Annotated in this window: 106 protein-coding genes (1 of these 106 only partly in view); 66 read left to right on the top strand and 40 right to left on the bottom strand. The window is 61.8% G+C overall.

Annotation, left to right across the window (positions count from 1 at the left end):
• The first annotated feature begins 99 nt into the window (after positions 1-99).
• Both pncB and RAS12_RS15435 read left to right on the top strand, forming a co-directional pair.
• The gene (pncB, locus tag RAS12_RS15440) at positions 100-1,308 is read left to right on the top strand and encodes a nicotinate phosphoribosyltransferase (RefSeq protein ID WP_306951470.1); all 1,209 of its coding nucleotides are present in this window, start codon (positions 100-102) and stop codon (positions 1,306-1,308) included.
• 73 nt (positions 1,309-1,381) lie between these two features.
• Positions 1,382-1,732, top strand: a complete 351-nt coding sequence (locus tag RAS12_RS15435; RefSeq protein ID WP_306935574.1) for a RidA family protein — start codon at positions 1,382-1,384, stop codon at positions 1,730-1,732.
• 80 nt (positions 1,733-1,812) lie between these two features.
• Here the strand turns inward: RAS12_RS15435 and RAS12_RS15430 are convergent, their stop codons facing one another.
• Both RAS12_RS15430 and RAS12_RS15425 read right to left on the bottom strand, forming a co-directional pair.
• Positions 1,813-2,322: an NAD(P)H-dependent oxidoreductase gene (locus RAS12_RS15430; protein WP_306935572.1), complete on the bottom strand. Its 510-nt coding sequence runs from the start codon at positions 2,320-2,322 to the stop codon at positions 1,813-1,815.
• Complete coding sequence (locus tag RAS12_RS15425; protein WP_306935571.1) at positions 2,319-3,152, bottom strand: M90 family metallopeptidase; 834 nt, start codon at positions 3,150-3,152, stop codon at positions 2,319-2,321. The genes RAS12_RS15430 and RAS12_RS15425 overlap by 4 nt, the downstream gene beginning before the upstream one ends.
• Positions 3,153-3,258: 106 nt before the next feature.
• On the opposite strand from RAS12_RS15425, the gene RAS12_RS15420 reads away from it, so the two are divergent.
• Positions 3,259-5,550 carry a RelA/SpoT family protein gene (locus tag RAS12_RS15420; protein WP_306935568.1) on the top strand — a complete coding sequence of 764 codons (2,292 nt, stop codon included), beginning with the start codon at positions 3,259-3,261 and terminating at the stop codon, positions 5,548-5,550.
• Positions 5,551-5,589: 39 nt separating this feature from the next.
• On the opposite strand, the gene RAS12_RS15415 is transcribed toward RAS12_RS15420, so the two are convergent.
• The gene (locus RAS12_RS15415; protein WP_306935566.1) at positions 5,590-6,900 is read right to left on the bottom strand and encodes an MFS transporter; all 1,311 of its coding nucleotides are present in this window, start codon (positions 6,898-6,900) and stop codon (positions 5,590-5,592) included.
• 133 nt (positions 6,901-7,033) lie between these two features.
• Between RAS12_RS15415 and argE the strand changes: the two genes are divergently transcribed.
• From argE to RAS12_RS15390, 5 genes are all read left to right on the top strand, one after another.
• Positions 7,034-8,185 carry an acetylornithine deacetylase gene (argE, locus tag RAS12_RS15410; RefSeq protein ID WP_306935565.1) on the top strand — a complete coding sequence of 384 codons (1,152 nt, stop codon included), beginning with the start codon at positions 7,034-7,036 and terminating at the stop codon, positions 8,183-8,185.
• Positions 8,186-8,302: 117 nt separating this feature from the next.
• On the top strand, positions 8,303-9,502 hold the full coding sequence (gene trpB / locus RAS12_RS15405; RefSeq protein WP_306935564.1) for a tryptophan synthase subunit beta: 1,200 nt from the start codon (positions 8,303-8,305) through the stop codon (positions 9,500-9,502).
• 5 nt (positions 9,503-9,507) lie between these two features.
• On the top strand, positions 9,508-10,371 hold the full coding sequence (gene trpA, locus RAS12_RS15400; RefSeq protein ID WP_306935562.1) for a tryptophan synthase subunit alpha: 864 nt from the start codon (positions 9,508-9,510) through the stop codon (positions 10,369-10,371).
• A 36-nt stretch (positions 10,372-10,407) separates the two neighbouring features.
• Positions 10,408-11,283, top strand: coding sequence for an acetyl-CoA carboxylase, carboxyltransferase subunit beta (gene accD / locus RAS12_RS15395; protein ID WP_306935561.1), 876 nt, complete (start codon positions 10,408-10,410; stop codon positions 11,281-11,283).
• A 265-nt stretch (positions 11,284-11,548) separates the two neighbouring features.
• A complete protein-coding gene (locus tag RAS12_RS15390) occupies positions 11,549-12,097 on the top strand; it encodes an acyloxyacyl hydrolase (protein WP_306935560.1) in 549 nt (182 codons plus the stop codon).
• A 289-nt stretch (positions 12,098-12,386) separates the two neighbouring features.
• Here RAS12_RS15390 and RAS12_RS15385 read toward each other — a convergent pair whose 3' ends face one another.
• Positions 12,387-15,488: a ribonuclease E/G gene (locus RAS12_RS15385; protein ID WP_306935558.1), complete on the bottom strand. Its 3,102-nt coding sequence runs from the start codon at positions 15,486-15,488 to the stop codon at positions 12,387-12,389.
• 524 nt (positions 15,489-16,012) lie between these two features.
• On the opposite strand from RAS12_RS15385, the gene RAS12_RS15380 reads away from it, so the two are divergent.
• From RAS12_RS15380 to msrQ, 4 genes are all read left to right on the top strand, one after another.
• Positions 16,013-16,975 (top strand): RluA family pseudouridine synthase, encoded by a 963-nt coding sequence (locus RAS12_RS15380; RefSeq protein WP_306935556.1) that lies wholly within the window; start codon positions 16,013-16,015, stop codon positions 16,973-16,975.
• A 2-nt stretch (positions 16,976-16,977) separates the two neighbouring features.
• A complete protein-coding gene (locus RAS12_RS15375) occupies positions 16,978-17,643 on the top strand; it encodes an HAD family hydrolase (RefSeq protein ID WP_306951468.1) in 666 nt (221 codons plus the stop codon).
• A gap of 173 nt (positions 17,644-17,816) precedes the next feature.
• Complete coding sequence (gene msrP, locus RAS12_RS15370; protein ID WP_306935554.1) at positions 17,817-18,794, top strand: protein-methionine-sulfoxide reductase catalytic subunit MsrP; 978 nt, start codon at positions 17,817-17,819, stop codon at positions 18,792-18,794.
• Positions 18,795-18,801: 7 nt separating this feature from the next.
• The gene (msrQ, locus tag RAS12_RS15365; RefSeq protein ID WP_306935552.1) at positions 18,802-19,452 is read left to right on the top strand and encodes a protein-methionine-sulfoxide reductase heme-binding subunit MsrQ; all 651 of its coding nucleotides are present in this window, start codon (positions 18,802-18,804) and stop codon (positions 19,450-19,452) included.
• 31 nt (positions 19,453-19,483) lie between these two features.
• Here the strand turns inward: msrQ and RAS12_RS15360 are convergent, their stop codons facing one another.
• Genes RAS12_RS15360 through RAS12_RS15350 form a run of 3 tightly spaced genes read right to left on the bottom strand, consistent with a single transcriptional unit; the run spans position 19,484 to position 21,584 of the window.
• The gene (locus RAS12_RS15360) at positions 19,484-20,269 is read right to left on the bottom strand and encodes an N-acetylmuramoyl-L-alanine amidase (protein WP_306935550.1); all 786 of its coding nucleotides are present in this window, start codon (positions 20,267-20,269) and stop codon (positions 19,484-19,486) included.
• A 5-nt stretch (positions 20,270-20,274) separates the two neighbouring features.
• A complete protein-coding gene (locus tag RAS12_RS15355) occupies positions 20,275-20,985 on the bottom strand; it encodes an SAM-dependent methyltransferase (protein WP_306935548.1) in 711 nt (236 codons plus the stop codon).
• Complete coding sequence (locus RAS12_RS15350; protein WP_306935546.1) at positions 20,982-21,584, bottom strand: Maf-like protein; 603 nt, start codon at positions 21,582-21,584, stop codon at positions 20,982-20,984. Before RAS12_RS15350 ends, RAS12_RS15355 begins: the two co-directional genes overlap by 4 nt.
• Before the next feature lie 207 nt (positions 21,585-21,791).
• Here RAS12_RS15350 and RAS12_RS15345 point away from each other — a divergent pair, with 207 nt between their 5' ends.
• From RAS12_RS15345 to recO, 17 genes are all read left to right on the top strand, one after another.
• A complete protein-coding gene (locus tag RAS12_RS15345) occupies positions 21,792-22,382 on the top strand; it encodes a YceD family protein (protein ID WP_306951466.1) in 591 nt (196 codons plus the stop codon).
• A gap of 52 nt (positions 22,383-22,434) precedes the next feature.
• On the top strand, positions 22,435-22,617 hold the full coding sequence (rpmF, locus tag RAS12_RS15340; RefSeq protein WP_006223822.1) for a 50S ribosomal protein L32: 183 nt from the start codon (positions 22,435-22,437) through the stop codon (positions 22,615-22,617).
• A 59-nt stretch (positions 22,618-22,676) separates the two neighbouring features.
• Entirely contained in the window at positions 22,677-23,744 is a 1,068-nt protein-coding gene (gene plsX, locus RAS12_RS15335) for a phosphate acyltransferase PlsX (protein ID WP_306935540.1), read from the top strand.
• Entirely contained in the window at positions 23,744-24,730 is a 987-nt protein-coding gene (locus RAS12_RS15330; RefSeq protein ID WP_306935538.1) for a beta-ketoacyl-ACP synthase III, read from the top strand. The genes plsX and RAS12_RS15330 overlap by 1 nt, the downstream gene beginning before the upstream one ends.
• Positions 24,731-24,824: 94 nt before the next feature.
• A complete protein-coding gene (fabD, locus tag RAS12_RS15325; RefSeq protein WP_306935536.1) occupies positions 24,825-25,760 on the top strand; it encodes an ACP S-malonyltransferase in 936 nt (311 codons plus the stop codon).
• Between the two features lie 4 nt (positions 25,761-25,764).
• On the top strand, positions 25,765-26,517 hold the full coding sequence (gene fabG, locus RAS12_RS15320; protein ID WP_306935535.1) for a 3-oxoacyl-ACP reductase FabG: 753 nt from the start codon (positions 25,765-25,767) through the stop codon (positions 26,515-26,517).
• Between the two features lie 213 nt (positions 26,518-26,730).
• Entirely contained in the window at positions 26,731-26,970 is a 240-nt protein-coding gene (acpP, locus tag RAS12_RS15315; RefSeq protein ID WP_005012191.1) for an acyl carrier protein, read from the top strand.
• 189 nt (positions 26,971-27,159) lie between these two features.
• Positions 27,160-28,389 (top strand): beta-ketoacyl-ACP synthase II, encoded by a 1,230-nt coding sequence (fabF, locus tag RAS12_RS15310; RefSeq protein ID WP_306935414.1) that lies wholly within the window; start codon positions 27,160-27,162, stop codon positions 28,387-28,389.
• A 492-nt stretch (positions 28,390-28,881) separates the two neighbouring features.
• On the top strand, positions 28,882-29,481 hold the full coding sequence (gene rpoE / locus RAS12_RS15305) for an RNA polymerase sigma factor RpoE (protein ID WP_006218045.1): 600 nt from the start codon (positions 28,882-28,884) through the stop codon (positions 29,479-29,481).
• Positions 29,482-29,493: 12 nt separating this feature from the next.
• A complete protein-coding gene (locus RAS12_RS15300) occupies positions 29,494-30,003 on the top strand; it encodes a sigma-E factor negative regulatory protein (protein ID WP_306935399.1) in 510 nt (169 codons plus the stop codon).
• Complete coding sequence (locus RAS12_RS15295; protein ID WP_306935397.1) at positions 30,003-31,094, top strand: MucB/RseB C-terminal domain-containing protein; 1,092 nt, start codon at positions 30,003-30,005, stop codon at positions 31,092-31,094. Before RAS12_RS15300 ends, RAS12_RS15295 begins: the two co-directional genes overlap by 1 nt.
• 109 nt (positions 31,095-31,203) lie before the next feature.
• Positions 31,204-32,622 (top strand): DegQ family serine endoprotease, encoded by a 1,419-nt coding sequence (locus tag RAS12_RS15290; protein ID WP_371321303.1) that lies wholly within the window; start codon positions 31,204-31,206, stop codon positions 32,620-32,622.
• Between the two features lie 225 nt (positions 32,623-32,847).
• Positions 32,848-34,641, top strand: coding sequence for a translation elongation factor 4 (gene lepA / locus RAS12_RS15285; RefSeq protein WP_306935393.1), 1,794 nt, complete (start codon positions 32,848-32,850; stop codon positions 34,639-34,641).
• A 23-nt stretch (positions 34,642-34,664) separates the two neighbouring features.
• Positions 34,665-35,549, top strand: a complete 885-nt coding sequence (gene lepB / locus RAS12_RS15280) for a signal peptidase I (protein WP_306935391.1) — start codon at positions 34,665-34,667, stop codon at positions 35,547-35,549.
• 2 nt (positions 35,550-35,551) lie between these two features.
• Positions 35,552-36,313 (top strand): ribonuclease III, encoded by a 762-nt coding sequence (gene rnc / locus RAS12_RS15275; RefSeq protein ID WP_306935389.1) that lies wholly within the window; start codon positions 35,552-35,554, stop codon positions 36,311-36,313.
• A complete protein-coding gene (gene era / locus RAS12_RS15270; protein WP_306935387.1) occupies positions 36,310-37,200 on the top strand; it encodes a GTPase Era in 891 nt (296 codons plus the stop codon). The genes rnc and era overlap by 4 nt, the downstream gene beginning before the upstream one ends.
• Entirely contained in the window at positions 37,193-37,780 is a 588-nt protein-coding gene (gene recO, locus RAS12_RS15265) for a DNA repair protein RecO (protein WP_306935385.1), read from the top strand. The genes era and recO overlap by 8 nt, the downstream gene beginning before the upstream one ends.
• 16 nt (positions 37,781-37,796) lie before the next feature.
• Here the strand turns inward: recO and RAS12_RS15260 are convergent, their stop codons facing one another.
• The 6 genes from RAS12_RS15260 to RAS12_RS15235 form a co-directional block, all read right to left on the bottom strand.
• Positions 37,797-39,068: an NTP/NDP exchange transporter gene (locus RAS12_RS15260; protein ID WP_306951465.1), complete on the bottom strand. Its 1,272-nt coding sequence runs from the start codon at positions 39,066-39,068 to the stop codon at positions 37,797-37,799.
• Between the two features lie 33 nt (positions 39,069-39,101).
• Positions 39,102-40,019 (bottom strand): aldo/keto reductase, encoded by a 918-nt coding sequence (locus tag RAS12_RS15255; RefSeq protein WP_306935383.1) that lies wholly within the window; start codon positions 40,017-40,019, stop codon positions 39,102-39,104.
• A gap of 73 nt (positions 40,020-40,092) precedes the next feature.
• Positions 40,093-40,803, bottom strand: a complete 711-nt coding sequence (locus RAS12_RS15250; RefSeq protein WP_306935381.1) for a Bax inhibitor-1/YccA family protein — start codon at positions 40,801-40,803, stop codon at positions 40,093-40,095.
• Between the two features lie 124 nt (positions 40,804-40,927).
• Positions 40,928-41,320, bottom strand: a complete 393-nt coding sequence (locus RAS12_RS15245) for a hypothetical protein (protein ID WP_306935380.1) — start codon at positions 41,318-41,320, stop codon at positions 40,928-40,930.
• Positions 41,321-41,382: 62 nt separating this feature from the next.
• Positions 41,383-41,847 (bottom strand): DNA polymerase III subunit chi, encoded by a 465-nt coding sequence (locus tag RAS12_RS15240; protein ID WP_306935378.1) that lies wholly within the window; start codon positions 41,845-41,847, stop codon positions 41,383-41,385.
• Positions 41,848-41,869: 22 nt separating this feature from the next.
• On the bottom strand, positions 41,870-43,378 hold the full coding sequence (locus RAS12_RS15235) for a leucyl aminopeptidase (protein WP_306935377.1): 1,509 nt from the start codon (positions 43,376-43,378) through the stop codon (positions 41,870-41,872).
• 57 nt (positions 43,379-43,435) lie between these two features.
• Between RAS12_RS15235 and lptF the strand changes: the two genes are divergently transcribed.
• On the top strand, positions 43,436-44,539 hold the full coding sequence (lptF, locus tag RAS12_RS15230; RefSeq protein ID WP_306935375.1) for an LPS export ABC transporter permease LptF: 1,104 nt from the start codon (positions 43,436-43,438) through the stop codon (positions 44,537-44,539).
• Between the two features lie 63 nt (positions 44,540-44,602).
• On the opposite strand, the gene RAS12_RS15225 is transcribed toward lptF, so the two are convergent.
• Positions 44,603-45,523, bottom strand: coding sequence for a LysR family transcriptional regulator (locus RAS12_RS15225; protein ID WP_306935373.1), 921 nt, complete (start codon positions 45,521-45,523; stop codon positions 44,603-44,605).
• 216 nt (positions 45,524-45,739) lie between these two features.
• Here RAS12_RS15225 and RAS12_RS15220 point away from each other — a divergent pair, with 216 nt between their 5' ends.
• From RAS12_RS15220 to RAS12_RS15205, 4 genes are all read left to right on the top strand, one after another.
• A complete protein-coding gene (locus RAS12_RS15220; protein ID WP_306935370.1) occupies positions 45,740-46,957 on the top strand; it encodes an ABC transporter substrate-binding protein in 1,218 nt (405 codons plus the stop codon).
• A gap of 123 nt (positions 46,958-47,080) precedes the next feature.
• Positions 47,081-48,574, top strand: a complete 1,494-nt coding sequence (locus tag RAS12_RS15215) for a CoA-acylating methylmalonate-semialdehyde dehydrogenase (RefSeq protein WP_306935368.1) — start codon at positions 47,081-47,083, stop codon at positions 48,572-48,574.
• 94 nt (positions 48,575-48,668) lie between these two features.
• Positions 48,669-49,613, top strand: coding sequence for a CysB family HTH-type transcriptional regulator (locus RAS12_RS15210; RefSeq protein WP_306935366.1), 945 nt, complete (start codon positions 48,669-48,671; stop codon positions 49,611-49,613).
• 250 nt (positions 49,614-49,863) lie between these two features.
• On the top strand, positions 49,864-50,187 hold the full coding sequence (locus RAS12_RS15205) for a DUF2325 domain-containing protein (RefSeq protein ID WP_035212827.1): 324 nt from the start codon (positions 49,864-49,866) through the stop codon (positions 50,185-50,187).
• 172 nt (positions 50,188-50,359) lie between these two features.
• Here the strand turns inward: RAS12_RS15205 and RAS12_RS15200 are convergent, their stop codons facing one another.
• Positions 50,360-51,019, bottom strand: a complete 660-nt coding sequence (locus RAS12_RS15200) for a C40 family peptidase (protein ID WP_306935330.1) — start codon at positions 51,017-51,019, stop codon at positions 50,360-50,362.
• A gap of 287 nt (positions 51,020-51,306) precedes the next feature.
• Between RAS12_RS15200 and RAS12_RS15195 the strand changes: the two genes are divergently transcribed.
• The 6 genes from RAS12_RS15195 (at position 51,307) to ltaE (ending at position 59,359) form a co-directional block, all read left to right on the top strand.
• Positions 51,307-53,196 carry a propionate--CoA ligase gene (locus RAS12_RS15195; protein ID WP_306935328.1) on the top strand — a complete coding sequence of 630 codons (1,890 nt, stop codon included), beginning with the start codon at positions 51,307-51,309 and terminating at the stop codon, positions 53,194-53,196.
• Positions 53,193-53,600 carry a heme-binding protein gene (locus tag RAS12_RS15190; RefSeq protein ID WP_306935326.1) on the top strand — a complete coding sequence of 136 codons (408 nt, stop codon included), beginning with the start codon at positions 53,193-53,195 and terminating at the stop codon, positions 53,598-53,600. Before RAS12_RS15195 ends, RAS12_RS15190 begins: the two co-directional genes overlap by 4 nt.
• Entirely contained in the window at positions 53,597-54,940 is a 1,344-nt protein-coding gene (locus tag RAS12_RS15185; protein WP_371321201.1) for an MFS transporter, read from the top strand. The genes RAS12_RS15190 and RAS12_RS15185 overlap by 4 nt, the downstream gene beginning before the upstream one ends.
• A 384-nt stretch (positions 54,941-55,324) precedes the next feature.
• Positions 55,325-57,304, top strand: coding sequence for an acetate--CoA ligase (gene acs, locus RAS12_RS15180; RefSeq protein WP_306935324.1), 1,980 nt, complete (start codon positions 55,325-55,327; stop codon positions 57,302-57,304).
• A 123-nt stretch (positions 57,305-57,427) separates the two neighbouring features.
• On the top strand, positions 57,428-58,318 hold the full coding sequence (locus RAS12_RS15175) for a DMT family transporter (RefSeq protein ID WP_306935322.1): 891 nt from the start codon (positions 57,428-57,430) through the stop codon (positions 58,316-58,318).
• Between the two features lie 30 nt (positions 58,319-58,348).
• Positions 58,349-59,359 carry a low-specificity L-threonine aldolase gene (ltaE, locus tag RAS12_RS15170; RefSeq protein WP_306935320.1) on the top strand — a complete coding sequence of 337 codons (1,011 nt, stop codon included), beginning with the start codon at positions 58,349-58,351 and terminating at the stop codon, positions 59,357-59,359.
• 15 nt (positions 59,360-59,374) lie between these two features.
• Here ltaE and RAS12_RS15165 read toward each other — a convergent pair whose 3' ends face one another.
• From RAS12_RS15165 to RAS12_RS15150, 4 genes are all read right to left on the bottom strand, one after another.
• Positions 59,375-59,719 carry an antibiotic biosynthesis monooxygenase family protein gene (locus RAS12_RS15165; protein ID WP_306935318.1) on the bottom strand — a complete coding sequence of 115 codons (345 nt, stop codon included), beginning with the start codon at positions 59,717-59,719 and terminating at the stop codon, positions 59,375-59,377.
• Positions 59,716-60,819, bottom strand: a complete 1,104-nt coding sequence (locus RAS12_RS15160; RefSeq protein ID WP_306935316.1) for a cytochrome P450 family protein — start codon at positions 60,817-60,819, stop codon at positions 59,716-59,718. Before RAS12_RS15160 ends, RAS12_RS15165 begins: the two co-directional genes overlap by 4 nt.
• Before the next feature lie 70 nt (positions 60,820-60,889).
• Positions 60,890-61,744, bottom strand: a complete 855-nt coding sequence (locus RAS12_RS15155) for an NAD-dependent epimerase/dehydratase family protein (RefSeq protein ID WP_306935314.1) — start codon at positions 61,742-61,744, stop codon at positions 60,890-60,892.
• 75 nt (positions 61,745-61,819) lie between these two features.
• Positions 61,820-63,466, bottom strand: a complete 1,647-nt coding sequence (locus RAS12_RS15150) for an electron transfer flavoprotein-ubiquinone oxidoreductase (RefSeq protein ID WP_306935312.1) — start codon at positions 63,464-63,466, stop codon at positions 61,820-61,822.
• 113 nt (positions 63,467-63,579) lie between these two features.
• On the opposite strand from RAS12_RS15150, the gene RAS12_RS15145 reads away from it, so the two are divergent.
• The 3 genes from RAS12_RS15145 (at position 63,580) to RAS12_RS15135 (ending at position 65,713) form a co-directional block, all read left to right on the top strand.
• Complete coding sequence (locus RAS12_RS15145; RefSeq protein WP_306935310.1) at positions 63,580-64,029, top strand: acyl-CoA thioesterase; 450 nt, start codon at positions 63,580-63,582, stop codon at positions 64,027-64,029.
• A gap of 319 nt (positions 64,030-64,348) precedes the next feature.
• Positions 64,349-65,047 carry a CoA transferase subunit A gene (locus RAS12_RS15140; protein WP_306935308.1) on the top strand — a complete coding sequence of 233 codons (699 nt, stop codon included), beginning with the start codon at positions 64,349-64,351 and terminating at the stop codon, positions 65,045-65,047.
• Positions 65,048-65,059: 12 nt separating this feature from the next.
• Positions 65,060-65,713: a CoA transferase subunit B gene (locus RAS12_RS15135; RefSeq protein ID WP_306935307.1), complete on the top strand. Its 654-nt coding sequence runs from the start codon at positions 65,060-65,062 to the stop codon at positions 65,711-65,713.
• Positions 65,714-65,766: 53 nt separating this feature from the next.
• On the opposite strand, the gene RAS12_RS15130 is transcribed toward RAS12_RS15135, so the two are convergent.
• The gene (locus RAS12_RS15130; protein ID WP_306935304.1) at positions 65,767-66,225 is read right to left on the bottom strand and encodes a GNAT family N-acetyltransferase; all 459 of its coding nucleotides are present in this window, start codon (positions 66,223-66,225) and stop codon (positions 65,767-65,769) included.
• Between the two features lie 185 nt (positions 66,226-66,410).
• Here RAS12_RS15130 and RAS12_RS15125 point away from each other — a divergent pair, with 185 nt between their 5' ends.
• The 9 genes from RAS12_RS15125 (at position 66,411) to RAS12_RS15085 (ending at position 77,589) form a co-directional block, all read left to right on the top strand.
• Positions 66,411-67,286: a MurR/RpiR family transcriptional regulator gene (locus RAS12_RS15125; RefSeq protein WP_306935302.1), complete on the top strand. Its 876-nt coding sequence runs from the start codon at positions 66,411-66,413 to the stop codon at positions 67,284-67,286.
• Positions 67,283-68,263 (top strand): isoaspartyl peptidase/L-asparaginase family protein, encoded by a 981-nt coding sequence (locus tag RAS12_RS15120; protein WP_306935300.1) that lies wholly within the window; start codon positions 67,283-67,285, stop codon positions 68,261-68,263. The genes RAS12_RS15125 and RAS12_RS15120 overlap by 4 nt, the downstream gene beginning before the upstream one ends.
• A gap of 43 nt (positions 68,264-68,306) precedes the next feature.
• Positions 68,307-70,193: a dipeptide ABC transporter ATP-binding protein gene (locus RAS12_RS15115; protein ID WP_306935297.1), complete on the top strand. Its 1,887-nt coding sequence runs from the start codon at positions 68,307-68,309 to the stop codon at positions 70,191-70,193.
• Positions 70,194-70,260: 67 nt separating this feature from the next.
• Complete coding sequence (gsiB, locus tag RAS12_RS15110; RefSeq protein WP_306935295.1) at positions 70,261-71,814, top strand: glutathione ABC transporter substrate-binding protein GsiB; 1,554 nt, start codon at positions 70,261-70,263, stop codon at positions 71,812-71,814.
• Between the two features lie 89 nt (positions 71,815-71,903).
• Complete coding sequence (gsiC, locus tag RAS12_RS15105; RefSeq protein ID WP_306935293.1) at positions 71,904-72,824, top strand: glutathione ABC transporter permease GsiC; 921 nt, start codon at positions 71,904-71,906, stop codon at positions 72,822-72,824.
• 7 nt (positions 72,825-72,831) lie between these two features.
• Positions 72,832-73,731 (top strand): glutathione ABC transporter permease GsiD, encoded by a 900-nt coding sequence (gene gsiD, locus RAS12_RS15100; RefSeq protein ID WP_306935291.1) that lies wholly within the window; start codon positions 72,832-72,834, stop codon positions 73,729-73,731.
• Between the two features lie 119 nt (positions 73,732-73,850).
• On the top strand, positions 73,851-74,945 hold the full coding sequence (locus tag RAS12_RS15095) for a DmpA family aminopeptidase (protein WP_306935289.1): 1,095 nt from the start codon (positions 73,851-73,853) through the stop codon (positions 74,943-74,945).
• 20 nt (positions 74,946-74,965) lie between these two features.
• Complete coding sequence (locus RAS12_RS15090; protein ID WP_306935287.1) at positions 74,966-75,784, top strand: M55 family metallopeptidase; 819 nt, start codon at positions 74,966-74,968, stop codon at positions 75,782-75,784.
• A 14-nt stretch (positions 75,785-75,798) separates the two neighbouring features.
• Positions 75,799-77,589 carry an aminopeptidase P family protein gene (locus RAS12_RS15085; RefSeq protein WP_306935285.1) on the top strand — a complete coding sequence of 597 codons (1,791 nt, stop codon included), beginning with the start codon at positions 75,799-75,801 and terminating at the stop codon, positions 77,587-77,589.
• A 113-nt stretch (positions 77,590-77,702) separates the two neighbouring features.
• On the opposite strand, the gene RAS12_RS15080 is transcribed toward RAS12_RS15085, so the two are convergent.
• Positions 77,703-78,644: a hypothetical protein gene (locus tag RAS12_RS15080; RefSeq protein ID WP_306935282.1), complete on the bottom strand. Its 942-nt coding sequence runs from the start codon at positions 78,642-78,644 to the stop codon at positions 77,703-77,705.
• Positions 78,645-78,919: 275 nt separating this feature from the next.
• Between RAS12_RS15080 and pyrG the strand changes: the two genes are divergently transcribed.
• From pyrG to ftsB, 4 genes are all read left to right on the top strand, one after another.
• Entirely contained in the window at positions 78,920-80,572 is a 1,653-nt protein-coding gene (gene pyrG / locus RAS12_RS15075) for a CTP synthase (protein ID WP_306935280.1), read from the top strand.
• Positions 80,573-80,789: 217 nt separating this feature from the next.
• Positions 80,790-81,074 carry a DUF1330 domain-containing protein gene (locus tag RAS12_RS15070; protein ID WP_306935278.1) on the top strand — a complete coding sequence of 95 codons (285 nt, stop codon included), beginning with the start codon at positions 80,790-80,792 and terminating at the stop codon, positions 81,072-81,074.
• 4 nt (positions 81,075-81,078) lie between these two features.
• Positions 81,079-82,365, top strand: a complete 1,287-nt coding sequence (gene eno / locus RAS12_RS15065; protein WP_306935276.1) for a phosphopyruvate hydratase — start codon at positions 81,079-81,081, stop codon at positions 82,363-82,365.
• A 71-nt stretch (positions 82,366-82,436) separates the two neighbouring features.
• Positions 82,437-82,880 (top strand): cell division protein FtsB, encoded by a 444-nt coding sequence (gene ftsB, locus RAS12_RS15060; RefSeq protein WP_306935274.1) that lies wholly within the window; start codon positions 82,437-82,439, stop codon positions 82,878-82,880.
• Between the two features lie 51 nt (positions 82,881-82,931).
• On the opposite strand, the gene RAS12_RS15055 is transcribed toward ftsB, so the two are convergent.
• The 14 genes from RAS12_RS15055 to RAS12_RS14990 form a co-directional block, all read right to left on the bottom strand.
• Positions 82,932-83,663, bottom strand: coding sequence for a pilus assembly protein (locus RAS12_RS15055; RefSeq protein ID WP_306935273.1), 732 nt, complete (start codon positions 83,661-83,663; stop codon positions 82,932-82,934).
• Positions 83,664-83,755: 92 nt separating this feature from the next.
• On the bottom strand, positions 83,756-84,685 hold the full coding sequence (gene hslO, locus RAS12_RS15050) for an Hsp33 family molecular chaperone HslO (RefSeq protein WP_306935271.1): 930 nt from the start codon (positions 84,683-84,685) through the stop codon (positions 83,756-83,758).
• 72 nt (positions 84,686-84,757) lie between these two features.
• Positions 84,758-85,279, bottom strand: a complete 522-nt coding sequence (locus RAS12_RS15045; RefSeq protein ID WP_306935269.1) for a gamma carbonic anhydrase family protein — start codon at positions 85,277-85,279, stop codon at positions 84,758-84,760.
• A 3-nt stretch (positions 85,280-85,282) separates the two neighbouring features.
• Positions 85,283-87,184, bottom strand: coding sequence for an acetate--CoA ligase (locus RAS12_RS15040; RefSeq protein WP_371321200.1), 1,902 nt, complete (start codon positions 87,182-87,184; stop codon positions 85,283-85,285).
• A gap of 129 nt (positions 87,185-87,313) precedes the next feature.
• On the bottom strand, positions 87,314-88,186 hold the full coding sequence (locus tag RAS12_RS15035) for a UDP-2,3-diacylglucosamine diphosphatase (RefSeq protein ID WP_306935267.1): 873 nt from the start codon (positions 88,184-88,186) through the stop codon (positions 87,314-87,316).
• A gap of 107 nt (positions 88,187-88,293) precedes the next feature.
• Positions 88,294-89,199: a DUF2167 domain-containing protein gene (locus tag RAS12_RS15030; RefSeq protein ID WP_306935265.1), complete on the bottom strand. Its 906-nt coding sequence runs from the start codon at positions 89,197-89,199 to the stop codon at positions 88,294-88,296.
• Between the two features lie 152 nt (positions 89,200-89,351).
• Positions 89,352-89,888 carry an RDD family protein gene (locus RAS12_RS15025; RefSeq protein WP_306935264.1) on the bottom strand — a complete coding sequence of 179 codons (537 nt, stop codon included), beginning with the start codon at positions 89,886-89,888 and terminating at the stop codon, positions 89,352-89,354.
• 198 nt (positions 89,889-90,086) lie between these two features.
• Positions 90,087-90,275, bottom strand: a complete 189-nt coding sequence (locus tag RAS12_RS15020) for a hypothetical protein (protein WP_306935262.1) — start codon at positions 90,273-90,275, stop codon at positions 90,087-90,089.
• Between the two features lie 258 nt (positions 90,276-90,533).
• Positions 90,534-91,898 (bottom strand): THUMP domain-containing class I SAM-dependent RNA methyltransferase, encoded by a 1,365-nt coding sequence (locus RAS12_RS15015; RefSeq protein ID WP_306951461.1) that lies wholly within the window; start codon positions 91,896-91,898, stop codon positions 90,534-90,536.
• A 561-nt stretch (positions 91,899-92,459) separates the two neighbouring features.
• Positions 92,460-92,888 carry a CopD family protein gene (locus RAS12_RS15010; RefSeq protein ID WP_306951258.1) on the bottom strand — a complete coding sequence of 143 codons (429 nt, stop codon included), beginning with the start codon at positions 92,886-92,888 and terminating at the stop codon, positions 92,460-92,462.
• A gap of 99 nt (positions 92,889-92,987) precedes the next feature.
• Positions 92,988-94,439 (bottom strand): bifunctional 2-methylcitrate dehydratase/aconitate hydratase, encoded by a 1,452-nt coding sequence (locus RAS12_RS15005; protein WP_306951256.1) that lies wholly within the window; start codon positions 94,437-94,439, stop codon positions 92,988-92,990.
• Positions 94,440-94,511: 72 nt separating this feature from the next.
• Positions 94,512-95,705 carry a bifunctional 2-methylcitrate synthase/citrate synthase gene (gene prpC / locus RAS12_RS15000; RefSeq protein WP_306951253.1) on the bottom strand — a complete coding sequence of 398 codons (1,194 nt, stop codon included), beginning with the start codon at positions 95,703-95,705 and terminating at the stop codon, positions 94,512-94,514.
• A gap of 93 nt (positions 95,706-95,798) precedes the next feature.
• Entirely contained in the window at positions 95,799-96,689 is an 891-nt protein-coding gene (prpB, locus tag RAS12_RS14995; protein WP_054423906.1) for a methylisocitrate lyase, read from the bottom strand.
• Positions 96,690-96,859: 170 nt separating this feature from the next.
• Positions 96,860-97,849, bottom strand: a complete 990-nt coding sequence (locus RAS12_RS14990) for a malate dehydrogenase (RefSeq protein ID WP_173143358.1) — start codon at positions 97,847-97,849, stop codon at positions 96,860-96,862.
• Between the two features lie 500 nt (positions 97,850-98,349).
• On the opposite strand from RAS12_RS14990, the gene RAS12_RS14985 reads away from it, so the two are divergent.
• From RAS12_RS14985 to RAS12_RS14950, 8 genes are all read left to right on the top strand, one after another.
• The gene (locus tag RAS12_RS14985; RefSeq protein ID WP_306951249.1) at positions 98,350-99,129 is read left to right on the top strand and encodes a GntR family transcriptional regulator; all 780 of its coding nucleotides are present in this window, start codon (positions 98,350-98,352) and stop codon (positions 99,127-99,129) included.
• A gap of 121 nt (positions 99,130-99,250) precedes the next feature.
• Positions 99,251-99,664 (top strand): succinate dehydrogenase, cytochrome b556 subunit, encoded by a 414-nt coding sequence (gene sdhC, locus RAS12_RS14980; protein ID WP_306951248.1) that lies wholly within the window; start codon positions 99,251-99,253, stop codon positions 99,662-99,664.
• Positions 99,665-100,048, top strand: a complete 384-nt coding sequence (sdhD, locus tag RAS12_RS14975) for a succinate dehydrogenase, hydrophobic membrane anchor protein (RefSeq protein ID WP_306951246.1) — start codon at positions 99,665-99,667, stop codon at positions 100,046-100,048. It begins immediately after the preceding gene.
• Between the two features lie 3 nt (positions 100,049-100,051).
• Entirely contained in the window at positions 100,052-101,830 is a 1,779-nt protein-coding gene (gene sdhA, locus RAS12_RS14970; protein ID WP_306951244.1) for a succinate dehydrogenase flavoprotein subunit, read from the top strand.
• Between the two features lie 18 nt (positions 101,831-101,848).
• A complete protein-coding gene (locus RAS12_RS14965; protein WP_306951242.1) occupies positions 101,849-102,565 on the top strand; it encodes a succinate dehydrogenase iron-sulfur subunit in 717 nt (238 codons plus the stop codon).
• 107 nt (positions 102,566-102,672) lie between these two features.
• Complete coding sequence (locus RAS12_RS14960) at positions 102,673-102,933, top strand: succinate dehydrogenase assembly factor 2 (RefSeq protein WP_183016350.1); 261 nt, start codon at positions 102,673-102,675, stop codon at positions 102,931-102,933.
• Positions 102,934-102,952: 19 nt separating this feature from the next.
• Entirely contained in the window at positions 102,953-104,263 is a 1,311-nt protein-coding gene (locus RAS12_RS14955) for a citrate synthase (RefSeq protein ID WP_306951238.1), read from the top strand.
• A gap of 131 nt (positions 104,264-104,394) precedes the next feature.
• On the top strand, positions 104,395-105,498 hold the full coding sequence (locus tag RAS12_RS14950) for a hypothetical protein (RefSeq protein WP_306951236.1): 1,104 nt from the start codon (positions 104,395-104,397) through the stop codon (positions 105,496-105,498).
• Between the two features lie 16 nt (positions 105,499-105,514).
• Here RAS12_RS14950 and RAS12_RS14945 read toward each other — a convergent pair whose 3' ends face one another.
• Together RAS12_RS14945 and RAS12_RS14940 are read right to left on the bottom strand one after the other, a co-directional pair.
• Entirely contained in the window at positions 105,515-106,861 is a 1,347-nt protein-coding gene (locus RAS12_RS14945; protein WP_306951234.1) for a sensor histidine kinase, read from the bottom strand.
• Positions 106,858-107,526, bottom strand: coding sequence for a response regulator transcription factor (locus RAS12_RS14940; protein ID WP_306951232.1), 669 nt, complete (start codon positions 107,524-107,526; stop codon positions 106,858-106,860). Before RAS12_RS14940 ends, RAS12_RS14945 begins: the two co-directional genes overlap by 4 nt.
• A 134-nt stretch (positions 107,527-107,660) precedes the next feature.
• On the opposite strand from RAS12_RS14940, the gene RAS12_RS14935 reads away from it, so the two are divergent.
• Both RAS12_RS14935 and RAS12_RS14930 read left to right on the top strand, forming a co-directional pair.
• The gene (locus tag RAS12_RS14935; RefSeq protein ID WP_371321283.1) at positions 107,661-108,434 is read left to right on the top strand and encodes a MipA/OmpV family protein; all 774 of its coding nucleotides are present in this window, start codon (positions 107,661-107,663) and stop codon (positions 108,432-108,434) included.
• A gap of 28 nt (positions 108,435-108,462) precedes the next feature.
• Complete coding sequence (locus RAS12_RS14930) at positions 108,463-109,335, top strand: LysR family transcriptional regulator (protein ID WP_306951459.1); 873 nt, start codon at positions 108,463-108,465, stop codon at positions 109,333-109,335.
• Positions 109,336-109,349: 14 nt separating this feature from the next.
• On the opposite strand, the gene RAS12_RS14925 is transcribed toward RAS12_RS14930, so the two are convergent.
• The 3 genes from RAS12_RS14925 to mdeB all read right to left on the bottom strand — a co-directional run.
• Positions 109,350-109,802, bottom strand: coding sequence for a DUF2214 family protein (locus RAS12_RS14925; protein WP_306951228.1), 453 nt, complete (start codon positions 109,800-109,802; stop codon positions 109,350-109,352).
• 131 nt (positions 109,803-109,933) lie between these two features.
• Complete coding sequence (locus RAS12_RS14920) at positions 109,934-112,231, bottom strand: NADP-dependent malic enzyme (protein ID WP_306951224.1); 2,298 nt, start codon at positions 112,229-112,231, stop codon at positions 109,934-109,936.
• 340 nt (positions 112,232-112,571) lie between these two features.
• A protein-coding gene (mdeB, locus tag RAS12_RS14915; protein WP_306951222.1) for an alpha-ketoglutarate dehydrogenase crosses the window boundary here: on the bottom strand, positions 112,572-114,864 show its 3' portion. Its footprint extends 389 nt past the window's final position; only the last 2,293 of its 2,682 coding nucleotides appear in the window; its start codon lies beyond the right edge, outside the window; the stop codon is at positions 112,572-112,574.

Genomic DNA, 114,864 nt, shown 5'->3' with positions numbered 1-114,864 from the left:
TTTGTGTCTTGTTGGGCGGATTTTACCCAATGCGGCGCAGATGTGCCGGTAATACCCGTATTGACATCGTGGCCCATGGCCCTGAACCCGGTGTTCTTCATGCTATGGTGTCGCGAAACCCAACGCGCAACCATGATAATCACCTCGCTGCTCGACACCGATCTGTATAAATTCAGCATGATGCAGGTGGTGCTGCATCAATTCCCGGCTGCTCAGGTCGAGTACCGTTACAAATGCCGTACCGCCGGGGCCGATCTGCGTCCCTATCTGGACGAAATCCGCGAAGAAGTGCATCAGCTTTGCCAGCTGCGCTTCACGCAGGAAGAGCTGGATTATCTGGGTAGCTTGCGATTCATCAAGAGCGACTTCGTGGATTTTCTGGGCCTGTTCCACATGCCCGAGCGTTGCATCCACATCACCGAAGGCGACGCCCCAGGTGAAATCTCGATCGAGGTCAAAGGCCCCTGGCTGCACACGATTCTGTTCGAGATCCCGGTGTTGGCCATCGTCAACGAGGTCTATTTCCGCAATACGCGCAAGAATCCCGACTGGGAAGAAGGCCGCCAACGCCTGCAATCCAAGATGCACCTGGTGCTGGATGATCCCGCGCTGGCCGATTTCCGCGTGGCCGAATACGGCACACGCCGCCGCTTTTCCAAGATTTGGCACCAAGAAGTCGTGTCGACCATGAAGGCGCAGATGGGCAAGCATTTCGCTGGCACCAGCAATGTGCTGTTGGCCAAGCAGCATGAAGTGCTGCCCCTGGGCACGATGGGCCACGAATATTTGCAGGCCTGCCAGGCTCTGGGTCCGCGCTTGCGTGACTCGCAGGTATTCGCACTGGAAGTCTGGGCCAAGGAATACCGGGGCGATCTGGGCATCGCTTTGTCGGACGTCTATGGCATGGACGCTTTCCTGCGTGACTTCGACATGTATTTCTGCAAACTCTTTGACGGCGCGCGCCACGATTCTGGCGACCCCTTTATCTGGGGCGAGCGCGTGCTGGAGCACTATCGGAAGAATCGCGTGGACCCGCGCGCCAAGACGCTGGTGTTCTCGGATTCGCTGACTTTTCCGCGCGCTATCGAACTCGCGCGCCAGTTCTCTGGCCGCTGCAAGGTGTCCTTCGGCATCGGCACCAACCTGACCAACGACCTGGGTCATGAGCCGCTGCAAATCGTCATGAAGATGGTTCGCTGCAACGGACAGCCGGTGGCCAAGGTATCGGATGCGCCAGAAAAGACCATGTGCGACGATCCTGCCTACCTGGCGTATCTGCGCCAGGTATTCCAGCTGCCTCCCGCCTGACGCTGGCTCGGGGTAAATTGCTGGTTCTTTCGTATTGATCCACCCAACCAACTCGACTCTAGGGGAAATATTCATGAGCAGCATCAAGCGCTTCCACGTCGCCAAGCGCCTGTCGGACATGGCCGTGTACAACGGCGTTGCGTACCTGGCAGGCCAAGTGCCGGACGATGCCAAGCTGGACATCACCGGCCAGACCGAGCAAGTGCTCGCGACGATCGATCGTCTGTTGGCTGAAGCCGGCACCGACAAGACCAAGATCCTGATGGCCCAGATCTATGTGGCCAACATCAAGGAATTCGATGGCATGAACAAGGCATGGGACGCCTGGGTCGCTGACGGCAATTCGCCTCCGCGCGCCACGGTTGAAGCCCGCCTGGCCAACCCGGACTTCAAGGTCGAGATCATCGTGACGGCTGCCGTCTGAGCGATCTCTGCTTGCAAGTTAGAAAGCCCTTCGGCTGTGCCGAAGGGCTTTTTCGTTGAATCGCAGAAGACGCGTGCTGCTCATCCGGCCATCAGCGTCACACCAGCTAGCAAACCGCCTAATTCCTCGCATCGGATCAGATCCGCTGCCGGAACCGTCTTGGGCGCCAGGATCTGGTCCGCCGTTTGCGCACCCAAATTCACGATCAGCGCAGGCGCCACCGCCTTCAGCCGCCAGCCGGTGCAGATGCGCTCGGTCTGCCGGACGGCGCCCGCGCCATCGCTGCCGGCACTGATCGCCAAGGCATATGGCCGTCCCGAGAGCTGGTCCAGCACCGCGTAATAGTTGCGATCAAAAAACTCTTTCATCTCGCCGCTCAGGCTGGCCAGGTTTTCCGGCGCGCAAAACAGAAACGCCTGACTGGCGAGCAACGCGTCTGCTTCGACGGCTGCCGCGCGCCGAAGCACAATGCGCAGCTCTTCAGTCTGTTCCAGCTGCGTTGCGGCCGCAGCAGCGCCACGGGCGGCGGCTTCGGCCATCTGCCGTGCGGCACCAGTGCGGGAATGCCAGACGATCAGCAATTGCTTCATAGGTACCTGTTTAAGGTGTCCTGCCGGTAGTAGGTGCGCAGCAACCCATACCATTCAGGCAGCGCCTGCTGCATGGGGGCGGGATCTACGAAGAAATGTTCCGAGCTGACGGCAAAGAATTCGGCTTCGTCCGTGGCGGCATAGGGGTCCATCGGCAACTGGCCATACCACTCGTCAGCCTCATCGCTTTCTGGGTCAACGTCCGGGGGGATGGCGGCTTCGACGGCGTCCAGCGCCGCAATAAAGCGGTTCAGGCTGTCGTCCAGAATGCGGCGCCAGGCCTGTGGCTTCAGATCGGGGTGCGCGGCAAGCGCGGGCATGCCGTCGGCAAACCCGGAGCGCAGATCGAGTTTGTGGGCAAATTCGTGGATGACCACATTGAAGCCGCCCTCGGACAACTGCGTGTCTTCCCATGACAGCACCAGCGGCCCGCCTTCCCAGGCTTCTCCCGCCGCGTCCTCGATGTATTCGTGGACCACGCCGTCGTCATCCTGGCTGGACCGCGGGATACGGAAGCTGGCGGGATACACGATGATCTCGTCCCAGCCCTCATAGAGTTCGGGTGCAAGATTCAGGATGGGCAGGCTGGCCTGGGCCGCGATGGACAAGCGCATGAAGTCCGAGACCTCCAGCCCCTGTGCGCCGTTGATGTTCTTGCTGGCCAGCAGCCATGCGGAACGCGCCAGCAACTGAGCGGTTTCGTCGGCGTTCAATACCGCCAGGAAAGGGTGGGCATCCAGCACCTGCCGCCACAGATCAGGCGAGATGCGCGCTTGCATCTCGGCGACTGCTGACGGACGGGCGCCCCGGCCCTTGAGCCAGCGCAACATAAGCTTGAGTTCCTTCTATATACCGAAGAACGGCAGGGGATTCTGGGTGAGCAGACCCTAGTGTAGAGTGTCGGGAATCTCAACCCGATCCCGCTCGACACCCGTTATGTCCGCCCAGCCTGTTCCCGACGCGCCTTCGCCTTTTGACGCTGCCTGGCGGCAGGAGGTAGGTGCGAGCCTGGATGCCGATGGCCTGGCGCTGATCGACCAGGCCGTCGCCTGGGCCGTGCCGCGTTTTGAAGGGCAGCAAGCCCTGACAGGCGAGCCGCTGGCGGGACATGGCGCGGGTGTTGTCCGCATCCTGGCAGCTCTGCATACCGACGCTGCCACGCGCGCTGCGGCGCTGTTGGCCGCCTTGCCCACCGACTTGATGGCGCCCGCCCCGGCCTTGCGCAATGATCCGGTCGCCACCGAATTCGGCGCGGAAATCGCCCGTCTGGTGCAAGGCACGCGTGCGCTGCTGCGTCTGGGCGTGGTCGCCCGCCAAGCCAGCGACGCCGAAGCCGAAAGCGGCTCCCAAAAGGAAATGCAGCGCAAGATGCTGCTGGCCATGGCGGCCGACCTGCGCATCGTCCTGATGCGGCTGGCGTCCCGCCTGCGCACCTTGCGCTGGCATGCGGAAAGCAAGGCGCCGTGTTCAGTCGAGTTTGCCCGGGAAACGCTGGATCTGTACGCGCCGTTGGCCAACCGCCTGGGCATCTGGCAGATCAAATGGGAAATGGAAGACCTGTCTTTTCGTTTCCTGGAACCCGAAAAATATAAGCAAATTGCTCGCCTGCTCGAAGAAAAGCGGGTCGAACGCGAAGCCTTTATCGCAGGCGCCATTGATCGCTTGCAGACGGCGCTGGCCAAGGCCGGCATCGAGGCTGAAGTCAGCGGCCGCCCCAAGCACATCTACAGCATCTGGAACAAGATGCGCGTGAAGCGCCTGGACTTCGCCCACATGTACGATTTGCGCGCCTTGCGCATCATCGTCGACGACGTGCGCGCCTGCTACACGGCGCTGGGCATGGTCCACGAAATGTGGACCCCGCTGTCTGACGAGTTCGATGACTACATCTCGCGTCCCAAGCCGAACGGCTACCGCTCGCTGCACACTGTGGTGGCCGATGACGATGGTCGGCCATTCGAGGTGCAGATCCGTACGCGTGAAATGCACCAGTTCGCCGAATACGGCATGGCCGCGCACTGGCGCTACAAGGAAGCGGGCGCCAAGGGCGGGCAGGTGGCGGCATCTAGCGAATACGATCGTCAATTGGCCTGGATGCGCCAACTGCTGGCCTGGAACACCGATGTCGAAGGCAGCGGCGAATCCGCTCCTGAACCGGCCAAGCCCGAGACCGGAAAATCCGCCGCAGGCAAACCATCGGGCAAGAATCGCAATGTGGTCACAGCGCCTGCGCATACGGACGAACGCATCTATGTGCTGACGCCGCAAGCGCGTGTGATCGAACTGCCCGCCGGCGCCACGCCGGTGGATTTTGCGTATCACCTGCACACGGATCTGGGCCACCGCTGCCGCGGCGCTCGTGTCGATGGCCAGATGGTGCCATTGCAGACGCGCCTGTCCACCGGGCAGACCATTGAAATCATCTCCGCCAAATCTGGCGGCCCGTCGCGCGACTGGTTGAATCCCCAATTGGGATTCCTGGCCAGCCCTCGCGCGCGAGCCAAGGTGCGCATGTGGTTCAACGCGATTGAACTCCAGCAGCGCATTACCCAGGGCCAGGCGCTGGTGGAAAAGGAATTGCAGCGTCTGGGCAAGACGGCGGTCAATCTGGAACAACTGGCCCAGACCCTGGGTTTTGCGCGCGCCGACGATCTTTACGTGGCGGCCGCCAAAGAAGAGTTCAGCCTGCGTCAGATTGACAACGTATTCCAGCAGCCGGCGCCTGCGACCGAACCGCAGCCCGCCGCATTGCGCAATGCCAGCGCGGGCAGTGCCGAGAAAAGCGGCAAGAGCGGCGTGCTGGTGGTGGGGGTCGGGTCGCTGCTGACGCAGTTGGCGCGCTGCTGCCGGCCGGCGCCGCCGGACGCGATTGCCGGTTTCGTTACGCGCGGCCGCGGCGTGTCCATACATCGCCGCGATTGCCACAGCTATCTGGCGTTGGCCGAGCGCGAACCCGAACGCATCATCGAAGTGGCCTGGGGCGAGACCGCAGACACCTTCTATCCGGTAGATGTCAGTGTGCGAGCCCATGACAGGCCCGGCCTGTTGCGGGACCTGTCTGAAGTGTTTGCGCGCCTGCGCCTGAATGTGGTGGGCGTGAATACCCAGAGCAAGCAGTCGCTGGCCCACATGGTGTTTACGGTGGAAGTGCGCGGGGGCGAGTCGCTTGCCCGGGCGCTGGATGCCCTGGCCGAAGTGGCGGGCGTGTCCTCGGCAACTCGCCGCTAGGACAGTACCCCGGGCCAGGCGGCCCGGGGGGATCATGCTTTAGTCCAGCTGTTCATGCGCGCGGTCGCGCATGAAGAAGGCTGCGATCAGGCCGAGCGCCACGCCGAACATCACGTAGTACGCAGGCGCCATGGGCGAACCCGTGGTCTTGATCAGCCACGTCACGATGAACTGCGCAAAACCGCCGAAGATCATCACCGCCACGTTATAGGCCAGCGACAACCCTACCGAGCGCACGCGCGCCGGGAACAGCTCTGCCATCACGGTGCTGAATACGCCGAAGAAGGCCGACACGAAGAAGCACACGACGATCTGCACCGTCAGCAGGCGGCTGATCGATGGGGCGTCCGACAGCCAGAAATACAGCGGGTACAGCACCAGCAGGTAGCCGATCAGCGAACCGATGATAAGGGGGCGGCGGCCGACGCGATCCGACCAGGCGCCCATCAACGGCGTCAGCACGACCATCAGCGCAGCGCCAGCCATCTGCACCATGAAGGAATCCTTCATCGGCAGCTTCAGGATCTGCGTGGAATAGGTGATCAGATAAGTGAAGGTGATGTAGATGGATACCGTGGCCGTCACGACCAGGCCCACGCCGATCAGCGTTTCACGCGTGTGGGTCTTGATCATCTGGCCCAGGCTCAGGCTCTTCAGTTCACCGCGCGCGGCCGCCTGACGGTCCTCTTCCTTCATCTGCTTGAACACTTCGGTTTCGTCGATGTTCTTGCGGATATAGATGGCGATGGGAACAATCACCAGACCGAAGGCAAACGGCAGGCGCCATGCCCAGTCGGCAATTTGCTGCTGCGTAAAGAACTCGGTGATCAGTGTGCCGCAGGCTGCGCCGATCAACAGGGCCAGCATCTGGCCTGCCATCTGCCACGAGCCGTAAAAGCCGCGTTTGCCGTTGGGCGCCATTTCGATCAGCAGCGCGGTCGATGTGCCGAATTCACCACCGGCGGAGAAGCCTTGCAGCAAGCGCGCGATCAAGATGAAGATAGGCGCCAGAATGCCGGCTGCGTGATAGGTCGGGGCGACCGTGATCAGCGCAATGGACACAGCCATCAGCGATGTGACCATCACCATGGCGGCCTTGCGGCCCTTCTTGTCGCCGTACATGCCCAGAATGATGCCGCCAACTGGACGCATGAAGAAGCCGACGCCGAAGATCGCGGTCGTCATCAGAATTGCGTTCAGTTCACTGCCGGGAATGCTGGGGTCGGTGGGAAAGAACAGCTTCGCGATGATCGGCGTCATGAACGCGAACACCAGGAAGTCATACCATTCGAGGGCGTTGCCTATCACTGCGGCCACGATGTTGCGTGTGGGGACTGCTTTGTGCTGCACGGTTTCTCCTTGGGGGTGTTTTCCAATCCGGGCGCCATTCTAGGCGCTTAACTGGTGAACAGTGCGCACCGCTGTCCAAGACGCGGGCGCTTCCTGGCCTTACACTTCTGCTTTTCCCCAAGAGAGTAGTGACATGAACGCGCGCACCTGGCTGGAAACGCTGGTCGGTTTTGATACCACCAGCCGCAATTCCAATCTTGCACTGATCGAAACCGTCCGCGATTGGCTCAAAGGCCAGGGCGTCGATGCGTGGCTGGCGCACAATCCCGAGCGCACCAAGGCCAATCTGTTTGCCACGTTGCCCGCAGCGGATGGCAACCAGCAGGGCGGTATCGTCCTGTCGGGCCACACCGATGTGGTGCCCGTGGATGGTCAGGACTGGGCTACGGACCCGTTCAAACTCGTCGAAAAAGACGGGCTGCTCTTTGGGCGCGGCAGTTGCGACATGAAGGGTTTCATCGCCGGATCACTGGCGCTGGTGCCAGAATTTCTGGCTATGCCGCGCAAGAAGCCGATTCATCTGGCGTTCTCTTATGACGAGGAAGTCGGTTGCGCAGGTGCGCCCTACATGCTGGCCGATCTGCTGGAACGCGGCATCCGCCCCGAGGGCTGCGTCGTGGGCGAACCCACCGGCATGCAGGTGGTGGTGGCTCACAAGGGCATCAATCTCTTCCGTTGCAAGGTGCATGGCAAGGCGGCGCATTCGTCCTTGACCCCGCGCGGTTGCAACGCCATTGAATACGCCGCCCGTCTGATCTGCCGCATTCGCGATCTGGCCGACAGTTTCAAGGCCAAGGGGCCGTACGATCAGTTCTACGACGTGCCGTTCTCCACCATGACCACCAATCAGATTCGCGGCGGCATTGCGGTCAATACCATTCCTGAGTTGTGCGAGTTCACGTACGAATTCCGCAACTTGCCGGGCATGCAGCCGGACGAAATCCAGGCAGAAGTCGAAAAATACGTGCGCGAAGAACTCTTGCCGCGCATGCAGGCCGAATTCGAAGGCGCCCGCATCGATATCGAGACCGGCGCCGCCGCCCCGGCGCTGGAAGCCTCGGAAGAGGCTGCCATCACTCAGCTGGTGCGCGCCCTGACCGAAGACCGCACCACTCGCAAGGTTGCCTATGGCACCGAAGCCGGCCTGTTCCAGGGCATCGGCATTCCCACGGTGGTCTGCGGTCCCGGCCACATCGAACAAGCCCACAAGCCCAACGAATTTGTCGCCTTGGACCAGATGGCCTCGTGCGAGACCTTCCTGCGGCGCCTGGGCCAGTCGCTCTAAGTGCCATGGCGGCCGGGGCCCTCTTGCCCCGGCTCCGCCCGGGTCAGGTAAAATGACGGGTTGCAAACCGGATTTGCGGCCGGCAGTGGTCTGCCGCGATACCGGGGGAGAAGCTTGGTGAAACCTTACGACTTTCCGGATGCCAAGGGCCATTTTGGTCCCTATGGCGGTGTTTTCGTGGCGGAAACGCTGATGCACGCGCTCGACGAGCTGCGTGCCGCCTATGACCATTACCGTGTCGATCCCGCTTTCCTTGAAGAGTTCAACTACGAACTCAAGCATTTTGTAGGCCGGCCCAGCCCGGTCTACCACGCCCGCCGCTGGTCGGACCTCGTAGGCGGCGCCCAGATCTGGTTCAAGCGTGAAGACTTGAATCACACCGGCGCGCACAAGGTCAATAACTGCATTGGCCAGGCACTGTTGGCCAAGCGCATGGGCAAGCCGCGCGTCATCGCCGAAACAGGCGCTGGCCAGCACGGCGTGGCAACAGCCACTGTGGCGGCCCGCTACGGCATGGAATGCGTGGTGTACATGGGCAGCGAAGACATCCGCCGTCAGGCGTCGAACGTCTACCGCATGAAGTTGCTGGGCGCCACGGTGGTGCCGGTGACTTCCGGCTCGCGCACTCTGAAAGACGCGCTGAATGAAGCCATGCGCGACTGGGTCACCAACATTGAAAACACGTTCTACATCATCGGCACGGTAGCGGGTCCCGACCCCTATCCCCGCATGGTGCGCGATTTCCAGACCGTCATTGGCAATGAATGCCTGACTCAGATGCCGGAATGCATCGGCCGTCAGCCCGACTATGTCGTGGCGGCGGTGGGCGGCGGTTCCAATGCCATGGGCATTTTCCACCCCTATATCCCCTACGAAAACGTGCGCCTTATTGGCGTCGAAGCGGCGGGCGAGGGCATGGATAGCGGCAAGCACGCTGCATCGCTGGCCGCAGGCCGAGTGGGCGTATTGCACGGCAATCGCACCTACGTCATGCAGGATGCCGATGGCCAAGTGCAGGAAACCCACTCCGTTTCCGCCGGACTGGATTACCCCGGCGTCGGCCCCGAACACGCCTGGCTGAAAGACACCGGCCGCGCGGAATACGTGGGGATCACCGACGAAGAGGCCCTGAAGGCGTTCCATGACTGCTGCCGTATCGAGGGCATCATGCCTGCGCTGGAGTCCTCGCACGCCATCGCCCAAGCCGTGAAGATGGCGGCGACGCTGCCGCGCGACGCCGTCATTCTGGTCAACTTGTCGGGCCGTGGCGACAAAGACATGCATACCGTCGCGGAACGCGCCGGTATCGAGCTCTAACAACCATGACAACTCGCACTGATCGCATCGCGGCCGCTTTTGCGCGCACCGCTGAGTCCGGCCGCGCTGCGGCGCTGATTCCCTACATTGCGGCTGGCGATCCTTCGCCCGCTGCCACCGTTCCCCTGATGCACGCGCTGGTTGAAGCCGGCGCGGATGTGCTCGAGCTGGGCGTGCCGTTTTCCGATCCCATGGCCGACGGCCCTGTGATCCAACGCGCCGCAGACCGCGCCATTGCGCAGGGCGTGGGCCTGACCCGCGTACTGGAACTGGTTGCTGAATTCCGCAAGCAGGATACCTCCACCCCGGTGGTGCTGATGGGGTATGCCAACCCTATCGAACGCATGGGGCAGGCCGAATTTGCGCGTAACGCCGAAAAATCTGGCGTGGACGGCGTATTGGTCGTGGACTATCCGCCCGAAGAAGTCATTGAATTCGCCGCTACGCTGGGCGAACACGGCATTGCTCCGATCTTCCTGCTGGCCCCCACGTCCACGGAAGACCGTATCAAGGCAGTGGCCGAGGTGGCCCGCGGCTACGTGTATTACGTGTCGCTCAAGGGCGTCACGGGTTCAGGCTCACTGAATACCGATGACGTCGCCGAACGCGTGGCCATCATTCGCCGCCATGTGCGCAATATTCCGGTTGGCGTGGGCTTCGGCATTCGCGATGCGGAAAGCGCCCAGCGTGTGGCGCGTGTGGCGGATGCTGTCGTCATTGGCAGCAAACTGATTGAAACCATGGAGCAGGCGGTGGCTAACGCCCCCGCGGCCCAGAAAACCGACGCTGCAGTCACCGCCGCCAGCGGCTGGCTGCGCACCATCCGGCAAGCGCTGGATCAAGTAAAACGAGACGGCGCGCCGGCCTGAGCGGCCGGGCGCGACCTCACACGGGATGAATAATCAATGAGCTGGATCGAAAAACTCCTGCCTCCTCGCATCAATAAAACCAGCGACAGCGGCGCTCGCCGCGTCCCCGAAGGCCTTTGGGTGAAATGCCCGTCGTGCGAATCGGTGCTGTATAGCGAAGACTTGGCGGCCAACCTTCACGTTTGCCCCAAGTGCGACCACCACATGCGTATCGGGGCTCGCGCCCGTATCGATTCGCTGCTCGACATGGAAGGCCGCGTTGAAATCGGCCAGAACACCCGTTCGGTGGATACGCTGAAGTTCAAAGACACGCGTAAATACCCCGAGCGCCTGCAAGAAGCGGTCAAGCAGACAGGCGAGTCCGACGCGCTGGTCGTCATGAGCGGTTCCATCCGCGGCGTGCCGGCTACCTTGGCCTGCTTTGAATTCGAATTCATGGGCGGTTCCATGGGTTCGGTGGTGGGCGAGCGCTTTGCGCGCGGCGCCCAAGCTGCGCTGGACAACAAGACTCCCTTTATCTGCGTGGCCGCTTCGGGCGGTGCACGGATGCAGGAAAGCCTGCTGTCCCTGATGCAAATGGCCAAGACGAACGCCATGCTGACCCGCTTGTCGGCAGCCGGCCTGCCGTTCATCAGCGTGCTGACCGATCCGACCATGGGCGGTGTGTCGGCCAGCTTTGCCTTCATGGGCGACGTGGTCATTGCTGAACCCAAGGCACTGATCGGCTTTGCCGGTCCGCGCGTGATTGAGCAGACCGTGCGCGAGAAGCTGCCTGAAGGTTTCCAGCGTGCCGAATTCCTGCTGCAAAAGGGCGCCATCGACATGGTGATCGACCGCCGCCAGCTGCGCGAGGAAATCGCTCGCTTGTTGGCCTTGCTGAACAACCAGCCTGCTGACGTAGTCACGGCCTGATCGTCTCCGGACAGTCGGCACGCCTCAAGGGCGTGCCTCGGTCCGGGAAAAATGCCGCCGTCAGCCCTTGGGTGCGGCGGCATTTTCGTTCGTGCGCAGAGTTTGAATGTGTGGAGAAGGTCTCGATCGTGTATCGAATGTGACCACGCTTTTCGGAATTCAGTTTTCCAGCCTAATTTGTTGCCTTATTGCGACACATATCAAGCCATCCGGCCCGTATTTTGCTATGTTGCCAACTAGCTTAGAAAATCACGGAGTTTTCCCAATGCAGTCGACCAAGAAAAAAATGCTTACCCGCCTGATCGGTTTGGCCCTGTTTGGCGCCGCCACCGTGGCAACCGCTCAGTCGTCTACGGGTACTCAAGGCGGCGTGAGCCTGCATTACGGCATTGGTGATCACTATCAGCGTCTGACGCTGAACTATGAAACCCCTTCGGTGTGGACGTATCAATTCGGCGGCAACTGGGGCCGCTTGGATCTGACGCCCGAATTGGGCGCTTCCTATTGGCAGGCTGATGGTTCGCGTTCGCCGGGCCATGTCTGGCAACTGAACGCAATCCCGATGTTCCGCTGGTGGGCTGGCGAACGTTTCTACGTAGAAGCAGGTATTGGCGCCACCGTGTTCTCCAGCACGCGTTTCGCCAACGAAAACATCAGCACGGCCTTCCAGTTCGGAGACCACGTCGGTCTGGGTTTCCTGGTGACGCCCAACAACCGTATCGGAGTGCGCTACTCGCACTTCTCCAATGCCAGCATCAAGCGCCCGAACCCGGGCCTGGACGTTCTCCAGCTGACCTATACCTACCAATTCTGACCGCTCAAGCGGCCTGATCTGGAAAAGCCCTCGCACAACGCCGAGGGCTTTTTTTTGCATGGAGGTTTCTCGCGCAGCCGAGTACTCGTCGGTTGGGTGCGGCACGAACCGCGAATCGGCAACCGCCACCGCAAGAACCCCATTGCCACAGCGCTTAGACCTTCAACATCTGCTTTGCACGGAAGTGGCAAAAGAACCCTAGCGCCGCCGAATAAGCACAGCGCTCAGTGCGCCGAGCAAAAAAAAAGCCCCCGTTCTTTCGAACGAGGGCTTTTTCGCATCGGGCAGCTTAGTGATGCGTTTCGACTTGAACCAGCGGTTCATTCGATACGGCAGCAACTGCCTTGCGCTCACGGCCCAAACGGGTCGGGGTGTGTGCGGAGGCGATGCGCACCTGCGTTTGAGCGTGGCGCTCGGGGTCGGTTTCAACCCATTGCAGGCCAGCGTCGTTCACCACTTGATGCAGGGCTTGTGCCTTGGCTGACGGAGTCGTTGCCGGCACCACGATCGGTTGTTGCGCAGCGGCCGGAGCCGGAGCGGCCGGAGCGGCCACGGCGGCGGTCGTCACGACGGGTTCGGCTGCGGCGGTTTCCACCGGGGCGGCGGCTTGAGCCGGCACCTGGGTTGCGGGTTCCACGGCAACAGGCGGCGTCACGGCGGGAGCAGCCGTTTGCACGGGCTGGGCCACGACAGGTTCGGCGGCAGCTTGAACCGGCTCGGCCTTGGCGGCTTCGACGGCAACGGGCTGGACCTGAACCGGCTGGGCTTCCACCACTTGGGCTTCAGTCACCTTGGTTTCGACAGCTTGAAGCTGAACCGGAGCGGCTTGAACCGGAGCGGCTTCAACCTTAGGCGCTTCAACCTGCACGGCTTGGACCGGAGCAGCTTCAACCTTCGGAGCGTCCTGCGGGGCAGCTTGAACCGGGGCAGCTTGAACCGGAGCGGCCGGGGCAGCTACACCTTCAGCCTGGTCTGCGGAGTCGTCGTCCGAGCCATCGTCCAGCTGATCGTCGCTGCCTGCCAGACCTGCTTCTTCCTGGCTGCGGCGGCCACGGCGGCTACGGCGGCGGCGGCGCTTGCGTTCCGGATCGGCGGCGCCTTCAGCGCCTTCAGCGTTGGGGAAGCCATCTGCGGATTGGTCGGCGGCATCGGCGGCGTCTTGATCGGCCTCAGCAACGGGCTTGGTGTCGGGCAGGGCGCTTGCAACGGATTGCGCCAGTGCAGCCACCATGCTTTCTTGCTCGCTCATCGGTGCGTCGGACTGACCTTCTTCGCGGCGGTTGCGACCACGGCCACGGCGGCGGTTGCGGCCGGCGCCCGTGTCGTCGCCATTGGCTTCGCCAGCGTTGTCAGGACGGTTGGACGCCAGGGCCGCTTGTGTGGCCTGGTTGTCGCGATCGCCACGCGCTTCGTTGCGATTATTGCGATCGCCGCGTTCCTGGCGTTCGCCGCGCTCGCCTTCAGGACGGCGGTTGCCACGGACGTGGTGACGGCCGCCTTCAGTGCCCTCGGCGCCTTCCGTGCGCGCTTCGCCGCGACGGTTGCGGTTGCGGTCCGAACCGTGGCGTTCGCCACGGCGTTCCTGGCCGTCATGGCCATTGCGGCCCTTGCCACGTCCGGAGGCAGCGCGCTTGGCGCTGTCTTCTTGAGCAGTGGCAGGCTTGGCGGGGGTGCTGGCATTGCCGGTCAGCCAGCCAACCAGACGCTTGAACAAACCACCCAGGCCACCCGCCGACGCGGTAGCGGCGGGCGCGGCAGCCGGAGCTGCAGGCGTCGAAACGGGAGCGGGCTGCGAAGGCGTGATGCCCTTGACCAGCGCTTCCGGACGAGCCTTGATTTCGTTTTCGCGCGGCTGCCAGGGCGAGTCCGTGGCCGGAGCTTCAACCAGCTCGAAGCTGGTCTTCAGTTCTTCCAGGCGCGGATCATCGTGGCGCAGGCGCTCGATGTGGTGATGCGGCGTTTCCAGATGCTTGTTGGGGATCAGCATCAGGTTGACCTTCAGGCGGGCTTCCATCTTGGTGATGTCGGCACGCTTTTCGTTCAGAAGGTAAGTGGCCACATCGACCGGCACCTGGGCGTGGACCGCCGCGGTGTTTTCCTTCATCGCTTCTTCTTGCAGCAGACGCAACACGTGCAGGGCGCTGGATTCGGCATCGCGGATCACGCCGGTGCCGTTGCAACGCGGGCAGGTGATGTGCGAGCCTTCGTTCAGGGCCGGACGCAGGCGCTGACGCGACAGTTCCATCAGGCCAAAACGCGAGATCTTGCCCATCTGAACGCGAGCACGGTCGAAATGGAGCGCATCACGCAGGCGCTGTTCAACGGCGCGCTGGTTCTTGCTGTCTTCCATGTCGATGAAGTCGATGACGATCAGGCCGCCCAAATCGCGCAAGCGCAATTGGCGGGCCACTTCGTCGGCGGCTTCAGAGTTGGTGCGCAGCGCGGTTTCTTCGATGTCTGCGCCGCGCGTGGAGCGGGCGGAGTTCACGTCGACGGAAACCAGTGCTTCGGTGTGGTCGATCACGATGGCGCCGCCGGAGGGCAGCTGCACGGTGCGCGAATACGCCGTTTCGATCTGGTGTTCGATCTGGAAACGCGAGAACAGCGGGATATCGTCACGGTAACGTTTGACGCGCTGGACGTTGTCCGGCATCACGACGCTCATGAAGGCCGTGGCCTGATCAGCGATCTCATCGGTGTCGATGAGGATTTCACCGATTTCGGGCGAGAAGTAATCGCGAATCGCCCGGATGACCAGGCTGGATTCCAGGTAGATCAGGATGGGCGCGGAGTTGTCGCGGGCTGCGCCATCAACGGCGGTCCACAGCTGCAACAGGTAGGACAAGTCCCACTGGAGCTCTTCGACGTTACGGCCAATGCCTGCGGTGCGCGCGATGATGCTCATACCTTGGGGCAGATCGAGCTGCTCCATGGTGTCGCGCAATTCCTGGCGGTCTTCACCCTCGACACGGCGCGAAACGCCACCGCCACGGGGGTTGTTGGGCATCAGGACCAGATAGCGGCCGGCCAGTGAGATGAACGTGGTCAGGGCTGCGCCCTTGTTGCCGCGTTCTTCTTTTTCGACCTGAACAATCAGTTCCTGACCTTCGCGCAGCGCATCTTGGATGCGGGCGCTACGGACATCCACGCCTTCTTTGAAGAAGCTGCGGGCAACTTCCTTAAAGGGCAGAAAGCCGTGGCGGTCTTCGCCGTAATTGACGAAGCACGCTTCTAGGCCGGGTTCGATCCGGGTAATGACACCTTTGTAGATGTTGCCTTTGCGTTGTTCGCGGCCGGCAGTCTCGATGTCGAGATCGATGAGTTTTTGCCCATCGACGATAGCGACGCGTAATTCTTCCTGATGCGTCGCATTGAACAGCATGCGCTTCATGAGAGGGTTTCTCCGTTGTCATGACGCGCCGATATCGGCGCGTGACCTCGGGTCACTCGGGCAGCGGCTGAAGCGGGCAAGAAATGCGGACCGTACCTGGGCGGCGCCCAGGCGTATCCGCCGCGGGTCAGGCGGGCACGTCGTGCCGTGGGGCACGGGGTTCTGTCAGCAGGAGGGTCAGCTTCACTGAGTGTGGTTTGACGGAAAAAATTGCTGTGAACGGCAGTTGCGGTCGGATTGGTTGCCTACACGCAGCTGGTGCTTTAAATATGCGACGATTCTTGCAGTGCTTCAGAGCCGCTTGCGGCATGCAACGGACCTGCTGGGACAGCGGGCAAAGTGAATGCCACACCACTATCCGGCAGGGCGCGGTTGCGCCGGCGACCAAGAGACCCAGGGGTTGAATAGCAGGCAGTACAATAGCGGCCCACGCGCTCGACGGAGTTGCGTACTTGTTTGCATCTCTACGCCAGGCGGCTAGTTCAGCCCCTTAAGGCTGTCCCGATTATATGTCGCTTTCCGCAATGCGCAAAGAAACTTCCTCCCCCATATCCCCCTCTAAAGCCCCCCCCGCCGTCCGCATGGTGGAGGTCGATGCCGAGCAAGCCGGCCAGCGTTTGGATAACTTCCTGATGCGGTTGTGTAAGGGCGTCCCCAAAACGCATATCTACAAAGCCATTCGTGGCGGCGAAGTGCGCGTAAACAAGGGACGCATCTCGGTCGACTACCGCATCGCCGAGGGCGACATCGTGCGGATTCCGCCCCTGCGTCTGCCTGACCCCGGTAAACCTCGCCCCGTGCCTGGCGCGGAATTTCCGGTGGTGTTCGAAGACGATGCGCTGCTGGTCGTGGACAAACCCGCCGGTGTGGCCGTGCACGGAGGCAGTGGCGTCTCGTTTGGCGTGATCGAGCAATTGCGCGCCGCGCGGCCCGACGCCAAATTCCTGGAACTGGTGCATCGCCTGGACCGTGAAACCTCGGGCCTGCTCATGGTGGCCAAGAAGCGCAGCGCGCTGCTGGTGCTGCACACCATGCTGCGCGAAGGCAAGGGCGATAAACACTACCTGGCCCTGGTCGAAGGTGATTGGGTCAATGACCGCCAGCACATCAAGCTGGGGTTGTCCAAGTGGACGACCCAGTCCGGCGAGCGCCGTGTCAAGGTTGACCCGGACGGCCAGACCGCACACACCATCATCACGCTCAAACAGCGTTTTGGCGGGTACAGTCTGGTCGATGCTGAATTGAGGACGGGGCGCACCCATCAGATCCGGGTGCACCTGGCCGCCAGCGGCTTTCCCATTGTCGGCGATGACAAATACGGTCACGATGACGTGCGTGCGCAGTTCGCTCGCATGGGGTTTGGCCGGATGTTTCTGCATGCCCACCAATTGACGCTTGCTCACCCGGTGACGGGCGAGTCCATGACCCTTACCGCCGAGCTGCCCCCCGCGTGCCGGAAAATACTGAAACAACTGGAGTCTGATTGATGATGTCGTCGTATTCGCTGGTCGTCTTTGACTGGGATGGCACGTTGATGGATTCCACGCACAGTATCGTGGCCGCCATTCAGGGCGCCTGCCGCGACCTGGAACTGGCGGTGCCGTCGGCATCCGAGGCAAGTTGGGTGATTGGTCTGTCCCTGGAAAGTGCTCTGCGTCGCGCCGTGCCCGAGCTGACGCCGGCCATGATGCCGCGCTTTCTGGAGCGCTATCGCACGCACTATCTGTTGCGCGACCCGGAATTGCGTTTGTTCGAAGGCGTGCCGGAGCTGTTGGACGAGCTCGCAGGGCAGAACGTCCGCCTGGCTGTCGCAACGGGCAAGAGCCGTGTCGGTCTTACGCGCGCCCTGGCCGCGACCGGCCTGGGTCCCTTGTTCGCAGCCACCCGCACGGCGGACGAAACATTCAGCAAGCCGCATCCGGCGATGCTGCATGAACTGATGCAAGAGCTGGATGTAGATCCGGCCCGAGTGGTGATGGTGGGTGATACCTCTCACGATCTGCAAATGGCCGCCAATGCAGGCGTTCATGGCCTGGGTGTGACCTATGGCGCTCATACCCTGAAGGAACTTGAGGGTTGTGCGCCCCAGGCAGTGCTCGATAGCGTGCCCCGCGTGCGCGATTGGCTCCTGTCGCGGGTTTCGGCTGCCGCCTAAGCCCCTAAACCGGCGCCCGTGGGCGCTGGCGAGGAACGTTGGGCGGCTGGGCATGTCTATCGGAAAGTTCGCATCCACAGGGCGCCCTCGCGGAATATCATGAGGCGGCGCGGCGTCTATGGATTGCGCAGGGGGTGGCCGCCATCCAGGCTGCCGCCACACCGGAGACCACGATGTTGATACGCAAGCCCGACGATATTCTTCCGTCCGAAATTACTGACGAGGCGGTCTGGCGCTCGCGGCGCGAGCTGATGCTGCGCGCCGGGCTGACCGCGGCAGCGGTGGGATTGCCCGGCTGGACCGCGCGCAGCGCCTTTGCGCAGGGCGCCTCCGCGCAAGATGCAGGCGTATTGACGGGCAAGCCCGATGCTGCATTCAGTGTCATGGATAAACAGACCCCGCTGGCCGACGTCACGTCCTACAACAACTACTACGAATTCGGGGTTGATAAAGCTGACCCAGCCGCCAACGCCGGCAAGTTGCAGACCCGCCCGTGGGCGGTCAGTGTCGAAGGCGAGGTTGCCCGGCCGCGTACGTTCACCATCGAAGAGCTGCTGAAGCTGGCGCCAATGCAGGAGCGCGTCTACCGCCTGCGCTGTGTCGAGGGCTGGTCCATGGTGATTCCCTGGGTGGGCTATTCGGTATCCGAATTGCTCAAGCAGGTCGAGCCCACTGGTAACGCCAAATACGTCGAATTTGTCACTGCCGTGCAGCGCGAGAACATGCCGGGCGTGCGTACCGGCATTCTGGATTGGCCATATGTTGAGGGCCTGCGGATCGACGAGGCCATGAATCCGCTGGCCATGCTGGTCTTTGGCGTGTACGGGAAAGTGCTGCCGAATCAGAATGGGGCGCCTCTGCGTCTGGCGGTGCCCTGGAAATACGGTTTCAAATCGGCCAAGTCCCTGGTGAAGATCAGGCTGGTTGAAAAGTTGCCTGTTTCATCCTGGATCAAGGCGGCGCCGCAGGAATACGGCTTCTATGCCAACGTGAACCCGAACGTGGCGCATCCGCGCTGGAGCCAGGCAACCGAGCGCCGTATCGGCGAGGACGGCCTGTTCAGCCCCAAGCGCAAGACGTTGATGTTCAACGGTTATGGCGAACAGGTTGCCTCGCTCTACCAGGGCATGGACCTGAAAGCGAATTACTGAGGCGTCTATGGCTGAGGGCACATCGCAAGCGGTCCCGGCCGCGCCGCCGCGCAAGCCGCAGCTGTCGGCCCGGACGATCGGGCGCTTCAAGCCCTTGTTGTTCCTGCTTGGGCTGACACCTTTCGCGAGATGGGTATGGCTGGGCGTGAATAATGGCCTGACGGCCAATCCCGTCGAATTTCTGACCCGGTCATCGGGCACGTGGACGCTCGTCTGTCTGCTCGTTACCTTGGCGATTACCCCCTTGCGCCGTTTGACCGGCCAGCCGGCGCTGGTGAGGGTGCGGCGCATGTGCGGTCTCTTCGCTTTTTTCTACGGGGCCATGCACTTCATGGCCTGGGTGTGGTGGGATCGCGGATTCGATCCGTCGGCAATGTTGCAGGACATCGGGGAGCGCCCCTTCATCATGGTGGGTTTTTCCGCCTTCGTGCTGATGACGGCATTGGCGGCAACGTCCACGCAATGGGCGATGCGCAAGCTGGGTAAGCGCTGGCAGCAGTTGCATCGCGCCATTTATGTCATCGGCCTGCTGGCTGTTCTGCATTTTTGGTGGCACAAGGCAGGCAAGAACGACCTGACCCAGCCCGCGCTGTATGCCGCCGTGCTGGCGTTGCTGCTGGGCTGGCGCCTGGTCGTGTGGTGGCGGCGGCGGTCGTGATAGCCGCTGCGGCCGCCGCTTCCATCAGGAACTACAGAATGGCCAACATGATCGCAGCGGTTTCGGCGTCGGGCTGGCCATCGTGTAGCGCGGGCCGGTAGTGCATTTGGAAGGCTGCCAGCGTGTTGATCGTGGCGCGGTCCAGCGTGCCGTCCTGGGGGCACGCATAACCTAGCCGCGCCAACTGCTTCTGGAACCAGGTCACATCTGGTGTGCCCTGTACTTGTAAGCGCGCCAGGTGGGAAGCAGCGCCGCTTTCGTCATACCAGCGGCCGATGCCAGCCTGCGCCAGCGCCTTCCATGGAAACAGCGGGCCCGGGTCCACCTTCCGCTGCGGCGCAATGTCACTATGGCCCACGACGTTCTCAGGGGCGATGCCATGGCGCTGGATGATGTCCCGAAGCAATATGGTCAGTGCGCGCACCTGACGGTCGTCATAGGCGTGCCAGACAGGCTTGCCATCGGTGCCTTCGGTCCAGCCCGCATTCACGATCTCGATCCCGATGGACGTGCTGTTCATCGCGATGTTGCCATACCAGGAACTGGCGCCGGCATGCCAGGCGGCGCGGCTTTCATCGACCAGCCGGTAGGCGCGGCCAGACTCGTTGATCAGGTAGTGCGAACTGACTTTACCCTGCGACAGGAGCTGCATCGACTTGGCGTCGTCAACGCTGGTGTAGTGCAGAACAATGCTGCGCACGCGGCTGGCCTGGCTGACTGCGGTGACAGATGTGTCGAGATTCAAACCGGCGGGGCCGCGCGCGGCGCACCCTGCCAGGACTGCTGTGGCCAGCAGTGTGGTGATAAGACGAAACATGGGGTTCAGCGGGCCAGGAAAAGGAACAGCGTGGGCAATTTGTCGAGCTGGGGCGCGGGCAGCTTTTTCCAGTCTGCCACGGTGTGGGTGACGACCCATTCGTCGTCAGTGGTGACCGAGCGGGCGACACACAGTTTGGTATCGCCTTTCAGGCTGGCCAGCAGCGTGGTGAACATCGCTGCGTTGCGGTAGGGCGTTTCGATCAGCAACTGGGTCTGGTTCTGCTTCGCGGAGAGTTGTTCCCAGGCTTTCAATTGCTTGGCGCGCTCGGCGGGGTCGACGGGCGCGTAGCCGTGGAAGGCGAAGCGCTGGCCGTCCAGGCCGCTTGCCATCAGGCCCAACAGGATGGAGGATGGCCCCACCCATGGTTTGACCGCAATGCCCAAACGGTGCGCAGCGTCCACCACCTTTGCGCCAGGATCGGCCACGGCCGGGCAGCCCGCTTCGGAAACCAGGCCGATTTCCGCGCCTTTCTTAACCGGTTCCAGCCAGGCCTTGATCTGGTTGGCATCGGCCTTGTCGGTCAGGGTGTGGATGGTGATTTCCTGCAACGGGCGGGTGGTGCCGATCAATTTGAGAAAGGCGCGCGCCGTCTTTGCGTTTTCAGCGATGTAGGTGTCGAGCCGGCCAGCCAGAGCGCGAACGTCGGCAGGTAGCCAGCGTTCGGGCGGAGAGTCTCCCAGGCTGACTGGGATCAAATGCAGGGCGCCGCTCATTGGGGGGCTCCCGGTGCATCTAGCGGGTCTAGCCCAAACAGAACCAGCATCCGCGTCAGTTCGATCAGCGGCAGGCCGATAATAGCGGTCGGGTCGTCGCTCTGAATGCTTTCCATCAGCGCGATGCCCAGGCTTTCCGCCTTGGCGCTGCCTGCGGTATCGTACGGTTCTTCGGCGCGCAGATACGTTTCGATGGCGTGTTCCGACAGCGAGCGGAAGCGGCAGCGCGTGATGATGTCGGCTTTTTCCACTCGCAGGCCGTCCGTGACCGCCAGAGCGCTGTGGAATTCCACCATTTGCCCGGAAAGCGTCCGCAACTGGGCCTGGGCTCGCACAAAGTCCCCGGGTTTGCCGATAGGTTGGCCGTCGATAGTGGCCACCTGATCCGAGCCAATAATGATGCTGCCAGGGTGGTGGGCGGCTACCGCCATGGCCTTGGCGACCGACAGGCGCAGGGCCAGCGCTTCAGGCGTTTCGCCCGGGTGTGGCGTTTCGTCCACATCCGGTGAAATGGCCGTGAAGGGCAGGCGCAGGCGAGACAGCAGTTCTTTGCGGTAACGCGAGCTGGACGCGAGGATCAGGCTAGGCTTTAAAGGCATACGTTATTTGACGTTGGTGCATGGATCGCAGTATTATCTAACGTTTTGCGGGATTTTTGCAGCGAACTCTATGGGCCGCAGGTTGGACCCAAGATTTTGGACCACAGGTTTTGGACCAATAAGATTTGGACCAATAAGATTTGCAGGCTCCAAGCTTTGAGCTTTTCTTGAGTAAGCGCAAACACCCGTAAATGCAAAGGACTCAACATTAAGCGCATCGATGCATTCGCATTTGCCCATTCGGGCAAGGAAGCGCATGGCACCATACCTCTTGTGCGGTTTTCGCGCGCGGTTGAAGGGTTACCCGAACAACCGCTGGGCGATGCCGGGCTTGTGACATGGTCTGTGCGTGGTGAAATAGGTAAGTCTGGCCTGTTGCTTGGCCGACCCCTCTTGCACGTTCACGTGCAGGCGAATCCGGTGCTGGTCTGCCAGCGGTGCAATACGCCGTTTGTGCATCCGATTGATAGCGAAGTCCTCTTGCAGCTGGTCAAGTCCGAAGCCGATCTCGATGATGGTTTTACCAACGGTGAACACACCAATGGTTTTGCCGGCGAGGACGAAGAAGACGAAGAAGGAAATGGTTTTGTGTCCAACCAGCCTGAAAAGGTGGTGGGTTCACATCATTTTGACCTGCTGGCCCAGGTTGAAGATGAGCTCATTCTGAGCGTTCCGTATGTGCCCAAGCATGAAGTATGCCCGGGCGCGCAGGCCAACGTCAGCGAAGTTCCTGAGGAACCCGCTGTCAAGCGTCCGTCGCCGTTTGCGGTGCTGGAACAACTGAAGCACAAAGATTGAGATCAACATCGGGCCGCATGGCGTACAATGCGCCCCGTTTCTAGGAGTCATCATGGCCGTTCAACAAAACAAGAAGTCCCCCTCCAAGCGCGGTATGCACCGTTCGCATGATTTTCTGGTCAGCCCGTCGACGGCGATCGAGCCGAACACCGGCGAAACGCATCTGCGTCACCACATCAGCCCCAACGGCTTTTATCGTGGCCGCAAGGTCCTGAAGACCAAGGCCGACGAATAAGGCCCCCGGGCCGAACTCGTACTCGGACCAATTCGGCTGCACGCTGATACCTGGCACCCGTGATACGCATCGCCATAGACTGTATGGGCGGAGACTTCGGTCTGCCCGTCACGATTCCGGCTGCGATCGAGTTCGCCCGGCAATTTCCGGATACCCGGCTATTGCTGGTCGGGCTTCCCGACGCGATCGAAGCGGCGCTCTCTGAGCACCGCGGGGTTGCGCGCGACCGTATGGAAATCGTGGCGGCTTCTGAAGTCGTCACCATGGACGACCCTGTCGAGGTCGCCCTGCGCCGCAAAAAAGACTCCTCCATGCGCCTGGCCGCCCAGTCCGTCAAGGACGGGCGCGCCGACGCCTGCGTTTCTGCGGGCAACACCGGCGCCTGGATGGCCATTTCCCGCTACGTGCTCAAAACGCTGGATGGCATAGACCGCCCGGCGATCGCCACGTCCATTCCGAACCAAACGGGCCGCGCTACGACGGTGCTGGACCTTGGTGCGAATGTGGACTGCACGGCCGAGCACCTTTTGCAATTCGCCATCATGGGCGCCGCGCTGTCGCAGGCGGTAGACCATCGCGAGAATCCCACCGTGGGCTTGCTCAACATCGGCGAAGAAGTCATCAAGGGCAATGAGGTTGTCAAAGAAGCCGCCGAGCTTCTGCGCAACAGCCCCTTGAATTTCTACGGCAACGTGGAAGGCAATGACATCTTCAAGGGCACGGTCGACGTCGTCGTTTGCGACGGATTCGTTGGCAACGTCGTGCTCAAGTCGGTTGAAGGGTTGGCGAAGATGCTGTCCAGCGTCATCCGCGAAGAGTTCAAACGCAATCTGATCACGCTGTTGGCCGGCGCGTTGGCCAAGCCGGTTCTGAACCGACTGCGCAACCGTGTCGACAACCGGCGCTATAACGGGGCCGCGTTGCTGGGCCTGCGTGGCGTGGTCATCAAGAGCCATGGCTCCGCGGATGTCTACGCCTACGGTTTTGCGTTGCAACGTGCCCGCGAAGCCGTCGTGAGTAAACTGCTGGAGCGCACCGCTCAAACGGTCGCTCAGATTACCAAGCGCGTTCAATCTGGCGAGGGCAATAACACGCCCGCGCCGAACGTGGCTGGGGACACCGCTTGATGGATACCGCAATGAAATATTCCGTGATCGCGGGCACCGGCAGCTTCTTGCCGGAACGCGTGGTTTCGAATGACGAACTGGCAGCGGAACTGGCGACGCGCGATATCGCTACTTCCGATGAATGGATCGTTGAGCGCACGGGCATCCGTCAGCGCCACCTGGCCGACCGTGGCGTTACGACTAGCCATCTCGCGACCGAGGCTTCGCGCCGCGCGTTGGCGGATGCTGGCGTTGATGCTTCTGAAATCGATCTCATCGTGGTGGCGACGTCCACCCCGGATTTCGTATTTCCCAGCACGGCTTGCCTGGTGCAGGCCAATTTGGGCGCCAAGGGTTCGGCGGCATTCGATGTGCAGGCTGTGTGCAGCGGTTTTGTCTACGCGCTGACCACTGCCGACAGCTTCATTCGCGCCGGCCGCGCTCGTTGCGCATTGGTCATTGGCGCTGAAGTGTTCTCGCGCATCCTCGACTGGAATGACCGAGGCACTTGCGTGCTGTTTGGTGATGGCGCGGGCGCCGTGGTGCTCAAGGCATCCGACAAGCCCGGCATCATCGCCGCGCAATTGCATGCCGACGGCAGCCAGATGAAGATCCTGAGCGCAGCAGGTAATGTCGCCTATGGCGACGTGACCGGCGATCCGTTCTTGCGCATGGATGGACAGGCCGTCTTCAAGCAAGCCGTTACCGTGCTGGATCGCTCCGCACGCGACACGTGCGCAGAAGCCGGCATCGAACTCAGTGACATCGATTGGCTGATCCCTCATCAGGCCAACGTACGCATCCTGAATTTCCTGGCGCGCAAGCTTGCGGTGCCGGTCGAAAAAGTCGTCATTACCGTTGATAGCCACGCCAATACGTCGGCAGCCAGTGTGCCGCTGGCCCTGGATGCCGCACGCCGCGATGGCCGCGTCAAACCGGGCCAACTCATCCTGATGCAAGGCGTAGGCGGCGGATTCACCTGGGGTTCGGTACTCGCCCGCATGTAAGGGTGCGCGCCGGAGGGCGGCGCATGCGCCGGCCCATTCCGTGAAGAGCGCGCCTGACATCCCACACAGACACTGAATCACTCACACGTCACTCATGAAAATCGCTTTTGTCTTTCCCGGCCAAGGTTCGCAAGCTGTTGGCATGCTGGATGCCTGGTCTGGCGTTTCCGCCGTCACCGATACCGTGGCGCAAGCGACGCAGGCCTTGGGCCAGGATCTGGGCGCGCTGATTGCTCAGGGTCCGGTGGAACAGCTCAATCTGACCACCAATACCCAGCCCGCCATGCTGACGGCCGGTGTTGCGGTGTATGCCGCCTGGTGTGCTGCGGGTGGCCGCAAGCCCGACGTGGTGGCCGGACATAGCCTGGGCGAATACGCTGCACTGACTGCCGCAGGGTCGCTCAAGCTTGACGACGCCGTGCGCCTGGTGCGTGTGCGCGCCGATGCCATGCAGGCCGCTGTGCCGGTGGGCACTGGCGGCATGGCTGCCATTCTGGGTCTGGACGACGATGCCGTGCGCGCAGCTTGCGCCGCCGCCGCCCAAGGCGAAATCGTTGAAGCCGTCAATTTCAATGCGCCGGCGCAGGTTGTCATCGCTGGCCACAAGGCCGCTGTTGAGCGTGCTTGCGAACTGGCCAAGGCTGCAGGCGCCAAGCGCGCCTTGCTGCTGCCGGTGTCCGCGCCGTTCCATTCCAGTTTGCTCAAGCCCGCGGCCGACGTGCTGGCTGGCGCGCTGGCTGCTGTGCCGGTGGCCGCGCCTCAAATTCAAGTCATCAATAACGTCGATGTGGCCTCGCCCACGGAGCCCGGGGCAATCCGGGATGCGCTGGTGCGGCAGGCATGGCATCCTGTGCGCTGGGTCGAAACCCTGCGCGCCATGAAGGCGCAAGGTGTCACGCACGTCATCGAATGCGGCCCTGGCAAAGTGCTGGCCGGGCTGACCAAGCGCATCGACCCCGAACTTACTGGTCTGGCTATTACAGATCCGGCTTCGCTGGAAGCCGCGTTGGCCGCCGTGAACGGAAATTAAAGATATGGACAACACCTCGATCGAATTGCAGGGCAAGATCGCGCTGGTGACCGGCGCCACGCGTGGCATTGGCCGCGCCATTGCCCAAGAGCTGGCTGCGCGCGGCGCAACCGTTGTCGGTACTGCGACGTCCGAATCGGGCGCTGCGGCCATCACTGAAGCGCTGGCGCCGTTTGGCGGCCGCGGAGTGGTGCTCAATGTGACCGACGCCGAAGCCTGCGACGCACTGATCGACGCACTGGGCAAGGAAGGCGGCGGTCCGCATATCCTCGTCAATAACGCCGGTATCACGCGTGATACGCTGGCGATGCGCATGAAGGACGACGATTGGTCGGCCGTCTTGGATACCAACCTGACTTCCGTGTTTCGTTTGTCGCGCGCCGTGTTGCGCAGCATGATGAAGGCTCGTTGGGGACGCATCATCAACGTCACTTCGGTCGTGGGTTCCAGCGGTAACGCCGGTCAAGCCAACTACGCTGCGGCCAAGGCCGGTGTGTCTGGCATGTCCCGTGCGCTGGCCCGTGAATTGGGTAGCCGCAACATCACGGTGAACTGTGTTGCTCCCGGCTTCATCGATACCGATATGACGCGTGCGTTGGCTGAAAGCCAGACGACCGCCTTGCTGCAACAGATTCCGCTGGGCCGTTTGGGCTCGCCCGAAGACATCGCCCATGCGGTGGCCTTCTTGTCCGGGCCGCAAGCGGGTTACATTACCGGCACCACCCTGCACGTCAACGGCGGGATGTACATGCAATAAATCACGAATTGCGCGAAGGCGGCCCAGGCCGCCGCGCCATCGCCGGGAGACCAGCGGGGCAGCGCGCAGTTCACCGGAAACGCTGCATACCGGTATTCCTGCCCCCTTATGGGCGACAGAACCAGTGCGCGGTGTTATTTTTGTCACGGTCAGGCGTTGCTTTCCTCTGCGCTTGGCTATAATTCGCGGGATTTTTCCCAATTGGAGATCTGCATGGAAAGCATCGAACAGCGCGTCAAGAAGATCGTCGCTGAACAACTTGGCGTCAACGAAGCCGAGATCAAGAACGAATCCTCCTTCCTTGACGACCTCGGTGCCGATTCGCTCGACATGGTCGAACTGGTCATGGCGCTCGAAGACGAATTCGAGACCGAGATCCCCGACGAAGAGGCCGAAAAGATCACGACCGTTCAACAAGCGATTGACTACATCAATTCGAACGGTAAGCAGTAAGCTCAGCCTATACCTTCTGGTTGCCCGAGATGAATTTCGGGGTTAACCGGGAAACGGGGCGGTTTCAGGAATTTGCCGTGTGGTCCGCGTGCGGGAAGGGCGTCGTAAAGCCCGACCCGCTTTATCGTGGGCTGCACGTGCAGCGCATCCCGAAAGCCGCCTTTCTTTTGTCTGTTTGAGGAGTCATCCGTGAAGCGACGTGTCGTCATCACCGGCCTAGGTATTGTTTCTCCCGTTGGGAACGACCTGACCACCGCTTGGGACAATATCGTCAACGGACGTTCTGGCATCAGCCGTATCACCCGTTTCGATCCCTCGGCTATCACTACGCACATTGCTGGCGAAGTCAAAGACTTCGACATCAGCACCTATATTTCGGCTAAGGAAGCCCGCCAGATGGATACGTTTATCCATTACGGCCTGGCTGCCGGAATGCAGGCTTGGCGCGATTGCGGCCTGGAAGTCACTGAAGCCAATGCGGAGCGCATTGGTGTCATCGTGGGTTCCGGTATCGGCGGTTTGCCCCGCATCGAAGAAACCCAGGTCGAGTACATGGCCAAGGGTCCGCGACGGATTTCTCCGTTCTTCGTGCCGGGTTCGCTGATCAACCTGATCTCCGGTCATTTGTCCATTGCCTACGGCCTGAAGGGCCCCAGCTACGCTGTCGTTTCCGCGTGCACCACCGGCCTGCATTGCATCGGCGACGCTGCGCGTCTGATCGAATACGGCGATGCGGATGTCATGGTGGCGGGCGGCGCTGAGTCGACCGTATCGCCGCTGGGCATTGGTGGTTTTGCTGCCATGCGAGCCCTGTCGACCCGCAACGATGATCCTCAGACGGCCTCGCGTCCCTGGGATCGCGACCGCGATGGTTTCGTGCTGGGTGAAGGCGCCGGCGTTCTGGTGCTGGAAGAGTACGAGCATGCCAAGAAGCGCGGCGCGCGCATTTATGGCGAGCTTGCAGGCTACGGCATGAGCTCGGACGCCCACCACATTACGGCCCCCGATAAGGATGGTCCGCGCCGCGGCGTTATCAACGCCCTGCGTAACGGTGGCCTGAATGCGGACGAAATCCAGTATGTCAACGCGCACGGTACGTCTACGCCTTTGGGCGACAAGAACGAAACCGAAGCGCTGAAGCTGGCTTTCGGCGATCACGCGAAGAAACTGGTGGTCAACTCGACCAAGTCCATGACCGGGCACTTGCTCGGCGCGGCTGGCGGTATCGAGGCCGTGTTCACCACCTTGGCGGTGTACAACCAGGTGTCGCCACCCACGATCAACATCTTCAATCAAGATCCGGAATGTGATCTGGATTACTGCGCCAACGAGGCGCGGCCCATGAAGATCGAGGTCGGCCTGTCCAACTCGTTCGGTTTCGGCGGCACTAACGGCTCCATGGCCGTTCGCCGGGTCTGATTTGGAAGGCACGGTCGCAGGGCGCTGGTCGTTTCGCGTGCCTGTCCGGCGGCCGTGGCGTGTACGCGCGCTTGCCGGTCTGGCGTGGGCCTTTTCGGGGGCCTGCGCGCTGACGGCAGCGCTCTGGATCGGCATGGCATGGGCAGCGGGTGCGGCGATCGCACTGCTGCTTGTGCCTGCCGGGCTGTTACACTCGGCACGGAGCAGCCTGTCCCCTGTATCGGCATTACGTACGGCAACCGGGGCTGGCCGTTGGCAGGTTCGCCAGCCGCAAGGCTGGCAAGACGCAGCGCTGCTAAACCAGCAGCGTGGCGCCCACTGGCTGACGCTGACTCTGCAGCCCTTGCCCACCGGGAGTACGGCCTTTACCAATAGCAAAATCACTCTCACCGTCTGGCAACGGACGTTGCGCCCCGAGTCCTGGCGGCGCCTTTGCCTGCTGACGGGCCCGGCGCAGCACGCGCGCCCGGCGGCCCCCCTGCGGGAGGCGTCATGAGCGAACGCGAAGTCGACGCTGAATTGGTCGCCCGCGTTCAGCGCGGCGACAAAAAGGCATTTGATCTGCTGGTATTGAAGTACCAGCGCAAGATTCTCCGTCTGCTGGCCCGGATGATCCGCGACCCCTCGGAAATCGAAGACGTGGCCCAGGAAGCATTCATCAAGGCTTACCGGGCTTTGCCTCAGTTCCGGGGTGATAGCGCGTTCTACACCTGGTTGTATCGTATCGCCATCAATACGGCACGCAATTGGCTGGCCTCGCAAGGCCGGCGTCCCAGCGCGCCAAATGCGATAGAAACGGAAGACGGTGAAACTTTTAACGAAACCGACAACCTAACCGATATAAGCACGCCGGAATCCATGGTTGCCAGCCGCGAAATCGCCGAGACGGTGAACGCGGCTATCGAGGAATTGCCCGAAGAGTTGCGCACCGCAATTGTCCTGCGTGAAATCGAAGGTATGAGTTACGAAGACATCGCCCAGAGCATGGATTGCCCGATTGGTACGGTGCGCTCCCGCATTTTTCGTGCGCGTGAGGCCATTGCAACCAAATTGCGTCCATTGCTCGGCACCGATGCCGAGCGTCGCTGGTAAGGAGTGGCAGTCATGCAAACAGCAGCCAAGTCCGTTGTAATCCCCGAATCCTCCTGGGAGGAATCGGTTTCCGCCTGGATGGACGGAGAGGATTCCGACGATATTCTTTCTAGTCTGTTGTCCCGAGAAGGACGTCAGACCTGGGACACCTATCACCTGATCGGTGATTCTCTTCGCAATGCCGATCTGGCATTGACGCCCAGCGCGGCCTTCCAGTCGCGCCTGGCGCGGGCGCTGGACGCGGAGTTACCCATTGTGGCGGCGCCCCGGCGCCGCTCGCCGTTGCGCTTTGGCCTGTCCGGCCTGGCGGTAGCGGCAGCCGTGGCGACTGTCGCTTGGGTCGCACAACCGTATCTGACGGGCGCGCCATCCACAGAAGTCCGCGTGCTGGCTGACGCCAGCGGTACTTCCTCCTCTGCCGCCGATGACTCGGGATTGCGCGACTACCTTGAAGCCCATCGCCAGATGGCGGGCCCAAGCGCAGTGCGTCAGGTGTCGTTCGACGTTGGGGCGGGGCGTTGATGGCTTTGGTGCTTCCGACACGTTGGCCGGTGCTGGGACGTGCAGCTTCTTGGCATGCACACCGCGCCGGCTGGTTCGCCGCAACACTCCTGACTGCATTTCTGGCCGCGCACGAACCCGCGCGCGCCGCAGAGGCCGCGCCCGCTGCGCAGGCGGACGATGTGGTCCAGTTGCTATCGCGAATTCAGCAGGCAGCGCGCAAGAACGACTACGCGGGCGTCTTCATGTATCAGCAAGGCGAGACGATTCAGTCTTCGCGCCTTGTGCACGTCATGGATGGCACTGGCGAACGCGAGCGCCTGGAAATTCTGGACGGTCAGCCGCGCGAATATCTGCGCCACAACGAAGACGTGCAGTGCCTGATCCCCGAGCGCAAGACCGTGCTGATCGAACGCCGCCGCGGCGACCGGTTCCCGGGTCTGCTGTTGGGTGATCCGGCTAATCTGACCGAACACTATCAAATTCGCACTGAATCCGCGTTGCATCGCGTGGCTGGCCGCGAGTGCCGGCTGATTACGATTGAACCCCGGGACAAGCTGCGCTACGGCTATCGTTTGTGCGCCGACGTTGAAACCAATTTGCTGCTGAAGGCCCAGACGCTGAACGCCGCGCGTGGTGTGGTCGAGCAAGTGTCGTTTACGTCGTTGCGGCTCGGTTCGGAAGTTGATCCCCAATTGCTGACTTCCCGCTGGAACACGCGCGATTGGAAGGTGCTTGAACCCGCGATGAAGCCGGTGGACCTTGCGGTTCAGGGATGGCGCATTCCAGCGCCCAAGGGCTTCAAGGTGGTCATGCAGGTTGCGCGCTCCATGGGGCACGGCGCTACGGTCAACCAGATGGTGCTGTCTGATGGCTTGGCGGCGATCTCCGTTTTCATCGAACCTTATGATAGTCAGCGCGATCATCGTCCGCCTCATGGCGCGGCGCAGCGCGGCTCGATTACAGTCTATGGCACACGTATTGCGGATTTCTGGCTGACAGCTGTGGGCGAAGTGCCCGTGGCAACGCTGGAACAACTGGCAGAAGCGACAGAGTATGTGCCCGCCGCACCTGCGGCAGCACCGGCTGCCGGAGCGGCTGGGTCCAAGTGACCCGCGCCCGGACAGGCAAGCAGCAATTTCGGAGTAATTTATGAAAGCAATGACGGTGTCGAACGCTTCTTTCCGGCGCTTTCTGGCGGCCATCGCGGCCGGGGCTCTGATGTCCACAGCCTTTGCTCCCGTTGCGCTTGCGCAAACGGAAACGACTGTGACGCTGCCTGATTTCACGAGCATTGTTGAAAAGGCCGATCCTGCGGTCGTCAATATCCGCACCACGGCGACTGTGCCGGTGCGTGGCCCCAGCCCGGGTGGCGGCGGCGACCCTTACGAGCTGTTCCGCTGGTTCTTCGGCCCTGATGCCCAGCCGCCGGGTGGCGGTGGCCCGCAGGCTCCGACTCCGCGCCAGCGTCCGCAGCCTTCGCAGCCGGAAGAACGTACGGTTCCGCGTGGTGTGGGCTCCGGTTTCTTTGTGTCGGCAGACGGTTTCATCCTGACCAACAACCACGTGGTGGTCGACGCGACGGACATTTATGTCACGTTGACCGACGGCCGCGAATTCAAGGCCAAGGTCATAGGCACGGATGAGCGCACCGATGTGGCGCTGATCAAGATTGAAGCCAAGGACATGATCCCGCTGGTCATTGGCGACCCCAAGAAATTGAAGAAAGGGCAGTGGGTGCTGGCTATCGGTTCGCCGTTTGGCCTGGATTCCACGGTTACCTCGGGCATCGTCAGCGCCATTGGCCGTGACACCGGCGAATACTTGCCGTTCATCCAGACGGACGTAGCGGTCAATCCGGGTAACTCCGGCGGCCCGCTGATCAACCTGGCAGGTGAAGTGGTTGGCATCAACTCGCAGATTATTTCGCGTAGCGGCGGCTTCATGGGTATTTCGTTGGCGATTCCCATCGACGAGGCCATGCGCGTGGTCGATCAGTTGCGTGCCACGGGCAAGGTGACGCGCGGGCGTGTCGGCGTGCAGATCGGAGAAGTGGGCAAGGACGTGGCCGAAGCCATCGGCTTGCCCAAGGCCGAAGGCGCGCTGGTCAGCAGCGTGGAAGCCGATGGCCCCGCTGAACAAGCTGGCGTACAGCCTGGCGACGTGATCCTGAAGTTCAATAACGAGCCGATCAAGCGCTGGTCGGATCTGCCGCGCATCGTGGGCGAAACCAAGCCGGGCACCAAGGCCGACATGGAAGTCTGGCGCAAGGGCAAGAGCATGACGCTGTCGGTCAAGGTTGGCGAAATCCCGACCGAGAAGACCGCCGCCGCAGGCAAGAAAGCGGCGCCGGTTCCTGAAGTGACCAACGCATTGGGCCTGGGCGTCGTAGACGTGCCGGCGGACACGCAAAAGAAGCTGCGCATCAAGGGTGGCGTGCAGGTCAAGGTTGCCGAGGGCGCAGCCGCCAAGGCAGGACTGCAGGAAGGGGATATTGTGTTGGCTCTGAACGACACTGATGTCACCGGCTCCAAGCAGTTCGCCGAGCTGGTGGGCAAGCTGGACAAGGGCCGTTCCGCCGGTCTGCTGGTCCGTCGTGGCGAGCAGACACAATGGGTCGCGGTGCCGGCCTCTAAGTAGTCTCGCGCCCCTGTAAAGGGGCGCTTTTTGCTCAGGGCGGCCATGCGGCAAAAAAAAATGCCCAAGACCAGCTAAAATGGTTGGTTGCCGCAAGAGGGGGCGCTGGGCGCCCCTTCGTTTTTGCCCGGGCTTTGCCCGCCAGTGCTCCTCTCGTCAGCCGTGCGTACTCCGGCGGCGGTGTCTTCCGGCAGTGTGCCGAGTGTTCCGTCCCTTATAATTTCAAGCATGCAGCATATTCGCAACTTCTCCATCATTGCCCACATCGATCATGGCAAATCGACCCTGGCCGATCGCCTGATCCAGCGCTGCGGCGGATTGGCGGATCGCGAAATGTCGGCTCAAGTGCTCGACTCCATGGAGATCGAGCGTGAGCGCGGTATTACCATCAAGGCCCAGACTGCGGCGCTGCATTACAAGGCGCAGGATGGCAAGATCTACAACCTGAACCTGATCGATACCCCGGGGCACGTGGACTTCTCTTACGAAGTCAGCCGGTCCCTGTCGGCGTGCGAAGGCGCGCTGCTGGTCGTGGATGCTTCGCAGGGCGTGGAAGCGCAGACGGTCGCCAACTGCTACACCGCTATTGAGCTGGGTGTGGAAGTGCTGCCTGTGCTGAACAAGATGGATCTGCCGCAAGCTGATCCGGAAGGCGCGCGCCAGGAAGTCGAAGACGTGATCGGCATTGATGCTTCACAAGCCGTGCTGGCCAGCGCCAAGACGGGCATGGGCATTGACGAGATCCTGGAATCCATCGTGGCCCGTGTGCCGCAGCCCAAGGGTGACCCCGACGCGCCGTTGCAAGCGCTGGTCATTGACTCGTGGTTCGACAACTACGTGGGCGTCGTGATGCTGGTGCGCATCATCAATGGCGTGTTAAAGCCCAAGGACAAGATTCTGCTGATGGCATCTGGCGCCACTCACCTGTGCGAGCAGACGGGTGTGTTTACGCCGAAGTCGCAGCAACGTCCGCATCTGTCAGCGGGCGAGGTGGGCTTTATCATTGCCGGCATCAAGCAGCTGGATGACGCCAAGGTGGGCGACACCATCACGCTGGCCAACAAACCGGCTGCGTCCGCGCTGCCTGGCTTCAAGGAAGTCAAGCCGCAGGTGTTTGCCGGTCTGTATCCGGTGGAAAGTTCTGAATATGACCAACTGCGCGATTCGCTCGACAAGCTCAAGCTGAACGACTCTGCGCTGATGTTCGAACCGGAAGTCTCGCAAGCCCTGGGCTTCGGTTTCCGTTGCGGCTTTTTGGGCCTCTTGCACATGGAAATTGTGCAAGAACGCCTGGAACGCGAGTTCGACATGGACATCATCACCACCGCGCCGTCGGTGGTGTACGAGGTTCTGCAGCGCGATGGTTCCGTGGTTACCGTGGAAAGTCCGTCGCGCATGCCGGAAGTGGGCAAGATCGAAGACATACGCGAGCCCATCGTGAAGGTCACGCTGTTCATGCCGCAGGACTATGTGGGTCCGGTCATGACGCTGTGCAATAACAAGCGCGGCTCGCAGATCAACATGAGCTATCACGGCCGTCAGGTTCACCTGGTGTACGAGATTCCGCTGGCGGAAATCGTGTTGGACTTCTTCGATAAGCTGAAGTCCGTGTCGCGCGGCTACGCGTCGATGGATTATGAATTCCTGGAATACCGCTCTGCTGATGTGGTGCGCGTAGACCTGCTGATCAACAACGATCGCGTGGACGCGCTGGCAGTGATTGTCCACCGCAGCAATGCGCGTCACCGCGCTCGCGACGTCGTTACGCGCATGCGTGCATTGATTCCGCGTCAGATGTTCGACGTGGTTATTCAGGCTGCCATCGGTGCTGAAATCATCGCGCGTGAAAATGTGAAGGCGTTGCGCAAGAACGTGTTGGCCAAGTGTTATGGCGGCGACATCTCGCGTAAGAAGAAGCTGCTTGAAAAGCAGAAGGCCGGCAAGAAGCGCATGAAGCAGGTGGGTAGCGTTGAAATTCCGCAGGAGGCATTCTTGGCCATTCTGCAAGTGGAAGACAAGTAGAACCAAAAGAAGGCGGTTAGCAGATGAGTTGGAACTTTGCCCTGATTCTGTTTGTTTTGCTGGTTCTGACCGGCATTATCTGGGTGCTTGATCTTGCGGTGCTGCGGCGTGGCCGCGAGCGCCGGGCGCAAGCGGCAATGCAGCAGTACGATGCGGCCCTGATCGGAGACGCTCAGGAAGCCGAGCGTCTGCGTCGTGAAGCAGGTGATGCTGCGCGCCGCGTACCCTGGTGGATCGAATACGCGGTGAGCTTTTTCCCCGTGATCCTGTTCGTGTTCATGCTGCGCTCATTCGTAGTTGAACCGTTCCGTATCCCGTCGGGTTCGATGCTGCCGACGTTGCAGTCCGGCGATCTGATCCTGGTGAACAAGTTCAGCTATGGCTTGCGCTTGCCCGTCATTGACAAGAAGGTCGTTGATATCGGCAAGCCCGCACGCGGCGACGTGTTTGTGTTCCGCTATCCGGTAGACCCGGATGTGGATTACATCAAGCGCGTGGTTGGTCTGCCGGGTGATGAAGTCGCCTATCTGGACAAAAAACTGTACATAAACGGCGAATTGGTGCCGCATGTGCGCGACGGCGACTACTTTGAGCCGGATCGTGTCTCCTATATCGCACAATATAAAGAGAAGTTGGGCGACGTTGAGCACAAAATCCTGCTCGATGAGAACAAGCCGCAAGATTATTCGCCGATGTGGCAATTTCCTAACAGGGAAAACTGCCAATACAGCCGCAATGGGGTACGCTGCAAAGTACCCGAAGGCAGTTATTTCGCCATGGGCGATAATCGGGATAACAGCGCTGACAGCCGGTACTGGGGTTTCGTTCCTGAATCCAATATCGTCGGCCGCGCGTTCTTCATCTGGATGAATTTCAGCGATCTCAGCCGCATTGGCCGGTTCAACTGATTATGTCGCTAGCCACGCTAGAAAACCGACTGGATCACCACTACGGTGATCCAGCCTTGCTTGAACAGGCACTGACGCATCGCAGTCATGGTGCGCGCCACAACGAGCGTTTGGAATTCCTTGGGGATTCCGTGCTGAACTTCGTCGTTGCGGCCATGCTGTTCGAGCGTTATCCCAAAATTGACGAAGGCGATCTGTCGCGGCTGCGGGCCAATCTGGTCAAGCAGGCCTCGCTGGCAGATATCGCCCAGCGCCTGGAACTGTCGCAATACCTGCGGCTGGGCGAAGGCGAATTGAAAAGTGGCGGATTCCGCCGGCCATCGATCCTGGCGGACACGGTTGAAGCGCTGTTTGGCGCTGTATTCCTGGACGCGGGCTTTGAGGCTGCGCGCCGCGTGATCGTGCGTCAGTACCTGCCGGTGCTGGCGTCGGTAGACCCCAAGACGCTGGGCAAGGACGCCAAGACCTTGTTGCAGGAGTTTCTGCAAGGCCGCAAGCTGGCGCTGCCGTTGTATACGGTGGTGGCCACACATGGCGCGGCTCACAGCCAGCAGTTCGAAGTTGAATGCGCCATCCCGGCGCTTGAGATCAAGGTTACGGCGCCCGGCGCCAGCCGCCGCGCCGCCGAGCAATCGGCGGCCAAGCTGGCGTTGGAGGCCGCGTTGGCCGTCAGCCCGGCAACCAAAGCAGCCCGCAAGTCGGGCAAGGCGCGCAAAACCGCGCAATTGTCGCTGCCTGTGGCAGTGGCTCAAGAGACTAAATGAGCGATACCCCTTTTCGTACTGGCTTTGTTGCCATCGTTGGCCGCCCCAATGTGGGCAAGTCCACGCTGACCAACGCCCTGATTGGTTCCAAGATCTCCATCGTGTCGCGCAAGGCGCAGACCACGCGCCACCGTATTCACGGCGTGTTGACGCGCGAGCACGAGCAGTTCGTGTTTGTTGATACCCCCGGATTCCAGACGCGCCACGGCGGCGCGATGAACCGCATGATGAACCGCGTTGTCACGCAGGCCTTGGCCGATGTGGACGTGGTTGTGCACGTGGTGGAAGCCGGCAAATGGTCGGAAGGCGACGCCAAGCTGCTGCCGCTATTGCCCAACCCGGAACGCACGATTCTGGTTGTCTCCAAGATTGACGCGCTGAAGAATCGCGACGAGCTGTTCGCCTTCGTGGCCAAGCTAATGGCCCTGCATCCGTACGGCGCCGTTGTGCCTGTCAGCGCGACAAAGAACCATCAGCTGGATCAATTGCTGGAAGAGATCGCGGTGCGTCTGCCGGAAGGCGAAGCGATGTTCGAAGAGGACACGCTGACCGACCGCCCGATGCGCTTCATCGCTGCCGAACTGGTGCGAGAGAAGATCTTCCGTCTGGTCGGCGACGAGCTGCCGTACAGCTGCACCGTCGTTATCGAGCAATGGGAAGAGACGAACAAGGGCGCGCATATCAACGCCTGCGTTGTGATCGAGCGTGACAGCCACAAGCCCATTCTGTTGGGCACGGGCGGCATGCATATGAAGCGCATCGCCTCGGAGGCGCGGCAGGACATCGCCAAGCTGCTGGACAAACCCGTGCACCTGGAGGTTTACATCAAGGTGCGCAAGGGCTGGTCCGACCGCGAAGGTGCGCTCCGCGATTTGGGTTATGAGTAGACGGGCGCCTCGCGTCCAGGATCGCCCGGGATTTATGTTGCACGCCACCGCGTGGCGTGAAACTTCCCTTATTGTTCAGACTTTCTCGCGCGATCATGGCTGTGTCGCCATGGTTGCGAAGGGCGCGAAGCGCCCGTATTCCGTCCTGCGTCCCGTGTTGTCGGCGTTTCAGCCTTTGCTGTTGTCCTGGACGGGCAATGGTGAGGTCAAAACGCTGACCCGCGCCGAGATCGCGGGCATACGCCCGCTGACGGGCACCGCCCTGATGTCCGCCTGGTACATGAACGAGCTGCTGTTGCGTTTGCTGCCCCGGGAAGACGCCCATCCTTTGCTGTTCGACGCTTACGATATGGCGTTGCAACAGCTGTCGGGCGGCACTCGCGCTGCCGGCGCGCTGCGCCGCTTTGAGTGGACGCTGCTGCGCGAAACTGGTTATGGCATTGATGAAGACGAACCGGATTTCAATGATCCGGTGATCGAACCCGCTTTGCGTCGTGACCTGCGTGAACGCCTGGCGGAAAACCTGGCTGGCCGGCCCTTGTCGACCCGGCGCGTGTTGCTGGACCTGCAACGCATTTAGACCGGCAGGTGTGCCATCACGGTATCTGGTCTATTTTCGTCTTGCGCTGATCCGCGCGGCGACCCAGGCCATAGCCCAACGCGGCTGCACCTAGCGCACACAGCGCGCCCAGCAACGCGATCAGCGCTGCGCCATAGCCCAGCATATCCACCCCTGTCTTGACCCAGCCGCTGGCCGCATCTCCGCCACGGTAGACCACGGTGTCGATCACATTCTTGGTTTTGTATTTGTCTTCCGGCGGGACGGCGGTGAAGAGCATTTCACGGCCCGGGCGGATCAGCGCGTATTCACCGGCCCGGCGCAGGATCATGGCGGCCGCCAGCACGCTGAATACCGGGAAGGCGGCCAGGGCAAGGAACGCTACTGCGACCGCCAGCGGAACCGCCGTCAACAGAAAGCGCAGGCCCAGCTTGGCGGCAACCCGGCCAGTAATGAAAATCTGCGACAGCAAGGCCAGCGCCTGCACCGTGAAATCCAGCGTGCTGAAGACCCGCAGGCGCTGCGCCGTGTCGGGGAAGGTGCTGGCCACCAGCCGTGCCTGTTCCATGTACAGAAAGGTGTTGAGCGTGGCCAGCAAAACCACCAGAAGCGAGATGCCCAGCAGATACGGCGATTGGAATACTCGGGAGATGCCCGCCAGGACTGAACCCTGGATGGGTTGCCGCATGTCGTCCGCCTGGGTATCGTCGCGATGGCTGGCCCGCCAGCGCAGCAGCCACTGCTTGAGCGGCAGCGTGGCCGCCAGCATCAGCGCTGACAGCAATAGCAGTCCGGCAGGTCCCAAAGTGCTGGCCAGAAGGCCGCCCAGCAAAGGTCCGCACAGTCCGCCCGTGCTGGCGCCCGCTGCGATCAAGGCAAACAGGCGTTTGGCGGACTCCATTCGGAACACGTCGGCCATCAGGCTCCAGGCGATGGACACGACGAACAGATTGAATACCGAGAGCCATACATAGAAGCTGCGGGCGGCCCAGACGCTGCCGGGGCGCAGATAGAGCAGGGCGGCAAAACCCGCCATGGTCAGCGCAAAGATCGCGTAGACCCAGGTGACCAGCGTGTCGCGCGGCACTCTGGCGGACAACCAGCCAAATAGCGGCACGACAGCCAGCGTCGCGACGAATGTGGCCGTGAACAGCCATTGCAGCTGGTTTACGCCTGCCTGTATGCCCATCGTCTCGCGGATGGGCCGCAGCATGAAATAACCGCAGAACAAAAAGAAGAAGAATGCGAAGCCACAGGCGGCTGGCGCGAGTTCTTCGGCGCGGATGCCCAGCGCCTGTGCCGCGCGCATGCGCAGAGGGGGCTGGGCGGTGTCGGCCACGGTTCAGGCCAGCAACGAGGCGATGCGTTCGCGTAGCGCAGCGTCAGGCTGTCGCCCAAATCCCGCCAGTACGTTGTCGGTCATATTGGCGGGTTTGGATGTGGCGGGAATCACCGCGGTGACGGCCGGGTGTCCGATGATGAATTTCAGAAAGAGCTGCGCCCATGAGGTGCAGCCGATTTCAGCCGCCAAGGCGGGCAGGGGCTTGCCCTTTACCTGGCGGAACAGGGCGCCGTCTTGAAACGGGCGGTTGATCAGCACCGCGACGCCGTTAGCCTGGCACGCAGGCAGCAAGCGCTTTTCGGCGCTGCGAGCGCCCACCGAAAGATTGACCTGGAGAAAGTCGGGTTTCTCGCGCTCGACCAGTTCGGTAAGCTCGTCATGCGCATAATCGGTGTAGTGCGTGATGCCGATGTAACGGGTGATACCTTGCTGCTTCAGTTCCCGCAACAGTGCCAGTTGGTTGCGGGTGTCGATCAGGTTGTGGATCTGGATCAGATCAAGCTTGTCGCTACCCAACCGCTTCTGTGATTGCCGCACTTGATCCATGGCGGATTCGCGGCCTTGCGTGCCGATCTTGGTCGCCAGAAAGTATTGATCGCGCATGCCGCCATTGCGGGCCAGCAGCGATCCAACGACCGCCTCGGCCTGACCATAGCTGGGCGCGGTGTCGATCAGATACCCGCCTTCTTTTGTGAAGATGTCCAGCACTTGGGCCAGCGGCTCCATCGCTGGGGCGTCGCCCGGTGAAACATTGAACGTATCTGCTGTACCCAGGCCGATGACGGGAATCTGTTCGCCCGACGCAGGAATGGCGCGGCTCAACATGGACTGTTTGATGCTTAACGCGCGTGCCGTGCCCACGGAACCCAGCAGCGCGGCGCAGGTGGCGGTCTGGAGAAAGCGGCGGCGATCAGACATGGCGCAGGGCGCTCCAAAGAAAAAAGGCCTACAGGTGAATGTAGGCCTTTTGAACAGGTCTAGCGACCAGCGATTACTCGCGGTTGCCGCCGAAGATGCCCAGCAGCATCAGCAGGTTCGAGAAGACGTTGTAGACGTCCAGGTAGATGGCCAGGGTGGCGGACACGTAGTTGGTCTCGCCGCCGTTGACGACGCGTTGCAGGTCAACCAGCATAAAAGCCGAGAACACCACGATAGCCATGACCGAGATGGTCAGCATCAGGGCGGGCAGTTGCAGGAAGATGTTGGCCAGGGCCGCCACCAAAATCACGACGGCGCCGATGAACAGGAATTTCTGCATCCCGGACAGATCGCGCTTGATGGTCGTGGCCAGCGTGGCCATCGTGCCGAACACGACTGCCGTGCCGCCGAAGGCCATCATGACCAACTGCGAACCGTTGCTCATGCCCATCACGAAGCCGAGCAGGCGCGACAGCATGATGCCCATGAAGAACGTGAAGGCCAGCAGCAGAACCACGCCCATCGAGTTGTTCTTGTTCTTTTCGATCGCGAACATCATGCCGAACGCGCCCACCAGGAACACGATGGCAGACAGGCCGGGGCTTGCGCCCATGACGCGGTTGATGCCGGTGTAGAGGCCGACTGCGGCGCCCAGGACCGTGGGGATCAGCGACAGCGCCAAGAGCCAATAGGTGTTGCGCAGGACCTGGTTGCGAGCGACCTCGCCCGGCGCGCCGGCAGCAGCGCCGGAACGGTTAAAAGGGGACGGACGATATTCGTTCATAGAGAACTCCTGTGTACGGCAAAAATATTGATTGCCTAGAAGGCTTAGATGTGAAGGATACCTTACAGTTCCCTGAAGAATCCACTTTTTAGAAGCTTTAGGCTCGATGCGGAAGGCGGGCGCGTCAACCTTGGCGCACATCCCGCAGCACTCGGGCAACGATACCCGGTAATTCGGCATCCATGCGAGTTTGTATCTGGTCGATGGCGTCGGCCAGGGCGTCCCGCATGAGCTGTTCAACCTCGGCCTGTAGGCGGGCGGTCAGCACCGCCGCATCCGGCAAGGCAGAGGGCGCCGCCTGTATAGGAGCGGCATCCGATTCCGTGTCGGACTCATCATCACTGTCGGCCACGTCCGTCAACAGCGGGAATGCGTCATCAGCGTACGCCGGTTCGGGGTCGCTGGCCAATTCCGTCAGCAAAGGCGCGGGCGCCTCGTCAGCAGGCAGCGGATACAGAGACGGCTCGGCTCGCTGCGTCAGCGTGGGGATGCCAGGATCGTTGGGGCGAGAGGGCATGGGGGCTCCCGTATATCGAAGGGCGTGGCGGGCAATGCGCCCGCCAAGGTCGGGTATGGCGGTCAGTCCCCAGAGGGCTGGCGGCTGAGGTCGTGGCTCAGGGGCGTATGGCCGGCGGTCTGGTAGACCCGCCAACGCTGGCGCGCGGCCTGCTTGTCATCCGGGTCGTCTGACACGATTTCCAGCACGCGCTCGAAGGTGTCAAAGCTCGGCGGGCAGTCGCTGTCCAGATTCAGCAGCCACAGCGCGGGCTGACCGGCTTGCGCCTGCGCTGCCTGCGCCGCTTGTTGCGGGTTGCCTGCGGTCAACACCACTGGCGTTTCAGGCGCCAGCGGGTCATTTGCCAGCACGTGCGGCACAAACGACGTGTCGTCGAATGCCCAGAGCATGCGGTCAAACGCGGCCAGGCGGGAGCCGTCTTTACAGTACACCACCAGCCGCTGCCCCGCCAGAACGCGCTTGCGCACGACCTGGCAGGCCATGCGCAAGCGGTCGGGCGCGCCGAAGGCGAAGTCGATCCGCGTCATGCCCGGTTCCGTTGCAAGCGCTTCAAACCTGATCCAGCAGGTATTGCATCAGCATAGGCACGGGACGGCCGGTGGCGCCCTTGTCCTTGCCGCCGCGCCAGGCGGTGCCTGCGATGTCCAGGTGAGCCCAGGGGTAGGCCTTGGTGAAGCGCGACAGGAAGCACGCTGCGGTGACCGCGCCGGCCGGGGGGCCGCCGATGTTGGCCAGGTCAGCGAAGTTGGACTTGAGCTGTTCCTGGTAAGCGTCGTCCATCGGCATGCGCCATGCGGTGTCCAGCGACTGGCGTCCGGCGGCCGACAGCGCGTCGGCCAGGGCGTCGTCCTTGGAGAACAGGCCGCTGTTGACGTTGCCCAAAGCCACGACGCAAGCGCCGGTCAGAGTGGCGATGTCGATGACGGCCGAAGGCTTGAAGCGTTCAGCGTAGGTCAGCGCGTCGCACAGGACCAGGCGGCCTTCGGCGTCGGTGTTCAGAATTTCGATGGTCAGGCCGGCCATGCTGGTGACGACGTCGCCCGGCTTGTTGGCCGTGCCGCTCGGCAGGTTTTCGCAAGCCGGGATCAAGCCTACGACGTCCAGCGGCAGTTCCAGTTCCGCCAAAGCGCGGAAGGAACCCAGCACGCTGGCGGCGCCGCACATGTCGTACTTCATTTCGTCCATGGTGGCGGCGGGCTTGAGCGAGATGCCGCCTGCGTCAAAGGTAATGCCCTTGCCGACCAGCACGATGGGGCCCTGGGCCGCCTTGGCGCCTTTCTTGACGGCCTTGGCGCCCGCATGGCGCAGCACGATGAAGCGCAGCGCTTCTTCGGAGCCGCGGGCAACTGAGAGGAACGAACCCATGCCCAGCGCTTCGACCTGCTTTCTGTCCAGCACTTCGACTTTCAGCGACTTGAATTCGCGGGCCAGACGTTTGGCGGTGTCGCCCAGGTAGGTGGGCGTGCAGATATTGCCTGGCAGGTTGCCCAGCGTGCGAGTCAATTCCATGCCGTTGGCGATTGCGGCGCCCTCGCGCAAGCCCTTTTGGGCCTGGCTGGCGTCTGCGCGTTCGACGACCTGGGTAATTTTCTTCAGCTTGGGGCGAGCGTCGCGGTCGGGTTTGCCGAAGCTGGCGTCGTAATGATAGGTGGCATTGCCGGCCGAGATCGCGGCGCAGCGGGCGCGGGCGATGACCGGCACGTCTGCGATCGGGTTGGCGGCAAGCGTGGACACGCCTTCGGTGAGCTGCGCGGCAACGCAGACCGAGGCGAAAGCCTGTTCGGCGGACGCGTGGGTGCGGGCGGAATATTCGTCTTGTTTGCCCAGCCCAACCAGCACTACGCGCTGGGCGGCGACCCCGGGCAACGTGCGCAGGGTCAGGGTGGAACCGGCGCGGCCGCGGAACTCGGCCTTGACCACGGAGCGGACGACGCCATTGGAGGCGCGGTCGATAAGATCGGCGGCGGGGCTCAACACGCCATCCGCGTACACGCCGACAGCCAGGGCGGCGGTTTTAACTTGGTGCAGGGAAGCAGTGGTCTGTGTGCTAAATTCCATGAGGGTTTCCCGTGTGCGTCTGTGTATGATGCGGTCGATTATCCCGCATATTCTCCCATGTCTCTATTTAAACGCTCTGTCGTCAGCGAGATCACCAGTCACGCTGGCGTTGTCTTTTCCACGTTGCTCGTCGTGTGGCTCAGCGTGCTTCTTGTGCGCCTCCTCGGTGAAGCCGCGGGCGGCAACATCGGAGCCGACGTCGTGTTGGTGCTGGCCGCCTTGTCGACCATCACCGCATTGCCCACCATTCTGGCCGTCTCCATCTTCATCGCGGTGCTGACGACCGTTACGCGCAATTACCGTGAATCCGAAATGGTCGTGTGGTTCGCCAGCGGCCTGTCGCTGGCCGACTGGCTGAAACCCGTGCTGCGCGTGGCGGTTCCCGTTGCTGCTGCGGTGGCGGGTTTGACGCTGGTTGCCGCGCCTTGGGCGTACCGCCAGATCGGCGAATACCACGAACGCTTCGAACAGCGGTCCGACCTGTCCAAGGTGACGGCAGGGCAGTTTGCCGAATCTGCGGGCGGTAACCGCGTGTTCTTCTCAGAAGACCCCGTCACGCCCACCGACGAGCTCGGCAACGTGTTCGCGCGCGAGGTGGGTCCTGAATGGTTGAGCGTCTTAAGCGCCAGCAGCGCCCATAGCGAAACCTTGCCCAACGGCGATCGTTTCCTGGTGCTTGGCGCGGGCCATCGCTATGACCTGAAACCGGGCACGCCCGAGATCCGGCTGGTGCACTTTGACAAGTACGGACTGCGTCTGGAAAGCAAGGCAGGCGAAGATCCGGTCGCAGAAGCCCGCGCCGCGGCGGAGCGTTCGGCCAAGGCGCGTACGACGACGCAGCTGATGGATGACAACACCGACAGCAGCTGGTCGCAAGTGATGTGGCGGGTGTCGTTGCCGCTGGCGGCCTTGAATCTGGCGCTGCTGGCAATACCTCTTGGCGCCGTGAATCCGCGTTTGGGCCGTTCGGGCGATCTGTTGATCGCGGGCCTGGTCGGCTTGCTCTATATGAATATGATCAATCTGTCGCGTGCCTGGATTTCCAGCGGCAAGCTCAGTTTTGGCGTGGGCGTATGGGCAATCCACGGGGCGGTGGCAATATTGACTGTCTTCCTGCTGATGCGGCGCTTGCGCGTGAAGGCCCCCAAGAACAACGCTTAAAGCGCGATGCGCAGCCCGGCCATGTCTACCGGCCGGGCCTGCCTTCCTGTGTAGCGCTTCAAGCTATGGCAGGTATTTCATCGTGCCGCGTTTGCCGGCCAGCAAGTCGGCGTTCTTCAACACTGACTTGCGGATGAACTCCCACAGAACCGTCACGCGCTTAAGTTTGCGCAGGTCTTCGTGGCAGTACATCCAGAATGAACGGGTGATTTCGATTTCGTTCTCCAGCACCGGTTTCAGCCTTGGGTCTTGCGCTGCAATGAAGCAGGGCAGGATGGCCAGCGATTGCCCCTGCAAGGCGGCGTGGTACTGCGCGACCACGCTGGTGCTGCGCAACACCACGTTGCTCGCGGGCAGCAGGTCTTCCAGATAGCGCAGGCGCTCGCTGAACAATAATTCGTCGACATAGCCAATGAAGGTGTGGCTGCTCAGGTCCGCACGGGACACGATCGGCGCATGACGCGCCAGATAACCCGGTGTGCCATATAGCCGCAAGGTGTAGTCGCACAGTTTGCTGCACACATAGGGGCCGCGCTGAGGGCGTTCTATGGTGATGGCCAGATCGGCCTCGCGCTTGGACAGACTGACAAATCGAGGCACCGGCAGGATATCCAGCGTGATGTGCGGATAGCGCCGCTGGAAGTCGGCGGCAAGCGGCGTCAGAACATAGCTGCCGAAGCCTTCGGTCGCGCCAATGCGCAGATGGCCCGATAGGGCCTGACCAATACCCGACAGGTTTTCGCGGGCGGTGTGCACCGTGCTTTCCATTTGCTCTGCGTGTACGAACAGGCGCTGGCCGTCGTCGGTCAGAACAAAACCCGCGCTGCGCGACTTCTCGAACAGCAAGGTGTCCAGCTCGGTTTCCAGTGCGCGAATCCGGCGCGATACGGTGGTGTGTTCGACCCCGAGTTTGCGCGCTGCCGCGCTGACCCGCTGAGTGCGGGCCACTTCCAGAAAATATCGCAGGCTGTCCCAATCAAGCACGATTCGGCTCTCCTGGCCCTCTGCGGCGGGCCGCGAGAAGGCCAAATTTCAATGTGCATTAATGCACAAGGAATGTGCATTTCTAGTGTTGCTTGTTAATTTTCACACATCTACACTGGGTCGGCAGGCCTCAGGGCAATGCCCTGGGTGTCGCAGGCCGCAAAGACGGCGCAGTAACGCTAGTTCGACAGCGAATAAAACTCAGGAGACAAATCCATGAAATTGCATGCACGCGGGCTCGCCGCAGGCTTGTGTCTGGGCGCAGCATTGGTCAGCCAGGCCTTTGCGGCCGACAAACCACCAGTGAAGATCGGCATTTTGACGGACATGTCCGGCACCTATGCGGCCATGGGGGGCGCGGGGTCGGTGGCTGCGGCGCAATTGGCGATCGATGATTGCCTGGCGGCGGAATGCAAGGGCATGAAGATCGAACTGGTGTCGGCCGACAACCAGAACAAGGCAGACGTTGGCGCCGCAAAGGCACGCGAATGGTTTGACCGCGACGGCGTGACGGCCATTGCTGACTTGACCAATTCGGCCGTGGCGCTTGCCGTGCAGGGCATTGCACGGGAAAAGAACAAAGTCGTGATGTTCTCTGGGCCTGCCACGACGGCGCTGACGAACAAAGAATGCTCGCCCGTCGGCTTCCACTGGATGTTCGATACCTATTCGCAGTCTGCGGGTGGCGCCAAGGCCACGGTGCGTTCTGGCGGCAAATCGTGGTTCTTCATTACCGTGGACTACGCGTTTGGCCATTCGCTGGAAGCGGATACGGTCAAAGCCGTTAAGGCGCTGGGCGGCACGGTCACAGGCAGCGTGCGCCATCCTTTGAACGCGCCGGATTTTGCGTCTTATCTGTTGCAGGCGCAGAGCTCCAAGGCACAGGTGGTGGCGTTGGCCAACGGCGGCCAAGACACCGTCAATGCGGTCAAGCAAGCGCGCGAGTTTGGCATTGTAGCTGGCGGCCAGCGTCTGGTGTCGCTGCTGATCTTCCTGTCGGACCTGCGTGCGTTGGGGCTGGAAAATGCCCAAGGCCTGTCGTACGTGGACGGTTTCTACTGGGACTATGACGATGCGTCGCGGCAATGGTCCGGGCGCTTCGAAAAGGCCTTCCGTGGCTTAAAACCCACGATGACGCAGGCAGGCGTGTACTCCAGCGTGCTGCATTACCTGCGTTCTGTTGCCGCATCCAGCAGCACCGACGGCAAGGTGGTGGCGGACAAGATGCGTGAACTGCCGATTAAGGATTCGATCATGCGCAATGCGTCGATCCGTCCGGACGGCCGTGTGATCCACGACATGTACCTGTACGAAGTAAAGAAGCCCGCGGAATCCAAGGGCGGCTGGGACTATTCCACGCTGGTGGCGACCATCCCGGCCGCCGAAGCCTTCCAGCCCTTGGCCGATTCAAGCTGCCCGCTGGTGAAGAAGTAAGGCTAGCCAAGACAGGTTGACCAAGACTGGCGCTCCGGCCGGACCCTTGTCCGGTGGGGCGCTGAAAAAAATCATGAACGCGGATTTTCATCCGCATCGACTACGCAGTGTGAGGAGCATCAAATGAGTGAAGTCCCCCGCGTTCCGCTATTGATCGGCGGCAAGCTCGTGCAGTCCAAAACCACCGAATGGCGAGACGTGATCAACCCCGCCACCCAGGAGGTCGTTGCCCAGGTGCCCTTCGCGACACGCGAAGAATTGGACCTGGCCGTCTCCAACGCCAAGGAAGCCTTCAAGACCTGGCGCAATAGCGGGCAGGGCACGCGCATGCGCGTCATGCTGAAGTTCCAGGAACTGCTGCGCGCCAACACCGGCAAGCTCGCCGAGATGATTACCCGTGAGCACGGCAAGACCTTGCCGGACGCCGAGGGTGAGATTGGCCGTGGCCTGGAAGTGGTCGAACACGCGTGCTCGATCGCCAATCTGCAATTGGGCGAGTACGCCGAGAATGCCGCTTCCGGCATTGACGTCTACACGCTGATTCAGCCGCTGGGTGTGTGCGCGGGCATTACCGCGTTCAACTTCCCGGTGATGCTGCCGTGCTTCATGTTTCCGATTGCCGTGGCCTGCGGCAACAGCTTCATTCTGAAGCCTTCTGAACAGGACCCGACCGCGTCGCTGTTCCTGGCCGAATTGGCTTTGGAAGCCGGCCTGCCTCCGGGCGTGCTGAACGTGGTGCATGGCGGTCCCGACACCGCCAATGGCTTGTGCGAGCACCCCGACATCAAGGCGGTGTCGTTCATTGGTTCGACCCGTGTAGGCACCGAGATCTACAACCGCGCATCCAAGGCGGGCAAACGCTGCCAGTCCATGATGGGTGCAAAGAACCACTGCGTCATCCTGCCGGACGCCGATCCGGAAGTCGCGCTGAATCAGCTGGTTGGCGCTGCGTTCGGCGCGGCCGGTCAGCGTTGCATGGCCTCGTCCGTGGCTGTTCTGGTGGGCGATGCGCGTAACTGGCTGGCCGACTTTGTCGAGCGCTCCAAGAAGCTCAAGGTCAATTCCGGCACCGACCGCGAAGCCGACCTGGGCCCGCTGGTGTCGCCCAACGCCAAGAAGCGTGTTGAAAGCCTGATTCAGAAGGGTGTGGATGAAGGCGCCAAGCTGCTGCTGGACGGCCGCAACCTCAAGGTGTCGGGCTTTGAGCAGGGCAACTTCGTAGGACCGACGATTTTTGACGGCGTGGACGAAAACATGACCATCTACACCGAAGAAATCTTCGGACCGGTCCTGTGCTGCGTTGGCGTGGAAACGCTGGAAGATGCCGTGGCATTCATCAACCGCAATCCCAATGGCAATGGCGTGGCCCTGTTCACACAGGACGGCGGCGCGGCGCGCTACTTCCAGAACAACATTGACGTAGGCCAAGTGGGTATCAACGTGCCGATTCCCGTGCCGGTTGCGTGGTTCAGCTTCACTGGCTCGCGCGGCTCCAAGCTGGGCGATCTGGGCCCCAATGGCAAGCAGGCAGTCCAGTTCTGGACGCAAACCAAGACGGTGACTGCACGTTGGTCTGCCCACGCCAAGACCGTCAACACCACGATCTCGATGCGCTGAAAGGGGGACGCCTTGCCCCTAAGCTTATACAAATTCGTTATATAACAAGGCGTCCTTATTACTTATAATTGGTCCGTCTATCAGGGGCCAATTCATGAACCTCCAGCAATTTCGTTTTGTGCGTGAAACCATCCGGCGCGACTTCAACCTTACTGAAGCCGCCCGGATGCTCTATACCTCGCAGCCGGGGGTATCCAAGGCCATCATCGAATTCGAAGATGAGCTGGGCATCAAAATTTTTGAACGTCACGGCAAGCGCATCAAGGGACTGACCAAGCCCGGTCTGGCCGTGTCGCAAGTGATCGACCGCATCATGCGTGAAGTCGACAATCTGAAAAAGGTCAGCGACGAGTTTGCTCGCCGCGATGAAGGCGGCCTGGTGATTGCCTGCACGCACACCCAGGCGCGCTATCTGCTGCCCCGTGTGATTCCCGCATTCCGCAAGCAATTCCCCAAGGTCCATCTTTCGCTGGCTGAAGGCAGCCCCGCGCAGTTGGCGGAAATGGTGCTGCACGAACAGGCTGATTTGGCCTTGGCAACGGAATCGCTGGCCCTGACCCCTGGTCTTGCGACCTTGCCCGTTTATGCCTGGGAGCACACGGTGGTGGTGCGGCCTGATCACCCGTTGGCTGAACTGACCTCCAGCGCCGCCAAGCGCTTGTCGCTGGCGCAATTGGCTGAATTCCCCATCGTTACGTACGACCGCGCCTTCACCGGCCGCAGCACGATCGATGAAGTCTTTGCCAATCAGGGCATCCATCCCGACATCGTGCTGGAAGCCATCGATGCCGACGTGATCAAGACCTATGTGGATGTGGGGCTGGGGATCGGGATCATCGCAGGCGTTGCTTACGACCCGCGGCGCGATTCCAATCTGGTCGGGTTGCCCGTTGGGCACCTGTTCGGCACGCATACGACCCGGGTCGGCGTGAAGTCTGGCGTGTTCCTGCGCGACTATGTGTACACGTTCCTGGAAATGCTGGCGCCTTCGCTGACGCGTGCCGTGGTGACGGAAGCGGTGCAGGGTCCTCCGAAGTAAAACCAGCCTGGTTGCTATCTGTATCAGATGAAAAAAAGCGCGACGCCAAAACGGCATCGCGCTTTTTTTTGCTGTTTTTTCAGCGGGAGGCGGCCGGAAAGCCGCGTATTCCCTGGGTGATAGCAAATCTCGCTATCCCTTTTGATAAGTTCATAAAAATAATTAAATAAGAACGGATCTCATTTAAGTTGACTAAAAAATAGGAATCATTATCATTACATCCAGGCTCAACGACCCAGTGAGGTTCATCATGACGGCAGGATTAAGTGCAGTGGTGGTTGGTGCAGATCGTCTCGGTAATATTCCGGATCTGCTGAAAGGTCACAATATTTCGATTACGCACCACATCAGTGGCCGTGATCCCTCGCATCAAAAGAAAACGCTACAACTGCCCTCGGGCACTCAGCTGGTCATTCTGCTGACCGATTTCCTTGGCCATAACGTCATGAAGACCTTCCGTAACGCGGCGCAGCGCGGCGGCATCCGGGTCGTGGCTTGTCGCCGTTCGGTGTGCAGCATGCAGCAGGCCTTGCAGCAATGCGGTCTGTGCCCACGCGCTGGGACGGTGCACTGATTCCTGCGAGTTGCCGCAGGAACACCAACAACTGGGGAGGCCGAAACGGCCTGCGGCCATAGGCTGCGAAGAGCAATGAAAAACGCCGCCGGACTGAACAGTCCGGCGGCGTTTTGCTTAATGGGGTATGGCGTCCGGCATCGCAGTGGTGCGAAGATGCCGGAAGTGAAGATCAGTTTGCGGCGCGGGCGGATGCCATCAGGCTGTTATCCAGGCGGCGGGCGCCGTTGTAGCGCTTGGACCAGTAGGCCATGGTCATGCTTTCGACGCGCACGACGCCACCGGAACTTGGCGAGTGCACGAAGCGGTCGTCGCCAAGGTAGATGCCAACGTGGGAGTAGCGGCGGCCCATCGTATTGAAGAAGACCAGATCGCCGGCCTTCAATTCGTTTTTAGCGACGGACATGCCTTGCTGGGCGATTTCGGCGGCGTTGCGGGGCAGCTTCAGGCCCAGCGAGCGTTCGGCCGAATACGCGACCAAGCCGCTGCAATCGAAACCGGTATCGGGGGAGTTGCCGCCGAAGCGGTAGCGGATGCCCAGGTAGTTCAGGGCTTCGCTGACCATGGCGTTGTCGCCGTTGACGCCCGTATGGGGCTTTTGGCGGTCGCGTTTGAATTTATGCGTGACCAGCATGCCGATGGGGTCATCGGCAGTGGCAACCCATTCCATCTCGTAGGGATCGATCTCGGACGTATGGGCGGTTGACTTCTGGTTCGTACCAGCACAACCTGCCAAGCCCGCCACACATGCGATCAGAACGAGCGCGCGTAGACCGCGGTGCGTCTGGCCAGTGGATGAATTCAATCGCGCGAGTATGGAGTGTCGATGCATTGGCCTGTGGATGACTCGCTGATGACAGCAAAAACCACGGGATTAGTCGCGGATCAGGCCGAGATGTCAGCAAAATCAACAATTATCTACAACTTCGCGGGGATTCTACCAAACTTTCACGACGGGTTAGTGACAAAACAGCCGTGAATGTCCATGCAGCGTGGACATCTGGAAGAACTTTTTGATTTGCGGCAAGCCTCGTGCAAGGTTCGCCAACCAAAATAACCAAAAGATTCAACAAGAAATCAATCAGCCTTAAGGCGCATAAACGATAACAGGAGACAAAAATGCAAAAAACCCGGGATTTCCATTACCGCTCGGTCCATGACCGCGACGCGTTCTGGCGCGAGGAGTCGGGGCGGGTGCATTGGGACACGCCTTTTGAGTCTGTGCTGGATTTCTCCCGCCCGCCATTCGCCAAGTGGTTTGTGGGCGGCACGACCAATCTTTGCTACAACGCGGTAGACCGATGGCTGCCCACGCAGGCCGACAAAGCCGCGCTGATCTGGGTATCGACCGAGGTTGACCGCGAGCACGTCTACACCCGTCAAGACGTCTATGAAGAGGTCAATGCGGCGGCCGCGATGCTCAAAGAACTGGGTGTGGGCCGCGGCGACCGGGTGCTGCTGTACATGCCCATGGTGCCGGAAGCGGTATTCACCATGCTGGCCTGCGCCCGGATCGGCGCGGTGCATTCCGTGGTGTTTGGAGGCTTTGCATCAGTCAATCTGGCCCAGCGCATTGACGACGCGGCGCCCAAAGTGGTGGTCTGCACCGATGGCGGGTCGCGCGCCGGCAAGGTCGTACCTTACAAACCGCTGCTGGATCGCGCGCTGGCCCTTGCCAAAACGCCGCCAGCGTCTGTCGTTGTGTTTGACCGTGGTTTGGCTCCCTTCGAGCCGGTTGCCGGGCGAGACCTGGATTACGCGACATTGCGCGCGCGCCATCACGGCGCCCGGGTGCCCGTAGAGTGGCTGGAATCGTCGGAGCCAAGTTACATCCTCTACACGTCAGGTACGACCGGCAAGCCCAAGGGCGTGCAGCGCGACACGGGCGGCTACGCGGTTGCCTTGGCCTCGTCCATGGAATATCTGTTCAACGGCCGGGCGGGTGACACCTTTTTCTGCACGAGCGACATCGGCTGGGTGGTGGGGCACTCCTATATTGTCTACGGCCCCCTCATCGGCGGGCAGGCCACGGTGCTGTACGAAGGCACGCCCGTGCGCCCCGACGGCGCCATTCTGTGGAAGCTGGTCGAGCAGTACGGCGTGAACACACTGTTCTCGGCGCCCACCGCCGTGCGGGTATTGAAGCGCCAGGACCCGGCGTTGCTTAAACAACATGACCTGGGATCTCTGCGCGCGGTCTATCTGGCGGGTGAACCGCTGGACGAACCGACTGCGCAATGGATTTCCGATGGCCTGGGCAAGCCCATCATCGATAACTATTGGCAGACCGAATCGGGCTGGCCCATTTTGTCGGCTCAACCGGGTGTGGAAAACGTGCCAACCCGCTTCGGCAGTCCGTCCTTTCCAGTCTATGGCTTTGATGCCCGCATCGTCAGCGAATCCACTGGCGAAGATCTGGGTCCCGACGAGAAGGGCGTGGTCGCCATTGTGCCGCCGCTGCCGCCGGGCGCCATGTCCACCATCTGGGGCGACGATGCGCGTTTTGTACAGACCTACTTCACGTCCATCCCAGGGCGGCAGGTGTATTCGACCTTTGATTGGGGGCGCGTGGACGCTGACGGTTATTGGTTCATCCTGGGCCGCACCGACGACGTGATCAACGTGGCCGGCCACCGTCTGGGCACCCGCGAGATCGAAGAATCGGTCAATAGCCACAGTGGAATCGCGGAATGCGCGGTGGTGGGTGTGGCCGATGCTCTGAAGGGGCAGGTGGCCATGGCTTTCGCGGTATTGAAGAATCCAGCGGCGGCCGAGACGCCAGAAGGGGCAAAGCAGCTGGAAGGCGATATCATGCGGCTGGTGGAAGATCAGCTGGGAGCCGTGGCAAGGCCCGCCAGAATCCGGTTTGTGGGCGCATTGCCCAAGACCAGATCCGGCAAGGTGCTGCGCCGTGCGATCGTCGCGGTATGCGAAGGACGCGATCCCGGAGACCTGACGACCATTGAAGACCCAACCGCCCTGGAACAGATCAAGGAGTCGCTGCAATGAATACCAAACCCGTGCTGAGCGCCGAAGACGTCAAGAAGATCCTCGCCGCGGCCGAAGCACACGCCGTGCAGAACAAGTGGGCCGTCACCATTTCGGTGGTTGACGACGGCGGCCACCTGCTTGGCTTGCTGCGTCTGGACGATGCCGCCCCCATCTCGGCGCACATCGCGCCCGCCAAGGCGAAGACCGCCGCGCTGGGCCGCCGTGAATCGCGTATCTACGAAGAAATGATCAACAACGGCCGCGTGTCCTTCCTGTCGGCTCCGCTGATCGAAGGCATGCTGGAAGGCGGCGTGCCGGTCACGGTCAACGGCCATGTGGTGGGCGCGGTTGGCGTGTCGGGCGTGAAGTCGACCGAAGACGTGCTGATCGCGCAAGCAGGCATCGCCGCGCTGGGCCTGTGAGTCACGCGCAACTGCCGGAATCGTCGCCTGACGGTTCCGCGCCGAACGCCGGGGCAGGGCGCGCAAGCCCCTTGAACCCCGGCGTGGCCAAACGCGAGGTCTGGGCCTGGGCTATGTATGACTTCGCGAATTCCGGCTACACCACCGTGATTCTCACGGCGGTGTTCAGCACTTATTTCGTTGGTGTGGTCGCCGGGCGCGCCCCGTGGGCCACGCTGGCCTGGACGGCGGCGTTGTCGCTGTCCTACCTGATCATCATGTTGACGATGCCCACGCTGGGCGCCCGCGCGGATGCCCGGGGCAGCAAGCGGCGTCTGCTCTACACCAGCACAATCGGCTGCGTTGCCGCCACCCTGGTGCTGACGCAGGCGGGTCCCGGCGACGTCTGGCTGGCATTGGCGGCCATCGTGGTGTCGAACTACTGCTACTGCGTGGGGGAGTCCGTGGTGGCCGCGTTTCTGCCTGAACTGGCCCGGCCCGAAGCGCTGGGCCGCGTGTCGGGTTGGGGCTGGAGCTTCGGCTATTTCGGCGGCATGCTCACGCTGGGTTTGTCGCTGGTTGTGGTGACGCTGGCGGAGGCTCGCGGCATGACCGCGGAACACTTCGTGCCGTGGGTCGTGGTGGTGACCTGCGCGGTTTTTGCGCTGGCGGCTTTGCCATCCTTCTTCATGCTGCGTGAGCGCACGCGGCCCCGCGCAGATAAACCGGAAGCGCTGCACATGCTCAAGCGCCTGGCCTACGCCTGGCGCGATACTGGTCAGCACTTTCCGGAATTTCGCCGGCTGCTGATGTGTATTGCCTGCTATCAGGCGGGCATCTCGGTTGTGATCGTATTGGCTGCTGTCTATGCGTCTGAGGTCATGGGCTTCACGACCCCGCAGGTCATGCTGCTGGTGTTCACCGTAAACATCGCAGCCGCAGCAGGCGCGTTCTCTTTCGGTTATGTGCAAGACCGCCTGGGCCACAAACCCGCGCTGGCCATCACGTTGTGTGGCTGGATCGCCATGGTGCTGGTCGCGTACGCGGCGACGACCGCGCCTGTGTTCTGGGTGGCCGCCACGTTGGCAGGTCTGTGCATGGGCACCTCGCAAAGCGCTGGCCGCGCGATGACGGGCGCGCTGGCGCCCGCTGGGCGTCTGGCGGAGTTCTTCTCGCTGTGGACCTTCGCCGTGCAACTGGCTGCGGTGATTGGTCCGCTGACCTACGGCATGGTGACTTGGGTCACCCACGGCGACCACCGCCTGGCCATCCTGGTGACCGGCCTGTTCTTCGTGGGCGGCCTCATCCTTTTGTCGCGCGTTGATATGAAACGCGGGCTGGCTCGCCGTCCGGCGGTCTGATCAGACGCAAGCCGCAGGCTGCCGCGCGTGCAATTGGGCTGCTATCCTTATGAACTGTCCTTCAGTCATCGAGCGTCATGCTTGATGACTGATGTTCATTGCTTTGCACTGCTATGCAGGCGCGTTGTTTGCCAGTTTGTGCCGCAAGAGTTTGCGCCCGTCCGGCGGTTTTGCTTTTGCCCGGCGCTGCCAGCTTGTTGCGTTCATATGGGTGTGCGGGCTCCGGCCCGCATTTTGCGTAAGGTGCCCGTAAGAGCGTGGCGATACGGTGGCGGGTAGATAAGAAAAGTGTTCCCGCGCGGCGCCCACAAAGTGGGGCGGTAGCGTGGCGGCCAAAGCAAAACAGCGGCATAAACAACAAAATCACCGATTGGAGACAAGATCATGTCGAATGCTATTGAGTCTGTACTGGTAGAAACCCGTGTCTTCCCGCCGCCCGAGCGCGTGGCCCAGGGCGCGGCGATTCCCAGTATGGAGGCCTACAACGCGCTGTGCGCCCAAGTCGAAAATGATTTCGACGGTTTCTGGGCTGGCCAGGCCCGCGACAATCTGCAATGGACCAAGCCGTTCACGCAAGTGCTGGACGAATCCGACGCGCCGTTCTACCGCTGGTTCGGCGATGGCGAACTGAACGTGTCCGCCAACTGTCTGGATGTGCACCTGACCAACGGCAATGCCGACAAGACCGCCATCATTTTTGAAGGCGACGACGGTACGGTGAACAAGGTCAGCTACCGCGAACTGCTGGCGCGTGTGTGCCGCTTCGCCAATGGTCTGACGGCATTGGGCTACAAGAAGGGCGATCGGGCCATCATCTACATGCCCATGTCGATCGAAGCCGTGGTGGCCATGCAGGCCTGCGCGCGCTTGGGCGTGACGCACTCGGTGGTGTTCGGCGGCTTTTCGGCCAAGAGCCTGCAAGAGCGCATCGTGGACGTGGGCGCATCGCTGGTCATCACCGCTGATGAGCAAGTGCGCGGCGGCAAGACCATTCCGCTCAAGCCCGCCGTTGAAGATGCCATCGCGATGGGCGGCTGCGAAGCCATCGCCAAGGTCATCGTGTACCGCCGCACCGGCGGCAATGTGAAGTGGAACGAAGGCCGCGACCTGTGGATGCACGATGTCGAGGCCGGTCAGCCCGACACCTGCGAACCCGTGCCGGTCAATGCCGAACACCCGCTTTTCATTCTTTACACCTCGGGTTCCACTGGCAAGCCCAAGGGCGTGCAGCACTCGTCCGCCGGCTATCTGCTGTGGGCGCTGCTGACGGTGAAGTGGACGTTTGACGCCCGCCGCGATGACGTCTACTGGTGCACGGCCGACGTGGGCTGGGTGACCGGCCACACCTACATTACCTATGGCCCGCTAGCGGCGGGTCTGACCCAGGTCGTGTTCGAAGGCGTGCCAACTTACCCGAACGCTGGCCGTTTCTGGGACATGATTGCGCGTCACAAGGTCACGACGTTCTACACCGCGCCGACCGCCATCCGTTCGCTGATCAAGGCGGCCGAAGCGGCGCCCGAGGCGCATCCGAAGAACTACGATCTGGACAGCCTGCGCATCATCGGCACGGTGGGTGAACCGATCAATCCGGAAGCATGGATCTGGTATCACAAGAACATCGGCCGCGAACGCTGCCCGATTGTGGACACGTGGTGGCAAACGGAAACCGGCGGCCACATGATCACGCCGTTGCCGGGCGCGACCCCGACCAAGCCGGGTTCTTGCACCTTGCCGCTGCCGGGCATTGCCGCAGCCATCGTGGATGAAACCGGGGGCGACGTCGAAAAGGGCAATGGCGGTTTCCTGGTCATCAAGCGTCCGTGGCCCGCCATGATCCGCAACATCTGGGGCGACCCGGAACGCTTCAAGAAGAGCTATTTCCCGCCAGAGCTGCGCGGCTACTACCTGGCCGGTGATGGCGCGCAGCGTGATGCGGACGGCTACTTCTGGATCATGGGCCGTATCGACGACGTGTTGAACGTGTCGGGGCACCGCCTGGGCACCATGGAGGTCGAATCGGCGTTGGTGGCGCATGAGTTGGTGGCGGAAGCCGCCGTGGTGGGCCGTCCGGACGATACGACGGGCGAGGCCGTGGTGGCGTTTGTCGTGCTCAAGGGCGCGCGCCCTGAAGGTGACGAGGCGCAAGCCATCGCCAAGCAATTGCGCGACTGGGTGGCCAAGGAAATCGGCCCCATCGCCAAACCCAAGGACATCCGCTTTGGCGACAACTTGCCCAAGACGCGTTCGGGCAAGATCATGCGCCGCCTGCTGCGCGTGGTCGCCAAGGGCGAGGAAGTGACGCAGGACGTTTCCACGCTGGAGAATCCCGCGATTCTGGATCAGCTGTCCAAGCCCCTGTAATCGCAACCGGCCGTATGCGGCCGGCGGATTGCAGCGCGACGGGAGCATAATGTCAGACGCCCGCACCGGTTATTACCGGTCCGGGCGTCTTTTCTTTATTGCAGCCCAAAACTATACGGAGCCATGGACGTGAGCAGCAGTTTCGATCGCACAGGACTTGCCCTGATGATCAGCACCATCTTGGTCTGGGCAGGCAGTTGGATAGCGATGAAGCTGATCGTGCCGTACATCGGTCCGTTCGACTTCGTGGCCTTGCGGTATGTGGTGGGCAGCCTGGTGTTGTTCGCCCTGGTCATTGCCACGCGGCGTCCGCTGGCCATGCCGCCCTGGAAGCTGACCCTGTTGATAGGCTTGACGCAAACCGCCGGCTTTCAAGGCTTTGTGCAGACCGCGCTGGTGTCGGGCGGCGTGGGCAAGGTGTCGCTGATGGCCTACACCATGCCGTTCTGGGTGGTGCTGTTTGCGTGGGGCCTGTTGGGTGAACGGCCGACTGCGCGCCATGGGGTGGGCATTGGCCTGGCCGCGATCGGGCTCATTTGTTTTGTGGAACCGTGGAATGGCCTGGGCGATATCCGTCCCGTGCTGCTGGGCCTGGGCAGCGGCCTGTGCTGGGGCGTGGGCACGGTGTTGTCCAAGCGCATGTTCGACCGTCACGCGCCTGATGTCATGACATTCACGGCTTGGCAGATGCTGTTCGGCGGCCTGGTCATGACGCCCGTGGCTTTCCTGGTGCCGCAGATGACTGCGCAATGGGGCTGGCCCCTGTGGACTGGCATGACCTACATCGTGTTCATTGCGACGGCGGCCGGCTGGTTGCTGTGGCTGCAGGTGGTGCGGCGTGTGCCTGCGTCGATTGCCGGTCTGTCCAGCCTGGGCGTGCCCGTAGTGGCCATGCTGCTGGCGTGGCTGATTCTGTCCGAACAACCCTCTTTGGGGGAGTTGGGCGGCATGGTGCTGATTTTGGCTGGCATCTTTGTCGTGAGCCGCGCGGCGCCGGCCGCGCGCGCCACCTGATTCTTCTCTTTTCCAAATCAAGGATTTCCCATGATCGATCTGCGTAGCGACACCGTCACCCGGCCATCCGCCGCCATGTTGCAGGCTATGGTGAGCGCCCCGCTGGGCGATGACGTGATGGGCGACGACCCCACCGTTCTACGTTTGCAAGAGGCCGTGGCCGAACGCGCGGGCAAGGCCGCGGGCCTGTTCTTTCCGTCCGGCACGCAAAGCAACCTGGCGGCGCTGATGGCGCACTGCGACCGGGGCGATGAGTATCTGGTGGGCCAATTGGCGCACACGTATAAGTACGAAGGCGGCGGCGCGGCCGTGCTGGGCAGCATTCAGCCCCAGCCCATCGAACACGCGGAAGATGGCTCGTTGCCGCTGGATAAGCTGGCTGCGGCGGTCAAACCGTCTGGCGATCCGCATTTTGCCCGTACCCGATTGCTGGCCTTGGAAAACACGTTTCACGGCAAGCTGATCCCGGCCAGCTATATCCAGGCCGCGACATCGTGGGCGCGTGAACAAGGCCTGGGCACGCACCTGGATGGCGCTCGTGTGTTCAACGCAGCTGTGGCCAGCGGCAAACCGTTAGTGGATATGTGCCAGCCTTTTGACTCGGTATCGATCTGCTTTTCGAAGGGTTTGGGCGCGCCCGTGGGCTCGGTGCTGGTAGGTAGCGATGAGCTGATTGCCCGCGCGCGCCGCTGGCGCAAGATGCTGGGCGGCGGGCTGCGCCAGTCCGGCGTGCTGGCGGCAGCTTGCCTGTACGCTCTGGATAACAATGTGGAGCGGCTGGCCGACGACCACGAAAACGCTCGGGCGCTAGCCGTTGGGCTGCGCGGCATTGCGGGCGTGCGCGTGTTGAGCCAGGACACCAACATGCTGTTTGTGGAGTTTGAGCCGTCGCGGTGCGAAGCCCTGACCGCTGCGCTGGGCAAGGACGACATCATGATGCGTGCGGTTTACGGCGGCCCAACGCGGCTGGTGACGCACCTGGATGTGTCCGCGAGCGATGTGCAGCGGGTCATCCAGGCTGTGGCGCGCCATTTGGCCTGAACCTGCAGTGATTGATCAGCCGTGCCGGTTGCGGCTATCGGCGGGCGCTTCGTCGCGTTCCGTCATGCCGTAATCGCGCAGCACTTGCGCCACTCTCAGCCGATAGTTTTGAAACACGCCGCCGCGTCCCGCTTCCTGGGCGCGGCGGTGCGATTCCAGCGAGCGCCAGTGCTTGACGGCCGCCTCATCGCGCCAGAATGACAGGGACAGCAGTTTGCCGGGATTGCTCAGGCTCTGAAAGCGTTCGACGGAAATGAAACCGTCGATCGCCTTGAGTTCGTCGATCAGGCCTGCGGCGATGTGCAGGTAAGGGTCGGGGTTGCCGTTTGCGGGCTCGACTTCAAATATCACGGCGATCATGGCTGGTGGTCCTTGGAAAAATCAAACTGCGGCACGCGTGCATTGAGCAACGGCCGATAGCGAAAATGAGATGCCAGCGCGTGAGCGTCAGTGCCCGCATGCAATAGATGCAGCAGGGCGTCGGCGGCATGGCTGCGCGCTAACGTTTGGCCAGGACATGCGTGTCCGTGAGCGCCGAACGTCCAGGCGTTGTCAGGTTCGATCATGGCCGCTGCGGCCAGCACCAGCAATACGGTCTGACCGGCTTCGATGCGCTGTCCCTGGATCTCTATGGCGTTCCCCATGAAGCGCCGCGTGTTGTGCAGCGGCGGGTCATGACGTACGACGTGGTCGATCACGGTGCGGGCAGCGGCGGGCGTTGTGCTGGCGTCCAGGCTGCGGCGGCCCGCCAGAATCAGCGCATTGCCCAATAAGCCGGCGCCTGCCTCGCAGGATTGGAACAGCAGGCCCGCCAGGTTCGCGGCGAGCAGCGCTGCGGGAATGCCATCGCGTGCGCCATCGTCACGCAACTGGCGCAGTGCGGGCGAGGCCTCTGCGGCGAGCAGGTGGGATTCAAGACGGTCTTGCAGGGTGAGTGCAGCGGTATGTCCGGCTGCGATGAGATCCGCGTTTGCGTTGGCGGGAAGAGCCGTCAGATAAGCCTGAATCTGCACGGCGCAGTCGGCGTGCAATTGGTCCGGCAGTCCCAGAAACGCGGCCTGCGCGTGCACGGGCGCAGCATACAGAAATCGATCGGCCTGCACCGCGCTCAATAGCGTGATGGCGGGCCATTGAGGCGTACAGGCTTGCTGACTTTGCGCTTGCAGATAAGCCATCAGCAACGTCTTTATGCGCGTGTGCAGGCGGCTGTCGTTCATGCGCACAAAACGGCTGAACAGTTCACCTGCGGGGCCGGGGCACAGACCACGCGGCACGGGCTCGGTCAAGGGCCGCACGCGGGCGGCGGGATGACGCATGACGGCAGAAATGGCGGTGGGATGGCTGGCTACCCACAGGCCCAGCGTCTTATCCCAATACAGCGGTTGCTCGCGCGCCAGCGCGGCATAGTACGGATAGGGGTCCGGATGCGTGACCGCAAGCAGGGGGTGGGCAGGGTGCATGACTATGGCCGTGGATGTCTGGCCGCCAGTATCCGCCGCCCGCGCAAGCAACGATTCGATGCCGGGCGAACTATGCCTGCACGGCGCCGGAAGCATCCGCCAGCAAGGCAGCATATCCCGGCCGCGAATCGGGCCATTGCAAGGTCAGGCCGCTGGCGCGCAGGCGCGCATTGCTCAGTTTCTTGCTGCCCACGTTGGCGGGGGCGGGCGCCACGCGCGGCGCGGGAGCGCCAACCATGGCTGCCAGCTCGGCATACAGCACGTGCAAGGGCAAGGGCGTATCGTCGCAGCCGATGTACACCGGGGCTATATCGGGCAGCAGAACCAGGTGCACGATTGCCGACGCAGCGTCGTCGATGTGGATGCGATTGGCCCAATGTTCGGGGTGGGTCGGCGCGCCAGCCGCGCCGCTTTTGATCCGTTCGATCAGTTGCAGCCGGCCGGGACCATACAGCCCCGCCAGACGCAGCGCGGTAGATGACAAACCGCGAGCCGCCAGCGCTGCTTCGGCCTCCAGCAGCACCTGGCCGTTGAAACCTTGCGGGGCGGGCGGCGTGTCTTCAGTGACCCACTCACCGTGGTGTTCGCCGTAGACCGCGCTGGACGACACGAACACGACGCGCTTGAGCTGCGTGGTGTCCAGCGAATCCAGCACGTGCTGCAAACCATCAACGAAAACCCCTCGGTAGACGGCAGCGTCACGCGCGCCGGGCGATGGCACGTGAATCAGCCGAGTAATGCCGGCCGGCAGTGCGGGCAAGGTGTCGGGGCGAGTGATGTCGCCTTGCAGCCAATGAATACCGCTGGCATCGTCTGCGGGAGGATGGCGGCGCAACGCATAGACCTCGTCTCCGCGCGCCAGAAAGCGCCGGGCAGCTCGTTGGCCCAGGTCGCCACAGCCGATGAAGAGCACGCGTTCACTCATGATGGTTCCTTCTATCGAAAAAAAAAGCGCCCCAAGGGGCGCCTTGTGGCAGAGGGGAATGAACCCTTGCCTGGATTACATGCCGCTGTAGACCGGCCCTTCGCCGCCTTGCGGCGCCACCCAGACGATGTTCTGGGTTGGGTCCTTGATGTCGCAGGTCTTGCAGTGCACGCAGTTCTGCGCGTTGATCTGCAAGCGGTCGTCGCCGTGATCGTCCTTGATGAACTCGTACACGCCTGCCGGGCAGTAGCGCGTCTCGGGTCCGCCATACTTGGCCAGGTTGACGCTCACCGGTATGGACGGGTCTTTCAACGTCAGGTGGATGGGCTCGTTTTCGTCATGATTGGTGTTCGAGATGAACACCGAACTGAGCTTGTCGAAAGTCAGCTTGCCATCGGGCTTGGGGTAGTCGATGCGGGCGCATTCCGATGCCGGTTGCAGACAGGCGTGGTCGGGCTTGCTGTGACGCAAGGTCCAGGGCATCTTGCCCTTGAGCAGCAATTGCTCGACGCCAGTCATGACCGTGGCGATGGTGCGGCCCTTCTTGAACCACTGCTTGAAATTGCGCGCCTTGTTCAATTCGGTGTGCAGCCAAGACGCTTCGAACGCTTGCGGGTAGGCCGTGAGTTCGTCCTGGCGGCGGTCGGCGACCAGGGCGTCGAACGCGGCTTCGGCGGCGAGCTTGCCGGACTTGATGGCGGCGTGGCTGCCCTTGATGCGGGATGCGTTCAGGAAACCGGCTTCGCAACCGACCAGTGCGCCGCCCGGGAAGGTCAGCTTGGGCAGGGACAGCAAGCCGCCTGCCGTGATAGCGCGCGCGCCGTAGGCAATACGCTTGCCGCCTTCGAACGTGCCGCGAATGGCGGGGTGTGTTTTGTAGCGTTGGAATTCATCGAACGGCGACAACCAGGGGTTGGCGTAGTCCAGGCCGACGATCATGCCCACTGCCACCAGGTTGTTGTCCAGGTGGTACAGGAACGAACCGCCGTAGGTGTCGGAATCCAGCGGCCAGCCGGCCGTGTGGATGACCAGGCCCGGCTTGGATTGCGCTGGGTCGACTTCCCACATTTCCTTGATGCCGATGCCGTAGGCCTGCGGATCGCGGCCGTCATCGAGCTTGTAGCGTTCGATCAGCTGGCGGCCCAATTGGCCGCGCGCGCCTTCGCCGAATACCGTGTAGCGGGCATGCAGTTCCATGCCGGGCTGATAGTGGTCGGTGTGGGTGCCGTCTCGGGCTACGCCCATGTCGCCCGTGGCTACGCCGCGGACGGCGCCGTTTTCGTCATACAACACTTCAACCGCGGCAAAGCCGGGGAATATGTCCACGCCCAGCGCTTCGGCCTGCTCGCCCATCCACTTGACGACGTCGCCCAGGCGGACGATGTAGTTGCCTTCATTGTGGAAACAGGGGGGCAGCAGCCAGTTCGGCGTGGCGCGAGCGCCGGTCTGGGACAGAAACAGGAACTTGTCCTGCGTGACTGCCACGTTCAGCGGCGCGCCTTTTTCTTTCCAGTCGGGGATAAGCTCGGTCAGCGCCAGCGGGTCCATGACAGCGCCGGACAGGATGTGTGCGCCCAGTTCCGCGCCTTTCTCAAGCACGCAGACGCCAATTTCCTGATTCTTTTCAGCGGCCAGCTGCTTTAGACGGATAGCGGTGGCCAGGCCGGCGGGTCCACCACCAACCACAACCACGTCATATTCCATCGACTCGCGTTCAGACATTTGCAAAGCTCCCCATATGTATTCCATGTATGGCTGGAAGTATTATCGGCGATTGTATTGCAGCCGGAGGCCGTGCATGCCTTCGTATTTCTTTTAGCCTTCAGGAGTAATTGGTGAACCCGGACAATCTGTCTGCGCGGATTTTGGCGGTGGGCGACACCCATCAAGTCGAATTGCCTTTGCGTTGGGGCGATTCAGACGCCTTGAACCACCTGAACAACACGCTGTATTTCCGCCTCATGGAAGAGGCCCGCATGCAGATTCTGTATGACGCGGGCTTTGAATTGCCTGCCGATAACGGCGCCATCCAGGCCCATGCCTCGTGCGATTTCCTGCGTCCATTGACCTATCCGGCCACGGTCCGGGTGACGCACACGGTGACCCGGATCGGCCGTTCCAGCGCGGAATTCGAGCTGTTGCTGGAGAAAGTGGGGGATGACGCCGGCCCCTATGCGCGTGGGCGCAACGTGCTAGTCTGGATGGACTACGTGGCCAATACGTCCGCGCCGTGGCCGCCTGAAGTGCTGGCGCAAATGGCAACGCAGTTCAACGCCGCCGCTTGATGGCGCAGGGGCGGTGGACTGACGGGGCGCCCGGGTGCGGGATCGGCGGGCCGGTATCCTCCATAAAGCCCGCCCGCAGTGCCCGTCATGCCGTTAAAATCAAGCGCAAAATCAGAATAGAAATAAAGGGGCGCGCCACCCTCGGCGCCGTGTCCCAGAGACATCGGGAAGGTTTGCGATGCCATCTGGGCCCGACGCCGGCAGCCGCGCTCCAAGGAAAAACAGGACCAGCCACGAATTCCTGATCCCTCTGCGGGACAGGCTGCGCAAGCGGCGGGGCAGGCTCTCTTCAGTTCGACCTTAACTAGGAGTTGGAGCGATGGACAAGGTTTTTGCAAGCGCCCAGGAGGCGCTGGCAGGCATCGTCAAGGACGGTCAGATGATCGCCGTGGGCGGTTTCGGCCTCTGCGGTATTCCCGAAGCCCTGATCGCAGCGCTGCGCGATTCGGGCGTCAAAGATCTCACTTGCATCAGCAACAATGCGGGCGTCGATGGTTTTGGATTGGGCCAACTGCTCAATACGCGCCAGGTCCGCAAGATGATCGCGTCCTACGTGGGCGAGAACAAGGAATTCGAACGCCAGTTCCTGTCGGGCGAGCTCGAACTTGAATTCACCCCCCAAGGCACGCTGGCCGAGAAGCTGCGCGCTGGCGGCGCTGGCATCCCCGCGTTCTTCACGCGCACCGGCGTGGGCACCATCGTGGCTGACGGCAAGGAAATCCGTGAGTTCGACGGACAGCAATACGTGATGGAGCGTTCGCTGGTGCCGGACGTGTCGCTGGTCAAGGCGCATATCGCCGACCGCAGCGGCAATTTGGTGTTCCGCAAGACGGCGCGCAACTTCAATCCGAACGTTGCCATGGCCGGCAAGTTCACCGTGGTCGAAGTCGAAGAGATCGTTGACACCGGCACGCTGGACCCCGATCAGGTCCACCTGCCTGGCATCTATGTGCAGCGGATCGTGTTGAACACGACGCCGGAAAAGCGCATCGAACAACGCACCACTCGCCCGGCCTAAGGAGAAGACGACATGGCATGGTCCCGCGATGAAATGGCGGCACGCGCAGCGCGCGAGCTGCAAGACGGTTTTTATGTAAACCTGGGTATCGGCCTGCCGACCCTGGTGGCCAACCACGTGCCCAAGGGTGTCGAGGTCTGGCTGCAATCCGAGAACGGCCTGTTGGGCATTGGCCCGTTCCCCACCGATGACGAAGTCGACGCTGATCTGATCAACGCCGGCAAGCAGACGGTGACGACGTTGCCTGGCTCGTCGATCTTCTCGTCCGCAGATTCGTTCGCGATGATCCGCGGCGGCAAGATCAACCTGGCCATCCTGGGCGCGATGCAGGTGTCCGAAACGGGCGATCTGGCCAACTGGATGATTCCGGGCAAGATGGTCAAGGGCATGGGCGGCGCGATGGACCTGGTGGCCGGTGTTGGCCGCGTCGTGGTCCTGATGGAACACGTGGCCAAGAAGAAAGACGGCACGGAAGACATCAAATTGCTGCCCGAGTGTAATCTGCCGCTGACCGGCGTGGGCGTGGTCGATCTGATCATCACCGACCTGGGCGTGATGGAAGTCACTGAAAACGGCTTGAAGCTGCTGGAAACGGCGCCTGGCGTGACGGTGGACGAAATCCAGTCCAAGACGCTGGCCAAACTGGATGTGTCGGCGGTCAAATAATCCGCCTGATGCCGCAGTAAACGAAACGCCCCGCAAGGGGCGTTTTTTTATGCTCAAGCGGATTCTTGCAGCAGCATCCCCACATGCGGGATGCCGTCTTCGATGTATTCCTCGGTGACGGGCACAAAGCCGTGACCGGCGTAATAGTTCTTCAGCCGTGCCTGCGCGCCCAGATAGACGGGCTGGCCCGGCCAGATGCGCTCTGCTTGAGCTTTGACGCGGCGCATCAGCTCGTGGCCCATACCGGTGCCGCGGGCCGGGGGCGCCGTGATCACGCGGCCGATGATGGCCTGGCCTTCGTTCAACGCCGGCTCCAGCAAGCGGCAATACGCCATCAGCGCGCCATCTTGCCAAGCCATCAGATGCTCGGTCTGGCCCTGGAGGTCTTTGCCATCCATGTCCAGAAATACACAATTCTGTTCTACAACAAAGACTTCCGAGCGTAGCCGCAAGATGGCGTAGAGCTCGGCGGGGGTCAATTCAGCGTGGGGTTTACAGATCCAGACAGGCATACGGCGGTTCCAGAAAGCGATGGAAATTTAGCGCCGGTAAGCGTACCGCAAAGCGATCCTGGAAATTTCCAGGACTGTTACATAAATTCACGGGTATACCCTTAGTATGAAAATGAATTTTCTTATCTAAAATTTGCGTGTAAACAGATTTACATAATTGTTCGATAGCAACCCCTCAAAAATCGATGAACAAAGCCACTCTTACGATCGCGGATCGGATCGCCCGGGCCCAGCCTGCGCTGAGCCGGACGCAGCACAAGATGGCTGAGTACGTGCTGGCGCATCAATTCCGCGCCGCTACCATGACCATCGATGAGTTCGCGGCCGCTGTGGGGGTGTCGGTCGCTACCGCGAATCGCTTCGCGCGCGCCCTGGACCTGCCCGGCTATCCGCAATTCCGCGCTGAACTTGCACGTGGCTTTGAAGCCGCGCTGGAGCCCGTTGAAAAGCTGCGTACCGAACTGGCGCACTCCGCCAGCGCCGTCCAGATCTTTGCTGCCACGCTGGAAGAAGACGTCCGCAACGCACAGCGCAACCTGCAATCGCTGGATTCCGCCGCCTGTGAGCAGGCGGTGGCAGCGATCCTGGCTGCGGACCGCGTTTTCATCATTGGCTTTGGAGCCAGCGGCTTTCTGGCCGGTCTGCTGCAACGCGGGCTGTGTATGCATCTGCACTCGGTCGAGTCGCTTGCGGGCCCTGGCGGCGTGTCGCACGCCGCGCGCCAGATGTCGCGCATGACCTCCAAAGATCTGGTGATCGCGATCGGCTTTCCCCGTTATCTGGCTGACACTGTGACGCTGGCCCGCGCCGCCCAACAGGCTGGCGTGCCGGTCCTGGTGCTGACCGACAAACCCACGTCTCCGCTTGCGCCCACGGCTTCCGTGGTGTTGTACGCATTTTCCGCGCGTCAGCTGATCCCTAATTCCGAGACCGCTGCGCTGGGGCTGATTGAAGCCTTGTCCGCCGCCGTGGCCTATCGGGCAAAGAATTCCGTTGCGGCCGCAGCTGGGGTAACCCAGTCCGTGATGCCGTGGCTCATCCATGGAGTAGGTAAACGATGATTCAACCCGTGATCGCTATCCACGGTGGCGCTGGCGCGATGTCCCGCGCGGCCATGTCGCCCGAGAAAGAACAGGAATACCTGGCAGCGCTGAATTCCATCCTGACCGCCGGCCAAGCCGTGCTGGCCAATGGCGGCAGCGCGCTGGATGCAGTGACTGAAGCGGTTCGCCTGCTGGAAGATTGCCCCTTGTTCAACGCGGGCCACGGCGCGGTTTTCACCAGCGCCGGCACCCACGAGCTGGACGCCTCCATCATGGACGGCGCCACGCTGCGTTCGGGCGCCATCGCCAACGTGAATTGCGTACGCAATCCGATCTTTGCTGCGCGCAAAGTCATGGAAAACAGCAAGCACGTCTTCTTCGTGGGTGAGGGCGCTGAAGCTTTCGCCCGCCAGGAAGGGCTGGAAATTGTGGACCCGTCCTATTTTTCGACCGAAGCGCGCCGCGAACAACTGCTGCGTGTGCAGCGTGAAACGCCTGACGCTGCCGTGCTGGATCATGATGGCCAAGCCCTGGTTGCACGCGGTCAGCCCGCACCGGCAGACCCACTGGACGCCGACAAGAAGTTCGGCACTGTGGGCGCGGTGGCCGTCGATGCGCAGGGCAATCTGGCCGCTGCCACGTCCACCGGCGGCATCACCAATAAGCAAGTCGGCCGCGTCGGCGATGCGCCGATGATTGGCGCCGGCACCTATGCCAGCAACAAGACCTGCGCGGTCTCCACGACTGGTACCGGCGAGATGTTCATTCGCATGGTTGCGGCTTACGATGTGGCGGCGCAAATGGAATATTGCGGCGCGTCGCTGGAAGCCGCGGCGGATCGCGTTGTGATGGAAAAACTGCCCACCATCGGCGGCAAGGGCGGCCTGATCGCCGTTGACGCCCAGGGCAATGTGGCCTTGCCGTTCAACACGGAAGGCATGTATCGGGGTTACGCCCGCGTAGGCGAAAAGCCGGTTACCGCAATTTATCGTTAAGCGGCAACGGGTTCGTTTTTTCAGTATTTGGGGAATGAGAAAGATGGTTGATCGCGCAAACAGCCTGGCGCTGCCGGAAAACCGCGTGGTCCAGGTCGACGACCTGACGGTGCGCTTCGTAGGTTCGGAGCGCACGGTTGAAGCCGTGCGCAACTTGTCGTTCCATGTGGATCGGGGTGAAACCCTGGCCATCGTGGGCGAATCAGGTTCGGGCAAGTCGGTAACGTCGCTGGCACTCATGCGTCTGGTGGAACATGGCGGCGGCCGCATCGCCCAGGGCAGCATGGCCCTGCGCCGGCGCAATGGCTCCGTGATCGACCTGGTCGGTTCCAGCCAGCGCGTCATGCGCAATGTGCGGGGCGCGGACATGGCCATGATCTTCCAGGAGCCTATGACTTCCTTGAATCCGGTGTTCACGGCCGGCGACCAGATCGCCGAATCGATCCGTCAGCACCAGGGCAAGGATGCTTCGGCCGCACGCGCTGAAGCGCTGCGTATGCTGGAACAAGTGCGCATTCCGGAAGCCAAGTCCGTGCTGGACCGCTATCCGCATCAATTGTCGGGCGGCATGCGCCAACGCGTCATGATCGCCATGGCGCTGGCCTGCAAGCCCGCGCTGCTGATCGCTGACGAGCCGACCACCGCGCTGGACGTCACCATCCAGGCGCAGATTCTGCAACTGATCCGTCAGTTGCAGGAAGAAATGCACATGGGCGTGGTGTTCATCACCCACGACATGGGCGTGGTTGCCGAAGTGGCTGACCGCGTGCTGGTCATGTATCGCGGCGACAAGGTCGAAGAAGGCCCGTCCGAACAAGTGTTCTCGGCGCCGAACCACACCTACACGAAGGCGCTGCTGTCGGCCGTGCCGAAGCTGGGCGCGATGCAAGGCACCGATCTGCCTGCGCGCTTCCCGCTTCTGCAAGTGGACGGTCAGGCCCAGCCGGTTGCCGAACCTGGCATTACCAGCACGCAGGAAGTGCCGGCGGCAAAGCGTGAACCGATTTTGAGCGTGCGCAATCTGGTCACCCGCTTCGATCTGCGCGGCGGCATCTTGAGCCGCGTGCAGCGCCGCGTGCACGCCGTGGAACAGGTCAGCTTTGATCTGTATCCGGGCGAAACGCTGTCGCTGGTGGGCGAGTCGGGTTGCGGCAAGTCCACCACCGGCCGGTCGCTGCTGCGTCTGGTGGATAGCCAGAGCGGCGAGATCGAGTTTGGCGGCCGCGACATCGTGCGCCTGAAAAACACCGAGCTGCAATCCTTGCGACGCGACATCCAGTTCGTGTTCCAGGACCCGTTTGCGTCGCTGGACCCGCGCGTGACCGTCGGCTTCTCCATCATGGAGCCGCTGCTGGTGCATGGCGTGGCCAAGGGCCGCGATGCTGAACGACGTGTGTCCGAACTGTTGGAACGCGTGGGTATGCCGCCGGAAATGGCGCAGCGTTATCCGCATGAGTTCTCGGGCGGCCAGCGCCAGCGCATCTGCATTGCGCGCGCGCTTGCCTTAAATCCGAAGGTCGTGATTGCGGATGAGTCGGTGTCGGCGCTGGACGTGTCGATTCAGGCGCAGATCGTCAACCTGTTGATCGATCTTCAGCGCGACATGGGCATCTCGTTCCTGTTCATCTCGCACGATATGGCCGTTGTTGAACGCGTCAGCCATCGCGTGGCCGTGATGTACCTGGGCCAGATCGTCGAGATCGGCCCGCGCCGCGCGATTTTCGAGAACCCGCAGCACCCGTACACCAAGAAGCTGATGTCGGCCGTGCCGATCGCCGATCCGGCGCGCCGCCACATGAAGCGCACCTTGTTGTCCGACGAAATTCCCAGCCCGATCCGCAAGCTGGGCGACGACCCGGTGGTGCTACCACTGGTGCAAGTAGGCACGGATCATTTTGTAGCCCGCCACCCTGTCGGCGGAGCGTATTGAGAGTCTTTGTTGACTTTGTTTTTCTTCCACCAAACCCCCTAATTCCAATTTGGAACCAGGAGTTGCAATGATGAAAGTTCTGCGCCCCACCAAGCTGATGGCCGCTGCCGCGGTGGCCTTCGGTGTGCTCACTTCGCCGTTGGCGCATGCTGCCAAGGACGTGACGTTTGCCGTCTCCATCGCACTGGAAACGCTTGATCCCTACAACACCAACAGCACGCTGAACCAAGCAGCCGGCAAGGCCTACTACGAAGGCCTGTTCGAGTTCGACAAGGATCTGAAGATCCAGAAGGTTCTGGCTACCGACTACACCGTCAGCGAAGACGGCCTGGTCTACACGTTCAAGCTGCGTCCCGGCGTGAAGTTCCACGACGGCACCGATTTCAACGCTGAAGCGGTCAAGATCAACTTCGATCGTCCGGCCAACCCGGAAAACCGCCTGTCGCGCTACATCCAGTTCAGCGTCATCGACAAGACCGAAGTGGTTGATCCGCAGACCATCAAGATCACGTTGAAGAAGCCGTTCTCGGCCTTCATCAACGCGCTGGCCCACCCGGCCGCCATGATGATCTCGCCCGCAGCCCTGGCCAAGTACGGCAAGGAAATCGGCTTCCACCCCGTGGGTACCGGTCCCTTCGAATTCGTCGAATGGAAGCCGGCTGAATACCTGAAGGTCAAGAAGTTCGACGGCTACTGGAAGAAGGGTTACCCGAAGGTCGACACGCTGACCTTCCGTACCGTGACCGACAACAACACCCGCGCCGCCGTGGTGCAAACGGGCGAGGCGCAGTTCGCCTTCCCGGTGCCGTTCGAACAAGCCGCCGTGCTGTCCAAGAACGACAAGCTGGACGTGGTCGATCACAAGAACTCGATCATGGCCCGCTACCTGTCGATGAACACGCAGCAAAAGCCGTTCGACAACGTCAAGGTGCGTGAAGCCATCAACTACGCCATCAACAAGGAAGCCCTGGCCAAGGTCGCTTTCTCGGGCTACGCCACCGTCGTTGACGGCGTCGTGCCGCAAGGCGTGGATTTCGCACACAAGACGGGCCCGTGGCCCTACGACATCAAGAAGGCCAAGGCGCTGTTGGCTGAAGCCGGTTACCCCAATGGCTTTGAAAGCCAGCTGTGGTCGGCCTATAACGACGGCACTTCGGTGAAGGTCGTTCAGTTCCTGCAACAGCAGCTGTCGCAAGTCGGCATCAAGGTGTCGGTGGAAGTGCTGGAATCGGGTCAACGCGTGCAGCGCGTCCAACAGGTGCAAAAGCCTGAGGACGCCAAGGTCCGCATGTACTACGCCGGCTGGTCGTCTTCGACCGGTGAAGCCGATTGGGGCCTGCGTCCGTTGCTGACCACCGCCGCTTTCCCGCCGGTGCTGAACAACGTGTCGTACTACTCGAACAAGTCGGTGGATGACGGCATTCAGCAAGCGCTGGCCACGACCGACCGCGCCAAGAAGACCGAAATCTACAAGGACATTCAGGAAACCATCTGGAAGGACGCCCCGTGGGCCTTCCTGGTGACCCAGAACAACTTGTACGTGAAGTCGAAGAACCTGTCGGGCGTGTACGTGGAACCGGACACCTCGTTCTGGTTCGGCGACATCGACCTGAAGCAGTAATCCAAGCAGTAACTCTCAGGGCCTCGCGGCCCTTGTAAGGCCACATACGGCGGGGGCACGGTGTCCCCGCCGATGTTGCAGGAATTTCAATGCTGACCTACATCGTCAAACGTCTTTTGGGCATGATTCCCACGCTGCTGCTGGTAGCTGTGGTTGTGTTCCTGTTTGTGCACATGCTTCCGGGCGACCCGGCACGACTGGCCGCAGGCCAGGAAGCCGACCAGCAAACGGTTGAGCTGGTGCGCAAGGAACTGGGACTGGATCTGCCGCTGCCGCAGCAATTCGTGCGCTACTTCAGCCATATGCTGCAAGGCGACCTGGGTACGTCTTTGCGTACCAAGCGCCCCGTCTCGACCGAGATTTCGGACCGCTTCATGCCCACCATGTGGCTGACGCTCGCCAGTATGGCGTGGTCAGTGACCTTTGGCATGATCATCGGGATCGTGTCGGCGGTGTGGCGCAATCGCTGGCCCGACCGTCTTGGCATGACGCTGGCGGTGTCAGGCATCTCTTTCCCTGCCTTTGCGCTGGGGATGATGCTGATGCAGGTGTTCTCCGTGAATCTGGGCTGGCTGCCAACCGTTGGCGCCTCGACCTGGCAACACTACATATTGCCCTCCATCACGCTGGGCGCTGCGGTGGCTGCCGTGATGGCGCGCTTCACCCGCGCATCGTTCGTGGAAGTGATTCAGGAAGACTTTGTGCGGACTGCCCGCGCCAAGGGCCTGACCGAGCGCCGCGTTGTGATCAAACACGCGTTGCGTAACGCGCTGATTCCCGTCGTGACCATGATGGGCTTGCAGTTCGGCTTCTTGCTGGGCGGCTCGATCGTGGTCGAGACCGTGTTCAACTGGCCCGGCCTTGGCCGTCTGCTGGTGGACGCCGTGACCCAGCGCGACTATCCGGTGATCCAGGGCCTGGTGCTGCTGTTCTCGCTGGAATTCATCCTTATCAACCTGATTGTCGACGTGCTCTACGGCGTCATCAATCCCAGCATCCGTTATAAGTGAGGCGGCCATGAGCAATACGACACCCGCCACCACCATTGCCGCCGTTCCCAAGAACGACGTGCGCACACCCGCCACCGAGTTCTGGCGCAAATTCAAGAAGCAGAAGCTGGCTCTGGGCGCCGGCATGTTTGTCCTGCTGCTGGTCGTGGTCGCGGTCTTTGCACCGTGGATCGTGCCGTTCGATGCCGAAAACTTTTTCGACTACGACGCCTTGAACGCCAGCCCGTCCCTGACCCACTGGCTGGGCGTGGACTCGCTGGGCCGCGACATCTTCAGCCGCATCCTCATGGGCGCGCGCATTTCGCTGGCGGCAGGTTTCCTGTCGGTCGCCATGGGCGCAGTCGTCGGCACCTTTATGGGCTTGATGGCTGGCTACTACGAAGGCTGGTGGGAACGCATCACGATGCGCGTCTCCGATGTGCTGCTGGCTTTCCCCGGCATGTTGCTGGCGATCGGCGTGGTGGCCATCCTGGGTTCCAGCATGATCAACGTGATCGTGGCCGTTGCCGTGTTCAGCGTGCCGGCGTTTGCCCGCCTGGTGCGCGGCAACACCCTGTCGATCAAGCAGATGACCTATGTTGAAGCGGTCAAGAGCGTGGGCGCGTCCGACTGGACGATCATCATGCGCCACATCCTGCCCGGCACGATCTCGCCGATCGTGGTGTACGGCACGATGCGTATCGGCACGTCGATCATCACCGCAGCCAGCCTGTCGTTCCTGGGCATGGGCGCATCGCCTCCCACGCCGGAATGGGGCGCCATGCTGAACGAGGCGCGGGCCGACATGGTGATTGCTCCTCACGTGGCGATCTTCCCGGCACTGGCGATCTTCCTGACGGTGCTGGCGTTTAACCTGCTTGGCGACGGCTTGCGCGACGCGCTCGATCCCAAGATCGATCGCAAGTAGTTCCCTTGTGCCTGGTAGCTAACCCCGTCAGGGGTGCGGCGAGGGGGCTGATTCTTCCCGCCGCCGTCCTCTTGGGCGGCGGCGTTTTGCATTAAGGAGCGTGGCGACACGCGGCAATCATGGACAAACAAGCGCTGGATTTTCCCCGCATCGGCGTGCTGCCGCCGGGGCCGCTGGATACGATCTGCGACGTCGGCAACGTGACGGTCGGGCACTGCACGCTGGCTGACGGCGCGCAGCAAACCGGCGTGACCGTCGTGCGGCCGCATGGCGGTGATCCCTTTCTGGACAAGGTGCCTGCCGCGGCTACCGTGCTGAACGGTTTTGGCAAAAGCACAGGCCTGATCCAGGTGCAGGAGCTGGGCGTGCTGGAAACGCCGATTGCGCTGACCAACACGTTTGGCGTGGGCACGGTGGCCAACGCTCAGATCCGCCACGCGGTCGCGGCCAACCCCGGCATCGGCCGAGCCATGGCTACCGTGAATCCGCTGGTGTTTGAATGCAATGACGGCTATTTGAACGACATTCAGGCGCTGGCCGTGCAGGAATCGCACTATGCGGACGCGCTGGCCGGGGCCGGCAAGACATTCCCGCAAGGCGCCGTGGGTGCGGGGCGCGGCATGTCGTGTTTTTCGTTCAAGGGCGGTATCGGGTCGGCGTCCCGCGTGGCGTCCATCCAGCCCGGCTTGCGCTACACCGTCGGCGCGCTGGTGTTGTCCAACTTTGGCCGCTTGCCCAATCTGACTGTGGCAGGCCGTCCGTTTGGCCGCCGGCTGGCAGATCAGTTGGACCAGGGGTTGGCGGGTCAGGGCGAAAACGCCGTGATCGTGCCCGAGAAAGGCTCCATTATTTTGCTGCTGGCCACCGATGCTCCGCTGGACTCGCGCCAGTTGCGCCGCTTGTCGCTGCGCGCGGGAGCGGGCCTGGCGCGCACTGGGTCGGTATTCGGCCATGGCAGCGGCGATATCGCGCTGGCATTTTCCACCGCCTATACGGTGCCGCAATTGGCCGAACAACCGATGCCCGCCGTGGCTATGCTGCATGAAACCCGTATTGATCCCCTGTTTGAAGCGGCTGCGGAAGCCTGCGAACAGGCCATTATTTCCGCGCTCTGGCATGCCGATGGCGTGACGGGGCGCGACGGTCACCATCGCGCCGCTATCCGCGACGCCGCGCCGCAATGGCGGCAATGGCTGTCCGATACTGCATTCTGAATTCATCCAAGGCTGATCCCATGAAGATCCTGATTTCCACCGATATCGAAGGCGTCGCCGGCGTCTTCCACCCCGAACAAGTTCGCGCCGGTAACGGCGAATACGAGCGCGCCCGCGCCTGGATGACCGCCGAGGCCAACGCGGCCGTGCTGGGCGCCATCGCTGGCGGCGCTGAAGAAATTCTCGTCAACGATTCGCATGGCGGGTTTCGCAACCTGCTGCCCGACGGTCTGGACGAGCGCGCTCGCCTGGTGCTGGGCAAGCCGCGCTACCTGGGCATGATGGGTGGCCTGGAAGAGGGCTGCGACGCGGTTTTCATGATCGGCTACCACTCGCGTTCGCAAGGCCGCGGCATCCTGGCGCACACGATCAACAGTTTTGCGTTTGCCCGCATCTTTATCAACGGCATGGAACTTGGCGAAGCGGGCCTGTATGGCGCGCTGGCAGGTGAAATGGGCGTGCCGGTTATTTTGGGCACCGGCGACGACGTGTTCATCGCCGAAACGCGTGACACCTTCCCGGGCGCCGAATGGGTGCAGACCAAGGTGGCCCACGGCCAGGGCAGCGGCATCACCTTATCGCCCGCCGCTTCACGCCGCGCCATCACGGCGGCAGCCGAAACCGCCGTACGCAATATCAAAAAAGCCATTCCTTTCCGCATTCCCGCCCCTATAGAATGCCGGTTGCAGACGCAGAGTGCGGCCTTGGCCGATCTGTTCTGCATGTGGCCCACGCTGGAACGCGTGGACGGCGTCACCTTGCGATTCACCACGGATAGCATGCAGTCGGCCGTCCGTACGTTGAACAGCCTGGCCGCTATGTCTTTCATGTTGCGCTAAGGATTCCATCCCCCATGTCTAGCACCGATACCCGTATCGCCCAATTGCGGCAGGCCATGAGCCGCCGCGGTCTGTCCGCCTACATCGTTCCTTCTTCGGACCCGCATCTGTCCGAATACCTGCCGGCGCGCTGGCAGGGGCGGCGCTGGCTGTCGGGTTTTACGGGATCGGTGGGCACGCTGGTCGTCACGGCCGATTTCGCCGGGCTTTGGGTCGATAGCCGCTACTGGGTGCAGGCCGAAGCCCAACTGGCTGGCACGGGCGTGCAGCTGATGAAGATCGCCTTGGCGTCCACGCCGGGCCATGTGGACTGGCTGGCTGCCAACACCCGTGCAGGCGACGTCATCGGCGTTGACGGCCAGGTGCTGGGCCTGGGCGCATTCCGCGCCTTGTCGGCGGCTGCCGCAACGTCTGGCGCCACGCTGGAAATCCGCGAAGACTTGCTGGATGAAGTCTGGGAAGACCGCGCCGGGCTGCCCGACGCCAAAATCTATGAACATGTGGCGCCCGAGGCCTGCGTGTCTCGCGCCGACAAGCTGGCCCAAGTGCGGCAAGCCATGCGTGCGCAAGGCGCTGACGTGCATTTCATCTGCACGGTGGACGACATCGCCTGGCTGCTGAATCTGCGCGGCGCGGATGTGGACTACAACCCGGTGTTTGTTGGGCATGCGCTGATCGGCCTGGACCACGCCACGCTGTTCGTGGCGGACGGCAAGGTTGATGACGCGTTGCGCGCCACTTTGGCGGCCGATGGCGTTGAAGTCGCGGCTTACACCCAAGCCGCCGATGCGCTGGCATCGCTGGAATTGGATCAGAAGCTGTTGATCGACCCCGCTCGCGTAACCTGCGGTGTGTTCCACGGCATGAATCCGGAAGTGCCGCGCATCGAAGCCATCAACCCGTCCACCTTGCTGAAATCGCGCAAGACCGACGCTGAACTGGCCCATGTGCGGCTGGCTATGGCGCAGGACGGCGCGGCGCTCTGTGAGTTCTTTTCCTGGTTTGAAGGCGCGCTGGGTAAGGACACGATCACCGAGCTGACCATAGACGAACAGATCACCGCCGCCCGCGCGCGCCGGCCTGCCTACGTCTGCCCCAGCTTTGCCACCATTGCCGGCTTCAACGCCAACGGCGCGATGCCGCATTACCGCGCCACGCCCGAATCGCACGCCACCATCGAAGGCGACGGCCTGTTGCTGATCGACTCGGGCGGCCAATACTTGGGCGGCACGACGGATATCACCCGTGTGGTCGCGGTGGGCACGCCCAGCGCCGATCAGAAAGTGGACTTCACGCTGGTGCTCAAGGGCATGATCGCGCTGTCGCGCGCATCGTTCCCGCGCGGCACGCCCTCACCGATGCTGGACGCGATTGCGCGGGCGCCCATCTGGGAAGGCGGCGCCGAATACGGCCATGGCACGGGCCATGGCGTCGGGTATTTCCTGAACGTGCATGAAGGCCCGCAAGTGATCTCGTACCGGGCCATGCCGGGTCCGCACACGGCCATGGAGCCGGGCATGATCACATCCAACGAACCTGGCATCTATCGTCCGGGCCGTTGGGGCGTGCGCATCGAGAACCTGGTGGCCAACCGCAGCTGGCTGACGTCCGAATTGGGCGAATTCCTGTGCTTTGAAACGCTGACCCTGTGCCCGATCGATACCCGCTGCATCGAGGCGTCGCTGATGCGCGCTGACGAAATTGCGTGGCTGAACGACTATCACCAAACGGTGCTGGAACGCCTGTCGCCGCTCGTTGAAGGTGAAGCGCTGGCCTGGCTGCAACGCCGCACGACGGCGATCTGAACGCTTAGTTTGGGGTGCGCGGGGGCTTGATAAGCAAGCCCCCAGCACGTCGCTGGATACGTGCGGCGCGCAATATTCCGTACAAAATCGCTCGCGCTTGACCCAATTTTCGCCTATTCATCCACCCGGTTGCGGTACAACGCCCACCGTCCAATCGCGCAGCCCAACGCCAGCAGCGCGCCATAAATCAGCAGGGTGACGGCCGCTGCCATGTTCGATTCGACGGCGCGGCCCAATTGGCTCCACGTCATTGATCGAATGGCCAGTACGCCCAAACCGATTCCCAGCGCCTGCGCGACCCAGAACGTGATCGTGCCGTGCGCCACCGCGCGGCCGCTTCCTGCTGTGCCAATCTGACGTGGCAGTATTTTCAGGCAGACCAGGGCGCTCAAGGCCAGCACTACAGCGGGCAGAACCAGATATCCCAGCACGTATTGCAGCCAGCCTGCACTTAACGTTTGCAGTTGCAGGTAACCGCCCAGCGCGATGGAAACGTTCAGTTGCCAGGCCAGTACGGTCAGTCCTGCGATCCACGCCGCGTGGCGCTGTACGTAGACAGGTCGGACAGCAGGTCCGGAGGGCTGTACCGTCCAGGCGGCAATGCGCACAACCACCCACGCGCCAAGAATATCAACCACGATATTCAACGCCTTGAGGAGCAGGCTCAGGGCCAGCATGTGGTGTATACCGCTGGCGCCTAGCCATGCGCTCACGCTCATCCGGTGGCTAAGGACGTAATCCATCATCTTGTTCTGCAAGATGGCAGAACCGGCCGAGGCAGCCAGAGTGAAAAGCAGCAACAGCGCGATGAAGGTGCCGTACAGCTTGCGCGGTTCGTCCACGGCGGCGGTGTTGTGGCGCGCCAGCCAGCGGTGCATGGCGATCCAAACCGTCAACCCGGCAATGAGCGATGACGAGATCATGTTGACGACCATCGGCATCAGGAATTGGGGTAACAAATATCGGTCGCGCAGTTGCTCAAGCCACGGCGTTGCGGTCAACGCATAACCTTGAATCAGCACCCCATAGGCCAGATGCAAGAACGCTGCGGTCAAGGCCAGACGCCAGGCAAGCGAGGAGGGGGAGCGCGCGGAATCGTTCATCGGCTGGGAGCGGCAATCAGGAAATGTTGAGAAAAAACAGCAGGTAAAAATAGGGAACGAACATATCACGGGGTAACCGATGACACGGCTACGGGCAAACTGTCCGCACATTTCTAGTGCTGCCAAATGTTACGCGTCATCGCTAGGGGAAAACCCAAATAACCTTCGCCTCCCGGCTATAATCCAAATTTCCCGCACGCGCCCGCTCGTCCCGGGTGCTCATAACGATGACCAAATACGTATTTGTCACCGGCGGTGTGGTGTCTTCCCTGGGCAAGGGCATCGCCGCTGCGTCGCTCGCCGCCATTCTTGAGTCGCGTGGTTTGCAGGTAACCATGCTGAAGCTCGACCCCTACATCAACGTTGATCCGGGCACGATGAGCCCGTTCCAGCATGGTGAAGTGTTCGTCACGGAAGACGGCGCCGAAACCGATCTGGATCTTGGCCACTACGAGCGGTTTATTTCCGCTCGCATGCACAAGGTGAACAACTTCACCACCGGCCAGATCTACGAATCCGTGCTGCGCAAAGAGCGCCGTGGCGATTACCTGGGCAAGACTGTCCAGGTGATCCCGCACATCACGAACGAAATCCAGGACTTCATCGCCCGTGGCGCCGAAGCCGGCTGGAATGGCAACACCGATGTCGCCATCGTTGAAATTGGCGGCACCGTGGGTGACATCGAGTCCCTGCCGTTCCTGGAAGCTGCACGTCAGATGAGCCTGCGCATGGGCCGCAACAACGCGGCCTTCGTGCACCTGACGCTGGTGCCCTTCATCGCCTCGGCTGGCGAACTGAAGACCAAGCCCACGCAGCATTCCGTGCAGAAGCTGCGCGAAATCGGCATCTACCCGAACGCGCTGCTGTGCCGTGCCGACCGTCCCATTCCGGACGACGAGCGCGCCAAGATCTCGATGTTCTCCAACGTGCCTCTGGACGCGGTCATTTCCGTCTGGGACGCTGATTCGATCTACAAGATTCCCGCCATGCTGCACAAGCAAGGCGTGGACAACATCGTCTGCGAAGCGCTGGGCCTGACCCCGCCGCCGGCCGATCTGTCCATGTGGGACAACCTGGTCGAAGCCCTGGAACATCCCCAGCATCACCTGACGATCGGCATGGTCGGCAAGTACGTCGATCTGACCGAATCGTACAAGTCGCTGACCGAAGCGCTGGTTCACGCCGGCATCCACACGCGCTCGAAGATCAACATCGAGTACATCGACTCGGAAGACATCGAAACGCGTGGCACCGATCAGTTGAAGCACCTGGACGCCATTCTGGTGCCTGGCGGCTTTGGCAAGCGTGGCACCGAAGGCAAGATTGCCGCCATCCGCTACGCCCGTGAAAACGGCGTGCCGTATCTGGGCATCTGCCTGGGTATGCAACTGGCTGTCATCGAGTTCGCGCGCCACGTCGCGGGTCTGGGCGGCGCCAACAGCACGGAATTCGATCCGTCGGCACCGCACCCCGTGGTGGCATTGATCACCGAGTGGATGGACCGCGAAGGCAAGGTCGAAAAGCGCGACAACTCGTCCGACCTGGGCGGCACCATGCGCAAGGGCGCGCAACGTGTGCCAATCAAGGCCGGCACCCGTGCGCAGACCATCTATGGCGACGAAGTGAACGAGCGTCACCGTCACCGCTACGAGGTCAACAACGTCTACGTGCCGCGCCTGGAAGAGGCTGGCATGGTGATCAGCGCCCGCACGCCTAGCGAGAACCTGCCGGAAATGATGGAATTGCCTGACCACCCGTGGTTTGTGGGCGTCCAGTTCCACCCGGAGTTCACTTCCACGCCGCGTGATGGCCACCCGTTGTTCTCCAGCTATATCCGCGCCGCCATCGAGCAGAAGTCTCGCCGCGGTCAGGACGCGTAATGCGCTTCTGCGGTCTCGAGCTCCGTCATCGGATCCTCGGGGCCGCAGGCCGTTGCCTTAGCGCCGCCCTATACGGCGGCGCTTCTTTCGGATACAACCAATTAGCATCGGATATGCGTCGCCAGGCCGCTTTGCGCGACACTGGCGGCGTTGACGTATCTGGATCTATGTATCTGGCATTCGATACCAACCAACGCAACTGCTCTGAAGGAACCCCATGAGTGCTTATCTCATCGCCGACGTCACAGTGACCAAGCCTGCGCAATACGAGGATTACAAGCGTCTGTCCACGCTAGCCATGCGTGCGTACGATGCCAAGATCCTGGTGCGCGGCGGCGAATCCAAGCACCTTGAGGGCCGTAAGCCTGGCCGCACCGTCATCATGGAATTTCCATCCATGACGGCGGCCCAGGCGTTCTACGACTCCTGGCAGTACCGCCGTGCCCGCAACGCCCGTGAAGGCGCGGCCGTCATGAATATGTTTATCGTTCAGGGAATGTAAAGTCATGAGTGCAATTGTCGATATCATCGGCCGCGAGATCCTCGATTCGCGCGGCAACCCGACCGTGGAATGCGATGTGCTGCTGGAATCCGGCGCCATGGGCCGCGCGTCCGTGCCGTCCGGCGCCTCCACTGGCGCCCGCGAAGCCATCGAGCTGCGCGACGGCGACAAGAACCGTTATTTGGGCAAGGGCGTGTTGCGCGCCGTTGAAAACCTGAATACGGAAATTTCCGAAGCGCTGATGGGCCTGGACGCCCAGGAACAGACCTTCGTCGATCGCACCTTGATCGAACTGGACGGCACTGAATCCAAGGAACGCCTGGGCGCCAACGCGATCCTGGCAGCCAGCATGGCCGTGGCGCGCGCTGCGGCAGACGAATCGGGCCTGTCCCTGTACCGTTATTTCGGTGGCAGCGGCCCCATGAGCATGCCCGTGCCGATGATGAACGTCATCAACGGCGGCGCACACGCCAACAACACGTTGGACCTGCAAGAACTGATGATTCTGCCGGTTGGCGCTGGCAGCTTCCGCGAGGCCATGCGTTGGGGCGCTGAAGTCTTCCACATGCTGAAAAAGCTGATCCACGGCCAAGGCATGTCCACGGCCGTTGGCGACGAGGGCGGTTTTGCGCCCAACGTGCCCAGCCATGAAGCCGCTATTCAGCTGATCCTGAAGGCCATCACCGAAGCCGGCTACGAGCCGGGCACGCAAATCGCCCTGGGTCTGGATTGCGCCAGCTCGGAGTTCTACCGCGACGGCAAGTACACGCTGGCTGGCGAAGGCGGCATCTCGCTGTCTTCGCAAGAGTTCACCAACCTGCTGGCGACCTGGTGCGACAAGTACCCGATCATCTCCATCGAAGACGGCATGGCCGAAAACGACTGGGATGGCTGGAAGCTGCTGACCGACCAATTGGGCAAGAAGGTTCAACTGGTGGGCGACGACCTGTTCGTTACCAACACCAAGATCCTGCGTGAAGGCATCCAAAAGGGCGTCGCCAACTCGATCCTGATCAAGATCAATCAGATCGGCACGTTGACCGAAACTTTCGCCGCTATTGAAATGGCCAAGCGCGCCGGCTACACCGCCGTCGTGTCGCACCGTTCGGGCGAAACCGAAGACTCGACCATTGCCGATATCGCCGTGGCAACCAACGCGATGCAGATCAAGACGGGTTCGCTGTCCCGTTCGGATCGCATGGCCAAGTACAACCAGCTCCTGCGTATTGAAGAAGAGTTGGCTGAAGTGGCGTCGTATCCTGGCCTGGAAGCCTTCTACAACCTGCGTTGATGAGATGCGCGGCTGTAGCGTGTTACGCCGCAGCCGCCTCCAAGCCACGACTGCTTTGAGGGTTCCCGCGTATGCGCCTGTTGTTCCTGGTGCTGTTCGTGCTGGTAGGCTTGATCCAATACCCGCTGTGGCTGGGTAAGGGCGGCTGGTTCAAGGTCTGGGATTTGCAACGCCAAGTGGCCGAGCAGCGCGAGACCAACGAAGGCCTGCGCGCGCGCAATGCTGCTCTGGAAGCGGAAGTGCGAGACCTTGAAGGCGGTTCTGGCGCCATTGAGGAACGCGCGCGCGGCGAGCTGGGCATGATGCGTGACGGTGAAGTGTTTGTGCATATCTTGCCGCAAAATACCCAACCGCCCGCCAATGCCGCAACGCTTGCTACCGATGCCGCCGCAACCCGGCCGGCAACGCCAGCACGTGCAAGCGCCCCGGCCGCCAAGCCCCCGGCCACCCGGGCGGCCGCACCCGCAGCGCCCAAGCCCGCTACCCCTGCGAGCGGCTCAACGACCCGGCACTAAGCCGGGTTGCTGATCGGCGGGCGCATTGCGCCCCGCTGTCTTCTTGCAGCATTACCCACACCGAACCTTCCGGCATTCACCATAAACGATGCCAGCCGGCTGTGGCGTCTTGCGCGCCCAATCGGCGGGGTGGCTATGCATCTCTGTTTCCAGCTCTATCTGAATGGGTAGCAAACCCGAGGCCATCGCTCGGCCCCCGTAGCTGGCATCGTGCCGGCCCAGCAGCGCCAGCAAGGCCCGCAGCGGCGGCAGCAAAGGTTTGTGCATATAGGTCAACCGAAGTTTCAGCGTGTTGGCGTCAAAGATGCGGCGGCCGTCAGGATCTGCAGGCCGCCGCGCGTGTTGCAGATCTTGGTAATCGTTGTCGATCACGCGCAAGCCAGGCGCTACGGCCACGCTTAATCCGGGACGGGTATGTTCGCGAAAGGCGCGTTCATCGGGCTGCAGTACTTCAATCCGCCACGGATGCAGGCCGGTCAAATCGGCCAATGCCTCTTGCGAGTTGTTCAGGCGCTGGCGGGCTCCATTGATGCCCTGCGCACCAGCATGCAGCGGTAGCAACCCCTGCAAAAATGCCTCGCGTATACGGATGGGATTGCCGTACGCGGTGGCGCCGGCCCGGCCGGCCTCCATCAGCGCCAGATGCGCCAACTGGCGCACCGCCTGCCAGCGGGCGGCCTCTGTTGCCAGCAGGCCCAGCAATAGCAGCATGGCGGCCGCGACGGAGAACTCGATGGCAGCGGCGCCCCGCTGCCGGGAATAGGCAAAGAAAAAGGCGGTCATGGCTGCGCAGTGTGGCGCGGGCATGACCGCCTGTCGATACGGACAATCCGAAGTGATGAAAGCGTCCCTTCTTGTTGGGGGACGCAAGGGGATCAGTGTACGGTCGGGGGCGCGTCGTCAGGCGGCGGCTGATTCGGCGTGAACAGCGCAGCGCAGTCAACGGAATCAAACGTGTAGGGCTTGCCGCAGAAATCGCAGGCAACATCTACCTGGCCGCGTTCGGCCAGAATGCTGTCGACCTCTGTCTCGCCCAGCGAACGCAGCATGCTGGCAACGCGGTCGCGGGTGCAAGGGCAATGCCAGCGCACCGACACAGGATCGAAGCCCATCAGGGTGTCTTCCCAGAACAGGCGGTGGATGAGGGTGTCGACATCGGTGTCCAGCAGCTCGTCGCGTTTGAGCGTGCTGGCCAGCGCATTCGTGCGGTCCCAGGTTTCGGTGGCGGCCTGTTCCGTGAGCAACGGCGCGTCCGAGCCGCCGTGGAACGGCAGGCGCTGGATCAGCATGCCCACGGCACGATCCGCGTCGGCGGCGAGCCACAGGCGGGTATCCAGCTGTTCAGAGGCCTTCATGTAGTGCTGCAAGGCCTCGGCCACCGTGTCGCCTTCCAGCGGGACAATGCCCTGGTACGCCTGCTGGCCGGGCAGTTTGCGCTGCGGATCCAGTACGACGATAAAACGGCCATTGCCGCCCGGGTTCAGCAGGCTTTGCATATTGCCGTCGGTGGGCACTTCGTGGCCTTCGCGCACCTTGACGGTGGCGCGCAGGCTCAGGTCTGAGCGGCATTCCACCACCAGCAGGGCGATAGGGCCGTCGCCCTGAATCTGGAGCACCAGCGAGCCTTCAAACTTGATGTTGGCGGCAAGCAGGGTGGACGCCGCTACGAGCTCACCCAGCAAATGGGTGATGGCGGGCGGATAGTCGTGATTGGCCTGGACGGCCTTCCAGGTCGTCTCCAGGCGCACGGCCTGGATGCGGACACTGCGGTCTTCGGTGAGGTATTTTTTTAGCTGATCGGTCATAGCGGAATGTTAGCCGATCAGAAGCCCGATTCCCCCTGCTGGCAGCAGGGGTTGGGCGCTTCCCGGGGGTGTTCAGGCAAGCCGTTTCAGCGCCGTCTTGTAGTGTTGGCCCCGCGCCACGTAATGGGCGGTGTTCTTGTGCAGATTGGCGATTTCCTCGTCCGAGAGTTCGCGGACGATCTTGCCTATGCCGATAACCAGGGAATTGTCGGGAATGATGCGGTCTTCGGGAATGATCGCGCCCGCGCCAATCAGGCAGTTGCGGCCAATAACGGCATTGTTCAGGACGATGGCCTGCATGCCCACCAGAGCGCCTTCATGGATGGTACAGCCGTGCAACATGGCCTGATGGCCGATCGTTACGTTGGGGCCGATGGTCATGGGACAGCCCGAGTCCACATGCAGCACGCTGGATTCCTGAATATTGGTGCCGTGGCGGATCAGGATGGCGTCGTTGTCACCCCGGATCGACACATGGGACCAGATGCTGACGCCGGATTCGAGCGTGACGTTGCCGATGATGTCGGCACTGTCCGCGACATAGGCCGCGGGGTCGATACGCGGAATCAGGTCGTCCAGCTGATAAATGGGCATTGCCTAGGTCTCCGATTGCTTCTCATGGCCGCTAGGGGCCGGTTCAACGTCCGCGGGCGTTGCGGGGGCAGTGGCGGCTAACGGCGCGGCTGGTGCCGGCGTCGTCAACGGCTGCCCGGCTGGCTGTGCAACGGAAGGGGCCGGGGCCGCTACGGGAGCTGCAACCACAGGTGTTGCCATCGCAGGTGCTGCCGCCAGGGGTTCTGCGGCCGAATGGGGCGCAGCCGAAGGCGTAGCAAGCACCGGCGCGGGCATCCGCGCGCGTTCCTCTTCGCGCAGGCGCAGGATACGGCGCTGGATTTTACCGGTCGTCGTCATGGGTAACTCGTCGACGAACTCGATCTCCTTGGGGTACTCATAGGGCGCCAGCCGCTCGCGCACATGTTCCTGGAGATTCTCGATTACGTCTGCGCGATCGCGATGGACGAATTCCGGAGTCAGGACGACATACGCCTTGACCAGCGCGCCGCGCTCGGCGTCCGGCTTCGGTACGACCGCCGCATTGGCCACGGCAGGGTGCCCGATCAGGCAGCTTTCAATCTCTCCGGGGCCGATGCGGTATCCGGCGGACTTGAACACATCGTCGGCGCGGCCCGCGTACCAGAGGTAGCCGTCCGCATCCAATGTGGCCAGGTCGCCGCTCAGGCACCAGTCGCCCTTGAACTTGGCTTGGGTGGCGGCTTCGTTGCGCCAATAGCCCAGGAACATGACCGGATCGGGAAAACCATGGATGTCCAGCCGGTTGACGGCGATCTCGCCGGTTTCTCCGGCGGCGACGGGTTTGCCGGCATCGTCCAGCACGGCAACCTGGTGGCCGGGATAGGGCCGGCCCATGCTGCCGGCTTTTGCGGGCCAGCGCTTTTGGCTGTTGCCCACCACATAGTTCATTTCGGTCTGGCCGAACATCTCGTTAGGGGTCACGCCCAGCGCCGATTGGCACCATTCGAAGACGGTGTCGCCCACGCTTTCGCCGGCGCTCATGATTGACCGCAGCGCCAGCTGATAACGATTACGGGGCTCCGGCACCGCCTTCATCATCATCTTCAACGCGGTGGGAAACAAGAATGTGTTTGTGACCTGGTAACGCTCAAGCAGCTCGAATGCGCGTTCGACGGAAAAGCGCCCACGCGTGCCGACGATGGGGTGCCCGAAGTACAGGGTGGGCAGCAGCGCATCCATCATGCCGCCCGTCCAGGCCCAGTCGGCCGGTGACCAGAATACGTCGGCAGGCTTGGGGAACCAGTCTTGCGAGGCAACAAAGCCCGGCAGGTTGCCGATCAGCACGCTGTGCGGCAGCAACGCGCCCTTGGGCGCGCCGGTGGTGCCAGACGTATAGAGCAGGATGGCGGGGTCCGACGAACGGGTCGGGATGGCCTTGAATTCGCTGGGCTGACGAGCCAACAGGCTGCGCCAGGGCAGCACGCGCTCGTCTGCGAATCCAATGCCGATGATCTGTTGCAGGTTGGGGCATTTGTCGCTGACCGCCAGCAAGTTGGCGCTGGACGCGTGGTCCACAATCGCCACCCGCGTTTCCGAGTCGCGCAGGCGGCTTTCCAGTGCCTCTGGCCCGAACAAGGCAGACAACGGCAGCACAACCGCACCGACGGTGTAGATGGCCATATGGGCGACGACGGTTTCCGGGCGTTGCCCTAAAACCACACCGACCCGATCGCCGCGGCCCACACCCATTTTCACCAGGCCGTTGGCCAGTTGATTGACGGCTTCCGCCAGTCGGGCGTAGGTCCAGACCTCGCGGTTGCCGGACTCATCTTCGTAGTAGATGGCAATGCGCCGCGCATCCGGACTACTGGATGCCCAGCGGTGGCAGCACGCTTCCGCGATGTTGAACTGGGTGGGAACCAGCCAGCGGAATGATTGGTAGAGCGCCTGATATTGGTCGTTCATGGCCCTATGTTGTAAGCATGTTGCAGCAGCGTGAACGGGGCAGTACGCCCGTTGCCTCAGATGCAAGCATGACCTAGAGGGCCGTGAACTGCAATATCCCCGTTGCGTAACGGGGACGCATACGGGTTATCACGGGTGTTTGCTTTGGCGGCGCAATGCGGAGGGCAGGGCGGGCAAAGACAGTGAACGGGGCGGGCGGGGGCTGGGTTCCGGCTGGCGTTCGGCTTGAATGGCGGCCCAGTCCAGCAATTGAAGGTCGCCGTCGTGAGTTTCGGCCAGGGCGGAAAGACTCTCAACCCAATCGCCGTCGTTGCAGTACAGAATGCCGTTCACGTCGCGCATTTCGGCTTTGTGGATGTGGCCGCAGACAACGCCATCCAGACCACGGCGCCGGGCCTCGCCCGCTAAGGCTTCTTCAAAGTCCGTAATGAAGGACACCGCATTCTTGACCTTGTGCTTCAAATATTGCGACAGCGACCAGTAATGCAGGCCCAGCCGGTGGCGCAGCCGGTTGAAATGGTGGTTGGTCCACAACGCCAGCTGATACAGCCCGTCTCCCAGGTGCGCCAGCCAGCGGCTGTGCTGGATCACACCGTCAAACTGGTCGCCATGCAGCACGAGCAACCGCAGACCCTTGGCGGTGACGTGCACATCTTCGTCCAGGATTTCGATATCGCCGAAGGCGTAGCCTGCAAATTCACGTGCAAACTCGTCGTGATTGCCGGGGATGAACACGACTCGCGTGCCGTTGCGCGCCTTGCGCAAGATGCGCTGGATGACGTCGTTATGCGCCCGCGGCCAGTGCCAATGCTTGCGCAATTGCCAGCCGTCCACAATGTCGCCCACCAGGTAAAGGGTGTCCGAATCGTTGTGATCCAGGAAATCGAGCAGGAATTCCGCTTTGCACCCGGCTGTGCCCAGGTGTATGTCGGAAATCCAGAGTGCACGCCAGTGCGCGGGGCGGATCTCGTTCACGGTCGCTTCCATGTGGGCTGTCGTCATGCCTCAGAATGAAATCATTCGGCCATGACGGGCGTGTGAAGAAACCGTGACGCTGTTGTGACGGCGGCGTGGCGTGATGTCACGCCGCCCCTGCAGTGCGTCTGGATTTACTGCGGATCAGCCTTTTTACGGCGGAAGATCTTCCAGATTCCGCCGCCCAGCGCGGCTGCGGCCAGGAATCCCACCTTTGCAAACTTGGCCAGGAAGGCGGCAATGACAGCCAACAGGCCCAGTTTCTTGGCTGCTACGCCAGCGACCAGGGCGGCCAGACCGTATTCGGCGACCTTGTCCGTCGATGAATCAAAATCTGAGTAACGTTTGCCTTCTACGTAGTTCAGGTTGTCCAGCAGCGTCAGCACGTTGGTCTTGTCCTTGGGCACAAGGCTTTGCTCGGTGATCAGGTCCAACGTGATGTAGCCGTCGCGGCCCAGCGCATAGGTGTTGTAGTTGACGGTGGGGTTTTCGTCAGCGCCGGCGCCTTTGTGTTTGGCCGCTACCGACCAGACCAGACGCTGCGTATTGCTGTCGTACTTGGGCGTTTCCACCCAGCCATCTATGACCAACTCAGCGAACCCGCGCTTTTTGCGCTCTTCGTTGGAGTGTTCGGTGCCTTCTTTCAGACTGTCCAGAAGTTCGCTGACATTCCAGTTTTTGGCGTCGTCATCCTTGATGTAACCCGCCTTGTCGAAATTGACGGTGATGACCCAGTCTTCCTCGTCGCTTTTGGGCATGATTACGCCCAAGAGGGAAGGGTCCTTGCCATTTCCATAGGCTTGCATCAGCCGGTCGGCCTGAAAGCGCGGCACGAAGAACATGGACTGCGGCAGGCGTACGACAGCTTGATCGCCCAGCTTTACGTCGGCCGGGCCTTGCTGCGCGGCAGCGAACGCCGCCTTCATGGCGGATTCGATTTCCTGCTGGGCGGACGCATTTTGCGCGGACGCGCCGGCGGGCAGGAGGATGAACAGGCCGGAGGCGGCGGCCAGCAATAAGCGAGAAACGAAAGCGCGCACGAAAGGGCTCCAGGCGACTGTTAAATGGGGCCTTATTGTCTTTGGGGGCGCCTTACAATTTTCTGAAAAGTTACTAGGTTTAACCCGAAAGAAATACTAATTGTAATTATTGATGTGTATTTAATTCTTATGCGCCGCAGGCGTTCCCTGGTTCAGGGCTGCGCGGGCGCTGGCCGGACCTTCTGGCGCTGCGGCGCGTTCCTCAGCCGAGTACCCAGAATGCGGTCATGCAGGAACTGGCCGTCGGCATCAATCCAGGACCAGATGAAGATCGTGAACGGGGCAGCGACGATAAACATGTCCACCGATGGCCAGCCAGTCAGCTTGGCGCCTGCCCACACCACTGCCGCCCCGGCCAGCACCAGCGGCCATACCAAGACGTAGCGCAAGATCAGGCGAGGCGTGGACGGCGTATTGCCATCGCGGTCGACCAGCCGGATATTCCAGGTTTTCATGGGCAGCGTCTGCCCCCGGCGGCGCCAGCACAGCACGAAATACGCGCCAATCGCCACAAACAGCCAAGCCTGCCGGGCCGGCCGCAGTTCCAGCGCGTTTTTGCTCTGGGTCAACGTATCCAGCAAATACCCCGCCAGGAACACCACGCCAAACAGCAGCACGGCTTCATACATCATGCAGGCAAACCGGCGTAGCCGATTTGGAGTCTGGTCGAGGGCAAGGGATTCGGTCATGGCGGGCATTATCCGACAAAGAAAGCCCTGGGCGCCAGAGAGGGGACGCGCAGAAAAGGACGGGGAATGCCCCGGCTTGCGCTGGGATAAGCCGGGGCGAAAAAAAACCCGCCGGTAAGGGCGGGTCTATAAAAGGGGCTATGCAGCCCCCAAGGGGAAAATCTTTCGAACCTTAGCGCTTAAGGTTCAAGCCTGACTTTAGGCAGCTGAGTGCGCGTTCTTGGCGCTCGTCTTGCCGGTCAGGGCCTTGATGCCGTGGGCCAGCTTACGCAGGCCGGCGGCCAACGCCCGCATCGGGTGCGGACGGAATTGTTCTTCAATTGCCTGGAGCATCAGTTGGCGCTCGAGTTCGTCGGTCAGGCGGATGGTGTTGTTCGGGTTGATCACGATAGCCTCCACGGGCTTACACAGTTGTTTGCTACTAGGGATAACCCGAATTATAGGGTTTACCCTGGACCTGTGCAAGCGGGAGGTGCAACCTGGTGCAACTTGGCAACACCATGGTGCTGATAATGCCCCAAAACCGAGCGGCGGGGCACCATAAGCAAAGATACGGCAGCCATGTTGCGGCGCTTTTACAACGTGATGAATTTGCGTTGCAAGCGCCTGTGCGCGGGCAGCGAGAGCCGCCCGCGTGTCCTGCGATCAGGCGTCGCGATAGCCAGCGGCGACCAGCTCGAAACCGAACAGGCGGCAGTCCAGCGCGCCGTTGAACAGCGGCACGCGGCGCTTGGGTTTCAAGCGCATCTGGTTGGGCAGCGTCAGATCGCTGGTAATGACGTGCAATTGCCAGCCAGCAAAATTGTGCTTCAGGCAAGTGGCCCAGTCACGCCAGAGGTCGGCGTCCTGCTCGGTCAGCATGCGTTCGCCGTAGGGCGGGTTCGTGACGATCCAGCCATGGTCGGCGGGCGCCGTGATTTGGCGCGCATCACCCACTTCAAAGCGGATCGAATCCGCGGTCAGCCAGGCGCGTTCAGCGTTGTTCTGGGCGAATTCAATCGCTTGCGGATCTAGGTCGTAACCCACAAGCGGGGCGTCCAGCTGCGGCAGAATGCGTGAGCGTGCGTCTTCCTTCAGGTCACGCCAGCGGTAGGCATCGTGATCACGCAGGCGCTCGAACCCAAACGGGCGCGAGATGCCCGGGGGCACGCCCAAGGCGATCCAGGCCGCCTCGATCAGAATGGTGCCCGAGCCGCAGAACGGGTCCAACAGGGGAGCTGCGGGGTCCCAGCCTGCCAGCGCCAGCATGCCGGCTGCCAGGTTTTCACGCAGCGGGGCTTCGCCCTTGTCCAGGCGCCAGCCGCGCTTGAACAACGACTCGCCCGATGTGTCCAGATACAGCGTGGCGGTGTGGCCCGTCAGGAACAGGTGCACGCGGGCATCCGGGCGCACCGTATCAATGCTGGGGCGTTCGCCTTCCAGTTCGCGCAGGCGGTCGCAAATGCCGTCCTTGGCGCGCAGATTGCAGTATTGCAAGCTTTGCACCGGGCTCTTGATGGCCGAGGTGTCTACGCGCAGCGTCTGTTCGGCGCCAAACCAGCGCTCCCAGGGCGTGTCGCGGGCCAGCTCCAGGATGTCGTCTTCGTGCGAAATCTCGGCATGCGCGACCTGCACCAGGATGCGGGTGGCCAGGCGCGAATACAGATTCGCCCGTTGCACACCGGCCCAATCGGCGGTGAAGGAGCAGCCGGCGCGGCCGGCCTTGGCATCTTCATAGCCCAGGGCCTGCATTTCGGCCGTCAGCGCCTCTTCCAGCCCTTGGGGGCAGGGGGCGAAGATGGTGAACACTTCCGCCTGGCGCGTTTCACGCGGGCGGCGGTTGCGGGTGTCGGCGGACGGAGTGCGTTCGCGGGAATAGTCGCGTTCGCCTGCGAATTCGGGCGCCTGGGCCGGCTGCGCTTCCTGCGCGTGTTGCGGCTCTGCCGTGAATTCGGGGGCGGGGCCGTCGTCTTCAAACGGATCGTAAAAACGTCCGGCCGGCGTGGCCGGCGCGATGTACTGGGCGTCCAGACGCGGAGCGCGTTGCTGCGGGCGCGGCGGGCGCGAGCTTGAACCCGTGTCGCGGCGCGAATCGTCGGAACGGCTGCGGGCCGATGGGGCGCGGTCGGAGGAACCGCTGCGGGCCGATGGCGCTCGGTCGGAGGAACCGCGTCCAGCCGGGCCTCGTTCGGAGCTGCTGCGTCCGCCGGAACCATCACGGCTGTACGAAGCGCGATCAGACTGGCCTCGGCTGGGAGCACCACGATCAGACTGTCCGCGGCTGGGAGCGCCACGATCATATTGTCCGCGTTCGGACTGGCCCCGGGCGCCAGCGGCGGGTTTGCGCGAGTAGCGCGCTTCTTCTTCCTGACGGCGCTGGTAGCCCTCGGGGTCTTTCTGTCGTTCGACGTTGTCTTTGGTGCGCTCGATTTGAGCGACCAGACGGGCGCGGGCGCCGGTGCGCGTGCGCTTGGGTGCTTCTTCGGCGTGGGCGTCACGCGCCGTTTTTTTGATCGTCAGCGTCTTGCGCGGACGGTCTTGTTCATCAGAGGACATACGAATCCAGGCGAATGTGCAGAGAGGTAGGGGGAATCAGAAGGGTTTGACGACGACCAGCGCCACCACCACCAAGAGCAGCAAGACGGGAACTTCGTTGAACCAGCGATAGAACTTGTGTGAACGGGTGTTTTTACCCTGTTCGAATTTACGCAGCATCAAGCCACAGGCGTGATGGTAGCCGATGACGAGCAGGACGAAAAAGAGTTTGGCGTGCATCCAGCCATTACCGGGCCCGACGCCGATGCGATAACCCAGGTACAGCCACATGCCGAACACGATGGCCACGACGGCAAGAATGGTGGTGAACCGATAGAGCCGGTGGGCCATGCCCAGCAGCGTGGCTTGGACAGAGGCGTCAGACTGCTGCGCCAGATTCACGAAAATGCGCGGCAGATAGAACAGTCCGGCGAACCAGGAAGCAATAAAGACGATATGAAAGGTCTTGACCCAAAGCATGCCCATGGCGCGATCCGTCGGAGGAAAGCCGCATTGTAAGGCCGGCAGCAGGCGTGATCCGGCCCGAATATCGGGCCGTCTTCAAATCAAACACGCCCCTGTTCTTTAAATGACGTACAGATCTACATACTCGTGAACCGGCATGGACTCCAGCACCGTTTGATCCAGCGACACGTCCAGGATGCGCTGCTGCTGTTTGGCCGGGAACATGCGCGCCAGGTTGGTGCGGAACTTGGCTTCCAGTAACGGGATGCCGTCGGTGCGGCGGCGCTTGTGGCCGATGGGATATTCGCAGACGATCTCGTCGAAGCGGGAGCCGTCTTTGAACGTCACGGTAAGCGCATTGGCGATCGAACGCTTGTCCGGGTCGTGATAGTCGCGGGTGTAGGCGGGGTCTTCCACGCACACGATCTTGTCGCGCAGCGCATCGATGCGCGGGTCGCGGGCAATATCGTCTTCGTAGTCGGCTGCCGTCAGCCGGCCAAACAACACGGGCACTGCCACCATGTACTGGATGCAGTGATCTCGGTCGGCCGGATTGTTCAGCGGACCCTTCTTGTCGATGATGCGGATGCAAGCCTCGTGCGTGCGGATGGTGATGCTCTGGATGTCGTCGACGCTCTTGCCGGCGGCGCGCAGTTGGTCATGGATTTCCATGGCGCACTCCACCGCGGTCTGCGAATGGAATTCGGCCGGGAACGAGATCTTGAACAACACGTTTTCCATCACGTAGCTGCCATAGGGACGCTGGAACTTGAACGGCTGCCCTTTGAAGAGCACGTCGTAAAAACCCCAGGTCTTGGCGGTGAGCACCGACGGATAGCCCATTTCGCCGGTCTTGGCGATGAGCGCCAGGCGTACGGCACGGCTGGTTGCGTCGCCCGCCGCCCAGCTTTTCCGGCTGCCCGTATTGGGGGCGTGGCGATAGGTGCGCAGGCTTTGGCCATCGACCCAAGCCAGCGATACGGCATTGATGACTTCGTCGCGATTCAGGCCCAGCATCTGCGCCACCACAGCGGTAGACGCCACCTTGACCAGCACAACGTGATCCAGGCCAACCTTGTTGAAGGAGTTTTCCAGCGCGATGCAGCCCTGGATCTCGTGGGCCTTGATCATGCCAGTCAGCACATCGCGCATGGTCAGCGGCGGTTTGCCTGCGGCGACCGCGGTGCGCGACAGCCAATCGGCGGTGGCCAGGATACCGCCCAGATTGTCGGACGGATGGCCCCATTCGGCAGCCAGCCAGGTGTCATTGAAGTCCAGCCAGCGGATGATCGTGCCGATGTTGAATGCAGCCTGGATCGGGTCCAGCTGGAACGACGTGCCCGGCACTTTGGCGCCGTTGGGCACCACGGTGCCGGGTACGACCGGTCCCAGCAGTTTTTTGCACGCCGGATATTCCAGCGCTTCCAGGCCGCAGCCCAGCGTATCGATTAGGCAGTTGCGGGCGGTGTCATACGCCACGCTACTCTTGATTTCATAGTTCAGAACGTAGTCGGCGATATCGGCCAGGACCTGGTCGGGATCGGGACGCACGTTGGAGATCGGGGCAGACATAGCGGTACCTCTTCGAAAAGTGAATACAGGTGGCCATGCTGCGCCTTTGATCTCGTTGGACTCGTCCTTGCCTTACTTGCGCTTGTCGAGCGGGACGAATTTTTGATCTTCCGGGCCCACGTAGTTGGCGGTGGGGCGGATGATCTTGTTGTCGACGCGCTGCTCGATGATGTGGGCCGACCAGCCCGCGGTGCGCGCGATGACGAACAAAGGCGTGAACATAGCGGTCGGCACACCCATCATGTGATAGCTGACGGCCGAGAACCAGTCCAGGTTGGGGAACATTTTCTTGATGTCCCACATGACGGTTTCCAGGCGTTCGGCAATATCGAACATCTTGGTGGTGCCGGCCTTTTTGGACAGCTTCTTGGCGACTTCCTTGATGACCTTGTTGCGCGGGTCGGACACGGTATAGACCGGGTGGCCAAAACCGATGACGACTTCCTTTGCTTCCACGCGGCGGCGGATGTCGGCTTCTGCTTCGTCCGGCGTTTCATAGCGCTTTTGAATGTCGAACGCCACTTCGTTGGCGCCGCCGTGCTTGGGACCGCGCAGCGCGCCGATGGCGCCGGTGATGGACGAGAACATGTCCGAGCCGGTGCCGGCAATGACGCGCGCCGTGAACGTGGACGCATTGAATTCATGCTCGGCGTACAGGTTCAGCGAAATGTGCATCGCCTTGACCCAGTCCTCGCTGGGCTTCTCGCCGTGCAGCAGGTGCAGGAAGTGGCCGCCGATGCTGTCGTCGTCCGTTTGCACGTCGATCACGCGGCCGTTGTGGCTGAAGTGATACCAGTACAGCAACGCCGAGCCCAGGTTGGCCATCAGGCGGTCAGCGATGTCGCGTGCGCCCGGGGTGTTGTGGTCGTCTTTCTCAGGCAGTACGCAGCCCAGCACCGACACGGCGGTGCGCATCACGTCCATCGGATGGCTGGCAGCGGGCAGGGCTTCCAGCGCCACTTGCAACTGGGCGGGCAGGCCGCGCAGGCTGCGCAGCTTTTCCTTGTAGGCCTTCAGTTCGGCTTTGTTGGGCAGCTTGCCATGAACCAGCAGGTGAGCGATTTCCTCGAACTCGCTGGTGTGGGCGATGTCCAGGATGTCGTAGCCGCGGTAGTGCAGGTCATTGCCGCTGCGGCCGACGGTGCACAGCGCGGTGTTGCCCGCGACCACGCCCGACAGGGCTACGGATTTCTTGGGTTTGAAACCGGCTTTCTCTTCCGGCTTGGCGTCCGATTTGGCTTCTTGCTTTTTGGGAGCCGTGCTCATGTCTCTACTCCTTTCCTTTCGCGATGGATCATGCAATGGGGGAATTGGCGCTGCGGGGTCGCCGCAGCGCCGGATACAGAAGGCGCTGCGGGATTACGCTTTGCCCTTTTGGAAGAGCGCATCCAGTTTGGATTCAAACTCGTGATAACCGATGCGGTCGTACAGCTCTTCGCGCGTCTGCATCAGGTCCACCACGTTTTTCTGGTGGCCGTCGCGGCGGATGGCGGTATAGACGGCTTCAGCGGCCTTGTTCATGGCGCGGAAGGCTGACAGCGGGTAGAGCACCATGCCCACGCCCACGCTCTTTAGCTCTTCGACGGTGAACAACGGTGTCTTGCCAAATTCGGTAATGTTGGCCAGGACCGGCACCTTGACCGCTTTGACGAAGCGGTCGTAGGTGGGCAAGTCGTAGGCGGCTTCGGCGAATATGGCGTCGGCGCCGGCTTCTACGCAGGCCAGCGCGCGCTCTATTGCGGCGTCCACGCCGTGCGAGGCGATGGCGTCGGTGCGGGCGATCAGGTAGAAGTCGCTGTCCGTGCGGGCATCGGCGGCGGCCTTGACGCGGTCAGCCATTTCTTCGGTGGTGACGATTTCCTTGCCGGGGCGATGACCGCAGCGCTTGGCGCCGACCTGGTCTTCAATATGGCAGGCGGCCGCGCCAAACTTGATCAGGCTCTTGACGGTGCGGCCGATGTTGAACGCCGACGGGCCAAAGCCTGTGTCGATGTCCACAACCAGCGGCACATCGCACACGTCGGTGATGCGGCGCACGTCGGTCAGGACGTCATCCATGGTGTTGATGCCCAGGTCAGGCAGACCCAACGAGCCGGCTGCAACGCCGCCGCCAGACAGGTAGATGGCGCGGTAGCCAGCGCGCTTGGCCAGCAAGGCGTGGTTGGCGTTGATGGCGCCAATGATCTGGAGCGGGCTTTCTTCGGCGAGAGCGCGGCGAAAGAGGGCGCCGGGCGATTCGGGTCTGGACATGGAAGTCTCCGTTTTTATGGCTAGCCCACGACCTTAGCGCGGGTCCGGAATATAAATCTGTCCCCTACGCGACAATCGGCCGCAGCGGGGCAAAGAGACAGGTTTATGTTTCGGTGTTGCTTAGGAATTGGGCCCGCATAAACGGGCCCAATCCTTAACTCATACGCTGCTTACTTCAGCAGGTCCTTGACGCCGTCGCGCTCTTCCAAGAGCTCTTTCAGCGTGAAGTCCAGGCGTTCACGCGAGAAGGCGTCGATTTCCAGGCCTTCAATGCGCTTGTACTCGCCGTTCTCGGTCGTGACCGGCACGCCGTAGATGATGCCTTCCGGAATGCCGTAGGAGCCATCCGACGGGATACCCATCGTGACCCACTTGCCATTGCTGCCCAGGACCCAGTCACGGACGTGGTCGATGGCGGCGTTGGCGGCCGAAGCGGCCGAGGACAGGCCACGGGCTTCGATGATGGCGGCGCCACGCTTGCCCACGGTGGGGATGAACGTGTCGCGGTTCCAGGCGTCGTCGTTGATCAGCTTGGACAGCGATTCGCCGCCAACGGTGGCGAAGCGGAAGTCCGGGTACATCGTGGGCGAGTGGTTGCCCCACACGACCAGCTTTTCAATGGCGGCAACCGGCTTGCCCGACTTGGCCGACAACTGCGACAGGGCGCGGTTGTGGTCCAGGCGCAGCATGGCGGTGAAGTTCTTGGCCGGCAGGTCCGGCGCCGACTTCATGGCGATGTAGGCGTTGGTGTTGGCGGGGTTGCCAACAACCAGAACCTTGACGTTGCGGCTGGCCACGTCGTTCAAGGCCTTGCCTTGAGCCGTGAAGATCTGGGCGTTGACCGACAGCAGGTCCTTGCGTTCCATGCCGGGGCCGCGCGGACGGGCGCCGACCAGCAGGGCCACGTCGGCATCCTTGAAGGCGGTGCGCGGGTCGCTGTGGGCGGTAACTTCCTGCAGCAGCGGGAAGGCGCAGTCATCCAATTCCATGATGACGCCCTTCAGGGCCTTTTGCGCTTTTTCGTCGGGGATTTCCAGCAGTTGCAGGATGACGGGTTGATCTTTACCCAGCATTTCGCCAGAGGCGATGCGGAATAGCAGTGCGTAACCGATTTGGCCGGCGGCGCCGGTGACGGCGACACGCAAGGCAGGCTTGGACATGGACGTTCTCCGTGATGGTTTTTGGCGAGAAAAATCTCACCAATCAGTGTAATCGTTGGGCAAGCAATCAAGGGCGCCCGCGCCGCATCCGTTCTTGCAGATATGCCGTCCCCGCAAGAGGGGATTTTTGCCCGGGAACCGGCCCAGTATTTGCTCTGGGGCGGCTCACCGGCAAAAAACAAAATACCGCACAAATAACCGAGCGGGCGCAGGTCCCCGACAGCCGTGAATCCTAGATCGATTTTTCGGGTCAGTCAAACGCTCTTCTATCTTATATAAGACATAAGACATTGGACAGCTTCCCTCTCGATATGCCACAATAGAGCGTTTATCCGAATGCGTTGCAGCGCCGCCGGCCGGACGTTTGTAAGGGTCCGGCCCAAGACCAAACCCGGGGTCAAAAACCACCGGCAGTAGCAGCGCATTACGGATGTGGAATTGCATCCATTTTTGCGCTGCCTTCCATCATCCGGATGAACATGACACTTTCAAGAAGATCCATGGCAGAGCCTCGGCCCGAAACCTCCCTACGCACTCGCGCCGCCCGTTCAACGGGCGAGGGGGCCGCTTTCAGTCCGCTCTACCGCCAGATCAAGGATCTGCTCGTTCAAAGCCTTGAGCGCGGCGAATGGAAGCCCGGTGAACTCATCCCCAGCGAAATCGATCTGGCCGCCCGTTTTCAGGTGAGCCAGGGAACGGTGCGCAAAGCGGTTGATGAGTTGGCTGCCGAGCACATGCTGTTGCGCCGTCAAGGCAAGGGCACCTTTGTTGCCACCCACCACGAAGCCCGTGTGCGTTACCGCTTCCTGCGCCTGGCTGCCGATGACGAGACCGAAACCGGCCGCTCGGAAAGCCGTATCCTGGAATGCCGGCGTTTGCGGGCCCCCGCCGAGATCGCGCGCGCGCTGGACCTTCGGGCTGGCGAAACCGTTGTTTCGATCCGCCGCGTCCTGTCCATGGGGCAGACGCCTACCGTGGTTGACGATATCTGGTTGCCTGGCACCATTTTCCGTGGACTGACCCTGGAGCTGCTGACCGCCAATAAGGCGCCGCTCTATGGGCTGTTCGAATCCGAGTTCGGCGTCAGCATGGTGCGCGCGGACGAAAAGCTGCGCGCGGTGATCGCGCCGGCTGAAGTCTGTCCGTTGCTTAATGTTGCCGCCGGGACGCCGTTGTTGCAGGTGGACCGCGTCTCTTACACCTATGGTGACCGCCCTATGGAAATTCGCCGGGGGTTGTACTTGACCGATCGATACCACTACCGCAATAGTCTGAATTGATGAGCTTTTTACCTACGATTTGATACCAACCCAATCTCTGGGCGAAAATAGCGTGTTTACCCGAAAGGGCCACGGCATTTTCGCCGTCACGATTCCCTAGTTCAGAAACACCGAGGCCGTCATGTCCGACACCGCTGCCAAGCCACGTCCGCAGTTTCGCAATATTGGCATTGCGCAACTTGCCAACTACCGCCTGCCCCTGGCCGGCAAGCTGTCCATCTTGCACCGCATCAGCGGCATTTTGCTGTTCCTCTGTTTGCCCTTGGTCATCGTTCCGCTGTTCGCAGCGAGCGTGGCCGCGCCGCAATCGTTCGCCTGGATCGCCTCCATCGCGAGCAACCCGATCGTCAAGCTTGTCTTCCTGGTTCTGATCTGGGGCTACCTGCACCACTTCTGTGCCGGCATTCGCTACCTGCTGCTGGATTTGCACATTGGCATCGACAAGCTGTCGGCCAAGAAAAGCGCCGGCGTGGTTTTCGGTGTCAGCCTGGCGCTGACGCTGGTGTTCGGTCTCAAACTGTTCGGAGTGCTGTAAATGGCCGCCGCTAAAAACTTCGGGCCCAAGCGCCTGGTCGTCGGCGCCCACTACGGCGTCATGGATTTCATCGTCCAGCGCATCACCGCCGTCATCATGGCCGTGTATACGCTGGTGCTGCTCATCGGCATCCTGACGATGCCTGCCTTCACGTACGAACACTGGGTCAAGCTGTTCAATTTCTACGTGGGCTTCATTCCGGTTGGCCAGATTCTGGCCACCCTTGCATTCATTGCGTTGGCCTGGCACGCCTGGATTGGCGTGCGCGACATCTGGATGGACTACGTCAAGTCGGTGGGCCTGCGCCTGCTGCTGCAAGTGCTGACGATCCTCTGGCTGGTCGGTTCGGTCGTTTACTTCGCGCAAATCCTCTGGAGCATTTAAGCCGTGGTCTCTGTCCTGAAATCCTTGCCGCGCCGCCAGTTTGATGTGGTGGTCGTGGGCGCCGGCGGAGCCGGCATGCGTTGTTCGCTGCAACTGTCGCAAGCGGGCCTGTCCGTTGCGGTGTTGTCCAAAGTGTTCCCCACGCGTTCGCACACCGTTGCAGCGCAAGGCGGCGTGAGCGCCTCCCTGGGCAACATGAGCGAAGACAACTGGTACTGGCACATGTACGACACCGTCAAGGGGTCGGATTGGCTGGGCGACCAAGACGCTATCGAATTCATGTGCCGTGAAGCGCCGAACGCCGTGTACGAGCTCGAACACTTCGGCATGCCGTTTGACCGCAACCCTGACGGCACGATCTATCAGCGTCCGTTTGGCGGCCACACTGCCAACTTCGGTGAAAAGCCTGTCCAGCGCGCCTGTGCCGCTGCTGACCGTACCGGCCACGCGCTGTTGCACACCCTGTACCAGCGCAACGTTGCCGCGCGCACTCAGTTCTTCGTCGAATGGATGGCGCTGGATCTGCTGCGTAACGAAGCAGGCGACGTCGTGGGCGTGACCGCCCTGGAAATGGAAACGGGCGAAATCTACATCCTGGAAGCCAAGACGACGGTGCTGGCCACCGGCGGCGCTGGCCGTATCTGGGCTGCGTCCACCAACGCCTTCATCAACACCGGCGACGGCCTGGGCATGGCTGCCCGCGCTGGCATCCCGCTGCAGGACATGGAATTCTGGCAATTCCACCCGACCGGCGTGGCCGGTGCTGGCGTCCTGATCACGGAAGGTGTGCGTGGCGAAGGCGGCATCCTGCTGAACAAGGATGGCGAACGCTTCATGGAGCGCTATGCGCCCACGCTGAAGGACTTGGCTCCGCGTGACTTCGTGTCGCGCTCGATGGACCAGGAAATCAAGGAAGGCCGCGGTTGCGGTCCGGACGGCAGCTACGTTGTGCTGAAGCTGGATCACCTGGGCGCCGACGTCATCAACAAGCGTCTGCCCTCGATCCGCGAAATCGCCATCAAGTTCGGTAACGTGGACCCGATCAAGGAACCGATTCCGGTCGTTCCGACGATTCACTACCAGATGGGCGGTATTCCGGCCAACTACCACGGCCAGGTGCTGGCGCGTGAAAACGGCGAGAACAAGGTCGTCAACGGTCTGTACGCCATCGGCGAATGCGCCGCGGTGTCGGTGCACGGCGCCAACCGTCTGGGCACGAACTCGCTGTTGGACTTGATTGTGTTTGGCCGCGCTACCGGCAACCACATCGTGAATTCGCATCCGGAGCGCCAGCGCGCGCACCAGGAACTGCCGAAGGCAGCCGTCGAATTCTCGCTGGACCGCGTGAACAAGCTGGAATCGCGTACCTCGGGCGAAAAGACGCAAGACATCGGCAACGCCATCCGCTTCTCGATGCAGCGCCACTGCGGCGTGTTCCGCACGCTGGAACTGCTGAACGAAGGCGTGACGCAGATCGAAGATATCGCCAAGCAAGCCGACCACATCTACTTCAAGGACAAGTCCAAGGTGTTCAACACCGCGCGCGTCGAAGCGCTGGAATTGGCCAACATGACCGAAGTGGCCCGCGCCACGATCAAGTCGGCCGCCGCCCGCACGGAAAGCCGCGGCGCGCACGCGCTGGACGATCACCCGACGCGTGACGACGAGAATTGGCTGAAGCACACGCTGTGGTACTCCGAAGGCAGCCGCCTGGATTACAAGCCTGTGCAGATGAAGCCTTTGACGGTTGAGTCCTTCCCGCCCAAGGCGCGTACCTTCTAAGTCCGGATAGAGCCCATTATGAGCACCAAGAGAATCGTCAAGTTCGAAATCTACCGCTACGATCCGGACAAGGACGAGCGCCCGTACATGCAGAAGCTGGACGTTGAACTCCAGCCGACCGACAAGATGTTGCTTGATGCGCTGGTGCGCATCAAGAACGACGTCGATGACAGCCTGGCCCTGCGCCGCTCGTGCCGTGAAGGCGTGTGCGGTTCGGACGCCATGAACATCAACGGCAAGAACGGTCTGGCCTGCACGACGAACCTGCGCGAACTGAAGGAACCCATCGTTCTGCGTCCGCTGCCGGGTCTGCCCGTCATCCGCGACCTGATCGTGGACATGACCCACTTCTTCAACCAGTACCACTCCGTCCGTCCGTACCTCATCAACGACGCGCCGCCGCCCGAACGCGAGCGTCTGCAGTCGCCCGAGGCGCGCGAAGAGCTGGATGGCCTGTACGAGTGCATTCTGTGCGCGTGCTGTTCCACTTCCTGCCCGTCGTTCTGGTGGAATCCGGACAAGTTCGTCGGCCCGGCCGGCCTGCTGCAAGCCTACCGTTTCATCGCTGATAGCCGCGATGAAGCCACTGGCGAGCGTCTGGACAACCTGGAAGATCCGTACCGTCTGTTCCGTTGCCACACCATCATGAATTGCGTCGACGTCTGTCCCAAGGGCCTGAACCCGACCAAGGCGATTGGCAAGATCAAGGAACTGATGGTCCGTCGCACGGTCTAGTTTTAATCAGTTTTTTTTATCGCTGCGTCCCTCGGAACCAAGCCCTTCCGGGGGACAGTAAGCCCGCATAGCGGGTGCAGCGCAGGGGCTTTCTTTATGGTGTAACGATGAGCAGGCTAACTGAACTGGAGCGGGCGCGTCTGCGTTGGCGAGCGCGCCGCGGTCTGCTCGAAAACGACTTGATCATCACCCGGTATCTGGATGCCTACGAGGCGGACCTTACCGATGATGATGTAGCCGCATTGACCCAGCTGTTCGAGATGGGAGACAACGACCTTCTCGATCTGCTGCTGGCCCGCAAGGAACTCGAAGGTGAACTGGATACTCCCAGGCTTCGGGGCATTATTGGCCAGATGCGCGCACTGTGATTAATTGAGAGGAAAAAACATGAACCTGTCTGACAAAAAAGCCACTCTATCCTTCTCGGATGGCAGCGCACCCATTGAGTTCCCTGTCTACAAGGGCACGGTCGGTCCGGATGTGATCGACATCCGCAAGCTGTATGGCCAGACGGGCATGTTTACGTTTGACCCGGGCTTCATGTCCACGGCGGCTTGCGAATCGGCCATTACGTACATCGACGGCGACAAGGGCGAACTGCTGTACCGCGGTTTCCCTATCGAGCAATTGGCCGTCAATTGCGACTTCATGGACATCTGCTACCTGATCCTGAACGGCGACCTGCCCAACCAGGAACAGAAGGCCGACTTTGACTCGCAAGTGACCCATCACACGATGGTCAACGAGCAACTGCACTTCTTCCTGCGTGGCTTCCGCCGCGATGCGCACCCGATGGCTGTGCTGACGGGTCTGGTGGGCGCGCTGTCCGCGTTCTATCACGACTCCACCGACATCACGAACCCGCAACACCGTCACATCTCGGCGATCCGTCTGATCGCCAAGATGCCGACGCTGGTCGCGATGGCGTACAAGTACTCGCAAGGCCAACCGTTCATCTACCCGCAGAATGACCTGTCCTACACGGGCAACTTCCTGCGCATGATGTTCGCCACGCCGTGCGAAGACTACAAGGTCAACGAAGTCGTTGAACGCGCACTGGACCGCATCTTCATCCTGCACGCCGATCACGAGCAAAACGCGTCGACCTCGACCGTGCGTCTGTGCGGTTCGTCGGGCACCAACCCGTTTGCCGCTATCTCGGCTGGCGTGGCTTGCCTGTGGGGCCCGGCTCACGGCGGCGCCAACGAAGCTTGCCTGCAAATGCTGGAAGAGCTGCAAGCCAATGGCGGCATCGCCAAGGTTGGCGAGTTCATGGAGAAGGTCAAGGACAAGAACTCGGGCGTGCGCCTGATGGGCTTTGGCCACCGCGTCTACAAGAACTACGACCCGCGCGCCAAGCTGATGCAAGAAACGTGCAAGGAAGTGCTCTCGGCCCTGGGCCTGGAAAACGACCCGCTGTTCAAGCTGGCCATGGAATTGGAACGCATTGCCCTGTCGGACCCGTACTTCGTCCAGCGCAAGCTGTACCCGAACGTGGACTTCTACTCGGGTATCGTTCAACGCGCCATCGGCATCCCGACCTCGCTGTTCACGGCCATCTTCGCGCTGGCCCGCACCGTGGGCTGGATCGCTCAATGGAACGAAATGCTGTCGGACCCCGATTACAAGATCGGCCGTCCGCGCCAGCTGTTCACGGGTTCGGTCACCCGCGACGTGCCCCCGATGGACAAGCGTTAATCCGCTTTCCATGCTGGAACAAAACCGCCTTCGGGCGGTTTTTTTATTCTGTGTCGTGAATAGCGGTAGCGCCTCCCAAGAGCGCCCGGCCAGGTTTCCGGCATCGCGGCCAACCCGCTATCATCCTGGCTATGATTCCTGTCGCCTTACCCTCATTGCAGTTTCTGGCCGTCCTGACTGTGTCGTTCTACGCGGGCGTGCTGCTGCTGGGATGGCTTGCCGGCCTGGCGGTCAGCAGTTGGGCGCGGCGCAAGTTCCGCCAATACCGCAAGACCTCGATTGGTGTGATGGCGGGGTTGGCCATTCTGTCCAGTTTCTACGTTTGGGTGCAGTACACGTTCTGGGCAATCGGCCGTGAGATCGACGCCGAGCAAGCGGCGTTGCGGATCACGCTGACCGAACCGGCCACCTTGGGGCGTATCGGCATGCCGGCGGGAACAGCGTTGGTGCTGAAATTGAAAGACCAGCGCGAATCGTTCACCGAGGCCGTATTTCCGCAGCCGGTCAGCATCTTTGGCGTGCAGGCTGACCGAATCAACCGGTTCATCAGCATTGAGTACGATCCCGACACCTATGCCACCTTGGGCACGTACGCGACTTCAGTCGAACTTCTGGGCAAGGGCAGCCAGGACGTGCAGGGCTGGCACTGCGATGCCACGCAGCCCATACGCTTTGACGTTGAACATGACGGCGGGTCTGGGCAGTTCCAGACATGCTTGCTGGGCGAAGGCAATACAGTGGGAGATCTGCGAGTCCCGGCGGGTTCCGAACTGTTGAGCAGCAATGGAACCGTGTACGGCGATGGGCATGTCGATGCGGATCGCTGGCGCATCGACATTAAGAAGGAAGCGGCAACGAAGGTGTCGGGATTGCTGCTGCGTGAACCCACGCTGCGGCTGGGTGCTGATAGGCAACTGATGAGTGTAGCGAGCGCTACGCTGGCTTGCGAAACGCAGCTGGGCGGGATGCGCTATCCCGTCGGCACGCTGGTCCAGTCGGCGGGCCGGGGCTTGCGTGATGCCTATCCGGGAGCGCTGGTGTTCAGCCCTGATGACGGCGCCGCCGCGCACTCGACTGAGCACGGCGACGTGCAGGACGGAATGTCTGTCGTGCAGATGCCCGATGGCAAAGTGATGGCCATCTGGCCAAATGAAAAAGCGGGTGTGTACCGCTTTGCAAAATTCGTCATGCAAGGGCAGGACGATGCCGCGCCAGCCAAGGCTTCCTGCCCCTGAGCCAATCGGGTGCGCATCAGCGCATCAGCGGAAAAATCACCGCTATGGACAGTCCGCCGCCATTCAAGCCCGTTTGGCAGTTGATGGCGGCGGCATGGCGCGCGGCGATCTGGCTGACCAGGGACAAGCCAATGCCGCTGCCGCGTTCGCTCGAACCAGCCACGCGATAGAAGCGGTCGAATACGCGAGCGCGTGCCGCGTCGGGAATGCCTGGCCCATCGTCCGCCACGCTGAGCTCGGCCCGGCCGTCTGGAAGCACGCGGCATGACACTGCGATGCAGCCTTCCTCGGGGGTATAGCGCAGCGCGTTGTCCACCAGGTTGCGCAACAATACGCCCAGCGCGTCCAGGCTGCCCATGACGGTGCAGGCCTCGGTGTTGAGCAGTACGCGCTGACGTTTTCGGCTGGCGGTCTCTTCATAATCCTGCACGATCATGACAGCCAGGGCGTCCAGCGAAACGGGTTCGGACGGGCTGACACATAGCGCGTCCGTGCGCGCCTGATCCAGCAACTGTTCCGATAGCCGCGCCGTGCGGACCGCCACCGCCCGCAGTTTTTCGATCGCAGTGGCGCGGTCCTGCGCCGTGGTGCTGCGCGCGACCAGTTCTGCTTGCACGCTGAGCGCCGCAAGCGGTGTGCGCAGTTCATGCGCGGCGTCCGCCAGGAAGCGGCGTTCGCGTTCCATCGTGGCGCCCTGGTGTTCAAGCAATTGGTTGATTGACGTGATGAACGGGCGCAGTTCGGCGGGCATACCAGCCAGCGGCAGTTTGGTCTGATCCAAGGGCGGTTTTTCCAGGATGGCCTTGCCCGCGCGGTCAACGGGTTTGAAGGCATGCAGGATCACTGCCCAGGTCGCCACCGCCAACAGCAGGAATTCAGCGGTCGCGAAAAGGACGCCGCGCCATAAGCCAGCCAGGTAGGATTCCCGGAACTCGGTGGCAGGTTTGGCGGCCTGCACCTGCACGCGCCCGCTGGCATCTGTGATGGAATAAACGCGCCATTGCTGGCCGGCGACAAATGTCGTCTGGTGCCCCAGGCCGAAATCTGCGCGCAACGGTTCTTCGGGAGAGCCAGGGCTGCGTAGCAGCAGGCGCTTGTCCGCCAGCGACCAGACCTGGAAGCTGGCTTTGTCGCCATTGAAGTCACTGGAGTCGGGCAGGGCGAAAGTCGGGCCTCGCTCGGCATCAAGCAAACTTGCGGGCATGGACATGAGCGCCTGATTGCCAACGTCCAGCAGTGCCTGATCCCAGATGCCGGTCTGCGTCCGCGCCAGGCTCTGATGCTGGAGCGTGAAGACGCCGACCCAGGCTACCAGCAAGGTCAGCAGCAAGGTGATCACCAGGCGCTTGCGCAGCGATTTCATGCGGGTGCATCCGCGTCGATGCGGTAGCCCACGCCATGCACGGTGGCGATAAGGTCGTCGCCCAGTTTTCGGCGCAGCTGGTGGATATACACGGCTACCGTATTGCTTTCAATGGTGCCGCTGCCGCCATACACCGCGGCTTCCAGCTGTTCCCGGCTGGCAGTCTGGCCAACCCGTTCCATCAACGCGAGCAGCGTGCGATATTCGTGCACGCTCAAGCCTATTTCCTTGCCTGCCCGGGACACCGCGCGGCGGGCCGGTTCCACCACCACATCCCGGCAGCGTATCGCTGAGACAACCGTGTTATTGCTGCGGCGGGTCACTGCGCGCAGGCGAGCTTGCAGCTCATCCAGCTGAAACGGTTTGACGATGTAGTCATCAGCGCCGGCGTCCAGCCCCTGAACCCGGTCGCTCAAACGGTCGCGGGCGGTAATGATCAGCACCGGGGTTGCGTCGTAGCGCTCGCGAAGCATTTTCAACACGGTCAGGCCGCTGCCCCCAGGCAGCCCCAGATCCAGCAGCACGGCCTGATAAGCGTGGTCCACCAAGGCGAGCTTGGCGTCTGCAATGTCGAGCACCCAGTCCACGCTGGCGCCATCTTGAGTCAGATTGGCGCGCACGGCGTCGCCCAGCATGGCGTCGTCTTCCACGAGCAGTATTCGCAAGCGCCCTCCCAGCGTTTAGTAGCCACGCCATGATGACACCGCGAGCTTAAGAAATTTTTAAAACTCTCCCGCCACAATGCGGCCTGTCGCCGGCGATGCAATGCCGGCCTGAACCGTCAGGGAAAGAGATGTTGATGAGAACCGGTATGTTAGCAAGGCGCCCGCTCCTGGCCGCAGTTGCGCTATTAGCCGCTACAGGCGCGCAGGCCGAGCAGTCAGGCCCCAATTTCGTGGGCCTGGGTGTCGGCGTGGTGCCGGTATATCAGGGGTCGGATGACTACCGCACGCTGCCGGTGCCCATGATCAACTATCACTCCGGCAACTTCTTCATCACGCCGCGGGCGGGATTGCCCGCCATGGGGTTGAAGACGAGCCTGGCGAAGGATCTGGACGCGGGCGTGTTTGTCGGCCTGGGGCTGGGCCGCAAGTCGAGCGATTCGGACAGGCTCAAGGGGCTGGACGATATTGATTTCCATGGCGCCTATGGCGCGTACGTTGAATGGGCTCCGGGTCCGTATTCGTTGGGCATGGCCTATAAGCAGGCAGCGCGCAGCGGTTATGGCGGTTCGTTGGAATTGCGCGCCAGCTATCTGGCGTGGCGCAGCGAAAGCAGCAGCTTGCGTTTTGGTGTCAGCACCGAATGGGCGAATAAGGACCAAATGCAGACCTGGTACGGCGTAACGTCCAGCCAAGCCGCCAAGAGCCGCGCGGGACTGAAGGAATACTCGGCGTCTTCGGGCTTCAAATCCGTCGCGTTGTTTTCGACCTGGTCGTACCGCTTCACGCCGAGCTGGAGCGCCGTGACCACGGTTGGCGTGAGCTCGCTGGTTGGCGATGTGCGCGACAGTCCTCTGGTTGAACGCAACACCAACGTCTTCGGCAACGTTGGCGTGATTTACGCTTTCTGATCGCCCGTCCGTGAAACGGCTGCACAGCATGGAGGTGTTCGCGGAGGTTGCGCAGGCGCGCAGCTTTTCCCGTGCCGCCGCCGTGCTGGGCGTGCCGAAATCGACGCTATCGCGCCGTGTGGCGGAGTTGGAGCGTTCGGTGGGCCTGAGCCTGCTCAATCGCAATACGCGCAAGATGGAACTGACCGGCGCGGGCGAGCTGTATCTTGAGCGCTGCTTGCGCATCGTGGCGCAGGCGCAGACGGCGCATGAGGAATTGCAGGCGCTGATTGACAAGCCGTCGGGCCTGTTGCGGGTCAATATGCCGGCGGCATTCGCCACCGACATGATGGCGGAGATATTCCTGGAATTCTCAAGACGCTATCCCGACGTGGATTTCCACGTCAACCTGGCTAGCCTGGAACATGCGGGCCGCGTCTTCGATTCCTGCGATCTGACAATCGCCATTGGCGCGTTGCCGGATTCTTCCCGGATTGCGCGATGCCTGGGCGCCGTGCGCGGCTATCTGTATGCGTCGCCGGCATACTTGGCCGCACACGGCACACCGGCGCATCCGTCCGAGCTTGAGGCGCACCAATGCATCGGATTTCGAATCGACGCGCTTGCGGGAGCCGCGCGATGGCCGATGGTCAGCGGCAGTGAAGAATTCAGCGTGCAGCCGCGTAGCCGGTTCTCGGTGAACGAAGCCGGCATGGCCCGCAAGCTGGCCATGCTTGGCGCCGGCATTGCCGCAGTGGGCGCGCAACAGACAGAGCTTGAACGCGCTGGCGAGTTGCAGCGCGTTCTGCCTGATTGGACCCTGGGGCCGTTCCCGCTGCACGTGGTCACGGATACGCGATTGTTGCCAGCGAGGGTCAGGGTGTTCGTAGAGTATCTGTCTGAACGGCTGCGCGCGGTCTAGTTATCCACCTGCATTTACCCGCCTACATGCCGGGCCATCAGCACCGCGAACAGCGGCAGAAAGATAAACAGGTGCGACGAAATCATGACCCAGCGCCGCGCGCGTTTGATTTCCGGAAGCGCAGGTACAAAACCCGGCTGTTGGCGCGATTGTTTTGCCCACCGCAAAAATGCCAGTGTGGGGGGAATCGAACAGAGCGCAATGACGACGAACAGCGTGATCTTGGCGTGAAACCAGGGGCTGCTCATGTAGAAGGCGGCGCCTTTCAATCCCTGGGTCAGACGCAGCAGGCCGGTGATCAGAACGACGATGGCGCTGATCCCGTAGAAACGGTCATAGATGATCAGACGCTTGACGCCATTGGCGGTCAGATCGGGGCGCAGCAGCACGGCTTCGGCCGTCAAGACCACCACCAGTACAAAAATGGCCAGGTAGTGAAACCAGGCATATAGAGCGTCGGCCAGCATGTCGTCTCCAGGGATAAGGACAAGCTAGGTTTTACCATTCGTGCAGGCTGTTGGACGAGCACGCCGTGTTGATTTCGCGCAATGCAAACGGGCGCCCCGAAGGGCGCCCGCAACCTTGAGCCAGTCAGCGATTAACGACGCTTTTTGGCGGCTTCGGCGGCTTCCTGCTGCGCATCCACCACGGCCAGCGCCGTCATGTTGACGATGCGGCGCACGGTCGCGCTGGTGGTCAGAATGTGTACCGGGCGCGCGGCGCCCAGCAGGATCGGACCCATCGCGACGCCGTTGCTGCCCGTCATCTTCAGCATGTTGTACGTGATGTTGCCGGTGTCCAGATTCGGCATGACCAGCAGATTGGCGCGGCCCTTCAACGTGCTGTCCGGGTAGGCCAGAACGCGGATCTTTTCCGACAAGGCGGCGTCGGCGTGCATTTCGCCGTCCACTTCCAGGTCAGGCGCGCGTTCTTGCACGATCTTGCTGGCGGTGGCCATCTTGCGCGACGATTCCGTCACACGGCTGCCGAAGTTCGAATGCGAGAGCAGGGCGATCTTCGGCACCACGCCAAAGCGCAGCATTTCGTCTGCGGCCTGGATGGTGATGCTGGCGACTTCTTCGGCCGTCGGGTTTTCATTGACGTGGGTGTCAGTGACGAACAGCGTCTGGTCGGGCAGCATCAGCACGTTCAGGGCGGCGTAGGTCTGGCCTTCCTTTTTGCCGATGATTTCGTCGATGTACTTGAGCTGGTTGTCGTACTTGCTGGCCACGCCGCACAGCAGCGCGTCGGCGTCGCCGCGACGCAGCAGCATCGCGCCGATCAGCGTGTTGTGCTTGCGGATCATCGCTTTGGCGATAGCCGGCGTCACGCCTTCACGGCCCTTCAGCTGGTAGTACGCGTTCCAGGTTTCGGTGAAACGGTTGTCGTCTTCCGGGTCCACGATCTCGAAGTGCTCGCCAGCCTTCAGACGCAGGCCGGCTTTTTCAATGCGCATCTCGATGACGGCGGGGCGGCCGATCAGGATCGGGAACGCCAGCTTTTCATCAGCCACCGTTTGCACGGCGCGCAGGACGCGCTCGTCTTCGCCGTCGGCGTAGATGACGCGCTTGGGCGCCTTCTTGGCTTGGGCGAACAGCGGACGCATCAGCTGACCCGAGTGGTACACGAAACCCATCAGCTTTTGGCGGTAGGCTTCGATGTCTTCGATCGGGCGGGCGGCCACGCCGGAGTCGGCAGCCGCTTGGGCCACGGCCGGCGCGATCTGGACGATCAGGCGCGGGTCGAACGGCTTGGGGATGATGTAGTCGGGACCGAACGACAGCTCTTGGCCGGCGTAGGCGCGGGCCACTTCATCGTTTTGCTCGGCTTGGGCCAGTTCTGCAATGGCCTTCACGCATGCCAGCTTCATTTCTTCGGTGATGCGCGAGGCGCCGGCATCCATGGCGCCGCGGAAGATGAAGGGGAAGCACAGCACGTTGTTGACCTGGTTCGGGTAGTCCGAACGGCCGGTGGCGATGATGCAGTCAGGGCGGGCGGCCTTGGCGATTTCCGGGCGGATTTCCGGTTCCGGGTTGGCCAGCGCCAGAATCAGCGGACGATCGGCCATGGTCTTGACCATGTCGCCGGTCAGCACGCCAGCGGTGGAGCAACCCAGGAACACATCGGCGCCGTCGACCACGTCGGCCAGCGTACGGGCGTCGGTCTTTTGCGCGTAGCGCTTCTTGTTGGCCTCCATGTTTTCATCGCGGCCATCCCAGATCACGCCACGGGAGTCGACGACAAAGATGTTCTCGCGCTTGACGCCCAAGTGCACCAGCAGGTCCAGGCAAGCGATAGCCGCGGCGCCTGCGCCCGAGCAAGCCAGCTTGACCGAACCGATGTCCTTGTTGACGACCTTCAGGCCGTTCAGGATGGCAGCCGACGAGATGATGGCGGTACCGTGCTGGTCGTCATGGAAGACGGGAATTTTCATGCGCTCGCGCAGCTTCTTCTCGATGTAGAAGCACTCGGGCGCCTTGATGTCTTCCAGGTTGACGCCGCCCAGCGTGGGTTCCAGCGCCGCGATGATGTCGACCAGCTTGTCAGGATCGTTTTCGGCCAGTTCGATGTCGAACACGTCGATGCCGGCGAATTTCTTGAACAGGCAGCCTTTGCCTTCCATCACCGGTTTGGCGGCCAGCGGGCCAATGTTGCCCAGACCCAGAACGGCGGTGCCGTTGGTGATCACACCCACCAGGTTGCCGCGCGAGGTGTACTTCGACGCGGCGTCATCGCCTTGTTCGAAGATGGCCATGCACGCAGCGGCCACGCCGGGAGAGTAGGCCAGGGACAAGTCGTCCTGGTTGGCCAGAGTCTTGGTCGGGACGACCGAGATTTTGCCGGGGGTGGGATAGGCGTGGTAATCCAACGCCATTTTGGTAAGAGTTTCGTCCATGGGATCGGGGCCTCTGAGGCACTAACTGAAAAAGGAAACGGGATGACCAAAGGCGGGCTCGCGGCCCGCCGTATTCTTTGCGAAATGCTTGGGGAACATCCGTATTTCACCAGAAAGCGCAGGTGATTGGTTGTTGCAGTGCAGCGTGCGGACGATTTTGATCAAATGCCGGACGGGTTGCAGATGATACCGATAGCGCAGAGTCATCTGCGGCGGAGGGCGGCATGTGGGGATGCCGCTGCGGCGCCAATCGGTCGCTGGATGGGGCACGCGAGAGGTTCCGGACAAGAACCCGACTGCCAATCGCATTCTTGTCCTGGACCTCTCGCACGACACCCATCTACGATTGCCAGGGCGGCGTTTGGCGTGTGGCGGCGCTCAAGGTTTTACGCAGGGCGTCGGCCTCTTTTTGGCGGCCCAGGATGTCCAGCGCGTAAAGCACGATCCAATCGGCGCTGACTTCAAAGAAGTCGCGCAGTTGGGCGCGGGTGTCGCTGCGGCCAAAGCCGTCGGTGCCCAGGGTGCGGAAGGGGGCCGGGACCCAGGCGCGTATCTGGTCGGGCACGGCGCGCACGTAATCGGTGGCGGCAATCACCGGGGCGTTGCTGCCGCCCAGGCATGTGCGCACCCAGTCTTCTTGGGCGTCCAGCCCCAGCACGCGGGCGCGTTCCGCTTCACGTCCGTCCCGGGCCAATTCGGAAAAACTGGTGACGCTCCAGACTTCCGCGTCCACGCCATGTTGTTCGCGCAGACGGTCAGCCGCCATCTCGGCTTCACGCAACATGGGCCCTGCGCCGAGCAACCGCACTTGGGCCTTTTGCTGCGCCGGGCGCAGCAGGTACATGCCGCGCAGAATCCCTTCACGCACGCCAGGGGCCGACGGCATATCAGGCTGGGCCAGGTTCTCGTTCGTGACCGTCAGGTAGAAGAATTCGTCGTGCTGTTCGTCCAGCATGCGGCGCATGCCGTATTCGACGATAACGGCGACCTCGAAGGCATAGGCCGGATCGTAGGCGCGGCAGTTGGGCACGGTGGCAGCCATGATGTGGCTGGAGCCATCCTGATGCTGCAACCCTTCTCCGCCCAGGGTGGTGCGCCCGGACGTGGCGCCGACCAGGAATCCGCGCGTGCGCTGGTCGGCGGCGGCCCAGATCAAATCGCCGATGCGCTGGAATCCGAACATCGAGTAGTAGATGTAGAAGGGCAGCATCGGCAGTCCGTTCACCGAATAGCTGGTGCCGGCTGCGGTCCAGGACGAAATGGCGCCCGCTTCGGTAATGCCTTCTTCCAGGATCTGGCCATCGCGGGCCTCGCGGTAATACAGCACCGAGCCGATGTCTTCCGGTTCGTACAACTGGCCCTGCGCTGAATAGATGCCGATCTGGCGGAACAGGTTGGCCATACCGAAAGTGCGGGCCTCGTCCGCCACAATGGGCACGATGCGAGAGCCGATGGTTTCGTCCTTGAGCAGCCCCGTCAGCATCCGCACGATGGCCATGGTGGACGACATTTCCTTGCCGTCGGCGGCCAGCGCAAAGCGCGCCCATTGCTCGGCATCGGGCGGCGTCAGACTGGGCGATTGCGTATTGCGGCGCGGGATGTGGCCGCCCAGCGCGGCACGGCGCGCTTGCAGATGGCGCAGTTCGGCGCTGTCTTCGGCGGGACGGTAGAACTTCAGCGCCAGGCAGTCTGCGTCCGATATCGGCAGCGCGAAGCGGTCGCGGAATGCCAGCAGCGCGTCGTCGTCCAGCTTCTTTTGCTGGTGGGTCGTCATCTTGCCCTGGCCAGCGGCGCCCATGCCGAAGCCTTTCTTGGTCTGCGCCAGGATCACGGTCGGCTGCCCGCGATGCCGGGCCGCGCGGTGATACGCCGCATGGATCTTCACCATGTCGTGGCCGCCGCGATGCAGGCGGTCGATGGCGTCATCGGTCCAGTCGGCCACGAGCGCGGCCAGCTCAGGATTCTGGTTGAAGAAGTGGGCGCGGTTGAAGGCGCCGTCATTGGCAGCAAAGGTTTGAAACTGTCCGTCCACGGTGTTGGCGAACGCGCGGGCCAGGGCGCCGCCGGTGTCGCGGCGCAAGAGCGCATCCCAGTCGCTGCCCCAGACCAGTTTGATCACGTTCCAGCCCGCGCCCGCGTACAGCGTTTCCAATTCGTCGATGATGCGGCCATTGCCGCGCACCGGGCCGTCCAGCCGTTGCAGATTGCAGTTGACGACGAAGACCAGGTTGTCGAGTTTTTCGCGCGCAGCCAGCGTCAGCGCGGCGATGGACTCGGGTTCGTCCATTTCTCCGTCGCCAAAGATGCCCCAGACCTTACGGTCCGCGCCCGGCACCAGGGAGCGGTGTTCCAGGTAGCGCATGAAACGCGCCTGATAGATGGCGTTGATGGGGCCGATGCCCATCGATCCCGTCGGAAACTGCCAGAAGTCCGGCATCAACCACGGGTGGGGGTAGGACGACAGCCCGCGCAGGCCCCGCGATGTCGCGGTGATTTCCTGCCGGAAATGCGCCAGATCGTCGTCGCCCAGAAAACCCTCCAGGTAGGCGCGTGCATAGACGCCCGGGGCGGAATGTGGCTGCATATAGACAAGATCACCCGGCCCATCCGCTGACTGCGCCCGGAAGAAATGG

Source organism: Achromobacter seleniivolatilans (assembly GCF_030864005.1).
In the GTDB taxonomy this organism is placed as follows: Bacteria; Pseudomonadota; Gammaproteobacteria; order Burkholderiales; family Burkholderiaceae_B; genus Achromobacter; species Achromobacter seleniivolatilans.
The sequence above is the reverse complement of the archived record's forward strand: the minus strand, read 5'-3'. Positions and strand labels throughout refer to the sequence as shown.

Bases quoted from the DNA above. Each gene is read 5' to 3' on its own strand.
- pncB (WP_306951470.1), top strand. From the start codon at position 100: ATGCTATGGTGTCGCGAAACCCAACGCGCAACCATGATAATCACCTCG.
- RAS12_RS15435 (WP_306935574.1), top strand. From the start codon at position 1,382: ATGAGCAGCATCAAGCGCTTCCACGTCGCCAAGCGCCTGTCGGACATG.
- RAS12_RS15430 (WP_306935572.1), bottom strand. From the start codon at position 2,322: ATGAAGCAATTGCTGATCGTCTGGCATTCCCGCACTGGTGCCGCACGG.
- RAS12_RS15425 (WP_306935571.1), bottom strand. From the start codon at position 3,152: ATGTTGCGCTGGCTCAAGGGCCGGGGCGCCCGTCCGTCAGCAGTCGCC.
- RAS12_RS15420 (WP_306935568.1), top strand. From the start codon at position 3,259: ATGTCCGCCCAGCCTGTTCCCGACGCGCCTTCGCCTTTTGACGCTGCC.
- argE (WP_306935565.1), top strand. From the start codon at position 7,034: ATGAACGCGCGCACCTGGCTGGAAACGCTGGTCGGTTTTGATACCACC.
- trpA (WP_306935562.1), top strand. From the start codon at position 9,508: ATGACAACTCGCACTGATCGCATCGCGGCCGCTTTTGCGCGCACCGCT.
- accD (WP_306935561.1), top strand. From the start codon at position 10,408: ATGAGCTGGATCGAAAAACTCCTGCCTCCTCGCATCAATAAAACCAGC.
- RAS12_RS15390 (WP_306935560.1), top strand. From the start codon at position 11,549: ATGCAGTCGACCAAGAAAAAAATGCTTACCCGCCTGATCGGTTTGGCC.
- RAS12_RS15385 (WP_306935558.1), bottom strand. From the start codon at position 15,488: ATGAAGCGCATGCTGTTCAATGCGACGCATCAGGAAGAATTACGCGTC.
- RAS12_RS15380 (WP_306935556.1), top strand. From the start codon at position 16,013: ATGCGCAAAGAAACTTCCTCCCCCATATCCCCCTCTAAAGCCCCCCCC.
- RAS12_RS15375 (WP_306951468.1), top strand. From the start codon at position 16,978: ATGTCGTCGTATTCGCTGGTCGTCTTTGACTGGGATGGCACGTTGATG.
- msrP (WP_306935554.1), top strand. From the start codon at position 17,817: ATGTTGATACGCAAGCCCGACGATATTCTTCCGTCCGAAATTACTGAC.
- msrQ (WP_306935552.1), top strand. From the start codon at position 18,802: ATGGCTGAGGGCACATCGCAAGCGGTCCCGGCCGCGCCGCCGCGCAAG.
- RAS12_RS15360 (WP_306935550.1), bottom strand. From the start codon at position 20,269: ATGTTTCGTCTTATCACCACACTGCTGGCCACAGCAGTCCTGGCAGGG.
- RAS12_RS15355 (WP_306935548.1), bottom strand. From the start codon at position 20,985: ATGAGCGGCGCCCTGCATTTGATCCCAGTCAGCCTGGGAGACTCTCCG.
- RAS12_RS15350 (WP_306935546.1), bottom strand. From the start codon at position 21,584: ATGCCTTTAAAGCCTAGCCTGATCCTCGCGTCCAGCTCGCGTTACCGC.
- rpmF (WP_006223822.1), top strand. From the start codon at position 22,435: ATGGCCGTTCAACAAAACAAGAAGTCCCCCTCCAAGCGCGGTATGCAC.
- RAS12_RS15330 (WP_306935538.1), top strand. From the start codon at position 23,744: ATGGATACCGCAATGAAATATTCCGTGATCGCGGGCACCGGCAGCTTC.
- fabD (WP_306935536.1), top strand. From the start codon at position 24,825: ATGAAAATCGCTTTTGTCTTTCCCGGCCAAGGTTCGCAAGCTGTTGGC.
- fabG (WP_306935535.1), top strand. From the start codon at position 25,765: ATGGACAACACCTCGATCGAATTGCAGGGCAAGATCGCGCTGGTGACC.
- acpP (WP_005012191.1), top strand. From the start codon at position 26,731: ATGGAAAGCATCGAACAGCGCGTCAAGAAGATCGTCGCTGAACAACTT.
- rpoE (WP_006218045.1), top strand. From the start codon at position 28,882: ATGAGCGAACGCGAAGTCGACGCTGAATTGGTCGCCCGCGTTCAGCGC.
- RAS12_RS15300 (WP_306935399.1), top strand. From the start codon at position 29,494: ATGCAAACAGCAGCCAAGTCCGTTGTAATCCCCGAATCCTCCTGGGAG.
- RAS12_RS15295 (WP_306935397.1), top strand. From the start codon at position 30,003: ATGGCTTTGGTGCTTCCGACACGTTGGCCGGTGCTGGGACGTGCAGCT.
- RAS12_RS15290 (WP_371321303.1), top strand. From the start codon at position 31,204: ATGTCCACAGCCTTTGCTCCCGTTGCGCTTGCGCAAACGGAAACGACT.
- lepA (WP_306935393.1), top strand. From the start codon at position 32,848: ATGCAGCATATTCGCAACTTCTCCATCATTGCCCACATCGATCATGGC.
- lepB (WP_306935391.1), top strand. From the start codon at position 34,665: ATGAGTTGGAACTTTGCCCTGATTCTGTTTGTTTTGCTGGTTCTGACC.
- rnc (WP_306935389.1), top strand. From the start codon at position 35,552: ATGTCGCTAGCCACGCTAGAAAACCGACTGGATCACCACTACGGTGAT.
- era (WP_306935387.1), top strand. From the start codon at position 36,310: ATGAGCGATACCCCTTTTCGTACTGGCTTTGTTGCCATCGTTGGCCGC.
- recO (WP_306935385.1), top strand. From the start codon at position 37,193: ATGAGTAGACGGGCGCCTCGCGTCCAGGATCGCCCGGGATTTATGTTG.
- RAS12_RS15260 (WP_306951465.1), bottom strand. From the start codon at position 39,068: ATGCGCGCGGCACAGGCGCTGGGCATCCGCGCCGAAGAACTCGCGCCA.
- RAS12_RS15255 (WP_306935383.1), bottom strand. From the start codon at position 40,019: ATGTCTGATCGCCGCCGCTTTCTCCAGACCGCCACCTGCGCCGCGCTG.
- RAS12_RS15250 (WP_306935381.1), bottom strand. From the start codon at position 40,803: ATGAACGAATATCGTCCGTCCCCTTTTAACCGTTCCGGCGCTGCTGCC.
- RAS12_RS15245 (WP_306935380.1), bottom strand. From the start codon at position 41,320: ATGCCCTCTCGCCCCAACGATCCTGGCATCCCCACGCTGACGCAGCGA.
- RAS12_RS15240 (WP_306935378.1), bottom strand. From the start codon at position 41,847: ATGACGCGGATCGACTTCGCCTTCGGCGCGCCCGACCGCTTGCGCATG.
- RAS12_RS15235 (WP_306935377.1), bottom strand. From the start codon at position 43,378: ATGGAATTTAGCACACAGACCACTGCTTCCCTGCACCAAGTTAAAACC.
- lptF (WP_306935375.1), top strand. From the start codon at position 43,436: ATGTCTCTATTTAAACGCTCTGTCGTCAGCGAGATCACCAGTCACGCT.
- RAS12_RS15220 (WP_306935370.1), top strand. From the start codon at position 45,740: ATGAAATTGCATGCACGCGGGCTCGCCGCAGGCTTGTGTCTGGGCGCA.
- RAS12_RS15215 (WP_306935368.1), top strand. From the start codon at position 47,081: ATGAGTGAAGTCCCCCGCGTTCCGCTATTGATCGGCGGCAAGCTCGTG.
- RAS12_RS15210 (WP_306935366.1), top strand. From the start codon at position 48,669: ATGAACCTCCAGCAATTTCGTTTTGTGCGTGAAACCATCCGGCGCGAC.
- RAS12_RS15205 (WP_035212827.1), top strand. From the start codon at position 49,864: ATGACGGCAGGATTAAGTGCAGTGGTGGTTGGTGCAGATCGTCTCGGT.
- RAS12_RS15200 (WP_306935330.1), bottom strand. From the start codon at position 51,019: ATGCATCGACACTCCATACTCGCGCGATTGAATTCATCCACTGGCCAG.
- RAS12_RS15195 (WP_306935328.1), top strand. From the start codon at position 51,307: ATGCAAAAAACCCGGGATTTCCATTACCGCTCGGTCCATGACCGCGAC.
- RAS12_RS15190 (WP_306935326.1), top strand. From the start codon at position 53,193: ATGAATACCAAACCCGTGCTGAGCGCCGAAGACGTCAAGAAGATCCTC.
- acs (WP_306935324.1), top strand. From the start codon at position 55,325: ATGTCGAATGCTATTGAGTCTGTACTGGTAGAAACCCGTGTCTTCCCG.
- RAS12_RS15175 (WP_306935322.1), top strand. From the start codon at position 57,428: ATGGACGTGAGCAGCAGTTTCGATCGCACAGGACTTGCCCTGATGATC.
- ltaE (WP_306935320.1), top strand. From the start codon at position 58,349: ATGATCGATCTGCGTAGCGACACCGTCACCCGGCCATCCGCCGCCATG.
- RAS12_RS15165 (WP_306935318.1), bottom strand. From the start codon at position 59,719: ATGATCGCCGTGATATTTGAAGTCGAGCCCGCAAACGGCAACCCCGAC.
- RAS12_RS15160 (WP_306935316.1), bottom strand. From the start codon at position 60,819: ATGCACCCTGCCCACCCCCTGCTTGCGGTCACGCATCCGGACCCCTAT.
- RAS12_RS15155 (WP_306935314.1), bottom strand. From the start codon at position 61,744: ATGAGTGAACGCGTGCTCTTCATCGGCTGTGGCGACCTGGGCCAACGA.
- RAS12_RS15150 (WP_306935312.1), bottom strand. From the start codon at position 63,466: ATGTCTGAACGCGAGTCGATGGAATATGACGTGGTTGTGGTTGGTGGT.
- RAS12_RS15140 (WP_306935308.1), top strand. From the start codon at position 64,349: ATGGACAAGGTTTTTGCAAGCGCCCAGGAGGCGCTGGCAGGCATCGTC.
- RAS12_RS15135 (WP_306935307.1), top strand. From the start codon at position 65,060: ATGGCATGGTCCCGCGATGAAATGGCGGCACGCGCAGCGCGCGAGCTG.
- RAS12_RS15130 (WP_306935304.1), bottom strand. From the start codon at position 66,225: ATGCCTGTCTGGATCTGTAAACCCCACGCTGAATTGACCCCCGCCGAG.
- RAS12_RS15125 (WP_306935302.1), top strand. From the start codon at position 66,411: ATGAACAAAGCCACTCTTACGATCGCGGATCGGATCGCCCGGGCCCAG.
- RAS12_RS15120 (WP_306935300.1), top strand. From the start codon at position 67,283: ATGATTCAACCCGTGATCGCTATCCACGGTGGCGCTGGCGCGATGTCC.
- RAS12_RS15115 (WP_306935297.1), top strand. From the start codon at position 68,307: ATGGTTGATCGCGCAAACAGCCTGGCGCTGCCGGAAAACCGCGTGGTC.
- gsiB (WP_306935295.1), top strand. From the start codon at position 70,261: ATGATGAAAGTTCTGCGCCCCACCAAGCTGATGGCCGCTGCCGCGGTG.
- gsiC (WP_306935293.1), top strand. From the start codon at position 71,904: ATGCTGACCTACATCGTCAAACGTCTTTTGGGCATGATTCCCACGCTG.
- gsiD (WP_306935291.1), top strand. From the start codon at position 72,832: ATGAGCAATACGACACCCGCCACCACCATTGCCGCCGTTCCCAAGAAC.
- RAS12_RS15095 (WP_306935289.1), top strand. From the start codon at position 73,851: ATGGACAAACAAGCGCTGGATTTTCCCCGCATCGGCGTGCTGCCGCCG.
- RAS12_RS15090 (WP_306935287.1), top strand. From the start codon at position 74,966: ATGAAGATCCTGATTTCCACCGATATCGAAGGCGTCGCCGGCGTCTTC.
- RAS12_RS15085 (WP_306935285.1), top strand. From the start codon at position 75,799: ATGTCTAGCACCGATACCCGTATCGCCCAATTGCGGCAGGCCATGAGC.
- pyrG (WP_306935280.1), top strand. From the start codon at position 78,920: ATGACCAAATACGTATTTGTCACCGGCGGTGTGGTGTCTTCCCTGGGC.
- RAS12_RS15070 (WP_306935278.1), top strand. From the start codon at position 80,790: ATGAGTGCTTATCTCATCGCCGACGTCACAGTGACCAAGCCTGCGCAA.
- eno (WP_306935276.1), top strand. From the start codon at position 81,079: ATGAGTGCAATTGTCGATATCATCGGCCGCGAGATCCTCGATTCGCGC.
- ftsB (WP_306935274.1), top strand. From the start codon at position 82,437: ATGCGCCTGTTGTTCCTGGTGCTGTTCGTGCTGGTAGGCTTGATCCAA.
- RAS12_RS15055 (WP_306935273.1), bottom strand. From the start codon at position 83,663: ATGACCGCCTTTTTCTTTGCCTATTCCCGGCAGCGGGGCGCCGCTGCC.
- hslO (WP_306935271.1), bottom strand. From the start codon at position 84,685: ATGACCGATCAGCTAAAAAAATACCTCACCGAAGACCGCAGTGTCCGC.
- RAS12_RS15045 (WP_306935269.1), bottom strand. From the start codon at position 85,279: ATGCCCATTTATCAGCTGGACGACCTGATTCCGCGTATCGACCCCGCG.
- RAS12_RS15040 (WP_371321200.1), bottom strand. From the start codon at position 87,184: ATGAACGACCAATATCAGGCGCTCTACCAATCATTCCGCTGGCTGGTT.
- RAS12_RS15035 (WP_306935267.1), bottom strand. From the start codon at position 88,186: ATGACGACAGCCCACATGGAAGCGACCGTGAACGAGATCCGCCCCGCG.
- RAS12_RS15025 (WP_306935264.1), bottom strand. From the start codon at position 89,888: ATGACCGAATCCCTTGCCCTCGACCAGACTCCAAATCGGCTACGCCGG.
- RAS12_RS15010 (WP_306951258.1), bottom strand. From the start codon at position 92,888: ATGGGCATGCTTTGGGTCAAGACCTTTCATATCGTCTTTATTGCTTCC.
- RAS12_RS15005 (WP_306951256.1), bottom strand. From the start codon at position 94,439: ATGTCTGCCCCGATCTCCAACGTGCGTCCCGATCCCGACCAGGTCCTG.
- prpC (WP_306951253.1), bottom strand. From the start codon at position 95,705: ATGAGCACGGCTCCCAAAAAGCAAGAAGCCAAATCGGACGCCAAGCCG.
- prpB (WP_054423906.1), bottom strand. From the start codon at position 96,689: ATGTCCAGACCCGAATCGCCCGGCGCCCTCTTTCGCCGCGCTCTCGCC.
- RAS12_RS14990 (WP_173143358.1), bottom strand. From the start codon at position 97,849: ATGTCCAAGCCTGCCTTGCGTGTCGCCGTCACCGGCGCCGCCGGCCAA.
- RAS12_RS14985 (WP_306951249.1), top strand. From the start codon at position 98,350: ATGGCAGAGCCTCGGCCCGAAACCTCCCTACGCACTCGCGCCGCCCGT.
- sdhC (WP_306951248.1), top strand. From the start codon at position 99,251: ATGTCCGACACCGCTGCCAAGCCACGTCCGCAGTTTCGCAATATTGGC.
- sdhD (WP_306951246.1), top strand. From the start codon at position 99,665: ATGGCCGCCGCTAAAAACTTCGGGCCCAAGCGCCTGGTCGTCGGCGCC.
- RAS12_RS14965 (WP_306951242.1), top strand. From the start codon at position 101,849: ATGAGCACCAAGAGAATCGTCAAGTTCGAAATCTACCGCTACGATCCG.
- RAS12_RS14960 (WP_183016350.1), top strand. From the start codon at position 102,673: ATGAGCAGGCTAACTGAACTGGAGCGGGCGCGTCTGCGTTGGCGAGCG.
- RAS12_RS14955 (WP_306951238.1), top strand. From the start codon at position 102,953: ATGAACCTGTCTGACAAAAAAGCCACTCTATCCTTCTCGGATGGCAGC.
- RAS12_RS14950 (WP_306951236.1), top strand. From the start codon at position 104,395: ATGATTCCTGTCGCCTTACCCTCATTGCAGTTTCTGGCCGTCCTGACT.
- RAS12_RS14945 (WP_306951234.1), bottom strand. From the start codon at position 106,861: ATGAAATCGCTGCGCAAGCGCCTGGTGATCACCTTGCTGCTGACCTTG.
- RAS12_RS14935 (WP_371321283.1), top strand. From the start codon at position 107,661: ATGAGAACCGGTATGTTAGCAAGGCGCCCGCTCCTGGCCGCAGTTGCG.
- RAS12_RS14930 (WP_306951459.1), top strand. From the start codon at position 108,463: ATGGAGGTGTTCGCGGAGGTTGCGCAGGCGCGCAGCTTTTCCCGTGCC.
- RAS12_RS14925 (WP_306951228.1), bottom strand. From the start codon at position 109,802: ATGCTGGCCGACGCTCTATATGCCTGGTTTCACTACCTGGCCATTTTT.
- RAS12_RS14920 (WP_306951224.1), bottom strand. From the start codon at position 112,231: ATGGACGAAACTCTTACCAAAATGGCGTTGGATTACCACGCCTATCCC.